General features: G+C 56.5%; 102 protein-coding genes and 3 tRNA genes (1 of these 105 cut by a window edge). 77 read left to right on the top strand and 28 right to left on the bottom strand.

From position 1 onward, the window contains the following. From CLR77_RS16370 to CLR77_RS16355, 5 genes are all read left to right on the top strand, one after another. Positions 1-826 carry the end of an AMP-binding protein gene (locus CLR77_RS16370; RefSeq protein WP_097461766.1) on the top strand. Its footprint begins 842 nt before the window's first position, so 826 of the gene's 1,668 nt are visible here — the last part of the coding sequence; the start codon falls outside the window, past its left edge; its stop codon occupies positions 824-826. A gap of 144 nt (positions 827-970) precedes the next feature. Next, on the top strand, positions 971-1,423 hold the full coding sequence (locus CLR77_RS16365; protein WP_097461765.1) for a YiiD C-terminal domain-containing protein: 453 nt from the start codon (positions 971-973) through the stop codon (positions 1,421-1,423). Between the two features lie 134 nt (positions 1,424-1,557). Then, complete coding sequence (locus CLR77_RS16360; protein ID WP_097461764.1) at positions 1,558-1,839, top strand: PilZ domain-containing protein; 282 nt, start codon at positions 1,558-1,560, stop codon at positions 1,837-1,839. Between the two features lie 212 nt (positions 1,840-2,051). Next, positions 2,052-2,633, top strand: a complete 582-nt coding sequence (locus CLR77_RS20040) for a hypothetical protein (RefSeq protein ID WP_143269431.1) — start codon at positions 2,052-2,054, stop codon at positions 2,631-2,633. Positions 2,634-2,833: 200 nt separating this feature from the next. Then, on the top strand, positions 2,834-4,135 hold the full coding sequence (locus tag CLR77_RS16355) for an HD-GYP domain-containing protein (RefSeq protein ID WP_097461763.1): 1,302 nt from the start codon (positions 2,834-2,836) through the stop codon (positions 4,133-4,135). Positions 4,136-4,168: 33 nt separating this feature from the next. On the opposite strand, the gene CLR77_RS16350 is transcribed toward CLR77_RS16355, so the two are convergent. Further along, positions 4,169-5,167 carry an organic solvent ABC transporter permease gene (locus tag CLR77_RS16350; RefSeq protein WP_097461762.1) on the bottom strand — a complete coding sequence of 333 codons (999 nt, stop codon included), beginning with the start codon at positions 5,165-5,167 and terminating at the stop codon, positions 4,169-4,171. A gap of 394 nt (positions 5,168-5,561) precedes the next feature. On the opposite strand from CLR77_RS16350, the gene CLR77_RS16345 reads away from it, so the two are divergent. From CLR77_RS16345 to queF, 3 genes are read left to right on the top strand one after another with little or no spacing between them, the layout of a single operon-like run. Beyond that, positions 5,562-6,527 carry an ABC transporter ATP-binding protein gene (locus CLR77_RS16345; protein WP_097461761.1) on the top strand — a complete coding sequence of 322 codons (966 nt, stop codon included), beginning with the start codon at positions 5,562-5,564 and terminating at the stop codon, positions 6,525-6,527. Next, positions 6,524-7,297: an ABC transporter permease gene (locus CLR77_RS16340; protein WP_097461760.1), complete on the top strand. Its 774-nt coding sequence runs from the start codon at positions 6,524-6,526 to the stop codon at positions 7,295-7,297. Before CLR77_RS16345 ends, CLR77_RS16340 begins: the two co-directional genes overlap by 4 nt. Positions 7,298-7,329: 32 nt before the next feature. Further along, positions 7,330-8,151: an NADPH-dependent 7-cyano-7-deazaguanine reductase QueF gene (gene queF / locus CLR77_RS16335; protein WP_097461759.1), complete on the top strand. Its 822-nt coding sequence runs from the start codon at positions 7,330-7,332 to the stop codon at positions 8,149-8,151. Between the two features lie 25 nt (positions 8,152-8,176). Here queF and CLR77_RS16330 read toward each other — a convergent pair whose 3' ends face one another. Both CLR77_RS16330 and CLR77_RS16325 read right to left on the bottom strand, forming a co-directional pair. Further along, the gene (locus tag CLR77_RS16330) at positions 8,177-9,589 is read right to left on the bottom strand and encodes an adenylate/guanylate cyclase domain-containing protein (RefSeq protein WP_406564964.1); all 1,413 of its coding nucleotides are present in this window, start codon (positions 9,587-9,589) and stop codon (positions 8,177-8,179) included. A gap of 1 nt (position 9,590) precedes the next feature. After that, positions 9,591-9,902, bottom strand: a complete 312-nt coding sequence (locus CLR77_RS16325; RefSeq protein ID WP_097461758.1) for an Mpo1-like protein — start codon at positions 9,900-9,902, stop codon at positions 9,591-9,593. Positions 9,903-10,175: 273 nt separating this feature from the next. Here CLR77_RS16325 and CLR77_RS16320 point away from each other — a divergent pair, with 273 nt between their 5' ends. The 18 genes from CLR77_RS16320 (at position 10,176) to secF (ending at position 28,998) form a co-directional block, all read left to right on the top strand. Further along, on the top strand, positions 10,176-10,751 hold the full coding sequence (locus CLR77_RS16320) for a nitroreductase family protein (RefSeq protein ID WP_097461757.1): 576 nt from the start codon (positions 10,176-10,178) through the stop codon (positions 10,749-10,751). Between the two features lie 189 nt (positions 10,752-10,940). Further along, positions 10,941-11,333, top strand: coding sequence for a flagellar basal body rod protein FlgB (gene flgB, locus CLR77_RS16315; RefSeq protein ID WP_097461756.1), 393 nt, complete (start codon positions 10,941-10,943; stop codon positions 11,331-11,333). Positions 11,334-11,335: 2 nt separating this feature from the next. Continuing rightward, positions 11,336-11,773 carry a flagellar basal body rod protein FlgC gene (flgC, locus tag CLR77_RS16310; protein ID WP_097461755.1) on the top strand — a complete coding sequence of 146 codons (438 nt, stop codon included), beginning with the start codon at positions 11,336-11,338 and terminating at the stop codon, positions 11,771-11,773. 19 nt (positions 11,774-11,792) lie between these two features. After that, positions 11,793-12,500, top strand: coding sequence for a flagellar hook assembly protein FlgD (locus tag CLR77_RS16305; RefSeq protein ID WP_097461754.1), 708 nt, complete (start codon positions 11,793-11,795; stop codon positions 12,498-12,500). 21 nt (positions 12,501-12,521) lie between these two features. Further along, the gene (locus tag CLR77_RS16300; protein ID WP_097461753.1) at positions 12,522-14,483 is read left to right on the top strand and encodes a flagellar hook protein FlgE; all 1,962 of its coding nucleotides are present in this window, start codon (positions 12,522-12,524) and stop codon (positions 14,481-14,483) included. A 186-nt stretch (positions 14,484-14,669) separates the two neighbouring features. Then, positions 14,670-15,422 (top strand): flagellar basal-body rod protein FlgF, encoded by a 753-nt coding sequence (gene flgF, locus CLR77_RS16295; RefSeq protein ID WP_097461752.1) that lies wholly within the window; start codon positions 14,670-14,672, stop codon positions 15,420-15,422. 80 nt (positions 15,423-15,502) lie between these two features. Next, positions 15,503-16,288: a flagellar basal-body rod protein FlgG gene (flgG, locus tag CLR77_RS16290; RefSeq protein ID WP_097461751.1), complete on the top strand. Its 786-nt coding sequence runs from the start codon at positions 15,503-15,505 to the stop codon at positions 16,286-16,288. Between the two features lie 31 nt (positions 16,289-16,319). After that, entirely contained in the window at positions 16,320-17,000 is a 681-nt protein-coding gene (gene flgH / locus CLR77_RS16285) for a flagellar basal body L-ring protein FlgH (protein ID WP_097461750.1), read from the top strand. Between the two features lie 62 nt (positions 17,001-17,062). Further along, positions 17,063-18,124 (top strand): flagellar basal body P-ring protein FlgI, encoded by a 1,062-nt coding sequence (locus CLR77_RS16280; RefSeq protein ID WP_198962808.1) that lies wholly within the window; start codon positions 17,063-17,065, stop codon positions 18,122-18,124. 10 nt (positions 18,125-18,134) lie between these two features. Further along, positions 18,135-19,169: a flagellar assembly peptidoglycan hydrolase FlgJ gene (flgJ, locus tag CLR77_RS16275; RefSeq protein WP_097461748.1), complete on the top strand. Its 1,035-nt coding sequence runs from the start codon at positions 18,135-18,137 to the stop codon at positions 19,167-19,169. A gap of 6 nt (positions 19,170-19,175) precedes the next feature. Continuing rightward, on the top strand, positions 19,176-21,833 hold the full coding sequence (flgK, locus tag CLR77_RS20345) for a flagellar hook-associated protein FlgK (RefSeq protein ID WP_097461747.1): 2,658 nt from the start codon (positions 19,176-19,178) through the stop codon (positions 21,831-21,833). Positions 21,834-21,848: 15 nt separating this feature from the next. Then, a complete protein-coding gene (gene flgL, locus CLR77_RS16265; protein ID WP_097461746.1) occupies positions 21,849-23,078 on the top strand; it encodes a flagellar hook-associated protein FlgL in 1,230 nt (409 codons plus the stop codon). 105 nt (positions 23,079-23,183) lie between these two features. Beyond that, positions 23,184-23,270: transfer RNA gene (locus tag CLR77_RS16260), tRNA-Leu, on the top strand. 109 nt (positions 23,271-23,379) lie between these two features. Next, a complete protein-coding gene (queA, locus tag CLR77_RS16255) occupies positions 23,380-24,444 on the top strand; it encodes a tRNA preQ1(34) S-adenosylmethionine ribosyltransferase-isomerase QueA (RefSeq protein WP_097461745.1) in 1,065 nt (354 codons plus the stop codon). 30 nt (positions 24,445-24,474) lie between these two features. After that, a complete protein-coding gene (gene tgt / locus CLR77_RS16250) occupies positions 24,475-25,599 on the top strand; it encodes a tRNA guanosine(34) transglycosylase Tgt (protein ID WP_097461744.1) in 1,125 nt (374 codons plus the stop codon). A gap of 202 nt (positions 25,600-25,801) precedes the next feature. Continuing rightward, complete coding sequence (gene yajC, locus CLR77_RS16245; RefSeq protein ID WP_406564966.1) at positions 25,802-26,074, top strand: preprotein translocase subunit YajC; 273 nt, start codon at positions 25,802-25,804, stop codon at positions 26,072-26,074. Between the two features lie 75 nt (positions 26,075-26,149). Next, on the top strand, positions 26,150-28,003 hold the full coding sequence (gene secD / locus CLR77_RS16240) for a protein translocase subunit SecD (protein ID WP_097461742.1): 1,854 nt from the start codon (positions 26,150-26,152) through the stop codon (positions 28,001-28,003). 47 nt (positions 28,004-28,050) lie between these two features. Next, the gene (gene secF, locus CLR77_RS16235) at positions 28,051-28,998 is read left to right on the top strand and encodes a protein translocase subunit SecF (RefSeq protein ID WP_097461741.1); all 948 of its coding nucleotides are present in this window, start codon (positions 28,051-28,053) and stop codon (positions 28,996-28,998) included. Positions 28,999-29,054: 56 nt separating this feature from the next. Here the strand turns inward: secF and CLR77_RS16230 are convergent, their stop codons facing one another. After that, positions 29,055-29,861, bottom strand: coding sequence for an inositol monophosphatase family protein (locus tag CLR77_RS16230; RefSeq protein ID WP_097461740.1), 807 nt, complete (start codon positions 29,859-29,861; stop codon positions 29,055-29,057). A 214-nt stretch (positions 29,862-30,075) separates the two neighbouring features. Here CLR77_RS16230 and CLR77_RS16225 point away from each other — a divergent pair, with 214 nt between their 5' ends. The 13 genes from CLR77_RS16225 (at position 30,076) to der (ending at position 43,048) form a co-directional block, all read left to right on the top strand. Next, positions 30,076-30,903, top strand: coding sequence for an RNA methyltransferase (locus tag CLR77_RS16225; protein ID WP_097461739.1), 828 nt, complete (start codon positions 30,076-30,078; stop codon positions 30,901-30,903). Between the two features lie 113 nt (positions 30,904-31,016). Beyond that, on the top strand, positions 31,017-31,802 hold the full coding sequence (gene cysE, locus CLR77_RS16220; RefSeq protein ID WP_097461738.1) for a serine O-acetyltransferase: 786 nt from the start codon (positions 31,017-31,019) through the stop codon (positions 31,800-31,802). 58 nt (positions 31,803-31,860) lie between these two features. Beyond that, positions 31,861-32,337 carry a Fe-S cluster assembly transcriptional regulator IscR gene (iscR, locus tag CLR77_RS16215; protein ID WP_097461737.1) on the top strand — a complete coding sequence of 159 codons (477 nt, stop codon included), beginning with the start codon at positions 31,861-31,863 and terminating at the stop codon, positions 32,335-32,337. A gap of 91 nt (positions 32,338-32,428) precedes the next feature. Beyond that, positions 32,429-33,607 carry an IscS subfamily cysteine desulfurase gene (locus CLR77_RS16210; protein WP_097461736.1) on the top strand — a complete coding sequence of 393 codons (1,179 nt, stop codon included), beginning with the start codon at positions 32,429-32,431 and terminating at the stop codon, positions 33,605-33,607. Positions 33,608-33,693: 86 nt separating this feature from the next. Next, positions 33,694-34,125, top strand: coding sequence for a nucleoside-diphosphate kinase (gene ndk, locus CLR77_RS16205; protein WP_097461735.1), 432 nt, complete (start codon positions 33,694-33,696; stop codon positions 34,123-34,125). Positions 34,126-34,188: 63 nt separating this feature from the next. Beyond that, positions 34,189-35,298: a 23S rRNA (adenine(2503)-C(2))-methyltransferase RlmN gene (gene rlmN, locus CLR77_RS16200; RefSeq protein WP_097461734.1), complete on the top strand. Its 1,110-nt coding sequence runs from the start codon at positions 34,189-34,191 to the stop codon at positions 35,296-35,298. Between the two features lie 66 nt (positions 35,299-35,364). After that, positions 35,365-36,144 carry a type IV pilus biogenesis/stability protein PilW gene (pilW, locus tag CLR77_RS16195; protein ID WP_227519958.1) on the top strand — a complete coding sequence of 260 codons (780 nt, stop codon included), beginning with the start codon at positions 35,365-35,367 and terminating at the stop codon, positions 36,142-36,144. After that, complete coding sequence (locus tag CLR77_RS16190) at positions 36,137-37,165, top strand: RodZ domain-containing protein (RefSeq protein WP_097461733.1); 1,029 nt, start codon at positions 36,137-36,139, stop codon at positions 37,163-37,165. Before pilW ends, CLR77_RS16190 begins: the two co-directional genes overlap by 8 nt. A 106-nt stretch (positions 37,166-37,271) precedes the next feature. Further along, positions 37,272-38,387 (top strand): flavodoxin-dependent (E)-4-hydroxy-3-methylbut-2-enyl-diphosphate synthase, encoded by a 1,116-nt coding sequence (gene ispG, locus CLR77_RS16185; RefSeq protein WP_097461732.1) that lies wholly within the window; start codon positions 37,272-37,274, stop codon positions 38,385-38,387. Positions 38,388-38,454: 67 nt separating this feature from the next. After that, a complete protein-coding gene (gene hisS, locus CLR77_RS16180) occupies positions 38,455-39,768 on the top strand; it encodes a histidine--tRNA ligase (RefSeq protein WP_097461916.1) in 1,314 nt (437 codons plus the stop codon). A 41-nt stretch (positions 39,769-39,809) separates the two neighbouring features. Beyond that, complete coding sequence (locus CLR77_RS16175) at positions 39,810-40,460, top strand: YfgM family protein (RefSeq protein WP_097461731.1); 651 nt, start codon at positions 39,810-39,812, stop codon at positions 40,458-40,460. Beyond that, positions 40,460-41,626 (top strand): outer membrane protein assembly factor BamB, encoded by a 1,167-nt coding sequence (gene bamB, locus CLR77_RS16170; protein ID WP_097461730.1) that lies wholly within the window; start codon positions 40,460-40,462, stop codon positions 41,624-41,626. The genes CLR77_RS16175 and bamB overlap by 1 nt, the downstream gene beginning before the upstream one ends. A gap of 9 nt (positions 41,627-41,635) precedes the next feature. Further along, the gene (gene der, locus CLR77_RS16165; protein ID WP_097461729.1) at positions 41,636-43,048 is read left to right on the top strand and encodes a ribosome biogenesis GTPase Der; all 1,413 of its coding nucleotides are present in this window, start codon (positions 41,636-41,638) and stop codon (positions 43,046-43,048) included. Positions 43,049-43,062: 14 nt separating this feature from the next. Here the strand turns inward: der and pta are convergent, their stop codons facing one another. The 3 genes from pta to CLR77_RS16150 form a co-directional block, all read right to left on the bottom strand. Continuing rightward, positions 43,063-45,243, bottom strand: a complete 2,181-nt coding sequence (gene pta / locus CLR77_RS16160; protein WP_097461728.1) for a phosphate acetyltransferase — start codon at positions 45,241-45,243, stop codon at positions 43,063-43,065. 11 nt (positions 45,244-45,254) lie between these two features. Beyond that, complete coding sequence (locus CLR77_RS16155) at positions 45,255-46,457, bottom strand: acetate/propionate family kinase (protein WP_097461727.1); 1,203 nt, start codon at positions 46,455-46,457, stop codon at positions 45,255-45,257. A gap of 93 nt (positions 46,458-46,550) precedes the next feature. Continuing rightward, the gene (locus CLR77_RS16150) at positions 46,551-48,968 is read right to left on the bottom strand and encodes an EAL domain-containing protein (protein WP_097461915.1); all 2,418 of its coding nucleotides are present in this window, start codon (positions 48,966-48,968) and stop codon (positions 46,551-46,553) included. A 230-nt stretch (positions 48,969-49,198) separates the two neighbouring features. Between CLR77_RS16150 and ccoM the strand changes: the two genes are divergently transcribed. Both ccoM and ald read left to right on the top strand, forming a co-directional pair. Then, complete coding sequence (gene ccoM / locus CLR77_RS20520) at positions 49,199-49,330, top strand: cytochrome c oxidase subunit CcoM (RefSeq protein ID WP_406564965.1); 132 nt, start codon at positions 49,199-49,201, stop codon at positions 49,328-49,330. A 215-nt stretch (positions 49,331-49,545) separates the two neighbouring features. After that, the gene (gene ald, locus CLR77_RS16140) at positions 49,546-50,670 is read left to right on the top strand and encodes an alanine dehydrogenase (protein ID WP_097461725.1); all 1,125 of its coding nucleotides are present in this window, start codon (positions 49,546-49,548) and stop codon (positions 50,668-50,670) included. A 39-nt stretch (positions 50,671-50,709) separates the two neighbouring features. Here ald and CLR77_RS16135 read toward each other — a convergent pair. The 5 genes from CLR77_RS16135 to CLR77_RS16115 form a co-directional block, all read right to left on the bottom strand. After that, positions 50,710-50,785: transfer RNA gene (locus CLR77_RS16135), tRNA-Glu, on the bottom strand. A gap of 77 nt (positions 50,786-50,862) precedes the next feature. After that, positions 50,863-51,471 carry a hypothetical protein gene (locus tag CLR77_RS16130; protein WP_143269430.1) on the bottom strand — a complete coding sequence of 203 codons (609 nt, stop codon included), beginning with the start codon at positions 51,469-51,471 and terminating at the stop codon, positions 50,863-50,865. A 97-nt stretch (positions 51,472-51,568) separates the two neighbouring features. Continuing rightward, entirely contained in the window at positions 51,569-52,474 is a 906-nt protein-coding gene (locus CLR77_RS16125) for a TIGR01777 family oxidoreductase (protein ID WP_097461723.1), read from the bottom strand. Then, positions 52,471-53,271: a DUF523 domain-containing protein gene (locus CLR77_RS16120; protein WP_097461722.1), complete on the bottom strand. Its 801-nt coding sequence runs from the start codon at positions 53,269-53,271 to the stop codon at positions 52,471-52,473. Before CLR77_RS16120 ends, CLR77_RS16125 begins: the two co-directional genes overlap by 4 nt. Then, positions 53,252-53,626, bottom strand: coding sequence for a sirohydrochlorin chelatase (locus tag CLR77_RS16115; RefSeq protein WP_097461721.1), 375 nt, complete (start codon positions 53,624-53,626; stop codon positions 53,252-53,254). Before CLR77_RS16115 ends, CLR77_RS16120 begins: the two co-directional genes overlap by 20 nt. A 118-nt stretch (positions 53,627-53,744) precedes the next feature. Between CLR77_RS16115 and CLR77_RS16110 the strand changes: the two genes are divergently transcribed. The 7 genes from CLR77_RS16110 to CLR77_RS16080 all read left to right on the top strand — a co-directional run bounded on the left by CLR77_RS16110 (position 53,745) and on the right by CLR77_RS16080 (position 60,340). After that, positions 53,745-54,350, top strand: coding sequence for a DUF924 family protein (locus CLR77_RS16110; RefSeq protein WP_097461720.1), 606 nt, complete (start codon positions 53,745-53,747; stop codon positions 54,348-54,350). A gap of 198 nt (positions 54,351-54,548) precedes the next feature. After that, positions 54,549-55,274: a TetR/AcrR family transcriptional regulator gene (locus tag CLR77_RS16105; RefSeq protein WP_158227226.1), complete on the top strand. Its 726-nt coding sequence runs from the start codon at positions 54,549-54,551 to the stop codon at positions 55,272-55,274. A gap of 115 nt (positions 55,275-55,389) precedes the next feature. Continuing rightward, positions 55,390-55,465: transfer RNA gene (locus CLR77_RS16100), tRNA-Gly, on the top strand. A gap of 150 nt (positions 55,466-55,615) precedes the next feature. Then, complete coding sequence (locus CLR77_RS16095) at positions 55,616-56,548, top strand: chemotaxis protein CheV (RefSeq protein ID WP_097461718.1); 933 nt, start codon at positions 55,616-55,618, stop codon at positions 56,546-56,548. Between the two features lie 129 nt (positions 56,549-56,677). Then, positions 56,678-57,484 carry an MOSC domain-containing protein gene (locus tag CLR77_RS16090; protein ID WP_097461914.1) on the top strand — a complete coding sequence of 269 codons (807 nt, stop codon included), beginning with the start codon at positions 56,678-56,680 and terminating at the stop codon, positions 57,482-57,484. Further along, positions 57,481-59,397, top strand: coding sequence for an ATP-binding cassette domain-containing protein (locus CLR77_RS16085; protein WP_097461717.1), 1,917 nt, complete (start codon positions 57,481-57,483; stop codon positions 59,395-59,397). The genes CLR77_RS16090 and CLR77_RS16085 overlap by 4 nt, the downstream gene beginning before the upstream one ends. A gap of 262 nt (positions 59,398-59,659) precedes the next feature. Next, entirely contained in the window at positions 59,660-60,340 is a 681-nt protein-coding gene (locus CLR77_RS16080) for a DUF6901 family protein (RefSeq protein ID WP_097461716.1), read from the top strand. Between the two features lie 44 nt (positions 60,341-60,384). Here CLR77_RS16080 and CLR77_RS16075 read toward each other — a convergent pair whose 3' ends face one another. After that, the gene (locus tag CLR77_RS16075; protein WP_097461715.1) at positions 60,385-60,816 is read right to left on the bottom strand and encodes a universal stress protein; all 432 of its coding nucleotides are present in this window, start codon (positions 60,814-60,816) and stop codon (positions 60,385-60,387) included. A 304-nt stretch (positions 60,817-61,120) separates the two neighbouring features. On the opposite strand from CLR77_RS16075, the gene CLR77_RS16070 reads away from it, so the two are divergent. Next, complete coding sequence (locus CLR77_RS16070) at positions 61,121-61,558, top strand: hypothetical protein (protein WP_097461714.1); 438 nt, start codon at positions 61,121-61,123, stop codon at positions 61,556-61,558. A 98-nt stretch (positions 61,559-61,656) separates the two neighbouring features. Here CLR77_RS16070 and CLR77_RS16065 read toward each other — a convergent pair whose 3' ends face one another. Together CLR77_RS16065 and CLR77_RS16060 are read right to left on the bottom strand one after the other, a co-directional pair. After that, positions 61,657-61,923, bottom strand: a complete 267-nt coding sequence (locus tag CLR77_RS16065; RefSeq protein WP_097461713.1) for a metal-sensitive transcriptional regulator — start codon at positions 61,921-61,923, stop codon at positions 61,657-61,659. Positions 61,924-62,104: 181 nt separating this feature from the next. Then, positions 62,105-63,022, bottom strand: coding sequence for a hypothetical protein (locus CLR77_RS16060; RefSeq protein ID WP_097461712.1), 918 nt, complete (start codon positions 63,020-63,022; stop codon positions 62,105-62,107). Between the two features lie 551 nt (positions 63,023-63,573). On the opposite strand from CLR77_RS16060, the gene fadB reads away from it, so the two are divergent. The 3 genes from fadB to topA all read left to right on the top strand — a co-directional run bounded on the left by fadB (position 63,574) and on the right by topA (position 69,830). Continuing rightward, entirely contained in the window at positions 63,574-65,721 is a 2,148-nt protein-coding gene (gene fadB, locus CLR77_RS16055) for a fatty acid oxidation complex subunit alpha FadB (RefSeq protein WP_097461711.1), read from the top strand. A gap of 33 nt (positions 65,722-65,754) precedes the next feature. Then, positions 65,755-66,930, top strand: a complete 1,176-nt coding sequence (gene fadA, locus CLR77_RS16050) for an acetyl-CoA C-acyltransferase FadA (protein WP_097461710.1) — start codon at positions 65,755-65,757, stop codon at positions 66,928-66,930. Between the two features lie 254 nt (positions 66,931-67,184). Further along, positions 67,185-69,830 (top strand): type I DNA topoisomerase, encoded by a 2,646-nt coding sequence (topA, locus tag CLR77_RS16045; protein WP_097461709.1) that lies wholly within the window; start codon positions 67,185-67,187, stop codon positions 69,828-69,830. 45 nt (positions 69,831-69,875) lie between these two features. On the opposite strand, the gene CLR77_RS16040 is transcribed toward topA, so the two are convergent. Next, a complete protein-coding gene (locus tag CLR77_RS16040; RefSeq protein WP_097461708.1) occupies positions 69,876-70,763 on the bottom strand; it encodes an NAD(P)-dependent oxidoreductase in 888 nt (295 codons plus the stop codon). A gap of 198 nt (positions 70,764-70,961) precedes the next feature. After that, the gene (gltA, locus tag CLR77_RS16035; protein ID WP_097461707.1) at positions 70,962-72,236 is read right to left on the bottom strand and encodes a citrate synthase; all 1,275 of its coding nucleotides are present in this window, start codon (positions 72,234-72,236) and stop codon (positions 70,962-70,964) included. A gap of 608 nt (positions 72,237-72,844) precedes the next feature. Here gltA and sdhC point away from each other — a divergent pair. The 9 genes from sdhC to sucD all read left to right on the top strand — a co-directional run bounded on the left by sdhC (position 72,845) and on the right by sucD (position 84,128). Beyond that, entirely contained in the window at positions 72,845-73,219 is a 375-nt protein-coding gene (gene sdhC, locus CLR77_RS16030) for a succinate dehydrogenase, cytochrome b556 subunit (protein WP_097461706.1), read from the top strand. Next, on the top strand, positions 73,213-73,560 hold the full coding sequence (gene sdhD / locus CLR77_RS16025) for a succinate dehydrogenase, hydrophobic membrane anchor protein (protein ID WP_097461913.1): 348 nt from the start codon (positions 73,213-73,215) through the stop codon (positions 73,558-73,560). Before sdhC ends, sdhD begins: the two co-directional genes overlap by 7 nt. Before the next feature lie 3 nt (positions 73,561-73,563). After that, the gene (gene sdhA / locus CLR77_RS16020) at positions 73,564-75,336 is read left to right on the top strand and encodes a succinate dehydrogenase flavoprotein subunit (RefSeq protein ID WP_097461705.1); all 1,773 of its coding nucleotides are present in this window, start codon (positions 73,564-73,566) and stop codon (positions 75,334-75,336) included. A gap of 15 nt (positions 75,337-75,351) precedes the next feature. Next, positions 75,352-76,056: a succinate dehydrogenase iron-sulfur subunit gene (locus CLR77_RS16015; protein WP_097461704.1), complete on the top strand. Its 705-nt coding sequence runs from the start codon at positions 75,352-75,354 to the stop codon at positions 76,054-76,056. Between the two features lie 294 nt (positions 76,057-76,350). Further along, positions 76,351-79,188 (top strand): 2-oxoglutarate dehydrogenase E1 component, encoded by a 2,838-nt coding sequence (locus CLR77_RS16010; RefSeq protein WP_097461703.1) that lies wholly within the window; start codon positions 76,351-76,353, stop codon positions 79,186-79,188. Positions 79,189-79,212: 24 nt separating this feature from the next. Next, positions 79,213-80,448, top strand: coding sequence for a 2-oxoglutarate dehydrogenase complex dihydrolipoyllysine-residue succinyltransferase (gene odhB / locus CLR77_RS16005; RefSeq protein WP_097461702.1), 1,236 nt, complete (start codon positions 79,213-79,215; stop codon positions 80,446-80,448). Between the two features lie 37 nt (positions 80,449-80,485). After that, complete coding sequence (gene lpdA, locus CLR77_RS16000) at positions 80,486-81,925, top strand: dihydrolipoyl dehydrogenase (protein WP_097461701.1); 1,440 nt, start codon at positions 80,486-80,488, stop codon at positions 81,923-81,925. A gap of 164 nt (positions 81,926-82,089) precedes the next feature. Next, a complete protein-coding gene (sucC, locus tag CLR77_RS15995) occupies positions 82,090-83,259 on the top strand; it encodes an ADP-forming succinate--CoA ligase subunit beta (RefSeq protein ID WP_097461700.1) in 1,170 nt (389 codons plus the stop codon). After that, positions 83,256-84,128, top strand: coding sequence for a succinate--CoA ligase subunit alpha (gene sucD / locus CLR77_RS15990; RefSeq protein ID WP_097461699.1), 873 nt, complete (start codon positions 83,256-83,258; stop codon positions 84,126-84,128). Before sucC ends, sucD begins: the two co-directional genes overlap by 4 nt. A gap of 108 nt (positions 84,129-84,236) precedes the next feature. Here sucD and CLR77_RS15985 read toward each other — a convergent pair whose 3' ends face one another. Beyond that, on the bottom strand, positions 84,237-85,010 hold the full coding sequence (locus CLR77_RS15985) for a ferredoxin--NADP reductase (protein WP_097461698.1): 774 nt from the start codon (positions 85,008-85,010) through the stop codon (positions 84,237-84,239). 122 nt (positions 85,011-85,132) lie between these two features. Between CLR77_RS15985 and CLR77_RS15980 the strand changes: the two genes are divergently transcribed. Beyond that, positions 85,133-86,035: a LysR family transcriptional regulator gene (locus CLR77_RS15980; protein ID WP_097461697.1), complete on the top strand. Its 903-nt coding sequence runs from the start codon at positions 85,133-85,135 to the stop codon at positions 86,033-86,035. A gap of 162 nt (positions 86,036-86,197) precedes the next feature. Continuing rightward, on the top strand, positions 86,198-87,121 hold the full coding sequence (gene pbpG, locus CLR77_RS15975) for a D-alanyl-D-alanine endopeptidase (protein ID WP_097461696.1): 924 nt from the start codon (positions 86,198-86,200) through the stop codon (positions 87,119-87,121). 165 nt (positions 87,122-87,286) lie between these two features. On the opposite strand, the gene CLR77_RS15970 is transcribed toward pbpG, so the two are convergent. After that, a complete protein-coding gene (locus CLR77_RS15970; RefSeq protein WP_097461694.1) occupies positions 87,287-87,736 on the bottom strand; it encodes a peptidoglycan-binding domain-containing protein in 450 nt (149 codons plus the stop codon). Positions 87,737-87,973: 237 nt separating this feature from the next. On the opposite strand from CLR77_RS15970, the gene CLR77_RS15965 reads away from it, so the two are divergent. Beyond that, positions 87,974-88,330 (top strand): hypothetical protein, encoded by a 357-nt coding sequence (locus CLR77_RS15965; RefSeq protein WP_097461693.1) that lies wholly within the window; start codon positions 87,974-87,976, stop codon positions 88,328-88,330. Position 88,331: 1 nt separating this feature from the next. Here CLR77_RS15965 and CLR77_RS15960 read toward each other — a convergent pair whose 3' ends face one another. Next, complete coding sequence (locus CLR77_RS15960; RefSeq protein ID WP_097461691.1) at positions 88,332-89,381, bottom strand: hypothetical protein; 1,050 nt, start codon at positions 89,379-89,381, stop codon at positions 88,332-88,334. A gap of 147 nt (positions 89,382-89,528) precedes the next feature. Then, positions 89,529-90,176, bottom strand: coding sequence for a DsbA family oxidoreductase (locus CLR77_RS15955; protein ID WP_097461689.1), 648 nt, complete (start codon positions 90,174-90,176; stop codon positions 89,529-89,531). Positions 90,177-90,405: 229 nt separating this feature from the next. Between CLR77_RS15955 and CLR77_RS15950 the strand changes: the two genes are divergently transcribed. The 5 genes from CLR77_RS15950 (at position 90,406) to rluB (ending at position 95,559) form a co-directional block, all read left to right on the top strand. Further along, on the top strand, positions 90,406-91,695 hold the full coding sequence (locus CLR77_RS15950) for a D-amino acid dehydrogenase (protein WP_097461688.1): 1,290 nt from the start codon (positions 90,406-90,408) through the stop codon (positions 91,693-91,695). 117 nt (positions 91,696-91,812) lie between these two features. Continuing rightward, positions 91,813-93,027 (top strand): tryptophan--tRNA ligase, encoded by a 1,215-nt coding sequence (locus CLR77_RS15945; protein ID WP_198962798.1) that lies wholly within the window; start codon positions 91,813-91,815, stop codon positions 93,025-93,027. Beyond that, positions 93,024-93,875, top strand: coding sequence for a segregation and condensation protein A (locus tag CLR77_RS15940; protein WP_097461686.1), 852 nt, complete (start codon positions 93,024-93,026; stop codon positions 93,873-93,875). The genes CLR77_RS15945 and CLR77_RS15940 overlap by 4 nt, the downstream gene beginning before the upstream one ends. A 13-nt stretch (positions 93,876-93,888) precedes the next feature. Further along, the gene (gene scpB, locus CLR77_RS15935) at positions 93,889-94,530 is read left to right on the top strand and encodes an SMC-Scp complex subunit ScpB (protein WP_097461684.1); all 642 of its coding nucleotides are present in this window, start codon (positions 93,889-93,891) and stop codon (positions 94,528-94,530) included. A 57-nt stretch (positions 94,531-94,587) separates the two neighbouring features. Next, positions 94,588-95,559, top strand: coding sequence for a 23S rRNA pseudouridine(2605) synthase RluB (gene rluB, locus CLR77_RS15930; RefSeq protein WP_097461682.1), 972 nt, complete (start codon positions 94,588-94,590; stop codon positions 95,557-95,559). Between the two features lie 3 nt (positions 95,560-95,562). On the opposite strand, the gene CLR77_RS15925 is transcribed toward rluB, so the two are convergent. Then, positions 95,563-96,492, bottom strand: a complete 930-nt coding sequence (locus CLR77_RS15925; protein ID WP_158227225.1) for a GGDEF domain-containing protein — start codon at positions 96,490-96,492, stop codon at positions 95,563-95,565. A gap of 283 nt (positions 96,493-96,775) precedes the next feature. Here CLR77_RS15925 and CLR77_RS15920 point away from each other — a divergent pair, with 283 nt between their 5' ends. The 5 genes from CLR77_RS15920 to CLR77_RS15900 all read left to right on the top strand — a co-directional run bounded on the left by CLR77_RS15920 (position 96,776) and on the right by CLR77_RS15900 (position 107,272). Further along, positions 96,776-97,468 carry a GntR family transcriptional regulator gene (locus CLR77_RS15920; protein WP_097461680.1) on the top strand — a complete coding sequence of 231 codons (693 nt, stop codon included), beginning with the start codon at positions 96,776-96,778 and terminating at the stop codon, positions 97,466-97,468. A 26-nt stretch (positions 97,469-97,494) separates the two neighbouring features. After that, positions 97,495-100,992, top strand: coding sequence for a chromosome segregation protein SMC (smc, locus tag CLR77_RS15915; protein WP_097461678.1), 3,498 nt, complete (start codon positions 97,495-97,497; stop codon positions 100,990-100,992). A 207-nt stretch (positions 100,993-101,199) separates the two neighbouring features. Continuing rightward, entirely contained in the window at positions 101,200-102,270 is a 1,071-nt protein-coding gene (gene zipA / locus CLR77_RS15910; RefSeq protein ID WP_097461911.1) for a cell division protein ZipA, read from the top strand. Between the two features lie 95 nt (positions 102,271-102,365). After that, positions 102,366-104,393, top strand: a complete 2,028-nt coding sequence (gene ligA / locus CLR77_RS15905; protein ID WP_097461677.1) for an NAD-dependent DNA ligase LigA — start codon at positions 102,366-102,368, stop codon at positions 104,391-104,393. A gap of 164 nt (positions 104,394-104,557) precedes the next feature. After that, a complete protein-coding gene (locus CLR77_RS15900; RefSeq protein ID WP_143269429.1) occupies positions 104,558-107,272 on the top strand; it encodes a hypothetical protein in 2,715 nt (904 codons plus the stop codon). Positions 107,273-107,307: 35 nt separating this feature from the next. Here CLR77_RS15900 and CLR77_RS15895 read toward each other — a convergent pair whose 3' ends face one another. From CLR77_RS15895 to CLR77_RS15885, 3 genes are all read right to left on the bottom strand, one after another. Next, entirely contained in the window at positions 107,308-107,937 is a 630-nt protein-coding gene (locus CLR77_RS15895) for a CBS domain-containing protein (RefSeq protein WP_097461673.1), read from the bottom strand. A gap of 165 nt (positions 107,938-108,102) precedes the next feature. After that, positions 108,103-110,001, bottom strand: a complete 1,899-nt coding sequence (gene mnmC / locus CLR77_RS15890; RefSeq protein WP_097461671.1) for a bifunctional tRNA (5-methylaminomethyl-2-thiouridine)(34)-methyltransferase MnmD/FAD-dependent 5-carboxymethylaminomethyl-2-thiouridine(34) oxidoreductase MnmC — start codon at positions 109,999-110,001, stop codon at positions 108,103-108,105. A gap of 9 nt (positions 110,002-110,010) precedes the next feature. Further along, complete coding sequence (locus tag CLR77_RS15885) at positions 110,011-110,643, bottom strand: peptidylprolyl isomerase (RefSeq protein WP_097461669.1); 633 nt, start codon at positions 110,641-110,643, stop codon at positions 110,011-110,013. Between the two features lie 176 nt (positions 110,644-110,819). Between CLR77_RS15885 and CLR77_RS15880 the strand changes: the two genes are divergently transcribed. Continuing rightward, positions 110,820-111,542, top strand: a complete 723-nt coding sequence (locus CLR77_RS15880; protein ID WP_097461668.1) for a pilus assembly protein PilB — start codon at positions 110,820-110,822, stop codon at positions 111,540-111,542. Between the two features lie 45 nt (positions 111,543-111,587). Here the strand turns inward: CLR77_RS15880 and CLR77_RS15875 are convergent, their stop codons facing one another. From CLR77_RS15875 to flgA, 3 genes are all read right to left on the bottom strand, one after another. Continuing rightward, a complete protein-coding gene (locus CLR77_RS15875; protein WP_097461666.1) occupies positions 111,588-112,061 on the bottom strand; it encodes a flagella synthesis protein FlgN in 474 nt (157 codons plus the stop codon). A gap of 6 nt (positions 112,062-112,067) precedes the next feature. Beyond that, the gene (gene flgM / locus CLR77_RS15870) at positions 112,068-112,403 is read right to left on the bottom strand and encodes a flagellar biosynthesis anti-sigma factor FlgM (protein WP_097461664.1); all 336 of its coding nucleotides are present in this window, start codon (positions 112,401-112,403) and stop codon (positions 112,068-112,070) included. 203 nt (positions 112,404-112,606) lie between these two features. Continuing rightward, positions 112,607-113,320 carry a flagellar basal body P-ring formation chaperone FlgA gene (gene flgA / locus CLR77_RS15865; protein WP_097461663.1) on the bottom strand — a complete coding sequence of 238 codons (714 nt, stop codon included), beginning with the start codon at positions 113,318-113,320 and terminating at the stop codon, positions 112,607-112,609. Positions 113,321-113,512: 192 nt separating this feature from the next. Between flgA and CLR77_RS15860 the strand changes: the two genes are divergently transcribed. Together CLR77_RS15860 and CLR77_RS15855 are read left to right on the top strand one after the other, a co-directional pair. Beyond that, a complete protein-coding gene (locus CLR77_RS15860; protein ID WP_097461661.1) occupies positions 113,513-114,451 on the top strand; it encodes a chemotaxis protein CheV in 939 nt (312 codons plus the stop codon). A 36-nt stretch (positions 114,452-114,487) separates the two neighbouring features. Continuing rightward, positions 114,488-115,315, top strand: a complete 828-nt coding sequence (locus CLR77_RS15855) for a CheR family methyltransferase (protein ID WP_097461659.1) — start codon at positions 114,488-114,490, stop codon at positions 115,313-115,315. Positions 115,316-115,343: the final 28 nt, after the last annotated feature.

Below are 115,343 nucleotides of genomic sequence, written 5' to 3'. Positions count from 1 at the left end.
CCGGTTGCTGCGGCTCCCGCTGGTGAGCCTGTTTATTAAACGCAAGGTTCTGAAAAATCTCGGGCTGGAACATGTAAAGTTCGCAGGCAGTGGTTCGGCACCGTTGTCCGTTGACATCCTGGAGTGGTATCGCGGGCTGGGTTTAGAGCTGCTGGAAGGTTATGGGATGTCTGAGAACTTTGCATACTCCCACATGAACAAGCCAGGCCGCGCACGCACGGGCTACGTGGGAGAACCGTTACCCGGTGTCGAAACGCGAATCGCGGAGGATGGCGAGGTTCAGGTGCGGAGCCCGGCAACCATGCCGGGATATTACAAGGATGAGGAAAAGACCCGTGAGGCATTCACGCCCGACGGCTTTCTGCGTACTGGCGACAAGGGTGAGATCGATGAGGCCGGCCGCCTCAAGCTGACCGGGCGTATCAAGGAGATCTTCAAGACGAGCAAGGGTAAGTACGTCGCCCCTGCGCCGATCGAAAATATGCTGATGTCGAATCCTAATATCGAGATGGTATGTGTTTCCGGCCCCGATTATCCCCAGCCACACGCTTTGGTTATGCTATCGGAGGACGGGCAGCAGCGCCGCGATGACCCAGCCTTTCGGGCAGAGGTGGAGCGCAGTCTTCTGGCGTCGCTTGAACAGGTGAACCAGGCAGTCGACCCGCACGAACAACTGAAATTCCTGGTGGTGATCAAGGAGCCTTGGACGATGGAGAACGAATTCCTGACACCAACCTTGAAACTGAAGCGGAATCAGGTTGAAACAGCTTTCAAGCCGTTATGGCCGGCCTGGTATGAGCAGAAAGATAAGGTGATATGGCAATAGCTTGACTCATCGGTTGCGGAGCCGTTGACCATAGGTCGAACTGTCTGGAAATGTGCCGAATCAGGTAAAGTGCCGTTGGATGAGATCCTCGGGAGCCGTGATTCAATCGGCCCGGCTTGCCGTAATCCAGAGGGGGGATTGCTGATGGCGTATGACGCTCTAAAGATTCAGGAGATGCTCTACCGTTTGATACCTGTGACGCGAGGACTGGGGATTGAAGTGTCTCGGTATGGTGGCGGTCTGCTGGAATTGAGTGCGCCTTTAGAGGCCAATCACAATCACCAGAATACGGCCTTTGGCGGCAGCCTTTACTGTGTGGCCATTGCGGCAGCGTGGGGAATACTGCATTTATGGTTCGATGCTCGACCGATGCAGGGATCGATCATCGTTCAGGATGGCGCCATGGATTATCTGAAACCGGTGACCGGCGACTTCGTGGCGAGATGCCTTTTGCCGGACAGCAGCACCATGGCTCGTCTCGAGAAGACGCTTTCAAGGCATGATAGGGCGCGTGTGGCCGTTTCCTCCACAGTATACTTGGGGGAGGAGCCTGTTGCTGAATTCCGTGGCCGATTTGTGCTGCTGAAGGAAGCTTGATGTTTGGACAGCAAGCTAGCAGTTCCGTATGTTGCTGATTCGCAAATTCCGTACTGGCAGATTCATTGATTCAAGGCTTTAATTCGATGCTATGCTTGTAGGTAGTTATACGAACAGGAGCTTAGCTGAAAGCAATGACAAGTATAGCCAGTGCCCAGGGGGCCGATCGCCGGATACATCCCAGGACGACGATGAATGCCAGGGTGCGCGTTGCTCATGAAGTGACGGGGGACAGTCTGTACTACACGCGTGATATCTCCGACGGAGGCATTTATGTCGTGGTTGATGGCGATGCTTTTCCTCCCATGGGCAGCGTTGTGGAAGTACAGGTTCAGGGTCTCCCCATTCCCGCGCCGATTTTAAAAATGCAGGTCGTTCGTCGCGACGTCGATGGATTTGGCTTGCAATTCGTTTGACCCGGTTCGTGTCATCGTAAGTCGCGCCTGGATAAAGTGACATCCTTGCCGCGGGCTTCGGTGCGCTCGAACATGGTCTTAATGTTAAGTGTTGCGCTGTATCCCGTCTTTGCCCGCAGTAAAATCCCCGCTGAGCGTGTCATGCTTTGATGCCGTGCGCGGTATGCCCGGTCCACGTAATTTGTCTCATGATTTTGGAGAGTAGCGTAACGATGGTGGGACTTCGTTGCTTTCGCTTGGGTCTGTTGGCTGTTGCGACCACCTGGCTTTCCGGGTGTGCATCCTATTACCTTCACTACGCCAGTTTTTCGGCAACGAACTCCAGTGGTGATCCAAGAGAGTTTCATCTGACCTGGAAAACAGCGGAATACCCCAGTTGGTGGATTGCCAGTAACGAGGCGACTCCCGTGGAGCTTAAGACGCAGTGCAGTAAACGGGTGTGGAAAATGATGCCGGCAGCCGACTCTGGATGTGGCAAGGGGATAACCGCCTGTGGTCAGCCAGGCTTGGACCTGAACAGTCAGGGGCAGCCGATTACATCCGGTAAAACGGTCTGTGTATCGATATCTGATAGCCTTCATCATGATCAGATCGCAGATTTAGGGAGTAACGTAGAAGTGACGGTTAGCTGCTTTCCGGCCACCACGAAGCTTCAGCAAGGTGATGAGACCGTGGGCACCGACTACCTGAGAGCTTCCGTCGTACCTTATTCGATACAAACCCGTAAAGTGCCGCTCTACGGGCTCAACAGTGGGCCGCCTCCGCTGGATGAAAAGAGTTGTCCGCAGCAGTGAGTCGATGCTGGATAGGTTATGTGAGCGGAATCACGTAAGTATTGAGTGTTATGTCTCATTGCTACATGTCGTAGCGGTTCGCAATCTGGCGTAACCAATGTTTCCAGGTTGTAACCTGTGGATACTAAAATGTAATTGCCTCCTGGCCTCAGTGCGGGAAAATGGTTACAAGGCTTAATGTGACTATTTGAGGTGGGGCAATGGGCGTCCAACAGAAAAAGATCGCCGTTCATGACCTGCAAATTGGTATGTTCGTCTCGGACCTCGACCGTCCCTGGCACGAGACGCCTTTTCCGATTCAGGGCTTTCTCATTCGGAGCGAAGAGGAGATCCGCGCTCTCGTTTCCTATTGTCGAGCCGTTTTTGTCGATGTGGCGGAAGTCCGTGGCAAAGCCGAGTCGGAGTCGGCGACCCCATCGGTTTTTGGCCGCCGAAGCAAACGATCGGACAAGCATCTTCTCAAGTTGCCCCCAATTACCATCAAAGGCCCGCGGCTCTATCCCGTTAGTCAGCCCCTTAAAAAGGAAGTTAAGGAAGGTGAGCGGATTCTGCGGGAAGCTCGAAGCGCATTGAATGCTGTGATGGCGTTATTGCACCGAGGAGAGGTGCCAGACCTGAAAAGTGTCGACAAGGCTGTCAGGGCGATGGCGGACAGTGTTATCCGCAACCCGGACGCTCTCTTATGGTTAACCCGTATACAACAGCACGATGAGTACACCTATCGCCACTCTCTCAATGTAGCTGTTTGGGCGCTGGTGTTCGGTCGGCACCTGGGGCTTCAGCCGAATGTACTGCATCACCTGGGACTGGGTGCCCTTCTTTGTCATGTCGGCAAGCTGCAACTGCCAGAAGCGCTCTTGCAGAACGAAATGCTGTTGGGGGCGGAGGACTTCGCCCTGTTTAAAACCTATGTCGACAAAGGTGTATCGGTGCTGGCTTCCGAGCAACTGCCAGAAGGTGTGCTCAATGTGGTTCGCTATCACCGCGAGCGTCACAACGGCTCAGGATTTCCCCAGGGTGTTACCGGTGACAGGATTCCGCTCCTGGGCAAGGTCGTGGGCATCGTGGATTTCTACGAATCACTGATTGAACCGCGGGAGGGCAGTACGCCAATGACGCCGGCCCAGGCTGTGGCGCAACTGTATGACTCCCGCAATATCGAGTTTCAGGAGGATCTCGTCGAACGCTTTATTCAGGCGGTTGGGGTATATCCGACGGGAACCTTGGTTGAACTGAGTAATGCGCAGCTTGGTGTTGTTGTTTGCCATCAGCCAAATCGTCGGCTGTGGCCGAAAGTGCTGGTGATGACGGATAGTGCCCAGCAGCCGCTGAAAACCGGAAAAGTTGTGGATCTGGCGGAATATAATGAGGGCCGCAGTATGCAGGATGCCTTGCAGATTGCCGGCTGTATCCCGTTTGGAGAGTGCCAGCTAGACCCCTCCCAGTTTGAAGTGACCGGCGCCACCTCACGCTGGAGCTGGAAGCACCTGACGGGAAGTTGAGCGTAAGGCTCTGACGCTCGTCAGTTCAAGTGGTCATTTGATGTTGACCCTCAACTGTTTTCGATACCAGCGATAGTCTCCGGATACCTTGATGTTGACCAGAATCGTGCCCTGCTGGCCCGTGGAGCCGGAGATGAAATAGTCGACGGATTCTGTGGTTGCGTTGAAGGACTGGAGTGTGATGATAGCCGGATTCAGGCTCACGGCTTCCATTTGTTCGATACTCAGGTCTCCGCCAACTTTACGCACGAAAAGTTCCTTTAGGGAAGTGTCCGACGCAGGGATATCCATAGCACTGGCGCTTAAGTAGTACTTTGTGGATGCTGCGCTGAAATAGATATTGGTATCGTCCTCCAGAAGCTTTTCCGCATCGCTAATTTGGATATCGCCGATGTGGCGGTGAGTCGCCAGGACCTTTTTCCTCAGTGCCTCGAGATCGCTCTGATAGATAGTATTGGGGTCAGGGTTTGTTGAAGGCTTCACCGGTGCTGCCGCTATTTCCGCAAGGCTTGGCGGAGGGTTGCATTGGGTGTCGCCAACTGGGTAGAAGCAAATCTGATTCAACAATTGATTGGCTGGGCTGGGAGGATCGGAGCTATTGTCTGCAAACGTCGCTGGCGATACCGCTAAATCAATAGGCTGAGTCAGGTTGGGCAGGGCTGCGTTCACCTGATCGGTGGTTCTTTGTGTTATGTCAATATTGGTCGTACTGGTGTTTTTGTCGTCGTCCAGCAGCATTAGCAGTCGCATGAGGTTATTCGCTTTACCTGTTGCTGCCAAAGACTTGACCACCGGTCGCTGGCTGGACAACCCGTAGGTGTCCGTCGCGCCGGCATTTAGTTGTGCGAGGTTGTCGTTAAAGAAGTCAACGGGGGAAAGGTAGGGTTTGGCCGGAATATCATCGCTGATTTTCAGGTTGCCGACCCAAAAGGAAATAGTCTCACCCGGTAGGTAATGGTATGTCCCCGAGGCATCGGTTGTTCCGCTCTGGCTCTGGGTTTCATAGTGCAGTCCTTGAATACCCAGTTCCATAAGGTGTCCGGTCAGCGTGCCGTCACCGCCGCTACTGCCTCCGCCACCGCAGGCGGTTAACAGACATGAGACTGCCAGTAGGAATAGAAATCGCTTCATGGCGGACACTAGGTTCCCTGTTTCGCGGATTTGTCGAGTGTTCTTATTATTCCCGCCCGTTTGCACCTAAAAGTGCCATATGAGCGAGCGGTAACTGGCTGGATTATAGGGAAATCGGTTGGTGCGGTTCTGGAAGCCTGTCGCAGTTTTCCATGCCGGTCTTGAAAATCCGGCTTAAGCCCTGATTTGTGGTAGAGTTGCGGCCTTGCTTTATGGGCCAATTGTCAGGAAGTCGTGTCTTACTCTTATAACTTCCCTTATCGGTCCTTCACTTCTGAAATTGAATCGGTTTGTCATGAAAGACGCGTTGGTCATTAAAAATCTCCGCAAAACCTATGGAAGTGGTTTTGAAGCTCTCAAGGGAATCGACCTTCGGGTCGAAGAGGGTGATTTCTTTGCACTGCTGGGACCCAATGGTGCGGGTAAGTCCACGACCTTGGGTATCGTCTCGTCGTTAGTGAATAAAACATCGGGCGAGGTCTCCATCTTCGGTCACGATATCGACAGGGATCTGGCGCGGGCGAAACTTGAACTCGGGGTGGTACCTCAGGAGTTCAATTTCAATCACTTTGAAAAAGTCTTCGACATCCTGGTGACGCAAGCGGGCTACTACGGTATTCCAGCCTCTCGTGCCGGTAAGGCTGCTGAACACTACCTGAAAAAACTGGGTATCTGGGACAAGCAGGATGTGCCCGCGCGGATGCTGTCCGGAGGCATGAAACGTCGTCTTATGATTGCCCGGGCCCTGGTCCATGAGCCGCGCCTGCTGATTCTCGACGAACCCACGGCGGGTGTCGATATCGAGCTGCGTCGGTCGATGTGGCAGTTCCTCCAGGAAATCAACCGGCAGGGCACGACGATCATTCTCACCACGCATTATCTGGAAGAAGCCGAGGCCCTGTGTCGCAACATTGCCATTATCGATCAGGGCCGCATTCTCGAAAACACCAGTAAGCGGGACCTGTTGCAAAAACTGCACCTGGAAACCTTCATTCTGGATACGCGTAGCCCGCTCAGTGAGCCGCCGTCCATCGATGGCTATCCCATGCGACTGAACGGAGAGGGCTCCCTGGAGCTGGATGTCGCCAAGGGAAAGAGCCTGAATGACGTTTTCCTGAAACTTGCCGAAATGAATATTGACGTGATGAGTATGCGGACCCGGTCCAACCGCCTGGAAGAGCTGTTTGTTGCCATGGTGGAAGATAACAACGCCGCCCACCATGATGTGGCAGGTAAGGCAAAGGAGGGCGTGACGTCATGAGCGCCCGCGCCATCTTTGTTGCATTTGTCACGATCCTGGTGAAAGAGATTCGGCGGTACATGAGGATCTGGCCGCAAACGTTGGTGCCGCCTGCTGTCACCATGACCCTGTATTTCGTCATTTTCGGGAACCTGATCGGCTCGCGGATTGGCTCGATGAACGGTTTCAGCTATATGCAGTTCATCGTTCCCGGTCTGATCATGATGTCGGTTATTACCAATTCCTACTCAAACGTTGTCTCCTCGTTTTTCGGCATGAAATTTCAGCGCAGCGTCGAAGAGTTGCTGGTATCGCCGGTTCCGAATTGGATCATCCTCTTGGGATTCGTGGCAGGCGGTGTGAGCCGAGGGTTGATCACCGGTTTTATCGTGACCTGTCTTTCGCTCGCCTTTACCTCGTTGCACGTGCACCATGTTCTGATTGTGCTGACGACGGTCGTACTGACGGCTGTGCTGTTCTCATTGGGCGGTTTTATCAACGCCATGCTGGCCACCAAATTCGATGATATTTCTATTGTGCCGACTTTCGTGTTGACGCCATTGACCTATTTGGGTGGGGTCTTCTACTCGATACAGCAGTTGCCTGAATTCTGGCAGAAGTTGTCCCTGGCCAACCCGATCCTCTATATGATCAATGCCTTTCGGTTCGGCATCCTGGGGGTTTCGGATGTCAATATCGGCGTCGCCCTCTCCATGATTGCCTTGTTTATCATTGTATTGTTCTCGGTAAGCTTGGCCATGCTGAAACGGGGCAAGGGGATTCGGGCCTGATGTTGGTCGTATTCTGGTGAAGGGGGAGCCCCATGGCATTGGATAAGGCCCTTCTGGGCAAAACGACTGAATACCCCGAGCGTTATGCGCCTGATGTCCTGTTTCCGGTCGCTCGCCTGGAAAATCGTCAACGTCTTGGCCTGACGGATGGTCGGTGGTCCGGGTTCGGAGAGGACTTATGGCGAGCTTACGAGGTGTCCTGGCTGTCACCTGCGGGGTTGCCGCGGGTGGCGGTGCTCGAGCTTCGGGTGCCGGCGGACTCACCTAATCTGATTGAGTCCAAGTCGCTCAAACTTTATCTGAACTCCTTCAACCAGGAAGTCATTGAAAGCGAAGCTGCGTTCCTGGAAGTGCTTGGCCGGGACCTGAGTGCGGCTGCAGGCGGCGAGGTTGGCCTGGAATTGCTGCCGGTGGATCGGGCTGTCACCTTGCCGGGATCGCCGGCCGGATATCAGGTGCTGGATAACCAGTCAATCGATATTCAGGCGTACCGCCCCGATCCGGAGCATCTCAAGGTCACCCGCGACGACGTTGTTGAAGAGCGCCTGTGCTCTCACCTTTTAAGAAGCCTTTGCCCGGTCACCCGTCAGCCTGACTGGGGAACCGTGCTGATCGACTACCGGGGGCGGCCACTGGATAGGGCGGAATTGCTGCGGTACATCGTCGGATACCGTCGGGAGCAGGATTTTCACGAGCATTGTGTGGAGCGGATTTTTACCGACATCATGGCACAGTGCCAGCCAGAGCAACTGACCGTGATGGCCTGCTATACCCGGCGGGGCGGTCTGGACATCAACCCCTGGCGCAGCACGGTATCTGGTGTTGCACCTTCACTGAGGCTGGTCAGGCAGTAATAGCCGGTGAGGGCGCGGCGAAAGGTTACTCGTCGCCACCGCGGAGGCGGCCCATGGCCCTGTCAAGGGCCTGTAAGATCGTATCGCGCTCCACGCCGCTGATCTTCTCGGAATCCAGGTACATCGCAAAACCTTCGCACTCGTGTTCCATAAAGCTTCTATGCGGCCCGATGTCGCGGCGGAAGTCGATGACTTCGTAGATAGGGACGGGACGGGTGAATCCTTTTACTGTGATTTCGCCTTTATCCCGGCACATGATCTTGTCTTTGATCAGCGAAAAGGTTTCATAGGACACCAGTATTTCGCTGGGTTCCGCCAGGGATTCGAGGCGGCTGGCCAGGTTCACTTCCTTCCCGATGATGGTGTAATCCATCCGGTTCTCCGCGCCAAAGTTGCCAACGGTACAGTAGCCGGTACTGATTCCCATGCGGATTTCCAGTGGGGTGCGAATGCCCTGGCTTTTCCACTTCTGGCGCAAAATCTTCATATGTTTGCGCATATCGATCGCCATGCTGACACAGGCAACCGTATCTTCCTTGGCGCCGCGACTGGTCGGATCGCCAAAGAAAATCATGATGCTGTCACCCACGAATTTGTCGATAGTGCCGCCGTACTTCAGTGCAATCTGCGACATCTCCGTAAAGTAATTGTTCAGCAGTTCGGTCAGGCTTTCCGGCTCCATTTCTTCAGACAGTTCGGTAAATCCCCGAATGTCAGAGAAGAAAACGGCAAGCTTCTTACGCTGGGTTTCCAGGCGTACATCCCGTTCACCCGTAAAGATCGATTGCCACACCTGGGGTGACAGGTATTTCGACAGTTTATGGGACAGCGCAATGGATTGCTCCCGCTGAAACTGAATCTGTGATTTCGCCAGAACCAGTGCCCGGGCCTGCTGGTGCGTATAGTAGGCTGTGACGCAGATGTAGATGCCGGTGCCAATGCCAGCGACAGCGTTAACCAGGAGTGGGGTGTCGATAACGACATGGAATCCCAGCACAAGGCCGCCTAATACGCACCCGACAAGATTGGCGGCGACACCGGTTAGCCAGATACGAACGCCTCCCACGATCAGGCAACTGAAATACAGCATCAGCATCAGGAAGAGGCTGGGGATCAGGCTGAATTGGATAATCGCGAGCAGCAGTCCGGTCACGATGGCGTCGATCAGCAGAATACGTTGGCGTACCCGTTGATTGCGTTGCCAGCCAAGGTGACGCGTTACGAAAAATATGAAGTGTGGCCAGAGCAGTGCAACCGGTACGACCCAGATAAGATTACGGTCGAAATAGCCGCTGACAATACCGGAGGCAATAACCGCCGCGCCGGCAATATAGGCCAGTACCCGGGCATTGTAATCCGGCATCGGCGGAATGGCGGCGGGCTTGCTTTTATGCTCCATGCCAACCACGTTTGCCGGAATCAGGGGGGCATTCATCATCTTAGAACCTAATACGGCCAATGAGCATATCCTTCAGCATTACCCAGTCACCCATAAAACTGTACAGGGGGTACCTGAAGGTCGCAGGACGGTTCTTTTCGAAGAAGAAGTGACCCGTCCAGGCAAAGCCATAACCGATGACCGGCAGGCTCAACAGCCACATATAGTGTGCGGTTGCCACGCTGCTTGCGAGTACCGCCAAAACGAGAATGCTACCAAGGTAGTGTAGGCGGCGACAGGTGACATCACTATGCTCGGACAGGTAATAGGGATAGAAGTCCGAAAAGGTTTGATATATCGGCAGATCTCTCATTGTCTTTGTCTTCCCGGCTGTTTATTGTTTTCTTCAGCGCTGCGTCGCGAGCCAAGGTAACCTTATAAGGTTATCAGCATTTGACTATTGTCACAATTTTGCTCTTTTCGCGACAGTAGCGGTTTACTTCCCCGACATTTTCTGAAAACCCGCTAGTGGGCGATAACCTGTGACGCCTAATGCGCAAAGGTTTCGATCCAGTGCGACAATTCGTCGTAGGCACGGGAAGGCCCCCTTTTCATTGAAGTAGCGACAAGCGGATGAGATAGCAGCATGAAGGACATTATCGAATTCATTCTTAGCAGGCAATCGCAGCCCCGGCTGTCTGCGCCGGCGCCTGGCGATGAGGTGTTGCGTGAAGTGTTTTCCTGTGCATTGCGGGCGCCGGATCATGCGTTACTCAAGCCATGGCGCTATCTGGTTGTCACCGGAAAGGGTTTGCAGCAGTTGGGGGAGGCCTTTGCCGCTGCAGCGGCGCATGATAATCCAGCGCTGCAGGAATCGGATCTTGATAAGATCAGCAGCAAGGCCCTGCGTGCACCGATGATTATTGTGGGCATCACGTGTCAGCAGGAGCACCCCAAGGTGCCAGTCATCGAGCAAACCCTGTCTACGGGTGCCGGTATGGCCTATTTGCTGCTCGCACTGGAAGCCCGAGGGTTTTCGGGTATCTGGCGGACGGGGGATATGGCATATCACCCGGTTGTGCATGAGCGTCTGGGGTTGGGGCCCCTCGAGTCGATTACCGGCTTTCTGTATGTCGGTACGGCGGCGGCGCGCAAGCCGGTCCAGCCATTGCCCTCGCTCGATGACATCGTCTCGGTGTGGCCGCCGCGGAACAGCCATTAATTTCACTGGCTGGCCGGTTCTGACAGCCCTGTGACCGTATTCCGCCGGTCTCAGGGAAAAATGTTGCCGCTTTTCGTTGCTCATCAGAAGAACACTCCCTCTCAATCCCCTTAAAAAAAGGCGAATCCCAAGTTGGCATCCTGATTGCTTATTTCTCCCGCAAAGGCAACTGGCTGACTGGGAGGCATCGTGGCAATCAGCTTTGATAAAGCGCTGGGAATTCATGAGAAGGCTCTGGAGCTGAGAGTTCAGCGCGCCCAGGTGCTCGCTAACAACCTCGCCAATGCCGATACGCCGGACTTCAAGGCCCGCGACTTCGATTTCAGGGCGGCTCTGGATCAGGCGCAGTCGAATACCCTGCCGCTGGAGATGACCAACTCACGGGATATTCCCGGAACAGGCAGCGGCGGCAACCCGCCGCTTCTCTACCGGATACCGTCCCAGCCATCGATTGATGGCAATACGGTGGATACCCAGACAGAGCTGTCTGAGTACACCAAGAACGCCATGGATTTTCAGGCCAGTTTCCAGTTCCTCAACAGCCGCGTAAAAGGGCTGATGAGCGCGATTAGAGGAGAATAAAGATGTCCCTTGCGAGCATTTTCAATATTGCCGGTTCGGGGATGTCGGCAGAGTCCATCCGGCTCAATACGACGGCGAGCAACATTGCCAACGCCGATACGGCCAGTTCGACAGCTGCGGGCGCCTACCGCGCGCGTAAGCCAATTTTCGCCGCTATTCAGCAGGGCCTGATGAACGGTGTCGCGAACGGTTTTGATGGCCAGGCGCCCAGCATGGGCGTTCAGGTAAAAGGCATTGTGCAGAGTGACGAAAGCCTGCAGATGCGCTATGAGCCCGGTAGTCCCATGGCCAACAAGGATGGTTACGTCTATTACCCGAATGTGAATATCGCCGAGGAGATGGCCGATATGATGTCCGCGTCGCGTACCTACCAGACCAACGTGGATGTAATGAATACCGCCAAGACCATGATGCAGCGTGTGCTGACGCTGGGCCAGTGATTAAGGCGAGGAGGCAGCCATGACGACCGTCAACAATAACCAGACTGCAACGAATGTACTGGATAAGTATGCGGTGCAGCAGTCGAATTCCAGCTCCAGCAGCGGTACCAAAGGCACTGGTAGCTCTTCCGCCTTGGGGAAAGATCAGTTCATGAACCTGATGCTTGCCCAGCTGAATAATCAGGACCCGCTCAATCCGACCGATAACACGCAGTTCCTTGCGCAGTTGGCGCAATTCAGCTCGCTGGAACAGATGCAGAACCTGAATACGTCGGTTCAGAGTTTTTCCTCTCAGTTCCGCTCGCAACAGGCACTGCAGGCCTCTGCCATGGTTGGGCGCTCGGTCGTGGCCCAATCCAATACGGCAAGCCTGGGGGCCAGTGGCAAGATTTCCGGTTTTGCCGATTTGGCGAATGCGACGAATGATCTGAAAGTTCAGGTGTTGGATAGCTCAGGCTCCCTGGTAAAAACCATGGACCTGGGGCAACAACCTGCCGGTCAGGTGGCATTTAACTGGGATGGCAAGGATGCAGGCGGCAATTCTATGCCGACTGGCAGCTACACGCTGAATGCTGTTGCCAGTGACGGGGCGGGCGGCTCTGCTCAGGTGCCGACATTGATCAGCGCCAACGTCAACAGTGTATCGATCGGCAGCGACGGCTCCATCACCCTGAATCTGGCGGATATGGGATCTGTGCCCCTGTCCAGCGTAACCCAAATCAACTGATCGTGATCGGCGAGGTGTGGCATGGCGTTTAATATTGCTTTGAGCGGTCTGAAAGCGGCGTCGACCGATCTGGAAGTCACTGGTAACAATATCTCCAATGCCAGCACGGTGGGCTTCAAGCAGTCACGAACGGAATTTGGCGATATCTATTCCAACGGCTTGTTGAGTCTCGGTTCGAACAATGTGGGCGGCGGCGTTAATGTTCAGACTGTTCGCCAGTTGTTCGACCAGGGCAATATCGCCTCTGGCAGTGGCTTGGATATGGCCATCAACGGCGATGGTTTTTTTGTCATGAATAACAATGGCGAAAAACTGTATTCACGGGATGGTGAGTTTGGTGTCGACAAGAATGGTTACGTCGTAAACAGCAAAGGGATGCGTCTCCAGGGCTATCAGGCGGATACCAACGGCAATTTGTCCGGCTTGACCGGTGATATCCAGGTGCAGACTTCTGACCTGGCTCCGCAACGGACGAGCAACGTCACCAGCATGCTTAATATGGATGCGACGGCCTCCGTGCTTGCGCAGCGGGGGACGACCCTGACGTCGGATGGCAGCTCCATTGGTACGGCCGTGGTGGGTTCCACCAACGGTATACCTGCTGAGGTCTGGACCATCAATTATCCAAATGGCACCAGCGCAACGGTTAATACCAATGCAGGGGACTCTGCCGGGGCTATCGCGTCGACATTGACCCAGCAGGACGGTATCACTGCGTCAGCGACAACGACAGCAACGATTCCTGCCAGTGCGTTCAGTCCTACGACCGGCGATACGCTGACTATCAACGGAGTTCAGTTCTCGCTCAGCTCTACGGGGGGTGAAGCTCAGTTGGCGAACGATATCAATTCATCGTCGCTGGTGGGCATCACGGCGGTATTCAATTCCTCGGGTGATATGCAGTTGGTATCCAGCCAGGGGAGTGACCTGTTGTTCCAGTATGCCGGTAGCGGCAGCCTGAATGTCAGCGGCCAGAACGCGGGCACCATTACCCTGGACGGGAATAGCGCCAACGACAGCGCGACCAACAGCGACACGGCAACCGTTTCAGGTACGATCAAATTTACCCTGGATCAAGGTGTCTCCCTGTCGCCGGCCTCCACGAACATTGTCAACAACACAGTGGGCACGCCATTCGTCCACAATGCGTTCAATCCCAGCGATCAGAACACCTATAACTACGCGACCACGACGCCTATTTATGACAGCTTGGGTAATTCCCACGTCATGACGCAGTACTTCGTCAAGGAGCCGTCGACCGGTCCAAGTCCGGCGAACCTTTGGACGATGTACGTTCAGGTTGATGGAAAGAATGTGGGCGATCCGAATACGGCACTTCCTCCGCCGCAAAATACAAAAGCGACGATGGCGTCCTATAACCTGGTCTTCAACAACGATGGCTCACTGAATACCAACCTGTCGGACAAGGTGTTGATTTCCAACTGGACACCGTTGGACGCCAATGGGAATCCGAATGGCGCGGATGGCCCGATGAATGTGGTGAACGGGGGCGTTCTGCCCATACCCAATCCGCCGACCAGCTCAAATTTTGCCATCGATATGAGTGGAACGACCCAGTACGGTAGTGCCTTTGCCAAGAACAATGTCAAGCAGGACGGCTATGCGACAGGTCACTTGACGGGCCTGGATACCTCCACCGACGGCACCATCTTTGCCCGTTACAGTAACGGGCAATCCAAGACGCTGGCTCAAGTCTCGTTGGCGAAGTTCGCCAACAACACAGGGCTGGCGCCGGTCGGCGGTAATAACTGGGCGGAGACCTTTAGCTCGGGCAACGCGATCGTGGGATCGCCGGGAACCAGTTCCCTGGGAACGATTACCGCAAGTTCGCTGGAAGAGTCGAACGTGGATCTTTCCAATCAGTTGGTCAACCTGATCGTCGCCCAAAGAAACTATCAGGCGAATGCGAAGACCATTCAGACGGACAACGCCATAACGCAGACGATCATTAACCTGCGCTGATGCCGCTGCCGAAATTGTTGCCATCTTGAAAGGCCCCGCTACGGCGGGGCCTTTTTTGTGGGGCGATGAAAGCCTTGGAACAACCTATCTTGCCGAATATAAAGGCTTTGTCGAGGCAGCAGGGAACATTGGCATGGTAAGTGCTTTGCTCTGTCCTAGTGACAGCTTTCCGTCGGAGGTGGAGAGATGGATAAGGCGCTTTATATCGCCATGTCAGGTGCCAAGCAGAATATGCTGGCTCAGCAGGCACACGCCAACAATTTGGCCAACGTCGATACCGTGGGCTTCAAGCAGGATTTCGTTGCCGCGCGCAGTATGCCGGTGTATGGCGAAACCTATCCTTCACGCGTCTTTGCCATGACTGAAAATCCTGGCACTGACATGAGCAGTGGTAGTTTGATCCAGACCGGGCGTGATCTGGATATCGCCATCAAGGGCAAGGGCTGGATTGCAGTCCAGGCGCCGGATGGCAGCGAGGCCTACACCCGTGCCGGCAATCTTCAGGTCGACGTCAACGGTATCCTGCGCACAGGCAGTGGTTTGCCGGTGCTCGGCAATGGTGGGCCGGTGGCGATTCCTCCTTCGGACAAAGTTCAGATTGGTGCCGACGGTACCGTCTCGGCCATCCCTACCGGTAGTACCCCGAGCCAGTTGGTTGAAGTGGACCGCATCAAGCTGGTCAACCCCGATCCCAAGACCCTGGAAAAGGGGACCGACGGTCTCATGCATATCAAGTCGCAGAACGGCGGTAACGCTGTGGCGCCGGCAGACGCGAATGTGCGGGTTGAGCCTGGATTCCTCGAAGACTCGAACGTCAATCCTATCGAAGCGTTGATTTCGACCATGCAGTTGTCGCGACAATACGAGCTGCAGGTGCGTGTCATGCACGCTGCTGATCAGGATTCGCAGTCCACGGCACGCCTTTTGCAAAACCTTTAAATAATGATAACGAATGACGAAAAAGCGGCGTTGCCAGTCATCGTCAGTTCGACAACGGTTAATCGCAGGAGTATCCGCTCATGATGCCAGCACTTTGGGTCAGCAAAACCGGGCTTGCCGCTCAGGACATGGCGCTGACGACCATTGCCAACAACCTTGCCAACGTCAGTACCGTCGGCTTCAAGCGCGATCGACCGGACTTTCAGGATCTGTTGTACCAGATCAAGCGGCAGCCCGGTGGCCAGAATACGACGAACTCGCAGTTGCCGTCGGGGCTGCAGTTGGGAACGGGTGTGCGTATCGTCGGTACGACCAAGCAGTTCACTCAGGGAACGTTGCAGAATACCAATCAGCCCCTGGATATGGCGGTCAACGGCAAGGGCTTCTTCCAGGTGCTGATGCCCGATGGTTCCATTTCCTACACCCGGGACGGTCAGTTCCAGTTGGACTCCAATGGCAACGTGGTGACCTCCGAGGGCTATCCGCTCCAGCCGGCCATCACCCTGCCGCAGAACACGACGTCGGTAACGATCGGTAAGGACGGCACGGTTTCCGCCGTGACAACGGACGCCGCTAATCCGCAGCAATTGGGTCAGATCACCTTGACGAATTTCGTCAACCCACAGGGGCTGGAGGCGATCGGCAATAACCTGTTCAAGGAAACGGCCGCCAGCGGTGCTCCCCAGGAAGGCCAGGCCGGCCTGAATGGCCTGGGCACCATTGAACAGGGCATGGTCGAAACCTCGAACGTGTCGGTGGTCGACGAGTTGGTCAACATGATTACGACACAGCGTGCCTATGAGATGAACTCAAAGGTCGTGTCGGCCAGTGATCAGATGTTGCAGTACATCACGCAGAACGCATAAGTCGCGTGATGGATGAGGTGGAGGAGAGGTCATGAAACGGGTATTGGCTCTGGCGATTGTTCTGACGTTGTTGAGCGGATGCAGTGCCATGACCCGGCCGCGCGCGGAGCCGGGCGACCCCGCCTGGGCGCCGGTTGAGCCACAAGCGATGCTGCGGCGCGACCCCAGTAGCGGGTCGATCTTTCAGGTTTCGCGCAACTATAACCCCTACGGCGACCGGGTGGCCCTGAATGTCGGTGACATTCTGACCGTCAACCTCGATGAGGTGACCCAGTCGAGCAAGACGGCGAAAACCCAGCTGCAAAAGAACAACAAGACGGACTTCAACGAGGCAAACGTCCTGGGGAACGCCGTAACGGCGGGATCGTTGAGCCTGCTGACGGATCCGAACTTCAAGCGGAATTTCCAGGGCCAGGCAGATTCCGGTCAGAGCAACAGCCTGAAGGGCAGCATCACGGTAAGTGTTGTGGATGTTTTGCCCAATGGTGTCCTGAAGATCAGAGGCGAAAAATGGCTGACCCTGGGAGACGGCAAGGAATATATCCGTCTCACAGGCTTGGTTCGGCCGACAGATATCAGCCCTGACAACACGGTGTCTTCTACACGTATTGCCAATGCCCGGATCGCTTACGGCGGCACGGGAAATTTCCAGGACACCACCCGGATGGGATGGCTGAGCCGTTTCTTCAACTCTGAATGGTGGCCGTTGTAGGAGGCTGCAACATGATCTTAAATCGCGGTCTAGGTCCAACTTTGCGCTGGTTGCTGTTTGGCATGCTGGCTGTTTCCGGTTTGGCCCAGGCTGATCGTATCAAGGATCTGGCCCAGGTTCAGGGTGTCCGTGAAAACCAGTTGGTCGGTTACGGGCTTGTGGTCGGCCTTAACGGTACGGGTGACAAGGCGCCGTTTACCGATCAAACCTTTCGCAACATGATGAACAAATTCGGCGTTACCTTGCCGGCCAACGTCGACCCGAAGCTGAAAAACGTGGCGGCGGTCGCGGTCCATGCTGAATTGCCGCCGTTTGCCAAACCAGGTCAAACCATCGATATCACGGTCGACTCTATCGGCAATGCCAAGAGCTTGCGTGGCGGTAGCCTGTTGATGACGCCATTGAAGGGCGCTGATGGCAAGATCTACGCCATGGCGCAAGGGAATCTTCTTGTCGGCGGCTTCAGTGCGTCAGGGCAGGGGGGCTCCAGCGTAACGGTCAATGTCCCCAGTGTCGGCCGGATTCCCAGCGGTGCCACGGTCGAACGCAGCGTGCCGAACCCCTTTGATCGTGGCGACACCATCACCCTGAACCTCAACGAGCCGGATTTCACCACGGCCAAACGGGTGGTTGAGGCCATCAATGGTCTTCTTGGGCCGGGCATGGCCTATGCCGAAGACGCGGCCTCGATCTCCGTCAAGGCGCCACGGGATGCCTCCCAGCGCGTCAGCTTCCTTTCCATCCTGGAAAACCTGGAGGTGAAGCCGGGGACAGAGGCCGCCAAAGTCGTTATCAACTCCCGCACCGGTACCATTGTCGTCGGCCAGAATGTCAAGGTTCTGCCGGCAGCGGTTACTCACGGCAACTTGACAGTGACGATCAGTGCCAACCCGCAGGTGAGCCAGCCCAATGCATTGAGCCAGGGGCAGACGGTCGTCGTGCCGCAAAGTACGGTGAGTGCGAATCAGCAACCTGCTCACATGTTCCAGTTCGGCCCTGCGGTCACGCTCAATCAGATCGTGCAGGCCGTGAATCAGGTCGGCGCCGCCCCCAGCGACGTCATGGCCATCCTGGAGGCGCTTAAACAAGCGGGTGCCCTCCGTGCCGAACTGATAGTGATCTGAGGGCGGCGCCATGCAGAACACCAGTCTCCAATCGACAGACATCTATACCAACATCAGCAGTCTTAATGCGTTGCGCAACGAAGCGAAAACGAACAAAGGCGCTGCGCTGAAGGAAGTGGCCAAGCAATTCGAGAGTATGTTCATTTCGCAAATGCTCAAGTCGATGCGTAAGGCCAACGAGGTTTTTGCTCAGGGTGACATGCTGAATAGCACTCAGACGCAATTCTATCAGCAGATGTTCGACAGCCAGTTGGCCCTGACGATGAGCCATCACGGCGGCATCGGCTTGGCGAAAGTGCTCGAGCGCCAGCTCAGCAAAACCCTCTCCGGAAACCGGGAACAACCTGCGACCTTGTCGGGAATGGGGGATGTAACTGGGAAAGCCTCGAAGATGGCCAGTATCCAGGACTATCCGCGGACACTGCCGGCGCTGTCTCCACAACTGACCGCGCAGTTGAAAACCGTGGACAAGCTGGTGCAATCCTCTTCCGCGTCTGCGCCGGATTCGGAAACGGGAGCCCATAGCGGGACCTTTTCCTCGCCGCAGGATTTCGTCAATCAACTGCTTCCGCTGGCGCAGAAGGCCGGTAAGGCGACCGGTGTGGACCCTCGAGTGCTCATTGCCCAGGCAGCGCTGGAGACCGGCTGGGGTCAGCACATGATTACCGGCAAGGACGGAACCGTCAGCCACAACCTGTTCGGTATCAAGGCCAACGACAGCTGGAGTGGACCTTCGGTCAAGGTCACGACGACCGAGTACCGGGATGGCAAGGCGCTCAAGGAGGTCGCGCCGTTCCGTGCCTACGACAGCTATGCGGCGAGTTTCCAGGACTACGTCAAGTTCTTGCAGGGTAACCCGCGTTATCAGGCGGTGTTGCAGCAGGCTGATGATCCTGAGGCCTTCACGGGTGCGTTGCAGGAGGCCGGCTATGCGACAGATCCGTCATACAGCCGGAAAATCCAGAGCATTATGGGTAGCAATTCGATGCGCTCGGCGCTGGATGGCAGTGTCCTGTCAGATCTCTCCCTGGGTTCGGAGGAGTAATCCGTCATGGCCAACCTGATCAATATCGGCTTGAGTGGTCTCCAGGCGCAACAGGTCGCCATTACCACGACCGGGCAGAATGTCTCGAACGCCAACACAGACGGTTACAGTCGTCAGCGGGCGATTTTTGGCGCTAATGTTCCGCAGGTCACCGGTTCCGGGTACGTGGGGAGCGGGGTAAATATCCTCGACATACAGCGGCAGAACAGCCAGTTTGCGAACACGCAACTTCGCTCGGATACCTCGTTGTTCAACGAGCAGGATACGCTGCTGACCCAGCTCAACCAGTTGGACAACTTGCTGGGTAGCAACAGTACCGGCCTGAGTTCGGCGATGCAGAGTTTTTTCAATGCGCTGCAGAGTGCCTCGACCGATCCAGCTTCGGTGGCTCAGCGTCAGGCGGTGCTCAGCCAGGCACAGGGGCTGGCTTCACGATTTCACTCCTTGTATTCGCAGTTTTCAACGCAGGAACAGTCGGTTAACCAACAGCTCAGTTCCAATGTGTCCCGGGTCAACACGCTGGCTAAGGATATTGCGCAGTTGAATGCGGCTATCGCCTCTGCACCGGGTCGTGCCCAGGGGCATGAGCCCAACGATCTGCTGGACCAGCGGGACGAGAAGATCCGTCAGTTGTCCGAGTTGGTTAAGGTTCAGGTATCGGATCAAGGCGATGGGCAGGTTAACGTGACCGTGGGTAACGGCCAGGCGCTGGTCATCAACGATCGCGCCAATCCGTTGTCTCTGGTGAACGATCCTTCGGATGCTTCCAAGCAGCAGGTGGCCATTTCCACTAACAGTGGCATCCAGATCATCTCCAATGATCTGTCTGGCGGCAAGCTTGGTGGGGTATTGCAATACCGTGACCAGGTCCTGGAGCCGGCGATCAATTCCCTGGGTGGAATCGCGATTTCCCTGTCGTCCAACTTCAACAAGCAGCATGAATTGGGGATGGACCTGAACGGGAAGCTCGGTGGCCTCTTCTTCAACGACGTGAACGATCCGACGGCTGCAGGACAACGGGTTATTTCCAATGCCAATAACGCCCAGCCCGACGACCGGGTTCTCAGTGTCAAGATAACGGACGCGAATAAGCTGTCGACGAACAACTATTCGTTGGAATTCAATGGACCGACCAACAACGACTATGTGATACGCAATGCCGCTGACGGTAGCATCCTGTCTCAGGGGACCTTGACCGGCTCATTCCCGGCGTCGATCGAGATGCCGGGTTTTGAAATCAACCTGACATCCGGCAGCTTCCAGCAAGGTGATAAGTTTCTCGTTCGACCGACCTACACGGGCGCGCGGGATTTCGGGGTGCAGATCAACAATATCGACCAGATTGCGTTGGCGGCTCCCATACAAGGTCAGGCTGAACTGAGCAACCAGGGGACGGGAAGCATCAGTCAGGGCACGATGCTTGACCTGAACAACCCGCTCACCAACAAGCCGCTGAATACGCTGACCGACGGCAAAATGACACCGCCGTTGATGGTGCGTTTTGTAACGCCGACCACCTATGAAGTGCTGGACGCGACGGACCCGGCGAATCCCAAGCCGTTGCAGCCGCCGATGAACAATCTTACCTATCAGCCGGGTGTGACCAATACGCTGTTTACTGCTGACCCGGGGCAGACATCGGTCAGCATGGCTGGCACTGCGCTCAATCAGACCGGAAATGCGACCGACAACGGCTACGGTGCGCAAAACATTACGGTCCGCACACGGGATGCCACTACCGGTCAGGTCACTCAGCAGTCGATCTCTATCGCGGCGGGCAGCTCTGCCCAGCAAATTGCCACACAGCTGCAGACCGTCTCCGGGGTGCAGGCCAGCGCTTACACCGAGGTGAAACTGTCCAACTTTACGGACAACGGAGACGCCTCGACGCCGTCGCTGACGATCAATGGCGAGACATTCAACTTCACCGCCCCGAATACCTTCGGCCCGGATGCTTTCGTCAACCAGATCAATTCCGATGCCAATCTGCAGGCGGCGGGTATCGTCGCCGTCAGCGATGGCCAGAACCTGACCCTGCGCTCCACCACCGGCGCGGATATCAATGTTGCCGTCGGCGGAGGCGGAGACTCGGTCGATGTGCAGAAGCTGAATCCCTATGGCAATGCTTCGCCGGCAGCCACCACGGTGACCAGTGGTAATAACATTGTTACGGGTGGCTATGTGGACCTGTCCATGGCAAACGGCGTGTCACTGGTTGCCAATAATAACAATCTGTTCAATCAGGCACCGGTGGCGCAGAACAGTTACAGGGGATACCAGTTCCAGATCAGTGGCTCACCATCCGCGGGCGATGTCTTCGATATCGGTTACAACACCGATGGAGTCTCCGATAACCGCAATGCGTTGGCGTTGGCCGGCCTGCAAACCCAGAAAACGATGGGTAACAGCACCAGCAGCTATAGCGATTCCTACAGTCAGTTGGTTGAGACTGTTGGTACCCGAACCAGTCAGGCAACGCTGGACCAGAGTTCCAGCAAGGCGCTGCTGTCTCAGTCGCAAAGCCAGTGGCAGTCCATTTCGGGGGTTAACCTGGATGAGGAGGCGGGTAAGCTGATTCAGTACCAGGCTGCCTACAACGCGTCGGCGAAGGTTGTTTCCATCGCCCGGCAACTGTTCGATACCTTGATCAATACGTTCCAGTGAGGATAGGAGGCCGCCATGAGGATCTCCACGCAACAAATCTATGACACTGGCCTGCGCAACATGCAGGACGTAACGCAGCAGCAGCAGAAGACCCAGAGCCAGCTGTCTTCGGGCAAGCGTCTTACTCAGCCGTCCGACGATCCTGTGGCAGCGGCCCGCGTGCTGCAGCTGAATCAGACGCTGTCGCTGTCCGGTCAATACCAGAACAATATTACCCTGGCGACCAACAACCTGAATCTTGAAGACAGCACGCTGAGCAGTGTGTCGAGTACGTTGACCAAGATTCGTGGCCTGGCCCTGCAGGCGAACGATGGCTCCCTGAATGCCAGCGATCGTCAGGCCATTGCCACTCAGGTGACGCAGTTGCTGACCCAGCTAACCGGCCTGGCGAACACCAAGGATTCCAGTGGGCAGTACCTGTTTTCCGGGAACAAGGGGGATACGATTCCTTTCGCCAAGGATGCCTCAGGCAACTATCAGTATCAGGGGGATGAAGGGCAACGTTCAGTCGCTATCGATGACGGCGTCCAGTTGCCGGTCAACGACAATGGGAAGTCGGTATTTGTGGATATACCGAGCGCCCAAAAGACGTTCTATACACAGGCAAGTCCCAATAACACAGCTAAACCGCCGGCGGCTATCAGTTCCGGGATGGTCATCGATCAGTCGACGTTCGATAACTTCTATCCCAGTAATATGTCAGTGACCTTCAGTACCGGTGGCAGCGGACAGTTGCAGTACAGCATTCAGGATCGTGCCACCGGCAGGCAGTTGGTCGCGCCGACGGATTATTCGTCGGGTGCGCCGATTCAGGCCGAGGGAATTCAGTTCAATATCACCGGTAAACCCCAGCCTGGCGATACCTTTTTTGTGCAGTCGTCCGGCAAGCAGAGCGTGATGGGGAGCGTTGAAAAACTGGTATACGGGCTGCAGCACTACAACAACACCGATGTCGGTAACAAGGCATTCAATAACCTTATTCAGGATACCCTGGCCAATCTGGATAATGCTCAGGCAAGTGTCTCCAAGGCTCAGACTGACGTCGGGGCACGGCAGAATACGGTGTCGACCACCAACGATCTCCATACGCAGTCGGATAGTCAGACGCAGGCGGTGCTGTCAAAGTTGCAGGATCTTGATTATGCGGCGGCGGCCAGCCAGCTTTCCATGCAGAATATGGTCTTGCAGGCGGCTCAATTGTCCTTTTCGCAGGTGTCAAAGCTATCGCTCTTCAATAACCTGTAATGGGATGACGCCGGGTATCAATCGATGTGAGCGAGACATATTGTGACGGAATGACGGGACTGTGTTGACCTCTGCCTCCGGCGCAGTATAATCAGCACCCTCGTTGGCGGTGTGGTGAAATTGGTAGACACGACGGATTCAAAATCCGTTGGGGTAAAACCCGTGGCGGTTCGAGTCCGCCCACCGCTACCACTTAGTATTTGTCATTCAATCAGTTGTTGCCCCAATCATCGATCCCCGTTTCCATGGCCTGTGATAGATTTTATGGGTGGTTTGGGCCACTCTGCGCCGAGGGGCATCCGTGAAAGTCTCCGATTTCAGCTTCCAGTTGCCGGATGAGCTGATTGCACGCTATCCACTGCCAGAGCGTGCGGCAAGTCGCCTGCTCCGTCTGGATCGTGACAACGGTGCGCTGGACCACGGCAGCTTTTCCGATCTTCCCGATTTACTGCTCCCCGGCGATCTCCTGGTCTTCAATGATACCCGGGTCATTCCTGCTCGCCTGTTTGGGCGGAAGGCAACTGGCGGGCGCCTCGAAATCCTGATCGAGCGGGTGCTCGATGAAACCGAGGTCCTGGCCCATATCCGGTCTTCCAAATCGCCCGGTACCGGGCAGTTGCTACACCTCGACGACGGGCCCGATATCGAGGTCTTGGGGCGACGCGACGCGCTTTTCCATCTGCGTTTTCCCGAGCCGGTGTTGCCGGTTTTGCAGCGTATCGGCCATATACCGCTGCCTCCTTATATGGAGCGAGGTGACGAGCTGGCGGATCGGGAGCGTTATCAGACGGTTTATGCCCGCCGTGAAGGCGCGGTTGCGGCGCCAACGGCAGGCCTGCATTTCGATGATGCGCTGTTTGCGAGGCTGGATAGTCGCGGTATAGAGCGGACGTTTGTGACGTTGCATGTTGGTGCTGGGACCTTTCAGCCCGTACGGGTGGAAAATGTTACTGACCACCAGATGCACAGCGAATACCTGGAAGTGTCCGATGAGGCTGTTGCGGCCGTTGAGCGGACCAAGGCGCGGGGAGGGCGGGTCATTGCCGTCGGTACGACGTCTGTGCGCTCCCTTGAGACGGCGTCGGCCAGCGGACGTTTACAGCCCTATCAGGGTGAGACCGATATCTTTATCTATCCCGGTTATCGGTTCCGCTGCATCGATGCCATGATTACCAATTTCCATTTGCCGGAGTCCACGCTGATTATGCTGGTCTCTGCCTTTGCCGGACGAGACCCGGTTATACGGGCTTACGAGGAAGCGATCCGGCAGCGCTATCGTTTTTACAGTTACGGTGATGCCATGCTGATTGCGCCCCAACTGATTCCTTCCGGGGCGGCGACAGATGGCGAGCCTTCCGATGATTGAGGGGAGAGCCCGGTGAGCCGAACCTGCTTCATGCAGTTTGAATGTCTGACTCAGGAAGGGGCCGCGCGGCGTGGTCGCCTGACGTTCCCTCGCGGTGTCGTGGAAACGCCGGCCTTTATGCCTGTCGGTACCTACGGTACGGTTAAGGGCATGTTGCCCAGGGACATCCACGAGATCGGCGCCCAGATCATTCTCGGCAATACCTTTCATTTGATGCTGCGCCCCGGTACCGATGTGATCGAGGCGCATGGCGACCTGCACGATTTTATGCAGTGGCAGGGGCCTATCCTGACGGATTCTGGCGGCTTCCAGGTTTTCAGTTTGGGCGACTTGCGAAAAATCACCGAGTCTGGTGTCCGCTTCAAGTCGCCGGTAGACGGTTCGCCCGTGGAGCTGTCACCGGAAATCTCCATGATGGTCCAGCGTAAGCTGGGTTCCGACATTGTCATGATTTTCGATGAATGCACCCCGTATCCTGCCACAGTGAAGGAGGCAGCGGCTTCGATGGAGCTATCACTGCGTTGGGCGGCCCGAAGCAAAGCGGCCCATGGTGACAGCCCTTCGGCCCTGTTCGGTATTGTTCAGGGGGGGATGTATCCGGACTTGCGCATGCGTTCGTTGGAAGGTTTGCAGGAGATCGGCTTCGACGGCTATGCCATTGGCGGTCTTTCTGTCGGCGAGCCCAAGCCGGAAATGATGCATGTCCTGGAACATTTGACGCCGGCGATGCCTGCCGACCGTCCCCGCTACCTTATGGGGGTCGGTAAGCCGGAGGATATTGTCGAAGCGGTGCGGCGCGGTGTGGATATGTTCGATTGCGTGATGCCGACACGTAACGCCCGTAATGGTCACCTGTTTACGCGTCATGGGGTGGTGAAGATTCGAAATGCCAAGCACCGCTTTGATACCGCGCCGCTTGATGACGAGTGTGATTGTTATACCTGCCGTCATATGTCGAGGGGCTACTTGCACCATCTGGACCGTTGTGGCGAGATGCTGGCGTCACAACTGGGGACCATCCATAACCTTCGGTATTATCAGAATCTTATGGCTGGATTGCGTGGGGCAATTGAAGAAGGTACATTGTCCCACTTTGTTGAACGGTTCTATGGACAGCGAGGGGAAACGGTTCCGCCGCTGCCTGCCGCCCAATAACGATGATAATTTCCGCAAAACCGGACCTATAGGCTCTGGTGGGATGGATCATGGGCGCACCCGCATTCTTTTAACCTGTTTTTTGTGATCTGAATGGAGACCCTTCATGACAGTACTGCGCAAGCTGATGACAGGCCTGCTCGCAACCCTGCTGCCGCTGCAGGCATTTGCGGCGGGTGCTCCGGCGCCCCAAGGGCCAGGGATGATCACCAATGTGATCTTCTTCGCCGGTTTTATCGTCATCTTTTACCTGCTGATCTGGCGCCCCCAGGCCAAGCGTGCCAAAGAGCATAAAAACCTGATGGGTGGCCTGTCGAAGGGCGATGAAGTTGTAACGTCCGGCGGCATGATCGGCCGGATCGTCAAGGTGACGGACGACTTTATTGTTCTGGAAGTTGCCGAAAAGGTTGAAGTAAAGGTGCAGAAAGTGGCGGTAACAGCCGCTCTGCCCAAAGGCACAATAAAAGATATCTAAATACCGCGCGGGCACCCAACTGGAAAGTTCGGTGCCCGCTTCGCTTTGTTGGACTGGCTCGACACAGGGCACCGCATGTTAAACAAGTATCCGCTCTGGAAAAACCTGCTCGTAATCGTGGCGGTTCTCGTCGCCATCATTTACGCGCTCCCCAATTTTTACCCCGATGATTACGCCGTTCAGATTTCCGGCCAGCGCAGTACCACGGCCGTCGATAACAGTGTCATGAAGACGGCGACCGATGCGCTCAATCAGGCCCATATCGCTTTCCATAACCCGCACCTTGGCAAAGACAGCCTGACCATCCGTTTCAAGGATGCTGACGCTCAGTTGAAGGCCAAATCCGTGGTGCAGGCCGCATTGGGCGATAACTATCTGGTCGCTCTCAATCTGGCGGAAACGACGCCGGCCTGGCTGAAATCGCTGGGTGCGACACCGATGAAACTGGGTCTTGACCTGAGGGGGGGCGTTCACTTCCTGATGCAGGTCGATATGGATAAGGCGATTCAGCAGAAGCTGGACGTCTACGCCAGCGAGATGAAGCGTCGTCTGCGCGAGGAGCGTATCCGGTATCGTGGCGGAAACGTCCAGGCGGATAACCGTATCGTATTGGATTTTCGTAATGCCGCTGAACGCGATCAGGCTGAAAGCTATCTCAAGCAACATTACAACGAGTTTCTGTTCAGTCAGGGCCAGGACGGCAAATTGCTGACATTGACGCTGGCCCTGACGGAAAAGGCTGTTCGTGATATTCAGGACTATGCCGTCGAGCAGAACCTCACCACGCTGCGTAACCGGGTCAATGAACTGGGCGTTGCTGAGCCGTTGGTGCAGCGTCAGGGGCGCGATCGAATTGTTGTCGAGCTGCCGGGTATTCAGGATACAGCCCAGGCCAAGCGGATTCTGGGCGCTACTGCAAACCTGGAGTTCCGTTTGGAGGCCAAGGCGGACGAGCCTTCCTCGCAAACGCAGGTCTTCACGTTCCGTGATAATCCCAGCCGGTCCGCGACGTTGGAGAGCGATGTCATCGCTACGGGCGACAATGTCTCCAATGCCAAGCAGTCGTTCGATGAGAATGGTCGCCCCGAGGTAAATATCACGCTGGATGCCCAGGGCGGTGAGATGATGACGCGCGTGACCAGTCACGCAGTGGGTCGCCGGATGGCCGTGCTATACATCGAAACGAAGATGGAAACGCACGAGAAGCAGGTGAACGGCAAGACTGAAATCGTTCATACGCGGAAGACGGAAAAACACATCATCAACCTGGCAACCATTCAATCCGTACTGGGTAGCCAGTTCCGGATTACCGGTCTCGATTCCATCCAGGAAGCCTCCGAGCTTGCGCTTCTCTTGCGCGCCGGTTCTCTGGCGGCGCCGATGTATTTTGTTGAAGAGCGGACGGTTGGTCCCAGCCTTGGCAAGCAAAATATCGATGCCGGTGTGAAGTCTGCACTGATGGGCTTCGCTTTTGTCTTCCTCTATATGATCTTTTTCTACCGTTTCTTCGGTCTGGTCGCCAATATTGCGTTGCTCTGTAACGCTGCGCTGATCGTCGCCTGTATGTCGATCCTGACGGCGACGCTCACGCTACCGGGTATTGCGGGTATTGTTCTGACCTTGGGTATGGCGGTAGATGCGAACGTTCTGATTTTTGAGCGTATAAAGGAAGAGTTGCGGGCCGGACTGCCACCGCAGTCTGCGATCAATGCTGGTTACAGTCGGGCTTTCGTGTCGATTTTCGACTCCAACGTGACCACGTTGCTTGCAGCCATCATTCTGTTCGCGGTGGGCACAGGTCCGGTGAAAGGCTTCGCTGTGACGTTGTCTATTGGTATCGTAACCTCGATGTTTACAGCGATTACTGTCTGTCGAGCCATTGTGAATGCCATTTATGGCGGTCGTCGGGTTGAGAAGTTGTCGATCTGACAGAGTTGTAGACCGTATGACAGGCGTAATGCTGAAAGGATTAACTCATGGTTGAAAAGACAAAGTTCAACATAGATTTCATGAACTTGCGCCACATATTCACTGTGGTGTCTATTGCTCTCGTGCTGATCTCGGCGGTGAGTCTGGCGACTCGGGGCCTGGCGCTTGGGTTGGATTTCACGGGCGGCACGCTGATCGAGGTCGCCTACGATAAGGCGCCGGATCTGGCCAATGTCCGTCAGGAATTGGCGAAAGCCGGTTTCGAGGATGCGGTGGTTCAGAATTTCGGGACCGATAAGTCCGTGTTGGTTCGCCTCTCGGCAAAGTACGATGAGAAGCTGGTCACCCGGGTCTTGGGCATACTGAATGCCTATCAGGACAAGGTGACACTGACCCGCGCTGAATATGTGGGAGCCCAGGTTGGGAGTCAGCTGAAAGAGGATGGCGGTCTGGCGATCCTTCTCGCGCTGGCTGTTGTGGCGGTGTATGTCGCCATGCGCTTCCAGTTCAAGTTCGGTATTGCCGGCGTGGTTCCTCTGGTTCACGACGTTATCGTTATCCTGGGCTTCTTTTCGGTGTTCCAGTGGACTTTCGACCTGACGGTGTTGGCGGCTATTCTGGCGATTATCGGTTATTCCCTGAACGACACCATCATCGTTGCAGACCGGATCCGGGAGAATTTCCGGCGGTTGCGTAAAGGGGATGCGGCCGAGATCGTCAACATCTCGATCAACCAGACGCTGACGCGTACTTTGAATACGTCTGGCACGGTCATGGTGGTGCTTATTGCACTCTTCTTCTTTGGCGGAAAGATGATCCACGGGTTTGCTACGGCAATGATCATCGGCACCATCGTCGGTACCTATTCTTCCATCTACGTTGCTGCGAATATGCTGGTGGGTATGAAGGTGACCAGGGAAGATTTGTTGGTGCCGGTGAAGGAAGGTGCGAACGGAGAAGAGGAGCAGCCGCCCGACTGGTTAAACCGGATGTAACGGCAAGTCAAAAAAAAAGCGCCCGAATCAGGGCGCTTTTTTGCTTTGGCTTTTGTTCAGTTCGGATTCAGGCGGCCGCGGAATCGGTGCAGGAGTCGACTGGTTTCCTTGAACAGTTTGCTGTTGGCAATGACGAGCTGATGTCCGCTTTCGTTGGCTGGACCGCCAACAAAGTCGCCGGACAGGGCGCCGGATTCATTAGCCAGCAGGTTGCCTACCGAGACGTCAAAGGCTGAGAGCCCGGCATGCACCAATACATCCATTTGGCCGGATGCGACGCGGGCGATATCCAGCGAAGGACAGTTTGATTGGCGTACGGTCAGGCATTGCTGGCTCAAATCCACGCACAGTTCACCCCAGGATGTCGGATCCTTGAGTCGCTTCAACATGCCGCTGCTGATGTGTGTGGCACAAAACGCCTCTTCCAATGTGCGGGCGGCGGAGACGCGCATGCGGCGGCTGTTCACGGCGGCGCCATAGCCTCGACTCGCCGTGAACTCTTCCTGTGTGATTGGGTTGATCAGCACCAGGTGTTCCGCGCGATTTCGCTGCTTCTGCATGAGTGCAAGAGCAAAATCCGGAAGTCCGCGAATGAAGTTGTTCGCTCCCAGTAGTGGGAAAATATGCCAGCTTTGCAGATGCTCTAAGGCATCAGCGTCGCCTGCAGGAGCGATATAGTGATCTTTGTAGGCGCGCTGCAACTGTTCTGTGCAGTTCACATAGATCGACTTCTCCAGGGAGGCGAGCTGTTTTGCGGCAGCGTCACCGGTCGGTGCAAGCAGTTCATGCCGTTCGAACTGGTTTTTCAGAAAATCGCTGCTTTGTCTTGCAATGCGCAAGGCCATTTTGATCGCTGGTTGCATCAGTGTCGCCATTCGATTGGTAACGGAGGGGCGCGCTATGATAACAGAAATTAGCGACAGTCTCGAAAGATCCTGCGTCGGGTTTTCCCGTATAACCCGGCTATTTGTGATCTGGGTGGAGCGATCTCTGGCCCGAAGGCACAGATCTGTTAACATGCGAGCCTTTCTGATTTGGCGATAGCGCTATGATTTACCCGTTGGGAATGGAAGAGACATGACGGCACCGCAACTCTGGGACAACCTTCGTATTGTCCTGATGGAAACCTCGCATCCCGGGAATATCGGCGCGGTGGCTCGGGGCATGAAAAACATGGGGCTGCGGAATCTTTACCTGGTCAACCCCGGGAAATACCCCGATCCGGCCGCAGAGCGCCGCGCATCTGGTGCGTTGGACCTGTTGAGTGAAGCTCGAATTTGCACGTCGCTGGATGAAGCACTTCAAGACTGTGTCATGGTTATGGGGGCAAGCGCCCGTAACCGGCGACTGACTTGGCCGGTTGTCGACCCCGAGGCAGGTGTCGGCATCGCCCGCGAGTGGATCGATAAAGGGCCGGTGGCATTGTTGTTCGGCCGGGAGGACCGGGGGTTGAGCAATGAGGAGTTGCAGCGCTGTCATTACCATGTGCATATCCCGGCCAATCCGGATTATAGTTCGCTGAATCTGGCCATGGCGGTACAGATTCTGGCTTACGAACTGCGTAAGGTGCACCTGCGGGAAAGCGAACAACCGCAGGATGCGGAATTGACACGACCTATATTGTCTCCGCAGGACGCCGGTTGGGATATGGAGGCGGCGACGGTGCAGGAAGTGGACGGCTTTCTGGATCACCTCGAAAAGACCTTGATTCGTATCGAGTTCCACGATCCGGATAACCCCAGGCAACTGATGACGCGGCTGCGTCGGCTTTATCAACGAGCGCAGTTGGACCGTATGGAAATCAATATATTGCGTGGCATGCTGACGAATATCCAGCAGCGGACTCCGGAGCCGAGCCCGGCGTCACCGGGACGGTCTTCGGGCGAGTCTCCGTCCGACTCTTGAGTCGTTCATTGCAGGATGACGTCATTTGCCGGCTCCCGTCATGAAGCATCATGCGCTGAGCCGCCAGCTTTCAAAATTTACGGCTATCGAGAACCACAGGGGACACTATCGTTATGTTCGAGCGTCTTCGGGAAGATGTATCAAGCGTATTTCATCGTGACCCGGCTGCCCGCAACACCTTTGAGGTTTTGACAAACTATCCCGGCCTGCACGCGCTGTTGATTCACCGTGCCGCGCATCGCTTATGGCGGGCAGATCTCAAATGGCTGGGCAGGACCCTGTCTACCTTCAGTCGTTGGTTGACCGGGATCGAAATCCATCCGGGTGCGGTAATCGGTCGCCGGTTCTTTATCGATCACGGCATGGGTGTGGTCATTGGGGAAACCACCGTGATTGGCGACGATGTTACCTTGTATCAGGGGGTTACCCTTGGGGGAACCAGTTGGAACAAGGGGAAACGGCATCCCACGCTTGGCGACGGTGTTGTTGTGGGCGCCGGCGCCAAGGTTTTGGGGCCATTGGATATCGGTGCCAATGCAAAGATCGGTTCCAATGCGGTGGTGACCAAGAACGTTCCCGATGGCGCTACCGTTGTGGGCATCCCCGGACGAATTATCGTCAAGACGCCGCCTCCTGACGAAGAGCGTCGTAAGGATATGGAGCGCAAGATCGGATTCGACGCCTATGGGCTCAGTGAAGAGATGCCGGATCCTGTTGCCCGCGCCATCCGCAGCATGTTGGATCACATGCATGCCGTGGACTCGCGCATTGAAAGTATGTGCAAGGCCCTGCAGCGTGTGGATTCTGAATACCGTAACGGCGCGTTACCGCCGATTCGCGACGAGGATTTCGACTGCGTGAAGGTCGAGGAGGACGAGACTTCGCCGCCTAATACTTGACTGTTTTTGTCGGAAAAATGATAATTTCCCGACAAACAGAAGGGGATTAGCATCAGCGATGCGATTGACTACTAAGGGGCGCTACGCGGTCACGGCCATGTTGGACTTGGCTTTGCACGCGCAGGAAGGGCCAATCAGTCTGGCGGACATTTCCCAGCGACAGGGTATTTCCCTGTCTTACCTGGAGCAGTTGTTTGCCAAATTGCGTCGAGAACGTCTGGTGCGGAGTGTGCGTGGTCCGGGGGGCGGCTACCAGTTGAACCGCCCCGACACCCAGATCTATGTGGCACAGGTCGTGGATGCGGTTAATGAGTCCCTGGATACGACGCGTTGCCGGAACAAGGGCGATTGCCAGAGCGGCGAAAAATGTCTGACACATCACCTTTGGTCTGACCTTAGTAACCAAATCCATGAATTCCTGAGCACGATCAGTCTTGCGGATCTGATGAAAAAGCGTGAGATACAGATCGTGGCTGCCCGACAGAATCAGCGGCAGCAGACGCGAACCATCGAGGCTTCGCCTGCCAGTAACTGAGTCCTCCTTCGATGCGGCGGTTGCGCTGCGGTGCCGCGTCCTCCAGCAAACCGCAATTTTCGGCACTTCTTGACGGAATGACGCTGAACTGATGAAAAAGCCCATTTATTTCGATTATGCCGCAACGGCGCCCGTTGATCCTCGGGTGGCGGAATGTCTGACCGGTTTCCTGACGCTCGGTGGCGTCTTCGGGAACCCGGCTTCGCGCTCTCACGGCTATGGCTGGCAAGCCGAAGCGGCAGTTGAGGCTGCGCGCAAACAGGTGGCCGATCTGGTGAATTGCGATCCCCGCGAGATTGTCTGGACTTCCGGTGCGACCGAATCCGACAACCTGGCGATCAAGGGGTTGGCAATGGCGCGCCAGGCCGAAGGGCGCCACATCATCACGTCGCAGATCGAGCATAAGGCTGTTCTCGACACTTGCGGCTGGCTTGAGCTCCAGGGGTTTGAAGTGACATACCTGGTCCCGGGGGGCGATGGCGTCATCCAGCTGGAGCAAGTGCTTGCGGCTGTGCGGCCGGATACCATCCTGGTCAGCCTGATGCACGTGAACAATGAGACTGGCGTGATTACCGATATTGCTGCCATTGGCGCGGCTCTGCGGGAAAGGGGAATCGCTTTTCATGTCGACGCTGCCCAGAGTGCCGGTAAGATTCCCGTAGACCTGGATGCGATCGCTGTCGACCTGATGTCCTTTTCTGGGCATAAGGTATACGGCCCTAAAGGCATTGGTGCCCTGTACGTTCGTCGCTCGCCGTCGTTACGTATCGAGGCGCAAATGCACGGCGGTGGACATGAGCGTGGTATGCGCTCGGGTACGCTGCCGACGCATCAGATCGCGGGCATGGGTAAGGCATTCGAGATCGCGAGTGAAGCGTTGTCGGATGAAATGGCGCGTCTGACGGCGCTTCGGCAAAGGCTGGTTGAAGGTTTTCTGGCAATTGGTGGTGTGACCCTTAACGGTCACGCCGAGCAGCGGGTGCCGGGTATCGCCAACTTTGCGTTTGCAGATGTGGACGGAGAATCTCTGATGCTGGGGTTGCGTGACCTGGCGGTATCGTCCGGATCGGCGTGCTCGTCAGCGTCGCTGGAGCCGTCTTACGTATTGCGGGCGATGGGCTTGTCGGATGAATTGGCGCATGCCTCCCTTCGCTTTTCGGTCGGCCGTTTTACGACGGACGAAGAGATTGAGTTTGCCATTGCTCAAGTATCGGAGATGGTGCCACGCCTCAGGGAGGCTTCGCACCGGCGAAGGGCGCGAGCGCAATAGATCGTGTTGGTATGACTTTGTCACGGACCCGCGTATAATCGCGGGTTTAGTTTATTTGATGCAAACCCAACCATTGGAGAATCGTAATGGCTGTTGAGCGCACCCTTTCTATTATCAAGCCCGATGCTGTCGCCAAGAATGTCATCGGCGAGATTTACAGCCGCTTCGAGAAGGCGGGTCTGAGCATCGTTGCAGCGAAAATGCAGCACCTGACGCAAGAGCAGGCCGAAGGCTTTTATGCGGAACACAAGGAGCGTCCTTTCTTCCGTGATCTGGTTGCGTTCATGACCTCCGGTCCGGTGATGGTTCAGGTGCTGGAAGGTGAAGGTGCCGTCCTCAAGAACCGTGACCTGATGGGTGCCACCAATCCGAAAGAAGCGGCTCCGGGAACCATTCGCGCCGATTTCGCTCAATCCATCGATGCGAACGCCGTGCACGGCTCTGATTCCACCGCTTCCGCTGAGCGTGAAGTGGCCTATTTCTTCAGCGACAAAGAAATCTGCCCACGTAACGTTTAATTGAGGGTAGAGGGCGGGGTTTCTGGCTCCGCCCACACAGGATTATGAAATGAGGGTTGTGTCATGAATTCCGGGGTAGAGAAAGTCAATCTGTTGGGCTTGTCCAGAGCCCGTATGGAGGCGTTTTTCGAGTCCCTGGGCGAGAAGCGTTTCCGGGCATCGCAGGTCATCCAGTGGATTCACCAGCGAGGCGTGGACAACTTCGATGAAATGACCAACGTCAGTAAGGTGCTGCGGGAAAAGCTGGCGGAAGTTGCCGAAATCCGTGCTCCGGAGGTCGTCTATCATAATATTTCCCAGGACGGCACGCGGAAGTGGGTTATGCAGATGTCGGCGGGCAACAGCGTTGAAACGGTTCTGATTCCGGATGGGCAGCGCGCGACGCTTTGCGTATCCTCACAGATCGGCTGCAGCCTCGACTGCACTTTTTGTTCTACCGGAAAGAGAGGCTTTAACCGTAACCTGTCAGCCGCAGAAATTATCGGTCAGGTATGGGTTGCTATGAAATCCTTCATGCCTTACGACCGCAACAAGGAGCGGCCGATTACCAACGTGGTGATGATGGGGATGGGGGAGCCTTTGCTCAACTTCGACAACGTCGTCGATGCCATGAGCCTGATGATGGATGACTGGGCATACAGTATTTCCAAGCGTCGGGTCACCCTGAGCACGGCCGGTGTCGTGCCGGCGCTGGACCGTCTGGGCGATATTACGGATGTGTCACTTGCCATATCGCTGCATGCCCCTAATGATGAGCTGCGCGATACGCTGGTCCCCCTGAATCGCAAGTATCCTATTGCCGAATTGCTGGCTGCCACAAGGCGTTATCTGGACAAGTTGGCGGATAAGCGCAAGGTGACAATAGAGTATACGCTGATTGATGGGGTGAACGATAAGCCGGAACATGCGCGCCAATTGGTAAAGCTGCTGCGCAACGTGCCGTGCAAGATTAACCTGATTCCGTTCAATCCCTTTGCGGAAAGTACCTTCCAGCGACCCTCGATGGAACGGGTGCGTGCGTTTCAGGCAATCCTCAGTCATGCAGGGTACGTCGGTACCATTAGAACCCCTCGTGGGGACGATATTGACGCGGCGTGCGGACAGCTTGTCGGTCAATTCGAGGACCGTACACGACGTAGTCAAAAATACATTGCCGTCCAACAGGTGGGATGAGCCATTCGCCGACTCAACCTGACGGCGGGGTCCGGGGAACCGGCAGACATTAAGGAGTGCTATTCAGTGAGACGTTGGTGGGTGGGCCTATTGCTCCTTGCAATGCTCGGAGGCTGCGTAACGACGACGAATAGCATTTTTACCCGTAAGGAAAACAAGGCGCAGGCGGTAAAGGATTATGTCCAGCTGGGACTCGCCTATACCCAACAGGGTAATTACGATCTGGCCCGGCAGCATTTCCAGAAAGCGCTGACCATCAATGGCAACAGCGCCGGTGCGTTGGCTGGAATGGGGTTGTTGTATCAGATTCAGGATGAACCTGATCTGGCGGAGCAGTCCTTCGAAAAAGCCATTGATTCCGATCCTTCCTACACGCGCGGGCGCACGTTCTACGGCGCCTTCCTTTATGCCCGTGGGCGTTATCAGGACTGTTACGACCAGTTCAGTCGCGCGGCGCAGGATGTTACTTTTCCCGATCGTAGCCTGGTTTATACCAACTTGGGCCGCTGTGCGGAAAAGATTGGGCGTCAGGAAGAGGCTATTCAGGATTTTCGTAAGGCGTTGGGGATCAACCGCCAGAATATTCCGGCCCTATTGGGGTTGACCAAGGCGTTGCTGGCAAGCAATCGCTATACCGAAGCTCGGCGCTATAATCTGCAGATGAACGACCTTATCAGTGCTTCGCCCAAGATCCAGCCCTCCGCGGATGCACTCTGGGTCAGCATCAGGATTGCACGACATTTCAACGACGCCGACCGCGAAGCCAGCCTCGCTTTACTTCTCCGAAACCTCTACCCAAAATCAGAAGAATACAAGCAATACAAGGCCTTGATTTCCCATGAGTGATGCAGCGTCCAAGCCAGACAACTCACCGGTCGCGGGAGAGACCGGGCGTATCCTGAGAAATGCCAGGGAGGCGAAGGGATTGTCGGTCAGGGAAGTCGCGGATAGCCTGCATCTGCGTCCTTCCATTGTAATGGCGATCGAAGAGGGTGATTACCGGCAGGTGCCTGGCGAGTTGTTCCTGCGCGGCTATGTCAAATCCTATGCGCGTCATATGTCATTGAGCGAAGCCCCTTTACTGGCCTCTCTGGATGAGGAGCTCGGGGTGTTTCGTGAGGCTGATGACCAGAGGAGCGTGGAGCATCCACTGGAGCAGATCGAAAGGGCAAAAGGGCGTCGCCAAAAATGGGCGCGCAGTCTGGTCGTTATTCTTTTCCTGCTGGCGGCTGGCTTGGTATTCACGGAGTTTTCCGGTCGAACGCACCTGTTTTTGCCAAGATCCCAGCCAGTACCGAACAGCCAACCGGCGCCGGCCAGTGAACCGCCGCCTGCGCCGACGAAGCCCTCTCCGGAAGCCACGAATTCCACGGCAGAGGCAAGTCCGGTGGCAACACCTGCGGAAAGTGGCGTTGTAACAGCGCCGGATCAACCGGCTGACACGGCTGCATCAAGTCAGAATGCCGATGCAGGGGAAGGGGCTGCACAAGCCGGAACCGCTGCTACGCACACGCCCCCGTCATCGGCGGCGACGCCTCAGGCGGCGACGGTTGCTTCGGCAGCGGCAGACCAGCCTGCAACGGAGGTCTCTTCGGGAAAGCCTGAGCCGGCGCCCGGGCCGGTCGATACGCTGACCATGACTTTTTCAGGCGATTGTTGGGTCGAGGTAACCAATGGTGCGGGCAACCGGGTTGTTGCCGCGTTGAAACGTAACGGTGATATGCTGCATTACGCGGGACATGGGCCGTTCAAGATCGTCCTGGGGGCGGTCGGTGGAGTGTCCAGTTTGAGTTTTAACGGTAAGACCATGGATTTGTCGAAGTACCCCGCGCCAGGCCATCGTGCCGAGTTCGTCCTGGGCAAGTAATGTGTCTGGCCGGGTAAGGTGGGCGGCGCCAGTCGACGCCTGCGGCGTTACCTGCTAGACAGTCACATCTTATTCACGCGAGTCATCCCACTGGGTTCATAAGGTTATGCACTACGAATCTCCGATTCAACGACGTCGCTCACGTCAGATCATGGTCGGCAACGTGCCGGTCGGTGGTGATGCACCGATTGCGGTACAAAGCATGACCAATACCGAAACCTGCGATGTGGCCGCTACGGTCGATCAGATTCGCCGTCTCGAAGAGGCGGGTGCGGACATCGTGCGCGTTTCGGTACCGTCCATGGAGGCGGCAGAGGCCTTCGCCAAGATTCGTGCCCAGGCAAATGTGCCATTGGTGGCGGATATACATTTTGACTACCGGATCGCACTCAAGGTCGCCGAGTATGGCGTGGATTGCCTGCGCATCAATCCTGGCAATATCGGTCGGGAAGACCGGGTCAAGGCGGTTATCGATGCCGCAAGGGATAATGGCATCCCGATCCGGATCGGTGTGAATGCGGGATCGCTGGAAAAGGACCTGCAGAAGAAATACGGCGAGCCGACACCGGCGGCGCTGGTCGAGTCGGCGATGCGGCATATCGATATCCTTGATCGCCACGACTTTCAGAACTTCAAGGTAAGCCTGAAGGCGTCGGACATCTTTATGACGGTGGCGGCCTATCGCCAGATCGCGGGCCAGATAGAGCAGCCTCTGCACCTGGGGATCACGGAGGCGGGAGGGTTCCGCTCCGGCACGGTCAAGTCTGCCATCGGTCTCGGCGCTCTCCTGATGGATGGCATCGGCGATACCATACGGATATCCCTGGCCGCAGATCCGGTGCAGGAGGTTAAAGTCGGTTGGGATATGCTGCGCTCGCTGCGTTTGAGAAGCCGTGGTATCAACTTTATCGCCTGTCCGAGCTGCTCGCGGCAGAACTTTGATGTCATACAGACCATGAATGAACTCGAAGGTCGCCTTGAAGATATCAATACGTCTTTGGATGTGGCGATTATCGGCTGCGTGGTGAACGGGCCCGGCGAAGCGCGTGAGGCGGATATCGGCCTCACCGGCGGAACGCCGAAGAATCTGCTCTATCTCAGCGGTGAACCGAATCAGAAGCTGGAAAACGAAGGGCTGGTCGATAGCCTGGAACGGCTGATCCGGGCTGAGGTCGACAAACGAAAGACGCAGGAAGAAGCGATTATCGCGCGCGGGAACTGATCTGGCGCTTGTTTGACGGCTATCGCATTTTTCCCATGATCTCAATTGATTGAAAAGGGTTTTGAAGTTGGCACGTATCCAAGCCATACGGGGCATGAATGATATTCTGCCCGACCAGACGCCTATCTGGCAGTATCTGGAGTCCACCGTTCGCCGGGTTTTCCGCTCCTACGGGTATCAGGAAATCCGGATGCCGATCGTCGAGCAGACGGAATTGTTTAAACGCTCCATCGGCGAAGTGACCGATATTGTCGAAAAGGAAATGTATACCTTCGAGGACCGTAATGGCGACAGCCTGACGCTGCGCCCGGAAGGAACCGCTGGTTGTGTGCGGGCGGCCGAGGAACACGGTCTGCTGTTCAACCAGACACAGAAACTGTGGTATGCGGGGCCGATGTTCCGGCACGAGCGGCCGCAGAAGGGGCGTTATCGTCAGTTTCACCAACTGGGTGTGGAATGTTTCGGCATGACCGGCCCGGACATCGACGCTGAGCTCCTATTGATGACGGCGCGACTCTGGCGTGTGTTGGGACTGGATTCCCATGTCACCCTGCAGCTGAACTCGTTGGGAACACCGGAAGCTCGCGGCGCATACAGGGATGCCTTGGTAGGGTATCTGAAACAGCACGAAGACCGGCTCGACGAAGACAGTCGCCGCCGCCTGACGACGAATCCGTTGCGAGTCCTGGACAGCAAGGATTCGCAGACCCAGGCCATTCTGGCCGATGCCCCTGTGCTGACGGACTTCCTGGATGACCTGTCCCGCGAGCACTTTGCGGGATTGCGGACGCTGCTGGATGCTGCCGGGATTCCCTACACGGTTAATCCGCGCCTCGTGCGCGGTCTTGACTATTACGGCAAGACCGTCTTCGAGTGGGTTACTGACAGCCTGGGAGCCCAGGGCACCGTCTGTGCAGGTGGTCGCTACGATGGCCTGGTGGAGCAGCTGGGGGGGAAACCCACTCCCGGAGTGGGCTTCGCGATGGGCGTTGAGCGGTTGATTCTGTTACTGGAAACGGTGGGCTCTGTGCCGGCGGGCGTCAATAACGATGCGGACGTCTACCTTATCGCGATGGGGGATGAGGCAGGACGCAAGGCGTTTTTGCTGGCCGAGTCGCTGCGAAGCAGCTTTCCGGAGGCTTCGGTTGTCTGCCATACGGGCGGCGGTAGTTTCAAGAGCCAGATGAAAAAGGCGGATCGTAGCAGTGCCAAAGTGGCCCTGGTATTGGGCGAGGACGAATTGGCGAACGCCAGTGTTACGGTGAAACCGCTGCGTGACGACAGGCAACAGGCGACGGTTCAGTTGGACGCACTGGCGGATGTGCTAAAAGAGTTTCTTGGCCAAGGGCAAGCAGATGCGGATAATGAGCTCCGCCTGTAAACGCAGTTACCCGGATCGAATGTTGGGATTGGAGTTAAAACGTGGATTATCGCACTGAAGAAGAACAACTAGAGGCTCTCAAGAACTGGTGGAAGAAAAACGGCGGTTCACTGCTGGTCGGTGTTGCTTTGGCTCTGGCTATCGTCTTTGGCTGGAAAGGGTGGCAGAACCACCAGGCCAATCAGCGGGCAGCAGCGGCTTCGCATTTCAACGATATGCTGGATGCGCTGAATAATGACGATAGCAAGAAGCGCATGTCGAGTATGGATTTTATCGCCTCACAGATGCGCAAGGACTACGGCAGTAGCGTTTACACGGTATTTGCCAACTTGCTGATGGCCAAGGAGCAGGTCCAGCAGAAGCAGTTTGACAAGGCACTGGACAGCCTGTCGTGGGCGCAAAAGCATGTTGGCGAGAAAGATCCGTTACGTCTCGTTGTGGACGAGCGACTGGCCCGTGCACAGTTTGCTGCCAACAAGCCCGACGCCGCTTTGAATACGCTGCAGGAAATCAAAGACCCGGGCAGTTTTGCTGCGAGTTATAAGGAGCTGGAAGGCGACATCCTGAAGAGTCAGGGTAAGACGAGTGAGGCGATAGCGGCCTATAAGGCGGCGCGCAAGGCAGCAGGCGATACACCGTCTCCGATCCTGGACCTGAAACTGTCGGATCTCGCCGGCGCGGAGGGGAGCTGATGCGCCGTCTCGCCCCACTATCCCTGATTGGGCTGCTTCTGGGTGGACTGTGGCTTACCGCGCTGAGTGGTTGCAGCTCTGACGAGACGTTCGAGCAACCTACGCCGCTGACGGACATCAAAGCCAAGGTTGAACTCAAGTCCGTCTGGGACGAGTCGATCGGCAACGGCGATAGTGGACAACTGCTGTTTCTCAAGCCCTACATCACCGACAAAGAGGTCTTCGCAGTCTCTGCTGACGGCGAGCTGGAGGCGCTGACGGCGGATAAAGGCGACGAAATCTGGGACCGCGATCTGGATACGAAAATTATCGCGGGTGTGGGTGCGGACGATAACCAGCTTTATGTGGTTACGGAGTCGGGGCAGTTGTTGGCCCTGAGTCGTAAAGACGGCAAGGAAGTCTGGCGCCGGGATCTTCCCGACGAAGTGCTGGCGGCACCCCAAAGTAATGGCGACAGCGTGGTTGTGCAGACGATCGATGGCAAGGTTCTGTCGTATGCCGCGAAGGAAGGCAAGAAGCGCTGGGAGTATGACAGCGTCGTTCCTGTTTTGAGTTTTCGCGGGACAGCCCAGCCTTATGTCACTGGTGATACCGTCCTGGCGGCATTGGCTAACGGCGATCTTGTCGCGCTCGATGCGAACAATGGTACCGTTCTGTGGCAGTACACCGTTGGTGTTCCCAATGGGCGGACTGAACTTGAACGTCTGGTCGATATTGATGGCGCGCCGCTGGTCAAGGACGGCAAGATCTATGTCGTTGGCTATCAGGGGAAGGTGGCGGAGCTGGCGTTGCAAACTGGTCAGGAGCTGTGGAGCCAGAAAGCCTCAAGTCTTGAGTCGCCTGAGCTCGGCCTGGGCAACCTTTACCTATCGACGGCCGATGGCCGGGTGGAAGCCTACAACCTGTATTCCAAGGCGAAGGTGTGGACCCAATCCAAGCTCAAGTACCGTCAGTTGACGGCGCCGGTTACGTCTGGCAGCTATATTCTGGTCGGTGACTTCGAGGGATATCTCCATATCCTCTCCCAGTTGGACGGTTCCATCGTGGGGCGTAAGGAAGTGGACGATGATGGCCTTCGCGTCTCCGTAATACCGAAAAACGGTTTGATCTACGTGTATGGCAATGGTGGCGAATTGGTCGCCTACCGCCTGCGCGAACTGAAGTAGTGGATATAGATGACCATACCCGTAATTGCTCTGGTGGGCCGGCCCAACGTCGGCAAATCCACCCTTTTTAACCAGTTGACCCGCTCCCGGGATGCACTGGTCGCCGATCTTTCGGGATTGACCCGGGATCGGAAATACGGGGAAGGCGCTTATGAAAACCAGCGCTTCATCGTCATCGACACGGGTGGTATTACCGGCGACGAAGTCGGCATAGACGCCGCTATGGCGCGGCAGTCCCTGCAAGCGGTCGACGAGGCCTCGGTCGTTTTGTTCCTGGTCGATGCGCGTGCCGGGCTTACGCCGGGTGACCTGCACATCGCAGACCAACTGCGTCGCTCCGGTAAAGAGGCGCACCTCGTCATCAATAAGACGGATGGCCTTGATCCTGACGTTGCCGGCGCAGATTTCCACCAGTTGGGATTCCAGTCGGTCTTCACTATTGCGGCCTCTCAGAACCGTGGTGTGCGCTCCATGCTCGAGGAGCTGTTGGCTCAGTCGGAGAACGAAGAGGCTGAACCGGAGGCGACGCCGTCCGGTATACGGGTGACGGTGGTAGGGCGACCGAATGTGGGCAAATCCACCCTGGTCAATCGGATGCTGGGTGAGGAGCGAGTGGTGGTGTTCGATATGCCGGGCACCACACGCGATAGCATCTATATTCCCTTTGAGCGCCAGGGAAAAGAATATACGTTGATCGACACGGCAGGCGTACGTCGTCGTAAGAATATCAAGGAAACGGTCGAAAAGTTTTCTATTATCAAGACACTGCAGGCGATCGACGATGCGCATGTCGTGGTTCTCGTGATCGACGCCCGCGAAGGGTTGGTGGATCAGGACCTGCATTTGATGGGCTTTGTGCTCGATGCAGGTCGAGCGCTGGTGCTGGCAGTCAACAAATGGGATGGCATGGATCCGGATGACCGTGCGGCCGTGAAAACCCAGCTTCAGCGGCGCCTGGACTTTATCGACTATGCCCGCACCCACTTTATCTCCGCGCTCCACGGTTCGGGTGTTGGCGACCTTTATGCTTCCGTCGAAGAAGCCTATCAGTCAGCCATGGCCAAATGGCCTACAAACCGGCTGACAACGCTGCTGCAGGATGTGGTGAGTCAGCATCAGCCGCCCATGGTGAACGGACGCCGTATCAAATTGCGTTATGCGCACCAGGGGGGCTCGAATCCGCCGCTGGTTATTGTGCATGGAAATCAGACGGAATCCTTGTCTGCCTCCTACAAGCGGTACCTGGAAAACCGTTTCCGAGATGTGCTTAAGGTGGTGGGTACGCCGATCCGGTTTGAGTTCAAGTCCAGCGAAAACCCGTACGCCGGTCGCGTGAACAAATTGACCCCGCGTCAGCAGCAGAAGAAAGCGCGCCTTATGAAGCACGTCAAGAAGACTCGACGTAAGGAAAAGCGTCGCTAAACGGGCGCTTTTTCCTAATCCTTCTGGCTCAAGGTTACTTGTCGTGGTTCTGCGGCTTGTCCTGCAGACTGGTGGGGCTGCTCTGCCTGAACCGCGGTGAGGGCGATAGTGAAGACAATATCGTCGACCGAAGCCCCTCTCGATAGATCGTTGACGGGCTTTTTCAACCCCTGCAGCATAGGGCCGATACTGATGACGTTGGCACTGCGCTGCACGGCCTTGTAAGTGGTGTTTCCCGTATTCAGGTCAGGGAAGACAAAGACTGTGGCATGGCCCGCTACAGGGCTGCCAGGCGCTTTGGTTCGGGCAACACTTTCAATTGCAGCTGCGTCATACTGAAGCGGCCCATCGATCAGCAAATCCGGTCGGCGCTCCTGGGCCAGGCGTGTTGCCTTACGGACTTTTTCGACTTCCTCACCACTTCCAGACTCACCTGTGCTGTAGCTGATCATGGCAACACGTGGAGTTATCCCAAAATTCTCAGCCGATTCGGCGCTCTGAATGGCAATGTCCGCCAGTTCTTCCGCGTTGGGGTCGGGGTTGACGGCGCAGTCGCCGTAGACCAGCACCTGTTCCGGCAGACACATAAAGAATACCGACGAAACCACTCGGGCATTGGCGTGGGTCTTGATCAATTGCAGCGCGGGGCGGATCGTGTTGGCTGTGGTGTGCACGGCGCCGGAAACCAGCCCGTCGACCTCGTCCAGTGCAACCATCATGGTGGCCAATACAACGTTGTCTTCCAGTTGAGCGGCGGCCATATCCGGCGTGAGACCCTTGTGGCGGCGCAGTGCGACCATGGGATCGATATAGCGCCGACGGACTTCGTCCGGGTCCACGATTTCCAGCTCACCCGGTAAGGTAAGCCCTTGCTTTGCGGCTACCGTCTCGATGGCATGACGCTTGCCAACGAGGACGCAGCGAGCGAGTCCTCGCTCATGGCAGGTGACCGCCGCCTGAACGGTTCTCGGTTCATCCCCCTCGGGTAGAATGATTCGCTTGTTGGCGGCTCGCGCCCGCTGGGAAAGCAAGTAGCGGAATGCCGGCGGTGAAAGTCGGGGTTCGCGATTGATGCTGAGGCGCGACTTCAACCACTGTACGTCGATGCGCGATGCGACGTACTCCATAACCTGTTCGATGCGGTGGTGATCGTCTGCTGGCACTTCATCCGGCATGCTGGCGAGATTCTGGGCCGTCATGTAGGTATTCATGCCGGTTTGCAGTACCGGGAGGCCGGTTTCCAGCGCGCTGCGACAGAAGGCGATGGTGCGGGCATCCGGTATCAGGTCGCCGGTGAGTAGCAGTCCCGCCAGGGGAATGCCGCCCAACGCCGCCAACGCGGTTGCCAGTATGATGTCCTCGCGGTCGCCGGGGACAACCAGCAGGGTTCCGGGTTTCAGCGTTTCAACCATGTTGGGAATGGTGCGGGCACACACGGATACCCGTTGCACCCGGCGCGTCTTCAATTGCCCGCTATGAAGTATTTTCGCATTGAGATAATCGGCAATATCCTGCATCCGGGGTGCCAGCAGCTCCGGCTGCCAGGGGATTTCCCCGATCAGCCGCAGGCGTTCTTCGGTAAAGACCTTACATTGCTGGCGATAATTCGCAGCGCGGGGATCTTCCTCGATGCTGGTAGGGATCAGCGGGTTGTGGTCGGGCTCACTCACACGGTTCAGGATACAGCCGATAACATTCGGGTCGCGAGGTGCCGCATAGAGGCGGGCAGAGAATTCCAGCCATTCGTCCAGTTCCGCGGGCGTGCGCTGCTGGGGAGCGCTGACCAGAATGACGTCAGCGTTCAGGTTGCGGGCGACATCGACGTTGAGGCGGGCGGTATAGGTCTCGCTTTGGTTGGGAACCAGCCCCTCAACGACCACGACATCGACGTCTTCAGCGACCTTCTGGTACAGGGCGATGATTTCTTCCATCAATAGGTCTGACTGCCCCCGATTGATCAGCGACTGGGCGTGCTTGAGCGACAGGGGGGCTGGCGGAATCAGGTTGGTTCTTGCCCGGATGAAGTCAATCGAGCGGTCCTCGGCATCGCGCTGGTCCACTTTCTGCGCAATCGGTTTGAAGAAGCCGACGCGCACGCCGATATGGTCCAGCGCACGTACCAGGCCCAGACACACCGAGGTGAGCCCGGAATGCAGTCCGGTTGGGGCGATATACAGGTTCTTGACCACGGCCATCTACCTTGTCGTTAACTGTGTCGGTTATCGCTGTCGAGAAAATACTGCGTGTCCCGGGCGATAATGCTTTCTTCGTTGGTGGGAATTACCAGTATCCGGCGGCTGCCGCCAGTATGGATGGCGCCCGCGCGTTGGTGGCCATGGTCGGCATTGGATGTTTCGTCGACGTCGAACCCCAGGAGCTTTAGGTGGGAGAGGGTGCGCTTCCGCACCTCTGGACTGTTCTCGCCAATTCCCCCGGTGAAGACCAGCGCATCCAGCTGTTCGAGCGAGCTCATCATTGCGCCGATATAACGCGCCAGCCGAAAGCAGAAAACGCCGATCGCGACTTTGGCACCGGTATGCCCGTCACGTTCGGCCTCAACCAGCGTGCGCATATCGTTGCTCAAGCCAGAAAGACCCAGGAGGCCGCTTTGATGGTTCAGCAGGGCGGTGATCTGATCCGATTGGAGTCCCTCGCGCCTGAACAGGTCGAAGAGACCAGGATCAATATCGCCACTTCGCGTGCCCATAACCAGGCCTTCAAGGGGTGTGAATCCCATGCTGGTATCCCGACTGCGCCCGTTTGCTATTGCCGCGACGCTACAGCCATTGCCGAGGTGGGCAGAGATCAGTGAGGTTTCTTCAGGGGGTTTGCCCAGTCTTTTTGCGGTCTGTTGCAGAATGTAGAGGTGACTGGTTCCATGAAACCCATAACGGCGCACGCCGCACCGCTCGTACCACTCTCGTGGCAGCGCGTAAAGATAGGCATGTTCGGGAAGCGTTTGGTGGAAGGCCGTATCGAATACCGCCACCTGGGGGGTATTTGGGAACAGGGTCTGAAGGAGGTGAATCCCTTCCAGATTGGCCGGGTTATGCAGTGGGGCCAAGGCTGCGCAGGCTTCGATGTCGGCGGCGACCGAGGCGTCGATCCGTGCTGATGCCTTGAAGCGCTCTCCGCCATGCACCACCCGGTGCCCGATCCCCCTTGGAGCGTTGGGCAACCATTCCAGGCGATGCAGGGTGCTGACCAGTGCCTCGACAGCTGCATGGTGACCGGCCTGCTCTGGAAGGGGGATCGTGGTGCGGGCTGCGTCCTTCAGCACGGCCCTGGCCTCCCGGGTGCCCAGGCGTTCGGCCAGGGCGGATACTACAGGTGTTTCCAGATCGTCCTTAAACAGCGCCAGCTTCAATGAAGAACTGCCGGAATTTACGACCAATAGAGGCCCAGCCATCCAGGAAACTCCCAAGCGAAATCAGTTTCGATTGTAGCGATGCGGGCGCCGAACTGACCAGCGCCCTGCGAGGAAATCACCGTGCCCTTGATCTCAGGCAAAGGTGCTGTTGTGGGAATCGATCCAATCGAGGAAATCTTTCTCAGTGACAGGGCGGTTGTAGAAGTAGCCTTGCGCGAAATCGCAACCTTGCTGGCGCAGGAAATGCAGTTGACTGGCTTCTTCCACGCCTTCGGCGATAACTTCCAGGCCCAGGCTGTGGGCCATATTGATGATGGCTTTGACCAGGGCGGCGTCTTCCTGTTCCGTCATGACATCACGAACGAAAGACTTGTCGATCTTGAGTGTATCGAACGGATAGCTTTTCAGGTAACCGAGCGCGGAATAGCCGGTCCCAAAGTCGTCGACCGACAGGCGCACGCCCATCTTGTCGAGTTTGCGCAGGATTTCTGCCGTTTCGATGGTGTTGTCGAGGATCAGTCGTTCGGTGATTTCCAGTTCCAGGTGGTGGGGCGTCAGGCCGTTGGTGATCAGTGCGTTCTCCACCATGGCGACAAAACCCGGGTCGCGGAACTGGCGCGGCGATACATTCACGGCGATGGAGAGGGTATGGCCCTGGTCCTGTTCCCAGCGACGGGCCGCGGCGCAGGCCTGTGCGATAACCCATTCGCCGATGGGAATGATGAGGCCGGTTTCCTCGGCGAGGGGAATGAACTTGTCCGGTGCGACCAGCCCCATCGAAGGGTTGTTCCAGCGCAGCAGGGCCTCTGCTCCGATCACCCGGCCGCTGGCAGCCTCGACAATGGGTTGGTAGTAAAGCTCCAGCTCGTTGAGGTCGAGCGCCCGCCGCAGCCCGCTCTCGATTTGCAGGCGTTCGTGAGAGATCTCCTTCATTTCCGGGGCGAAGCGCTCGTAAGCGCTTTTGCCCTTGTTCTTGGCCTGATACATGGCCGCGTCGGCATGTTGCAGCAGCGTACTGCTGTTGTCCGAATCGGTGGGATAAATCGCAATCCCGATGCTGGTGCTGACGAAGACTTCCTGCCCATGGAGCTGGAAGGGAGGTGTAAAGGTTTGCAGTATCCGCTCGGCGACCTGAATTGTACCGGCCTGTTCCTTGAGGCCGGGGAGAATCACCAGGAATTCGTCACCCCCTAGCCTTGCCACGGTGCTGGTGCCGCGGAGGCACGACGATATCCGCCGGGATGCCTCGATCAGCAGGTTATCGCCGGCATCGTGGCCCATGGTGTCGTTGATATGTTTGAAGTTATCCAGGTCGAGGAACATGACGCCGACCAGATAATCTTCCCGGCGCGCCTGAGCCAGTGCAAGCTTGAGGCGGTCCAGTGCGAGCATCCGGTTAGGCAGGCCTGTGAGAATGTCATAATTGGCTTGTCGCAGAAGCTGCTGTTCGTAGCGTTTACGAATGCTGATATCTTCGCCCAGGATCAGGTAATGGCTGGGGTGGCCATTTTCATCCCGGATCGGTGTGACCACGACCTGTTCCCAGAATCGTTCACCATTCTTGCGGGTACTGTGGACTTCGCCTTGCCAGACGCCGACCCGTTGAACCTGCAGCCGGATATTCTGCCAGAGCTGCTGATTGTCCCGCTGTGAGAGGCTGTCCTTGGTCAGCATGCCCGGATGCATGCCGATGATTTCCTGGGACTGGTGGCCGGTCAGTTGGGCAAATTTCGTATTCGCATACTCCACCCGCCAGAAACGGTCGCAGATCAGCACCGAAGAAGGGCTTTGGTCTATTGCCAGCGACAGCTTGTGAATTTCCTCTGCGTCGACTTGCTGGCGTTCGAGGTCCGCCTTGAGACGATCGCGCATCTGGTTGATGGCATCGGTGACCTGCGCCAGCTCATCCTTTCGGTAGGTTTCTGTGTCCGGGCGGTCCAACTGCAGTGGGGAGTCCAGGTTTTTCAGGGAGAAGTTCTTCGCATAACCCGCCATGGCGGAGAGGTGGCGGGTTACAAAATGCTGGAAAATCCAGATGATCAGCAGAGATATCAGGAAGGTCTTGAAGGCCTGTGTCGTCAGGATGATAAACACCTTGCGCTTCAGGTTGCTGTAGATCTGCTGCATGCTGGCAGTAATGGTCAGCTCACCGAGATCGTAGACCTCATCGCCCTTATAGGTGAGTTTGAAACTGTGTGAGATCGTCGTGACATTCTGGGGAATGGTCCCCATGACGATTTCGGAGTTGGGGTAAATGCGCAGGCGAAGGTGCACGATGTCTGGCAGACTTAGAATGCCTTCCATCTGCACTTGGAGCAGCTTTTGATCAAGCGCCCATAGACTGCGGGCCAGACTGCTTTTATAACTCGTTTCAATAACATGCATGCGATCAGATACGACAGACACTTCCTGCCGATAGTCCAGGTAAACCTGGACCGCAGAGGTGACCAGCGTAAAAAGAGAACTGCTGAGCAGAATGTAAGCAAGCAGCCGGAAGGACAACGGCGAACTTGCCCGGAACTGACTAAGTCGGGACAGCAGTTTTGGCATGCTGGCAATATACAGCGCTGATTTAAAGTGGGTTTTCAAAGACTATAGCAGGCACACGGAAATACCGCTGCGTTTTTATGCATCCGTTTGTTGCGCAGGGTCGTTTGCCAACCCACGGTTAGTCGCTCTTGACTGGCATCAAGCGTTGCGCGCCGCTGATGGAGTACAAGGAAAGTGTCGTTGTCGCTCGTGATGATAATAGCCAAATAGGTCAGTTGTGGGAGTGAAAACTGCTGAAGTGGGAGGTAGCTCTGTACGTTGATACGGTCGTTCTTGCGAGCGTCGGTACGGTGGCGTTGATGTTGGCATTTTTTGGGGGTGTCATCGGGTTCGTCGTTCACGATTCCCATAAGCATAAGTAGCCTGGAAATCCCGGGAGGCCCGTCGCCTGATTAAGGTGGTCATGCCGCCTGGTGGGGTACTGTCTTCCTCAAGGTGCGGAGCGTCAGGGGACAGGCGCCGGCGCTATACTGGTGTCAGGTCCTGTCGTTTATCTCGCCATCTTTGGTGGCGTTCACGGAACGGTGCCGTCGGGTTGTCCACCACCGGACGGTGTCGGTCAAGGGGAGGGAAGGCTATGACGGCTGTTGGCATTCTGCGGGAAATCAAAAACCACGAATATCGGGTAGGCATGACGCCGGCCGGAGTTAAGGAACTGGTCCGCCATGGCCACGATGTCTGGATCGAAACGCAGGCTGGGGCCGGCGCCGGATTCCCGGACGAGCATTATGTTCAGGCGGGTGCGCACCTCTGTGACCATGCGGCCGAGGTTATGCAGCGGGCGACGTTGCTGATCAAGGTCAAAGAACCCCTGGCTCATGAGCGTCGCCACCTCGAGCCCCGACACACGCTGTTTACCTATCTGCACTTGGCGCCAGATGAGGCTCAGACCGTTGACCTGATTGAGTCCGGCGCTGTGTGCATAGCCTACGAAACCGTCACCGATGATCGCGGCCACTTGCCGCTTCTTGCGCCCATGTCGGAAGTGGCCGGTCGGCTGTCCGTGCAGGCCGGTGCCCATGCCTTGGAGAAATACAAGGGGGGGCGCGGTGTCCTGTTGTCGGGCGTGGCAGGCGTCAAACCCGGTCGGGTTTCAGTCTTGGGCGGGGGTGTTGTAGGGCGTAACGCTGCACGCTTGGCGATGGGGTTGGGCGCCGAAGTGACCGTCCTGGATAAATCCCTGGAGGTGTTGCGCGAACTCGACGCCTTATTCGCGGGCCGGGTTCATACGCTGTACTCGACTGGCGAGGCGTTGGAAGAAACCCTGCTGTCGTCGGACCTGTTGATCGGGGCCGTGCTGGTGCCCGGCGCGGCGGCGCCAAAACTGATTACTCGGGATCTGTTGCGGAAGATGCCGGATGGTGCTGCGTTCGTGGATGTATCGATCGACCAGGGTGGCTGCGCCGAGACGTCAAGACCCACAACCCACGATGACCCGGTTTATATCGAGGAAGGTGTTGTCCATTACTGTGTGGCCAATATGCCAGGTGCTGTCGCCAGAACGTCTACCCTGGCACTGACCAATGCGACGCTCCCTTACATCCTGGCTTTGGCGGACGAAGGAACAAGGGCTGCGTTGAAGCGGCAAAAAGGGTTAAGGGATGGTTTGAATGTCGCGAGAGGTATGCTGACATGCAAAGGCGTGGCTCAGGCTCAGGATCGCCCTTACGTCGCGTCAGAAAGCACTCTGGACAAGATCTGAATTAACGTCGGTATTTGTTCAAAAACGCCAGGAAGAGAATGGCGTCCCCTAGGGGAGTCGAACCCCTGTTACCGCCGTGAAAGGGCGGTGTCCTAGGCCTCTAGACGAAGGGGACGCTGCAGTGCTGCGTCGAAGTGGCGCGTATCATAGGGAAGCAGGTGAGGGCTGTCAAACTTTTTGTTGGCGGATCTCTTACCTGCCCACGATGCATCGTTTCAGTTGGCTGGCCAGCAGATCGAATGTCTCCTGATAGCCGTCCTTGTGCGCCATGCTGATCAGTGACTTTGCCAGGTCACGCCGATCCTCGGGCAGTTGGGGCAGAATATCCTTCTCTTTGCCGCCGAGATAGGCGGCGAGGACAACCTGATACCGCAACTTGTTTTCTCCGGCACAGAAATAGAAGTGTTCTTCGCGCGATCCCCGTGGCGGTTTTCCATGACGGTCGAAAACCTGTTTGGCGCAGTGGATATAGCGGCCATTGATATTGGCATAGGTCGGGACAATGCCATCCCGATCGATAACCCTGTATAGGGCATCGACGTCCTTTTTGCCCTGGGCCGAAATTCCGGGCAGTGACGCCTTGAGTTGTGCCGCCGTGAACCCCTTTTGATGCAGCTGCAATATCGTCAGGTATTCGCTGGTAATCATGGCGCAGGATTCGAAGCTTTCACCGGCGGCATCCGTTTTTGACGCAGGGACTTTTGCGCTGCTCAGCGCCGGATACACCGCCATGGAGGCAGCCAGCATCATGCCGACTACCCGGCGGCTCAGTGTGATTGCCTGTTGTCGAAAATCGCGCATGGAATCCATTACTTGCTGTGATCCGAGGGGCAATGGCCGAAGCCAATGGATGGAGAATACAGTTTAGCGGTTTTAAGGCACAGGAGAGGGAAGTCTGTCACGTCGCCAGTAGGTCTTCCAACGCTTCGCGCAGGTGTGAGAAGTGGAATTCGAAGCCTGCTTCCTGCAAGCGGTTTGGAAGTGTCCGCTGCCCTGTCAGCAAAAGGCGTGACATTTCGCCAAGGATGAGTTTTAAGACAATCGCCGGCGCCGGCAGTATGGCCGGACGATGAAGGCAGGCCGCCAGTGTGCGGGTGAATTCAGCGTTGGTGACGGGCTGAGGGCTGACGACGTTCCAAGGCCCCGTGGCCGTTTCGGTTTCCAGTAACCAAATGATTGCCCGGACCACGTCCTCTCGGTGCACCCAGGGCATGTACTGGTGGCCATCTCCCAATCGTCCGCCCAGGCCCAATCGGAAAAGGGGAAGCATTTGCCCGACGAATCCACCGCCGCGCCCCACGACGAGTCCGGTACGCGACAGGCAGACGCGGGTTCCGAAGGACTCCGCTGCGCGAGCGGCGCTTTCCCAGGCGTTGCAGAGCTGATGGGTGAACTCATCGGTTGGGATGGTGTTTTCGGTGACGATGGTGTCGCCCTGATCGCCGTAATAACCAACGGCGGATCCCGACACCAGAACCGAAGGTGCGTTCTTTAGGCGACCCAGCACGGTGACGAGTCGCCGGGTCACATCGACGCGACTGTCGAACAGCTGGCGCTTCCGCGCTGTTGACCAGCGTTTTGCAGCGATGCCTTCGCCGGCGAGGTTGATGACCGCGTCGATTGGCGACACTTCTGGGATTTTTTCCAGGTCGTCGATGGCATTGACGGGGCCGCAAAGTTTTCTGACCGCCAACGGGGACTGGCGACTGAACACCGTGATGCGGCGCCCAAGTGACAGTAGCTGGCGGCAAAGGGGCTGACCGATAAATCCGGTAGCGCCGGTAATCAGCACGTGCTTGCTCATAATCCACCTCTCTCCGACTCTGGCCGTGCCGGCACAGTCTCCAGCAATTCGCGGATAAAGGCTGGCAGCTCGCGCCCTGTAGCGGGGTCATGGATCAGCCTTGCCTGCAGAGTGCCGAGGGCGGATTTGATGGCCTGTCCATTGCTGACGTCTATTGTGCGCAGCAGTGTTCGGGTTTCGTCAATCGTCGCGCTGCGGTATTGGGGAAAAAGAGTACGGAGCAGCGCGTTCAGTGCCGGCAGGGTGCTGGGAGAAGGAGCATACCGTCGCGCGTGAGCCAGGTAGACGCGGCACAGGAACGCGGCCTGCGCCTGGATGCTATCCAAATCCCCGGCTTCGATGACAGGTAAGTCCGGGTGTGCAGCGCACCAGCGTTCGGCGTAGCGTCCCGGAGTCGACATCGACAGGAGTTCGCCGTCTTCGGCGCGGTAAAGGCGTCCGGAATGCAGCGCGCAGCTTGGTGAGCGAGACATGAATACATAAGCGCACAGTTCGGGAAAGGCGTCTCCGACCTGTTCTGCATAGGCCTCGAGTGCAGTGGTGGCATCAAGGCTTGGGTCCTGACGATTAACAGCGCGAATCGTTCCCCCATCCTGAACCAAATCAATGGGGGGCCTGGGAATACCCAAACCGACTGCGACCTCAGGGCAAAGCGGTACCCATTCGACATAGCGCCCGATCACTTCCATGCAAACCGGGGCATACTTGTCGCGACCGTCGTAGCGTACCGGTTGGCCGCTCAGGCAAGCGCTCAAACCCACTTTGGGGCGTATGGGATCAGGTTGCGCCGCCATCATCGAACTCGCCGACGATATCCCGGATAGCCTGAGCCAGTGCGGGGTGTTCGCCAATCGGGGCTGTCAGTGTAAAGGGGCGGTCCAGTTCTTTGGACAGGGCTTCGATGAGGGAGGGGATATCTTCACGTAGATGTTTTCCTGTTGCCAGGAACAGCGGAATCACCCGGAAGTGCGTGGTACCATGCGTCACGGCCTCGATGGCGATGTCGCGGAGCGATGGGGCACAAAGCTCCATATAGGCGACACCGATATTGCGACGCTCACTCATCGCGGGTTCGGTGAGGGCCTCGAACGTCTCCTTCCAGAGTGGGTCCCGGGAGCCGTGCGCCAGCAGAATGGTGTAAAGCGACGTCATGCGCCTTTCTCCAGAGGTAGTCAAGTTGACCCAGGTGTATTCGCTGTGCAGGGAGTGGATTGTAGCATCACGTTCTCTCCTGCAATGTACCCTAACATAGTGACAGGGAGGTGCGCCGATGTTCCATTGGCAAGACATCCTGGACTTCTGGTTCGGAGACTTGAGCCCCGACGGTCTGCCTGATACGTACCACCGCCAGCGCTGGTTCACCGCCGACCGTGGATTTGATCGCGAGATTCGACGGCGCTTTCTATCGTCGCTGCTGCTGATCGCCGAAGACGGTATGCCCGAGTGGCTGGGATCTCCGGGCGGAATGTTGGCGTCTATTATCGTACTGGACCAGTTCTCCCGAAATATCCACCGCGGTACGGCCATGGCATTTGAATATGACACCAAGGCCCGTCAGCTTTGCCGTCAGGGATTGGCGCGCGGTCTGGATATTGCGCTGCCAGCCGTGCAGCGAGCGTTTTTCTACATGCCCTTCCAGCATTCCGAGCGTCTGGCCGATCAGGAAGAAGGGGTGGCTCTTTTCGAGCAGTTGGCGGCCACCTACCGAGATACGGAAAAAGCGTTGCTGGACGGCTTTGCAGCATCGGCGCGCGAACACGCGGAACTGATTCGCCGCTTCGGTCGTTTCCCTCATCGGAACCGTGTCCTTAAGCGGGCAAACACGGAGGACGAGGAGCGCTATCTGGCAGAGAAGCCAAAATCCTTCGGGCAGTGAGGTTGAGGTATTTGATACCGCGTTCAATTTTTTTACTATAGAAAACAAGGACAATGCACAGTTTATGCCGATGGGCGGAAGCCCTGATCATGGCAGGGATGCTGGTTTACCCAATAGAAAGATAACAGCGATAAATGCGCGCGGATGCAGGATGCACAGACACCTTTTTGGACAAGCCTGAGATCGGAACAGCCTATTATGCGAGCTCTCACGAAGACACCCACCGGCCAGTCCGGTCGGGATTTGCAGGATTCCATTCATTACCAGGGGCGTAAGGCGGCCCGCGCAAAAAGTGAACATCGACGTCGCCAGATTCTGGAAGCGGCCTTACGGATCGCCGCTCGTGAGGGGATTCGTGGCGTCAAGCACCGGTCCGTCGCCAAAGAGGCAGGAGTGCCTCTGGCTTCCACGACCTATTATTTCAAGGATATAGAAGAACTGATCAGCGATGCCTTCATGCTGTTTGCTGAAAAGGCGCAGCAAAATCTCGATGAGTTCTATGGCATGCTGCATCGCTATCTGGAGCAGTTCGATCCCCAGGCGCTGAAAGACGTGCCCGAGGTTCGGAAGCGCATTGCCGACGGGCTTATCATGCTGGGGTCGCGTTATCTCAGTGATCAGATCCGCCATCGGAAACAGGAAATCCTCGCAGAGCAGGTCTTTTTGCTGGAGGCCATTCGGGATCCCGATCTCAAGGCTTTGGCGCAAAAATACCGTGCCGCCTGGATCGGTGGTCTCGATGAGGTGTTATTGCGCCTTGGGACGCGTCATCCGGAAGCGGACTCCGCCTTGCTGGTCAGCGCGGTGATGGGGTTGGGATATGACGGCATCCTGTATGACGAAAGTTTCAGCGAGGAGCGTTTAAAGGGCGTGCTTTCGCGCCTGCTATACGTGATTTTGGATGTGCCGACATCCTCTGACTGAAAAAACGGGGCGCCTGTAAAATTCCTGTTGCAGGCCCCGTTTCGGCTCCGTATAATTCGCTCCCGTTGCTGAAGCGCATGTCTCGGCTGATCAGCAGCGAAGTAGTCCTCCTAAAGCGGGAATAGCTCAGTTGGTAGAGCACAACCTTGCCAAGGTTGGGGTCGCGAGTTCGAGTCTCGTTTCCCGCTCCAAAATCTTGTCTCCCTGAATTCTCTCAAGCCGTCAGCCGGACTTTCCATTGTTGGGCATTATTGTTAGCGCTCGCTCGTGTTTTGCTGCCAATTTACGTGCGATTCACTACACTGGAAGCTACATCCTTAGTTGTTATCCAGGACTATGCAATGAGTGGCGTACTTGATTCCGTCGACCAGCGAACCCGACTTGTCGGACAAAACCGCTTGGAGCTGCTGTTGTTCCGCTTGAGCGGTCAGCAGTTGTTTGCTTTGAATGTGTTTAAGGTTCGAGAGGTGATCAAGCTTCCCGGTCTAACCGAGATTCCCAATCGGCACCCGGTGGTTTGCGGCGTCACTCACGTACGGGACCAGACGATACCGGTGATCAACCTGAGTCAGGCGATTAGGATGAAGCCCCAGGTGGTGGATAAGGAGTCGACCATTATCGTCACCGAATACAACCGGACGGTCCAGGCGTTTCTGGTAGGGTCGGTCGATCGCATCATTAATATGAACTGGGAGCAGATTGAGCCGCCGCCCCGCAGTGCCGGTCGCGCACATTACCTGACGGCTATCACCCGCTACGATAATCGTTTGGTTGAAATCATCGATGTCGAGAAGGTGCTGGCTGAAATCGTTGAATTTTCAACCGACGTGTCGGAGGAAATTGTCGACCGCGAAGTGCTGGAGCACCTGGGTGACCGGAAAATCCTGTTGGTCGACGATTCCCCTGTGGCGATCAATCAGGCGCGGGATACCTTATCGAAAATTGGCATCTCCGTGATGACGGCACGAAATGGGCGAGAAGGATTGGCGCTGCTCAAGGAATTGTCTAAGGACGGAAAGTCCATCTACGATCAGGTATTGATGGTGGTTACGGATGCCGAAATGCCTGAAATGGATGGTTATCGCCTGACCACTGAGATCCGGAACGATCCGCAACTGAAGGATCTTCATGTCGTCTTGCACACGTCATTGAGCGGCAGCTTCAATAAGGCCATGGTGAAGCAGGTTGGCTGTGACGACTTTCTCTCCAAGTTCCGTCCGGACGAGTTGGCTATTCTGGTCCAGGATTATCTGCGCGGCCAAGCGGCAGACTAGCATACCCTTATGCTAAGATCCGGCCTTCCGGAGGATTGGAGGCCGGATTCCTGAGCGTCAGCTCCTATCCCTCTCAATTGAACGTTGTCGACCTGTCAATCCACCGTATCGAACCGGAGAATGCTGGCCGTGAAGGTCACTCAGTTATTCCGCTATCCAGTGAAGTCTTTGCCGGGCCTGCCGGTCGCTGAAATATCGTTTGACGACTTCGGCCCTCGTGGTGATCGTCGTTGGATGATTGTCGATGCGCACACCGGACGTTTTGTCACTCAGCGCCTCTATCCCCAATTGGCGATGGTCGATGTTTCAGTTTCCGGGGATTCTGTGCAGATTGCCCTGCCGGGCGGGGGCGTCTATGCGCTGGAACCGAGCGCCGTGGAGCGGCCGGTGACGGTGTGGCGCGATGCAGTCCTTGCCCGGGTGGCGGAAGGTGAGGTTTCAGCCCGGCTGGGCGCATGGTTGGGTACGGAGGTTCTGCTCGTTTATATGCCCGAGGAGAGCTTTCGGCAGATCGATCCTGTATTCGTTGAGGAGCGTCGCCGGGTTAGCTTTGCTGATGGCTATCCCTTGCTGGTGGTTACCGAGTCGTCGCTCAAACAGGTCTGTGAGTGGGTGGGGCGGCCCTTGTCGATACGGCGATTCAGGCCGAGTATCGTTCTTGATGGCGACCTGGCTTTTGCTGAGGATCTGTGGTCATCGATCCGTATCAACGGTCTTGACATCAGTCTGGTTAAACCTTGTTCCCGTTGCGTGATGACGACGGTCGATCCTGACCTGGGTAAACGAGATGCCGATGGCGAACCCTTGAAAACCCTGAAGCAGCGCCGGTCGTCGCCCAGTGGAGCACTTTTTGGTCAAAATGGACTTCATCGCGGATTGGGTACGATCCGTGTCGGCGATGAAGTCGAGGTTCTGGAGACGCCGTTAACACCATGAATCTGGTAACCCTTGAAAATGTATTGTTGCAGTGGGGACCGCATCCGCTGCTGGATCACGTTCAGTTGCAGATCGAGGCGGGAGAGCGTGTCTGCCTGCTGGGGCGCAATGGGGAGGGGAAATCGACCCTGCTCAAACTGCTCACGGATGAGTTGAAACCCGATGATGGTGTCGTCCGTGTTCGGGAGGGCGTACGCATCGGCCGTTTGCCCCAGAATCTGCCCGCCGACGATACGCGAAACGCCTATACGGTGGTGGCTTCGGCGTTTCCCGAGACCGGTGAGCTACTAGCTCGCTTCGAAGCCCTCTCTCACAGCCTGGATGCGGGGGATTCCGAGCAGATGCGCCAGCTGGCGCGCATTCAGGAGCGTATTGAAACCCTTGAAGGCTGGTCGCTGGACCAACGCATACGGCAGACGCTGGAGCGTTATGACATCGATCCCGAGGTGCGCCTGTGCGATCTGTCCGGTGGTTGGCAGCGCCGGGTGCTGTTGGCCCAGGCGATGGTCGCTCAGCCAGATCTACTATTGCTCGACGAGCCAACCAACCACCTGGATGTGCCTGCGATTGCCTGGCTCGAGAAGGAGCTTCTCAGCTTCGGTGGTGCGGTCCTGTTCGTTAGCCACGACCGCGCCTTTATCCGGGCGATGGCCACGAGAATCGTCGAGCTGGATCGCGGCGTGCTCAAGTCCTGGCCAGGCAATTATGAGCGTTACCTCGAACTCAAAGAAAAGGCGCTGGAAGAAGAAGAGCGCCACAACGCGGAGTTCGACAGGAAGCTGGCGCAGGAGGAAGCCTGGATTCGGCAAGGTATCAAGGCGCGTCGCACCCGGAATATGGGGCGGGTCAGGGCACTGCAGGCGCTGCGGGAGGAGCGTAAGCAGCGGCGCGAAAGGACTGGGCGTGCGGCCTTTGGCGTGGAGGATGCCCGGAAATCCGGCAAGCTGGTTGTGGAAGCCGTTAATGCCGAGTTTGGATTCGATCCTGCAAAGCCGATTATTCGCGATCTCAATTTGACACTGATCCGCGGCGACAAGATTGGTCTCATCGGTGAGAATGGTACCGGCAAGACGACACTGGTAAGGCTGCTGCTGGGAGATTTGCAGCCCACCAACGGAACGATTCGGTTGGGCACGCAACGAGACGTAGCCTACTTCGACCAGCTCAGAGCTGAATTAGATCCTGAAAAGACGGCGCTTGATAACCTGTCCGAGGGGCGTGAATTCATTGAGGTGAATGGGCATCGCAAGCATGTTCTGGGGTATTTGGGAGATTTCCTGTTTACACCAGAGCGGGCGCGAACCCCCACCCGGGTGCTTTCGGGCGGAGAACGGGCCCGCCTGTTGCTCGCCAAACTTTTCAGCAATCCCGCCAACATTCTGGTTCTGGATGAGCCCACCAACGATCTCGATGTCGAGACCTTGGAGCTGTTGGAAGAGCAGCTGGTGGCCTTTAGCGGGACCGTTATCCTGATCAGTCACGATCGGGAATTCCTGGATAACGTCGTCACCAGCACCCTGTTCCTCGATGGAACGGGGGTGGTTCGCGAGTATGTGGGTGGTTATGTTGACTGGCGCCGTCAGGGAGGACGTTTTCCCCGGGAAGAGGTGCGCGAGCCCAGAGTGGAATCATCGCCTCCTGCCGCCAAACCTGCGGTACTGCCGGTCGAACGCAAAGCGGCACCGAAGGCTGGAAAGTTGAGCTACAAGCTGAAGCTTGAGCTGGAATCGCTACCTGCCGAAATCGAGGCGCTGGAAACTGAAATGGAGCGGCGTCGCGTGGAGGTGAATGATCCTGATTTCTATCAGCAGGACCATGAAACGGTCAATCAGCGACTGGCGGAGCTCACGGACCTGGAGCAAAGGCTCGAGACTCTGATGGCTCGCTGGATGGAATTGGAAGAAATGAGCTAGGCGTCAAAAAAAGGTGTGAAATCACGGCAAATCATCCGATGTCTGCTGATGTCTGCGATACACTGAAACCATGTGAGGAAATTAAACCAGCGACGCGCAGCCGGATGACCGCGATGACGGCAGGGCTCAGGGGAAGGGATGTCGTTCTTTGGCCTGGGATTGCAGAATGCTCTGGGAGCATATGGCGTACCCTGCGTTTTCTGGTGGACCATACAACGATAACGACAAATCACAACCAGAGATTGATTGACGGGCATTCTCAATGAAAGTGAAGTACGAATTTATCTTCCCCGAAGGCAAAACACGCGAGTTTGAAGTTGAGTTGGATCGGCCGGAAATTGACACTGGCAACAGCGGGACCTTGCCTGAGTGGACGGAGCTTCAGCACTGCCAATGCAGCAACTGCCCGCTTGATCGGACCAAGAACCGTTATTGCCCGGTGGCGGTTGATATCGCTCCGATCGTCAACGAGTTTCGCCATGAACATGCCTTTCAGAAGGTGACCGTGAGGGTCCAGACCGAAGGGCGAACTTATGAGAAGCTGACGGGGCTGGAAGAAGGTTTGCGCTCCTTACTGGGGCTGATTATGGCAACCAGCCGTTGCCCTATATTGAGTGAGCTGCGGCCGATGGCCGTTCATCACATGCCCTTTGCGTCCTCGGACGAGTTTATCTTGAGGACGGTGTCGCTGTATCTCCTGCAGCAATATTTCGCTTCACGTAATCAGCAGGAACCGGATTGGGAGCTCAAGGGGCTGGTGGCTCGGAATCAACAGCTTCAGTTGGTGAATCAGGCGCTGTGGCAACGGATTCATTCCATATGCGAGAGCGACAGCAACCTTAAAGCGCTATTGAGTTTTTTTTCGATGGCGTCGAGTGTCAGTTTTTCGTTGGAAAGCCAGTTGCAGAAGCTGCGGACCAAACTGGAGTCGGGAACCGGCTGAGAGCGGGTTCCCAGAATACCCGACCCAAGGGCCGGGGGCTCCGATCAGTGAATCCTGACGGCAAGTACGTCGCACTTCGAACCGTGAAGCACGCCATTGGCTGTGGAGCCCAGCAAGAGCTGGATCCCCGAGCGACCGTGGCTGCCGACGACGACCAAATCAGCGTTATGCTCCTCCGCGGCACGGTGGATCTCGCTCGAAGGACGGCCCACAGCAATGATATGTTGAGACGGCTCAACATCGAAACGCTTGCCATATTCGGCCAACTGTTTACGAGCCGAAGCATCGAGCTGGTTCTGGAGCTCCGAAAGGTCCATCGGAATGTCTCCACCGTAGGCATAGCCGACTGGCTCGATAACATGCATCAGCAGCAGTTCGGCGTCATTATTCTGGGCGATCGTTTGCGCCCGCCCCAGAACTTCCGGAGCCTCGTCCGTCAGATCGATGGCGACAAGAATGCGTTTGTAAATGCCCATACCGGTATCGTCTCCCTGTTATTAAGCAATGAAGCGCCTTGTGGTTTCAGTCTAAACTATCGCGGGTGCGACAAGTAATTCATACGGGGTGTTATCAGGGTCAACTGTCTTGAACAGGGTGTTTCCTGGCGACCCCGCTGGCGTTGCCTCGACATCGTCTCGATATACGAATTTGCCTCGATATGCCGAGCCATGCGTTACTTAAAGCCGCTCCATAATGGCCCTTTGATACCAGATATCATAGTGGTATCAAGTTGTTGCCGTCGTGATATGGATCAGAAAAAACCGTGGAGTCCCCTTCAAGATGCCTGCTTGGCTGGTCGTTACCGTTGCAATTCTGTTCCTTGCCGGCTCGGTTTCAATGGCGATGCCGACAAGCTATGAAAAACGTCGTAAGTCATTGATGCAAGAGGCCTACCGCAAAGGATTCCGAGTGGAGCGTTTTCGCGGTATTGCCGATGATCACCGCTTTACGCAAACGGGTGACTGGTATCTTTACTGGCGCCCTTGGACAGCGGAGCAGGTCATGCGGCAATGCCAGCAGCGCCAACCGCGTCTGGTGTGGTCGGCTGAAGCTTCCGGTGAAGAGAACTTCCCCGGCGTGCCTTCGCCATTTGAGGCGCTGTATATGGATTCTCGGGGCGTTGGGCTGGTGTGGCAGGAGAAAGGTTCACCTGAGGCGGTGCGAGAGGCTCTTCAGCAGTTCAATGACAGTCTGGACGCCTGGCGGGGTAAAATATAAGGAGGGCGTTGGGTAATATCTTCAGGCGCTTTTAGTTGGCGGGAATACAGGCGGAAAGACGCAGGTATAGGTGTTAGCCCCCGGCTGGTGCATCGCGATCAGTTGTATTTCGTCAAAAGGTTGCGCAACTTATCTGCTTGTCTGGGCATGTCGGCATTGTCGGTATCGCGTATACAGGCCTCTATCATACTGGCCAGCAATTCGTAAAAGGCCTTGTCCAATGCCTTGCGAGCGGCCAGCAATTGCTGGACGATTTTCTCGCAATCATCCTCCTCACCAATGAGGCGCTGAATGCCTCTCAGTTGCCCTTCAACGCGTGCGAGGCGAGATTGCATGCGCTTGCTCTGTGGAAGTGAAGGACGCATGGCTCAGCTCCGTCTGATGCATGTCAATATGCCGATTTTGCAATCGTATAGGCGGTACTTTTTTATGTCAAATACCCGGTTGGGTATGGTCAAAGTGTCAGAAGACTGGGGCCTGGGCAGACTGCCGGAGAGAGGGATGTGCCAGCAAACTCCGGCGGAATTTGCTGGCGTGGACTGTGGTTTACTGTTTGGCTGTTTGCCCTGAGGTTTGCAGATCTGCGGGCTTCTGCGGGATCACCAATTTCGGTTTTTCCGAAATGTCCTTGGGGATCGGCTTGTTACCTGCGAGCTCTTCGACAATGTTTTCCAGTCCGCGGATGATGCTGTTGGAGTAGCGGTTGATCACGAAAGCGACATTATTTTCGTTGTAATTGATGTAAGAGCTGCGAATGAATGCCCATTTCGTTGCAATTTCGTCGTACTGGGCCTGCATGGCTTTCGATTTTTTAACTGGCGTGTCCAGCTCGGTAAGCAGTTTGTCAAATGCTTGCGCCTGCTTGTCCAGCGGGGTGTCGGTGTCGGCACCCTGAAAGGTAAGGGCGGTCGATGATGACGAGCGGGCGGAATACTTGGTCATCATCTGTGCCAGTAGCAGGGATGCCTCACGACCAACTTCCACGTATTTGTCGGTGACCACGTTGTCCTTGGTTTTTACGTCGTCGTAAATTTCCTTGGACAGTTTATTCAGGTCCTGGGCGTCGTTGGCCATTTCCGAGACCACCTGAAGATCGGGGTAGCCTTTCTTGCGGACGTCGTTCAGGTTGGTGTTCATCAATTTCTTGAATTTGTCATGAGCGCTGGTGAGCTTGTTGATCTGGGCCTTGCTGACCAGACTACTTGCGCGCGTGGGGATTTCGTTCATCAGGGCGTTGCTTTTATTGATCGCATCATTAACCTGATCGAGGGTCTGCTTGTCACCATTGGCGCTGTAGTTGTAATAGGCATTCAGTGCAATGAAGTTTTCGATGCGGAATTTATAAAGGCTTTCCAGTAGCGGCGTCAGTGGAGCGGCGTTTGCGAGGCGCGCCATCGGGAACAGCAGAACGGTCAGTGACAACAGGTATGCGGCGGCCCTGAAAACTGGCGCGGATATTCTCATCGACTTGTTTCTCCGTCTTATTCTTTTACACGATACCCGTCCGGGTATCAGGTCCTGTAAAAAAACGGTTGTCTGAAAAAGGAGTGTGCGGTCGCTTCGCGAGCGATATTCGGATGCGTTATGGACCGCGTCCCGGATAGACCGAAGCACTGTTGGACCATCCGACTTTAAAGAGGCTAGAGTATGAGGCCCGTCCATTCAAGATTTTTGGCGCTTGTTCGGGTGATTGAATGGTAACAAAGTTTTACCACTAACGACCAAAGCCAATATTCTACTGGAAAAGATCTGGGTAGTGCCTTGATTCCTAAGATATAGTCTGTCGTTTGGCATCGTCCCGCCAGGGATCGGTGCGGTCTGACCTTTCTCTCGTCTTCCAGAAAGAAATTGACAAATGCGCGGTTTTTTTTCATGGTTGGCACTCCGATTCAAACGACTGTATGAATTTGAATCGATATCTCGGGTAGTGACCGAAATTTCACTGCATGGGTGTGACCGGCTTTCAGGGCGGGTTGCAGGCCGTGCGGTACCCAACACAGACTGGAGATCAGTTGATGATTTACGAAGGTAAAGCCATCACGGTTAAAGAGATCGAAGGTGGGATCGCCCAGCTGAACTTCGATTTACAGGGCGAGTCCGTCAACAAGTTTAACCGGCTCACCATCGAAGAACTGCGAGCGGCCACGGATAAGCTGAAAACGGCCAAGAATATTAAAGGCCTGGTGGTAACCAGCGGTAAGGACAGCTTTATCGTCGGCGCCGATATTACGGAGTTTACCGAGCTGTTTGCCGGTCCTGAGGAAGAGCTGATTGCCAACAACCTGGCGGCCAATGCGATCTTCAGCGACATCGAAGACCTGCCTTTCCCGAGTGTCACGGCAATCAACGGTATCGCCCTCGGTGGCGGTTTCGAAATGTGTCTGTCGACCGATTTCCGCGTCATGTCCAGCAAGGCAAAAGTCGGCCTGCCGGAAGTGAAATTGGGTATCTTCCCCGGCTTCGGCGGCACCGTGCGCCTGTCCCGACTGATTGGCGCTGATAACGCCATCGAGTGGATCTGCATGGGTAGCGAGCAGCGTGCGGACAAGGCCCTCAAAGCGGGCGCCGTCGATGCAGTGGTTGAACCAGCCAAGCTGATGGATGCTGCATTGGCGATCCTGAGCGAGTGCGAGGCCGGTAAGCTCAACTTCGAAGCGCGTCGTGAAGAGAAAAAGGGCAAACTGCTGTTGAACGCCATGGAAAGCATGATGACGTTCGAAACGGCGAAAGGGTTTGTTGCGGGTCAGGCCGGCAAGAACTACCCAGCGCCTGTCGAAGCGATCAAGGTCATGCAAAAGCATGCCGGATTGCCGCGAGACAAGGCCGTTGAAGTGGAAGCCAAAGGCTTTGCCAAAATGGCCAAGACCAGTGTGGCTGCCTGTCTGGTGCAGCTGTTCCTGAATGACCAGGAGCTGAAGAAAAAGGCCAAGCAGTATGAAGCCAATGCACAGGACGTCAAGCTCTCCGCTGTTCTTGGTGCTGGCATCATGGGCGGCGGTGTTGCTTATCAGTCGGCGCTGAAAGGCACGCCGATCCTGATGAAAGACATCAACCACGCCGGCCTGGAGTTGGGGCTGAGCGAAGCCAAGAAACTGTTGGTCAAGCGGGTCGACAAGGGCCGCATGACGCCTGCAGACATGGCAGACGTGCTCAACCGCATCACGCCAACGCTGACCTACGGCAGTTTCGATGAAGTCGACCTGGTTGTTGAGGCCGTTGTCGAGAACCCGAAAGTCAAGGGTGCCGTTCTGGCCGAAACCGAAAGCAATGTTCGTGAAGACACTATCATCACGTCCAATACCTCCACGATCTCAATCACTTCGCTGGCGAAAAACCTCAAGCGTCCTGAAAACTTCTGCGGTATGCACTTCTTCAACCCGGTGCATATGATGCCGCTGGTAGAGGTCATTCGCGGCGAGAAAACCAGCGAGAAGGCGATCGCCACTACTGTTGCCTATGCCAAGGCCATGGGTAAGAACCCCATCGTGGTCAACGACTGCCCTGGATTCCTGGTTAACCGTATCCTGTTCCCGTACTTCGGCGGCTTCATCGGCCTGGTGCGTGACGGTGCGGACTTCCAGCAGGTCGACAAGGTGATGGAACGCTTCGGCTGGCCGATGGGCCCGGCTTATCTGCTGGACGTTGTGGGCATGGACACCGCCAAGCACGCCGGCGAAGTGATGGCTGAAGGCTTCCCTGAGCGGATGAAGCACGAAGGCACCACCGCTATTGACGTGATGTTCGATAACAAGCGCTTCGGTCAGAAGAACAATCTGGGCTTCTACCGTTACGAATTGGATCGCAAAGGCAAGCAGAAGAAACTGGTCGACGAAGAGACCTATAGCTTGATCAAGCCAGTGGTCCAGGCGCAGAAGGAGTTCAGCGACGAGGAAATCATCGAGCGTATGATGGTTCCGCTTTGTCTGGAAACCGTACGCTGTCTCGAAGACGGTATCGTCGAGACGCCTGCAGAGGCGGATATGGGTCTGGTCTACGGCATCGGGTTCCCTCCGTTCCGTGGCGGTGCCCTGCGTTACATCGATTCCATCGGTGTCGCCGAGTTCTGCAAAATTGCGGACAAGTATGCCGACCTGGGCGCTCTGTATCAGCCCACCGAAGGTCTGCGTGAAATGGCCAAAGCTGGCAAGAAATTTTTTGGCTGATCGCTGAACGAGATTTCCGAACGGAGAAGATCTATGAGCCTCAACCCGAGAGACGTTGTCGTTATCGATTGCGTACGGACTCCGATGGGTCGTGCCAAAAACGGTTGTTTCCGCAATGTTCGCGCGGAAAACCTGTCGGCGGCATTGATCGAAGCGCTGTTTGAGCGCAACCCGAACGCCAACCCGAAAGAAGTGGAAGATGTGATCTGGGGCTGTGTGAACCAGACCCTGGAGCAGGGCTTCAATGTAGCCCGCCAGATTTCCCTGTTGACCCGTGTGCCGCACGAGGCAGGTGCTCAGACGGTTAACCGTCTGTGTGGTTCCTCGATGTCAGCTATCCATACGGCGGCACAGGCGATCATGACCGGTAACGGTGACGTTTTCGTCATCGGTGGCGTAGAGCATATGGGTCACGTTCCCATGACTCAGGGCTTCGACCACAACCCGGCTTCGTCCAAATACTCTGCCAAGGCCTCCAACATGATGGGCCTGACGGCGGAGATGCTGGGCAAAATGCACGGTATCACCCGCCAGCAGCAGGACGAGTTTGGTGCGCGTTCCCATCGTCTGGCCCACGAAGCCACTCTGGAAGGTCGCTTCAAGAATGAAATCGTGCCGATCGAAGGTCATGACGAGAATGGGTTCAAGGTCCTGATCGAGCAGGACGAAACCATCCGTCCGGAGACCACGGTCGAGTCCCTGGGCCAACTGCGTCCGGCATTTGATCCGAAGAACGGCACGGTGACGGCGGGTACCTCCTCCCAGTTGACCGACGGCGCTTCCGCGATGCTGATGATGTCTGCTGAACGTGCCAAGGCGCTGGGTCTGACGCCGATCGCCAAGGTTCGTGCCATGGCTGTGGCGGGCTGTGATCCAGCGATCATGGGTTACGGTCCGGTACCTGCGACCAAGAAGGCGCTGAAGCGTGCCGGTCTGACGGTCGAGGATATTGACTTCTGGGAGCTGAACGAAGCCTTTGCGGCCCAGTCTCTTCCGGTCCTGAAGGATCTCAAGCTCCTGAATGTGGCTGACGAGAAAGTCAATCTCAATGGTGGCGCTATTGCTCTGGGGCACCCCCTGGGCTGTTCCGGTGCGCGTATCTCCACGACCCTGCTGAACGTCATGCAGGCGAAGGGCGGTACCCTGGGCGTTTCGACCATGTGTATCGGTCTGGGACAAGGCGTTGCCACTGTGTGGGAACGTATCTAATCCCGATCGGTTGATCGCAAAAAGCCCGGCTCTAAGCCGGGCTTTTTGTTGATGTCGCAGAGTCTCTTTGATCAATTGGGACTGGACGCCAGTGATGAATCCGGGCAATGTGTCTCCCCCTGGATTTGCCTTGGGATCAAGGTCGCCTGACTTGACCCGATCAAAATGAGCACTTATATATTGTCGCGACAGCCGTGAATCTATACCGCTGATTTTCTTGCAAGTTTGAAATGCCAAAGGATTAATGGGCCGATATGGGCAAAAGTCTCGTCATTGTCGAGTCGCCAGCAAAAGCGAAAACGATTAATAAATACTTGGGCTCGGACTTTATCGTAAAGTCCAGCGTCGGCCATATCCGTGACCTGCCCGTCAGTGGCTCCGGGTCGCAGGTCGATCCCAAGGAGCGTGCCCGGCAGGCGGCCCAGACGCGCAAGATGAGCCCGGACGAAAAGGCGCTATACAAGCAGCGTAAAGCCCGGGAGCAACTGATTGCCAGAATGGGGGTCGACCCCGAAAAGGATTGGGAAGCCCATTACGAAATCCTGCCCGGCAAGGAAAAGGTTGTCAGCGAGCTTAAGCGATTGGCGAAAAGCGCCGATCAGGTTTACCTCGCAACTGACCTTGACCGCGAAGGGGAGGCGATTGCCTGGCATTTGCGCGAGACGATCGGTGGCGATGACAGCAAATTCCGCCGCGTGGTGTTCAACGAGATCACCAAGCGGGCCATCCAGGACGCGTTTTCCAAGCCAGGTGACCTGGATACCCATCGTGTAAATGCCCAGCAGGCAAGGCGCTTTCTTGACCGAGTCGTCGGTTATATGGTCTCGCCGCTGCTGTGGAACAAGATTGCAAGAGGCTTGTCTGCCGGTCGCGTCCAATCTGTCGCTGTGCGCCTGATTGTTGAGCGGGAGCGTGAAATTCGCGCTTTTGTGCCGGAAGAGTACTGGCAGCTGCATGCCAACCTGCGCCAGCAGGCCGAGGCAAGTGCGCCGACAGTGCGTTTCGAAGTGGCGAAAGTCGCCCAGGATAACTTCCGCCCGGGCAACGAGCAGGAAACGAGTGAACACGTCAGGCGGCTTGAAAGTGCCGCATTCAGTGTGTCCCGTCGCGAGGACAAGCCTACCCGCTCAAAGCCCAATGCGCCCTTTATCACCTCTACATTGCAGCAGGCAGCCAGCAATCGCCTCGGCTTCAGCGTCAAGAAGACCATGATGCTGGCGCAGCGCCTTTATGAAGCGGGCTACATCACCTATATGCGTACCGACTCGACCAATCTGAGTCAGGATGCGCTTAACAGCTGCCGGGAATACATCGAATCGCAGTTCGGTGATCGTTACTTGCCCGAGTCGCCTCGTTTTTACTCGAGCAAAGAGGGCGCTCAGGAGGCGCACGAGGCGATTCGCCCAACGGAGGTCAGTCGTGGGGCTTCTGACATCAGCGGCCTCGAGAAGGATGCTGAGCGTCTGTATGACTTGATCTGGCGTCAGTTTATCGCCTGCCAGATGAATGATGCTGAATATCTGAGTACGTCCATTGCTGTGCAGGCGGGTGATTATGAGCTTCGGACCCGGGGCCGGATTCTGCGTTTTGACGGTTTCCTCAAGGTCCTGCCGCAACCGGCCAAAAAAGATGAGGATGTGGTGCTGCCCGACTTGAAAGTGGGGCAGGCGCTGGACCTCATTCAGCTCGATCCGACGCAGCACTTTACAAAACCTTCCGCCCGCTACACGGAAGCGACCCTGGTAAAGGAGCTGGAAAAGCGGGGTATTGGACGACCTTCGACTTATGCTTCGATTATTTCCACCATCCAGGATCGCGGCTACGTGCGTCTGGAAAATCGCCGGTTTTATGCGGAAAAAATGGGCGATGTGGTGACGGATCGTTTGGGCGAATCCTTCGCCAATTTGATGGATTACGGTTTCACCGCGCGAATGGAGGAGGAACTGGACGAGATCGCGTCTGGCGATATCGATTGGAAGGTGGTGCTTAACGCCTTTTACAAGAACTTCTCCAATCAGCTCGAGCGTGCAGAGTCCGACGATAACGGTATGCGCGGAAACATGCCGACGGAAACCGATATCGCCTGTCCCACCTGTGGGCGCCCCATGCAGATTCGGGTGGCCAGCACGGGCGTATTCCTGGGCTGCTCAGGCTATGCGCTGCCGCCGAAGGAGCGTTGTAAGACGACGATCAATCTGGTGCCGGGCGATGATGTCGTGGGCGTCGATGATGATGTGGAAGGTGAGGGCGAATCTCGTCTGCTCCGCAAGAAGCGGCGCTGTAAGTTGTGTGGCACCGCGATGGACAGCTACCTGATCGACGAGCATCGCAAGTTGCATGTTTGTGGTAACAACCCCGATTGTCCGGGGTATGAAGTCGAAGCGGGCACCTTCCGGATCAAAGGGTATGACGGCCCGACACTGGAATGCGATAAGTGCGGATCGGAGATGCAGTTGAAGACGGGCCGTTTCGGCAAGTATTTCGGCTGCACCAACACCGAATGCAAAAATACACGTAAATTGCTCAGAAACGGCGAGCCTGCGCCGCCCAAAATGGATCCGGTGCCGATGCCGGAGCTGAAGTGCGAGAAGGTGGATGACACCTATATCCTGCGTGACGGCGCTTCGGGGCTTTTCCTGGCGGCGAGCAAGTTTCCTCGCAACCGGGAAACGCGTGCGCCTTTGGTGCGGGAGTTGAAACCGCACGCCAAGGAGCTGGACAGTAAGTACGCGTTTCTGTTGTCAGCGCCGGAAACGGACTCAAAGGGTAACCCAGCCGTTATCCGGTACAGTCGCAAGACGCGCAGCCAGTATGTCATGACCGAAGTGGAAGGGAAGGCGACCGGTTGGAGTGCGTTTTACGAAAACGGCAAATGGACGGTGCAGGATAAGTCCAAATAAAGCGGGGTGCCGGACAGCTCCCTGAAGGTGTCCGGCACGCTCTCTTTAGCTCTTATCGGTGCGAAAACGCCGCAGGCGTTCCAATAGGCTTGAGGTGTCCCACCGCTCTCCGCCCATGGCCTGAACATCCGCATAGAACTGGTCGATCAATGCGGTTGTGGGAAGAGATGCTTGGCACTGGCGGGCTTCCTGCAGACAGATAGCCAGGTCCTTTCTCATCCAGTTCACCGCAAATCCATGATTATACTCGCCGGCGATCATCGTCGCCGAGCGGTTCTCCATTTGCCAGCTTTGAGCTGCCCCCTTCGAAATGACGTCGATGACGCGGGTGACGTCGAGTCCTGCCTGTTCTGCAAAATGAATACTTTCCGATAGCCCCTGAACAATGCCGGCCACGGAAATCTGGTTCGCCATCTTGGTGAGCTGTCCTGCGCCGGATTCCCCCATCCATGTCAACGCCCTGGCATAGCTGTTCATGACATCCTTCGCGGCGGTAAAGGCATTCTCGTCACCTCCGCACATAATGGTCAGCTGGCCGTTTTCAGCGCCTTGCTGGCCACCGGAGACCGGGGCGTCGATAAAGTGCTGGTGGCGGGTTGCGGCGATTTGGGAAAGCTCTCTGGCCACGTTGGCGGAAGCCGTTGTGTGATCGATCAGGATGGCGTCGGCCGGTGCGTTGGCGATGATACCGTTATTGCCCAGGTAGAGCTCGCGCAAGTCCGGGTCGGCGCCGACACAGGTGATGACGCAATCGGCGTTCCGGGCGGCTTCAGCCACGCTTTGTACGCTGCTGCCACCGTATTGCTCCACCCAGGCGAGTGCGCGTGCGGGGGTGCGATTGAAGACGGTTACGTCGAAGCCCTGTTTGACGAGGTGACCAGCCATGGGGTAGCCCATGACGCCTAGGCCGACAAAGGAAACGCGTTTAATCATCCTGTCCTCCTGAGTGTTCCGCGATCGATGATCATAACCCCGGGTGATGGGATCGCCTAGCGGGTTTTGGTGTGTCGGTCGAGAGCGTTTGGGAGGAAGCGAGGGGAAAGTGATGGTTCGGTAAGCCACCCACCGGCGGCGGCCGGTGGGTGGTGAGGCATCCGGAACAGACTATGCGGGGCCTGTTTCCGCTATTGCTTACTGATCGGGTACGTCGCGCTTGGTGGGGCCGGTGTACAGCTGACGGGGACGACCGATGCGATAGTTTCCGCTGACCATTTCGTTCCAGTGTGAGAACCAGCCGATCGTACGGGACATGGCAAAGATCACGGTAAACATCGAAACCGGGATACCGATTGCCTTGAGGATGATGCCCGAGTAGAAATCGACGTTCGGGTAAAGCTGGCGCTGGATGAAGTATTCGTCCTCGAGGGCGATTTTTTCCAGCTTTTGTGCCATGCGGAACAGTGGATCGTCCTGCAGGCCCAGTTCGCGCAGTACTTCATGGCAGGTTTCACGCATGACCTTGGCGCGCGGATCGAAGTTCTTGTAGACGCGGTGACCGAAGCCCATCAGACGGAAGGGATCGTTTTTGTCCTTGGCGCGGTCAACGAATTCTTCGATACGGGATTCGTCGCCGATTTCCGCCAGCATGGTCAGTACCGCCTCGTTGGCGCCGCCGTGAGCGGGTCCCCAGAGGGCAGCAATACCCGAGGCAATACAGGCGAAGGGGTTGGCGCCGGTAGAGCCGGCCAGGCGCACGGTCGATGTCGAGGCGTTCTGCTCGTGGTCCGCATGAAGGATGAAGATGCGGTCCATGGCCTTCGCCAGCACCGGGCTGACCTTGTATTCCTCGCAGGGGGTCGCAAACATCATGTGCAGGAAGTTTGCCGCGTAGCTCAGGTCGTTCCGCGGATAGATAAAGGGCTGCCCCATGGAGTACTTATGGCACATGGCGGCCAGGGTCGGCATTTTTGCGATCAGCCGGAATGCGGCGATTTCGCGCTGATGCTCATCGGAAAAATCCATGGTGTCGTGGTAGAAGGCGGACAGGGCACCAACCACACCGCACATGACGGCCATGGGGTGTGCGTCACGGCGGAAGCCATTGAAGAAGTGGCTCATCTGGTCGTGAATCATGGTGTGATTCTTGACCGTGTCGCGGAATTTCTGGCTCTGTTCGGCGCTGGGAAGTTCTCCATGCAGCAGGAGATAGCACACGTCGAGGTAGTCTGTTTTTTCAGCCAATTGCTCTATCGGATAGCCACGATGCAACAGCACACCATTAGCACCGTCGATGAAGGTGATCTTTGACTCGCAGGCTGCGGTGGAAACAAATCCGGGATCGTAGGTGAACAGTCCTTGCTGGACCAGACCCCGTACATCAACCACATCAGGACCGGCTGTGCCGGAATAGACGGGCAGCTCAATCGATTGGTCACCTACCGAAAGCAGTGCTTTCTTGTCGGTCATGGTGCTCTCCTATATCAGCAATTCAGGCGCTAGTAAGGGGCGCATTATCGCAGAATATGGCTAGCAGCGTCACGAATCGGATGCCTTGCGAGCATGCTCTGGGGCAATGCGAGTGCCTGAGTGTTTCGTGTTTACCGGAAAAGCTCTAACGGGCCTTCTCGATGAGTAATTCGGCTGTTTCCCAGCCTGATAGACCGCCTGGTTACCCGCGGTGCAGGGCGACCGTTTTAGGGGGTCTATGTTTCCTGACACCGTCGTAATGTTACGAAGCGTGGCGGCAAAATATAGGGAGATGGCTTTTGTTGTCAATTGGGAAACGCTGTGAACGTTCGCCGAAATGCCACAGAATTTGGCCCGAAAGGGGGTTGATGAAGCTCGCCGAAGGTATAGTTCACTGGATGGAAATTCTGTGTTGACGCTACTTTGGGTAACGTTCTCGTTTGTAATTCATTAGGTCACTCTCTATAATCCCAGTCCCGGAATCGGGGACGCCGAGCATGGCATGTCCCTGCACTTCCTGAGCAAGTAACCATCATAAGTATCCCAACCATAACGCTCCGCGGCAGCATTCCTGCGAAGCCGGAGCTCAAAGAGAGTGTGAGAGAGCTGTGAATAGCAAACGCCCAGTAAATCTCGATCTCAGCAAGTTCCATTTTCCACTTCCGGCGATTACGTCGATTCTGCATCGGGTTACCGGTGTTCTGCTGTTCATAGGAATCGCGTTCTTGTTGTACGGCCTGAACCTTTCGCTCTCTGGCGAAGACGGTTTTGCGGCCGTGCACGGCATCATGCAGAGCTTTCTCGCCAAACTGATTGTTTGGGGAATTGTCTCAGCACTGCTTTACCACCTGGTTGCCGGGATTCGCCATCTGCTGATGGATATGGATATTGGTGAGACCTTGGAAGGTGGACGTCTTGGCGCCAAGATCGTCGTCGTGGTTTCCATTGTACTGATTGTTCTGGCGGGGGTATGGATATGGTAAGCAGCGTCACCAACTTCGGCCGTAGCGGTGTATATGACTGGATGGTCCAGCGGGTCACGGCCATCGTATTGGCTTTGTACACGATCTTCATGCTGGGCTTCATTCTGTTGTCGTCAGATCTGAACTACGCCACCTGGAGCGCTTTGTTCAGTAACACCTGGATGCGTATCTTCAGTCTGATGGCGCTGATTTCTATCGGTGCTCACGCTTGGGTTGGTCTGTGGACGATCACGACGGACTACCTCAAAGTCACTAGCGCCCGCTTTATCGTCCAGGCGCTGTGCGGTGTCGTGATGTTTATCTACTTCGTTTGGGGCGTGCAGATTCTCTGGGGACTGTAATTCATGGCTAAGTTGAGAACGATTTCCTATGACGCCTTGGTGGTTGGTGGTGGCGGTGCCGGCATGCGTGCGGCTCTGCAACTGACCGAGGCCGGTATCAATACTGCTTGTGTCACCAAGGTCTTTCCGACCCGTTCCCATACGGTTTCTGCGCAGGGCGGTATTACCTGTGCGATTGCCAGTGCCGATCCCAATGATGACTGGCGGTGGCATATGTACGATACCGTCAAGGGGTCTGACTATATCGGTGACCAGGACGCTATCGAGTACATGTGTTCGGTTGGGCCTCAGGCTGTGTTCGAGCTGGAGCATATGGGCCTGCCGTTTTCCCGGACAGAGACGGGTCGTATCTACCAGCGTCCTTTCGGTGGCCAGTCCAAGGACTTTGGTCGCGGTGGTCAGGCGGCTCGTACCTGTGCCGCGGCGGACCGTACCGGTCATGCGCTTCTCCACACCTTGTATCAGGCTAACCTGCGCGGCGGTACCACTTTCCTGAATGAATGGTATGCCGTTGATCTGGTGAAGAATCAGCGAGACCAGATCGTAGGTGTTGTGGCGATCTGCATTGAAACCGGCGAAACGGTTTACCTTAAGGCCAAGGCTACGGTGCTGGCGACAGGTGGTGCCGGGCGTATCTTTGCATCCACAACCAACGCCCTGATCAACACTGGCGATGGCCTGGGGATGGCGCTGCGTGCGGGCGTGCCGGCTCAGGATATGGAAATGTGGCAGTTCCATCCGACGGGCATTCACGGGGCCGGTGTTCTGGTGACCGAAGGGTGTCGCGGTGAGGGTGGCTATCTGATCAACTCGGAAGGCGAGCGCTTCATGGAGCGGTACGCTCCGAATGCGAAAGACCTTGCGGGTCGTGATGTTGTTGCTCGCTCCATGGTCATGGAGATTCTGGAAGGGCGCGGTGTCGGTCCCAACAAGGATCACGTTCTGCTGAAGCTTGATCACCTGGGTGAGGAGACGCTGAATCTGCGTTTGCCGGGTATCTGCGAGCTGTCCAAGACGTTTGCCCATGTCGACCCGGTCAAGGATCCGGTTCCGGTAGTTCCGACGTGCCACTACATGATGGGTGGTATCGCCACCAATGTGGGTGGTCAGGCTATTACCATGGGAGCCGACGGTAGCGATAAATTCGTCGACGGCCTGTTCGCCTGTGGCGAAGTGGCTTGCGTGTCTGTGCATGGTGCCAACCGCCTGGGCGGTAACTCGCTGCTGGATCTGGTGGTCTTCGGTCGTGCGGCCGGTCTGCAGATCGAGAAGATGCTGGCTGAGGGTATCGATACGATGGATGCCAGCGATACCGATATCGATGCCGCCATGTCGCGTCTCGAGCGCCTGAACTCGTCGACCAGCGGTGATCGCGTGGCGGACGTTCGTACGGACCTGCAAAACTGCATGCAGCTGTATTTTGGTGTGTTCCGTGACGGCGAAAACATGCAGAAAGGCCTGGACCTGCTCAACGCCATCGGTGAGCGCGTCAAGAACGTCAAGCTTGAAGACAAGAGCGGTGCTTTCAATACGGCTCGCATAGAGGCGCTGGAGCTCGAAAACCTCTATGAAGTGGCCTATGCGACAGCGCTGGCTGCGGAAGAACGTAAAGAAAGTCGCGGTGCGCACGCGCGTAACGACTTCACTGAGCGTGACGACGACAACTGGCTCAAACACTCCATGTATTTCCCGAAAGAGAAGCGAGTGGGCAAGCGTGATGTGAATTTCGCGCCGAAGACAGTAGACCCGTTCCCGCCGAAGATTCGGACGTATTAAGGGAGGAGTTGTAAAATGTTGGTCAGTGTTTATCGCTATAATCCTGAAACAGACAATGCTCCTTACATGCAGGACGTAGAGATCGATTTGCCGGAAGGCAAGGATCTGATGGTTCTGGATGTCCTGCAACTGGTTAAGGATAAAGATCCGGGGCTGGCTTACCGCCGTTCCTGTCGCGAAGGGGTTTGTGGCTCCGACGGCATGAATATCAACGGTAAAAACGGTCTGGCCTGTATCACGCATGTGTCCGAGGTTTTGAAGGATAATCGCCTTGTGCTGCGTCCTTTGCCCGGCTTGCCGGTGATCCGCGACCTTGTCGTAGACATGAGTCTGTTCTATAAGCAATACGAGAAGATCAAGCCCTATCTGCTCAATAACGATCCGCCACCGGCAATCGAGCGTTTGCAGTCGCCCGAGGATCGCGAGAAGCTTGATGGCCTCTACGAATGTATCCTTTGTGCCTGTTGTTCGACGTCTTGCCCGTCGTTCTGGTGGAATCCGGACAAGTTCGTCGGGCCGGCAGGGTTGCTTCAGGCCTACCGGTTCCTGGCAGATAGTCGCGATCAGGCGACGTCTGAGCGTCTGGCGGACCTTGATGACCCGTTCAGTGTCTTCCGTTGCCGGGGGATCATGAATTGTGTCAGCGTCTGTCCGAAGGGATTGAACCCGACGCGAGCCATTGGTCATATTCGTACGATGTTGTTGAAAAGGGCGACCTGATTCGGGGTCGCCCAGCCGGCGCTTTACTGTTCTGATGAGTCCGGCCTCACAATGTTGCCACCAAAGGCTAATACCTGAAGGTGGCGATGTGAGGCAGAATGTGGAAGCCGCGTGCAGGGGCTCAAAAAAGCACTGCTCGCGGTTTTGCTGAAGTTGATCCACCGGGGACGGAAAACCTCCGTACTATCTGTGGTGGCAGCAGTCATCAGTTTTTTTTTAATGATTGACTGAGTTCATTCCCGCGCCAACCAGAGATAGCTCCCCCCCTCTCCAGGTAAAGGCGAGCTAGTCAAAATGCACGAAAGCATGATGGAGCAGTTGTGGCAGACTTCCCACCTGCAAGGCGGGAACCTAGCCTATGTCGAGAATCTTTTTGAAACTTACCTGACAGACCCCAACGCAATACCCGAAGAGTGGCGAAATTACTTTGATAAGTTACCCCGGGTCGGTAACGGACAGATCAAGGATATTCCTCACGCCGCCATTCGAGAGCAGTTCCGCCACATTGCGCTTAATCAGCGCCGACTCAGCTCCGCCGTCGTCCCCGCCTCCGCCACTAGCGAAAGCGATAAGAAGCAGGTCCGAGTTCTTCAGCTGATCAATGCCTTCCGCTTCCGTGGACACCAGCACGCCAAGCTGGATCCCCTGGGCATCATGGAGCGCGAGCGGGTCGAAGACCTGGATATCCATTTCCATGAACTGACGGATGCCGACCTTGATCTGGAGTTCCAGACGGGTTCGCTGAGTTTCGGTTCTGACCGGATGAAGTTGCGGGATATCGTCGAAGGCCTCGAGCGGACATATTGCGGTAGCGTCGGTGCAGAATACATGCACATCGTCGATACCAAGGTAAAACGCTGGTTCCAGCAGCGCATGGAGCCGGTACGTTCGCACCCCGAATATGAAGCCAATACCCGCAAGCATCTGCTGGAGCGCCTGACGGCTGCCGAGGGCCTTGAGAAATACCTGGGAGCGCGTTATCCCGGGGTCAAGCGTTTCGGTCTCGAAGGCGGTGAAAGCCTGATCCCGATGATTGATGAGCTGATTCAGCGGGCAGGCAGCTACGGTGCGAAAGAAATTGTCCTGGGTATGGCTCACCGCGGTCGCCTGAATGTGTTGGTCAACATCCTGGGCAAGAATCCCAAGGACCTGTTTGATGAGTTCGAGGGTAAAAAGCTGCAGGTGAGCGGTTCCGGTGACGTTAAGTATCACCAGGGTTTCTCTTCCAACGTGATGACGCCTGGCGGTGAGGTGCATTTGGCACTGGCGTTCAACCCGTCTCACCTGGAAATTGTTTCGCCGGTGGCGGAAGGGTCTGTCCGTGCTCGCCAGACGCGCCGCGAAGACAAGACCGGTAGCCAGGTCATGCCGATCATCATGCATGGTGATGCCGCTTTTGCCGGCCAGGGCGTGGTGATGGAAACGTTCCAGATGTCGCAGACGCGGGGCTACGGTGTGGGCGGCACGATCCACATTGTCATCAACAACCAGGTGGGCTTTACCACCAGTCGTCCCGATGACGCGCGTTCCACCGAGTATTGTACTGACGTCGCGAAGATGGTTCAGGCGCCCATCCTGCATGTGAACGCCGATGATCCCGAAGCGGTATTGTTCGTGACGCAGTTGGCCATGGACTACCGCTCTGAGTTCAAGCGCGACGTGGTCATCGATCTTGTATGTTACCGTCGCCGCGGTCACAACGAGGCCGACGAGCCTTCGTCGACCCAGCCGTTGATGTACGAAAAGATCCGTAAGCATCCGACGACCCGTGAACTGTACGCCAACCGCCTGATTGAGCTGGGGCTGTTGAGTGATGGGGAAGGGAAAAAGTTCGAAGACGATTATCGTGAAGCGCTCGATAAGGGCGAGCACGTTGTCAAAGCGCTGGTGAAAGAGCCCAATCGGGAGCTGTATGTTGACTGGTCGCCCTATCTCGGTCACGAGTGGACCGCCCGTTGTAAGTCCGGCATCGGGCTGAAAACGCTTCAGCGTCTGGGCAAGAAAATGGGCCAGTTGCCGGAAGGCTTCTCGGTTCAGCGCCAGGTTGCGAAAATTCTGGAAGACCGCAGCAAAATGAACCAGGGGGCGATGCCGATCAACTGGGGCTTCGGTGAGATCATGGCCTACGCGACGCTTCTCCATGAGGGGCATCCGATTCGTCTGACCGGTCAGGATGTTGGCCGTGGCACCTTCTCTCACCGCCATGCTGTGCTGCACAACCAGAAGGACGGTTCCACTTATACGCCGCTGGAGAATCTGTCCGAAAATCAGCCGCTGATCGAGATCCACGATTCGCTGCTGTCGGAAGAAGCCGCGATGGCGTTTGAATACGGTTTCGCGACAACGATGCCGAATGCGCTGATCGTCTGGGAAGCGCAGTTCGGTGATTTTGCCAACGGTGCCCAGGTGGTGATCGACCAGTTCATCACCAGTGGTGAGCATAAGTGGGGGCGTCTCTGCGGCCTTACGCTGCTTTTGCCTCATGGCTACGAAGGCCAGGGGCCGGAGCACTCGTCCGCGCGTATCGAGCGCTTCCTGCAGATGTGTGCCGAGCACAATATCCAGGTTTGCGTACCGACGACGCCAGCGCAGGTCTTCCACATGTTGCGTCGCCAGGTGAAGCGTCCGTTGCGTAAGCCGCTGGTGGCGATTACACCGAAGAGCCTGCTACGTCACAAGGAGGCAATCTCTACGCTGGAAGATCTCTGTGAAGGTACCTTCCAGACCGTATTGCCGGAAATCGACAAGATTGATCCTCGCAAGGTGCGCCGACTGATCCTGTGTAGCGGCAAGGTCTATTACGACCTGCTGGATAAGCGTCGCAGCGATGAGCGTGACGACACGGTTATCGTGCGTCTCGAGCAGCTGTATCCGTTCCCCGCCGATGATCTGGACGAGGTTCTGGCACCTTATACCAAGCTCACCAATGTCGTCTGGTGTCAGGAAGAGCCGATGAACCAGGGGGCCTGGTATAGCAGTCAGCACCATATGCGGCAGGCTTTGCACCGCCTCAATCCCAAACTGTACCTGCAGTACTCCGGTCGCCCAGCCTCGGCGGCTCCGGCGTCGGGCTATGGTTCGGTGCATGTTGAGGAACAAAATAAACTGGTCAACGACGCCTTCGAAGTCTGAGAGCTATTGAGTTAAGGATCAGCAATGACAACTGAAATCAAAGCACCTGTTTTCCCCGAATCCGTAGCGGAGGGGTCTGTTGCCACATGGCACAAGAAGCCGGGCGAAGCCGTATCCCGTGACGAGCTGCTTGTCGACATTGAAACCGATAAAGTGGTACTCGAAGTTGTGGCACCGGCGGACGGTGTAATCGAGAAAATCCTGAAGGAAGAAGGCGACACCGTCCTCAGCGGTGAGATCATCGGGCAGTTCAAGGAAGGCGCAAAAGGTGCTGCTGCGCCGGCTGAGAAAGCAAAAAGCGAGGCGCCTGCTGCCAAGGCTATGGTAGAAGAGGCCCCTGCTGCCGCGAAGTCCGGTGATGTCGTACTGAGTCCCGCTGCACGTCGCCTGGCTGAAGAAAACAGCCTGGATGTCTCCCGCATTGAGGCGTCCGGGAAAGATGGCCGCGTGACAAAGGAAGACGTTCTGGCGTTCATGAAGGATCAAAGTCCGGCGGTTGAAGGCAAACCGGCTCCTGCAGCGGAAAGCAATATGCCGCGCCTGGATCTGCCGGGGCAGGGACGTGAAGAGAAGCGGGTGCCAATGACCCGTCTGCGTGCGAGCATTGCGCGTCGACTGGTGGAAGCCCAGCAGAATGCGGCTATGTTGACCACGTTTAACGAAGTCAACATGAAGCCGGTTATGGATCTTCGCAAGCAGTATAAAGATGCCTTCGAGAAGAAGCATGGCGTGAAGATGGGCTTCATGGGCTTCTTCGTGAAAGCGGCTGTTGAGGCGCTGAAGCGTTTCCCGGCGGTGAATGCTTCTATCGACGGCAACGATATGGTTTATCACGGCTATCAGGACGTGGGTGTCGCCGTGTCCACTGGCCGTGGTTTGGTTGTACCGGTGTTGCGTGACGTTGATGCCATGAGCCTGGCCGATATCGAGAAGACCATTGGTGACTTCGGCGCCAAGGCCCGCGACGGCAAGTTGAGCATTGAGGACATGACCGGCGGCACCTTCACCATTTCCAACGGTGGGGTGTTCGGCTCCCTGATGTCCACGCCAATCCTGAATCCGCCGCAGACAGCCATTCTCGGCATGCATAAGATTCAGGAGCGCCCGATGGCCGTCAACGGCCAGGTTGTGGTGCTGCCGATGATGTACCTTGCTGTCTCATACGATCACCGCATGATCGATGGCAAAGAAGCGGTCCAGTTCCTGGTGACGATCAAGGAACTCCTTGAGGATCCCGCACGCATCCTGCTGGATGTTTGAGATCGACACACACCGAACAGAATGAATGGGATAAAACATGGCTGATAAATTTGATGTGATCGTCATCGGTGCGGGCCCTGGTGGCTATGTCGCAGCGATCAAGGCGGCACAACTGGGCCTGAAAACGGCCTGCGTGGAGATGTGGACCGATGAAGGCGGCAAGCCGGTGCTTGGCGGTACCTGCCTGAACGTGGGCTGTATTCCGTCCAAGGCGTTGCTGGAAATCTCCCACAAGTATGAAGAAGCCAAGCATGGCTTCGCCGAGCAGGGTATTCAGGTTTCCGATGTCTCTGTAGACATCGCCAAAATGATGGAGCGCAAAGGCACCATCGTTAAGAACCTGACGGGCGGCATCGCTTCGCTGTTCAAGGCTAACGGTGTTACGCCGATTCACGGTCGCGGTCGCCTCTTAAGCGGTAAGCAGGTCGAAGTTACCGACAACGACGGCAAGGTCGAGGTCTATCAGGCTGAGAATGTCATTATCGCGACCGGTTCGCGGCCGATTGAAATTCCGCCGACGCCGTTGAAGGATGACGTTATTGTCGACTCTGAAGGCGCCTTGTCCTTCTCCGAGGTGCCCAAGCGTCTGGGTGTTATCGGTGCTGGCGTTATCGGCCTGGAACTGGGTAGCGTCTGGGCGCGTCTGGGTTCCGAGGTCGTGGTACTGGAAGCTCTGGAATCCTTCCTGCCGGGCGTTGACCAGCAGATCGCCAAAGAAGCACTCAAGCACTTCAAGAAGCAGGGCCTGGATATCCGCCTCAAATCCCGCGTAACGGCCAGTGAGGTCAAGCGTGGGGTGGTCAAGGTGACCTACGACGATGGCAAAGGTGAGCAGGAGCTCAAGTGCGACAAGCTGATTGTTGCTGTGGGCCGCGCACCTTACACCGCTAACCTGTTGGCAGCCGATGCTGGCGTCAATATGGATGAGCGTGGCTTTATCTTCGTTGACGATAACTGTCAGACCGACGCGCCGGGCGTTTATGCTATCGGTGACGTGGTGCGTGGCCCGATGCTCGCGCACAAGGCGTCTGAAGAGGGCGTCATGGTGGCAGAACGGATTGCCGGCCATAAGGCGCAGGTTAACTACGATTGCATTCCCAACGTGATCTATACCCATCCGGAAGTAGCCTGGGTCGGTAAGACCGAGGAAGCGCTCAAGGCTGAGGGTGAAGAGTACAAAGTCGGTACCTTCCCATTCTCCGCCAACGGCCGTGCCATGGCGGCGAACGCGCCTATCGGTATGGTGAAAATCATTGCCGATGCTGAAACCGACCGTATTCTGGGGGTTCATATCATTGGTCCCCAGGCTTCCGAGCTGGTTGCCCAGGCGGTGATCGCGATGGAATTTGTCTCCAGCGCCGAGGATCTGGCGCTGACCGTCTTTGCCCACCCGACACTGTCGGAGTCGGTGCATGAGGCGGCCCTGGCGGTCGATGGCAATGCCATCCACATCGCCAACCGCAAGCGCAAGAAATAACGCGCTGGCAAACTGCCGGCGCCCTAAGCGGGACTGGGTGCCGGTCGGTGGTGGTGGGGCGGATTCCCAATCCGCGCCCACTACGCACACTTTGAGAACCTGCGGTTGGCAGGTTCTCTCGTTTGCATCAATGGCTTTAACCCATCTATGAACGGGACAGTCCTATGAATTTGCATGAGTATCAGGCGAAGCAGCTCTTCGCAGAGTATGGCTTGCCGGTGTCCAAGGGCTACGCTTGTGAAACACCGGAAGAAGCAGCCGCTGCTGCAGACAAGATTGGTGGTGACCGTTGGGTCGTCAAGGCTCAGGTACATGCCGGTGGCCGTGGTAAGGCCGGTGGTGTCAAGCTGGTCAGCTCCAAGGAAGAGATTCGTGCATTCGCCGAAAAATGGCTGGGACAGCGTCTGGTTACGTTCCAGACCGACGAGAAGGGACAGCCCGTCAGCCGTATCCTCGTAGAATCCTGCACGGATATCGCCAAAGAACTTTACCTGAGTGCGGTTCTGGACCGCGGCTCCCGTCGCGTCGTGTTTATGGCGTCGACTGAAGGCGGTATGGAAATCGAGACCGTTGCGGAAGAAACGCCAGAGAAAATCCTCAAGGCAACCGTGGATCCGCTGGTCGGCGCTCAACCCTATCAGGCTCGTGAAATCGCGTTCAAGCTGGGGCTGCAGGGCGATCAGATCAAACAGTTCACCCAGATTTTCCTGGGCTTGGCCAAGCTGTTCGAAGACTGCGATCTGGCTCTGATCGAAGTCAACCCTCTGGTCATCACTGACGAAGGCAACCTGCACTGTCTGGATGCCAAGATCAACGTCGATGGCAACGCGATCTACCGCCAGAAGAAAATCGCTGCCATGCGCGATCCTTCCCAGGAAGACGCCCGTGAAGCTCATGCGGCGGAGTGGGAACTGAACTATGTGGCCCTCGAAGGCAACATCGGCTGCATGGTCAACGGTGCCGGTCTGGCGATGGGTACCATGGACATTATCAAGCTGCACGGCGGTGCACCGGCCAACTTCCTGGACGTTGGCGGCGGCGCGACCAAAGAGCGTGTGGCTGAGGCCTTCAAGATCATCCTGTCCGACGACAGCGTTAAGGCTGTTCTGGTCAACATCTTCGGCGGCATCGTACGCTGCGACATGATTGCCGAGGGCATCATCGGCGCTGTTGAGCAGGTGGGTGTGAAAGTGCCCGTCGTGGTTCGCCTGGAAGGCAACAATGCCGAACTCGGCACCCAGAAGCTCGCCGAGAGTGGTCTGAACATCATTGCGGCCACCAGTCTGACCGAAGCCGCTCAGAAAGTCGTTGCTGCCGCAGGGGGTGAAGCATGAGTATCCTGATTAACAAAGACACCAAGGTGATCTGCCAGGGCTTCACTGGCTCCCAGGGCACCTTCCATAGCGAACAGGCTATCGCTTATGGCACCCAGATGGTTGGCGGTATCAGCCCGGGCAAGGGCGGCACTACGCACCTGGGCCTGCCGGTGTTCAATACTGTACGTGACGCGGTTGAAGCAACTGGCGCAACGGCGTCCGTGATCTACGTACCGGCACCGTTCTGTAAGGATGCGATCCTGGAAGCGGCTGACGGCGGTATCGAGCTGATCGTCTGTATCACTGAAGGCATTCCGACGCTGGACATGCTGTACGTGAAGGAATACGTCGATCGCAAGGGCGTGCGCATGATCGGTCCGAACTGTCCGGGCGTGATCACGCCGGGCGAGTGCAAGATCGGTATCATGCCGGGTCATATCCACAAGCCGGGCAAGGTGGGCATCGTTTCCCGCTCCGGTACGCTGACCTATGAAGCGGTCAAGCAGACTACGGACTTCGGTTTCGGCCAGTCCACCTGTGTCGGTATCGGTGGTGACCCCATCGCGGGATCCAACTTCATCGATATCCTGAAGCTGCTTCAGGAAGATCCGCAGACTGAGGCGATCGTCATGATCGGTGAGATCGGCGGAAACGCTGAAGAAGACGCCGCTCAGTTCATCAAAGAGAACGTCACCAAGCCTGTTGTCTCCTACATTGCCGGTGTTACTGCACCTCCCGGCAAGCGTATGGGGCATGCTGGCGCCATCATCGCCGGTGGTAAGGGTACGGCTGCCGAGAAGTTCGCGGCGCTGGAATCTGCTGGTGTTAAAACCGTACGCAGCCTGGCTGACATCGGTAAGGCACTGAAGGAAGTGACCGGCTGGTAAGAGCGCCCGGACACGAAAAAGGCCCGCCGGATTTCCGGCGGGCCTTTTTTATGGTCTCCGGTAGATACTGCGGATTAACCGGAGCAAGAGCAGGGAGCTTACTGAGCATTAGCGCTCGACGAAAGCTCGCTCGATTACGTAGTGACCGAGATCGCCATGGCGTGCTTCCTGGAAACCCTGCGCATCAAGGATCTTGCACAGATCTTTCAACATGCTCGGGCTTCCACAGATCATGAAACGGTCGTCTTCGGTGTTGATCGGCGGCAGGCCGATGTCTTCGAACAGCTTTCCGCTTTCCATAAGGTCGGTCAAACGGCCCTGGTTCTCGTAAGGCTCGCGGGTAACGGTCGGGTAGTAGATCAGCTTATCGCGGACGATGTCGCCGAAATATTCGTGTTCCGGCAACTCACGCTTGATCAGATCCTGATAGGCGAGTTCAGACACGTAGCGAACCCCATGGGTCAGGATCACTTTATCGAAGCGCTCGTAAATTTCCGGGTCTTTGATAATGCTCATGAACGGAGCCAAGCCCGTACCGGTGCTAAGGAGGTACAGGTTACGTCCCGGCAGCAGGTGATCGGCCACCAGTGTACCTGTCGGCTTTCGGCTGACGATGATCTCATCACCGACCTTCAGGTTCTGCAGGTGCTTCGTCAGCGGGCCGTCCTGCACTTTGATGCTGAAGAACTCGAGCTCGTCTTCATAGTTTGCGCTGGCGATGCTGTAAGCGCGCATCAGTGGTTTGCCTTCAAGTTCAAGGCCGATCATGATGAAGTGGCCATTCTTGAAGCGGAACGCCGGGTCACGGCTGGTCCGGAAACTGAACAGTGTATCGTTCCAGTGATGAACGCTGAGGACGCGTTCTTTATTCATGTTCGCCATGAGCGAGTTCACTCCAATCGATCATTTGGCCAGTTGGTAATTTAAATTGCGCGCATTATAACCAGAAGCTAACCTATCGGTTAAATGGGTAATGGTGATTTCGCTAATCGGAAAAACCGATAATGCATTATACCTTGCGTCAACTTGAAGTCTTCCTGGCGGCCGCGCACTACGAAAACATCACTCGGGCGGCTGAAAGCCTGTCCATGTCCCAGTCGGCGGCGAGCAGCGCCTTGCGCGACCTGGAGCATCAATTCGATATTCGTTTGTTCGACCGTGTGGGCAAGCGTCTGCAGATTAACGAGTTGGGGCGGCTGCTCCGACCGCGGGTCGAGGCGTTGCTTGAACGTGCGCGTGAACTCGAGCTGGCACTGGGACAGCACGCCGACCTCGGTCCCCTGAAAGTAGGGGCGACGCTAACCATCGGCAACTATCTGGCTGTCAACATCATGGCCGCTTACATGCGGGAACAGCCAGGCGCCAGCGTACAGCTGGATGTCGCCAACACAGCGTCTATTGTACGCCGAGTGAGCAACTTTGAACTTGACGTAGGTCTGATCGAAGGCGAGTTGAATGAGCCGCAGCTTGAGGTTCTTCCGTGGCGAAGGGATGAACTCGTGGTTTTTTGCGCCCCGGAACACCCACTGGCTGCGCATGGATCCCTGGAGGAAAGTGACTTGCTCGACGCGGTCTGGATCATGCGTGAGCGTGGGTCCGGTACGCGACAGACCTTCGAGCGCGCCATGCACGGCATCCTGCCGCAGATGAACATATTGCTGGAGTTGCAGCACACCGAAGCCATCAAACGGGCGGTGGAAGCCCGAATCGGTATCAGTTGTCTTTCCCGAGTTACTCTGGTCGAGGCTTTTCGGCGTGGCAGCCTGGTGCCGCTCAAGACGCCGGGGAAAGATTTCAAGCGTCAGTTTTACTTCATCCTCCATCGCGAAAAATACCGTAGTGCAGGTATCGAGCGCTGGTTGGAGCTGTGTCGGCAAATCGACGAAGCGAGCCTGTTTCTTCCTTAACGATCGACTCAATCGTCTTGCCGAGGGAGGCTCCTGGCCTGTTTCATCCGATAGCGGCCTGTTTTAAATGGCGTTATGGGCTATGCTGAAGGTGCGGAAGTCCATAAAATAGCGCGGCTCTTCCTGATCTCCTGTCCACATTGATGGGGCTATACACCCTTTATGAAACGCATAATCCTCGCGGTCGCATTGCTGGCTGGTGTTTGTGTTGGCTGGGCTAATCCTGTTTTAGCGGGGGAGTCCGAGCGGGCCTTTCCGGATCCGGCACATTTACAGCTGGCGTCTGTGAATGCTGTCGTTTTCGATCGCAGAACCGGTGAAGTCCTGTATGCGAAAAACCCTGATGTCGTGGTGCCGATTGCTTCTGTCAGCAAGCTCATGACGGCGATGGTGGTGCTTGATGCAAAGTTACCCCTAAATGAGAAGCTTGATGTTGGTAAGCCGGATATCGAAGCGACGAGGGGACATTTCTCCCGTATTCGTCCCGGTAGCATCATGAGCCGGAAAGGCTTGCTGAAGCTGGCTTTAATGTCTTCGGAAAATCGCGCGGCTGCCAGTCTGGCGCGGCATTATCCGGGGGGGATGGATGCATTTGTAGCGGCGATGAACGCGAAAGCGGAAGCGCTGGGGATGAATCATTCCCATTTTGTCGAGCCGACGGGGCTCTCGCAGGAAAACGTTTCAACCGCGAGCGACCTGCGCCGGATGTTGAGTGCTGCAGCCCACTATCCGCTGATTCATGAGTTTACGACCACCCCCAACGAGCTGGCGCACTTCAAGCATCCTCGTTATGCGCTGCCATTTTACAATACCAACCCCTTGGTGCGGGGTGAGCGATGGAATATCTCGGTCAGTAAAACCGGATTTACCGATGATGCGGGGCGCTGCCTCGTCATGTTGGCACAGGTCGATCATCGGCCCCTGGGAATCGTGTTGCTGGATTCCCTGGGCAAACGTACCCCCATAGGAGATGTTTCGCGTATCAAGCGCTGGCTGGCGACAGGGCGGGGGGGCAGGGTGCCGAACGCTGCGAGACGCTATGCGGCGGAGCGGGATATGCAGGAGCATCAGATCGCCAGCCAGTAGCTAGTTACCGGAGAGGCTGAGGAACTTTCTGTCTCTTGACCGTGCGCCCCCATAATCCGCCCATTCACCAATGGGTTAGTGGTCACAAATAGAAAGGGAGGCTTTCGCCTCCCTTTTGGGTATCCCTTGTTCGGGATATTTCTGTACTGAGCCGTATGTTGCCGGTCAGAAGTTCCACCAGTGGTGTTCTTCTTTCTTCTTTGGCTTTTCTGCGGCCTTGGGCTGCTCGGTTGCTTGTACGGGCTTTTCTGCAACGGGCTTGGGTGTCACTACTGCCGGCGCAGCCTGTTTGGTTGCGGCCGGGGCTGTCGCGGCCATACTGTCTGTACTGCCTCCGCCTTCTGACACGCCTAGTGCTGCAAGCGTGGCACCATCCAGGTCTCCCGTTGCCTGCAGGCCTGATTGGCTCTCCTGGAATTTCTTGATGGCAGCGTGGAGTGTCGATCCCATCATGCCATCGGCTTTACCAATGTCGAAACCTGCACCGTAAAGCGCATTTTGTGCGGCGAAAATTTCCTGTTTGCTGGGCTCTGCAGATGCCGGCATAGTAAGCGTGCCGAACAGAATGCCGGCGACGGCCATGGTTAAAGCGTGTTTTTGTTGTTTGAACGTCATTGATTCCTCCTGGTATGACGATCATCGAAAAGCGCGATCAGGGGAGAGCGCCGTTGCTGCGCCTATCGAAACTGGCGCCAAATGACTTTCCCCTGAAACTTCTTGTGTTTTTATCCTAGACTATCGTCTTACTGCGGTCTAACCCGCCCGGGCCAATTTTCACCGCCATATTGACGCCGGGCATGGGAAATTCCGACTTGATCGGGGTATAGTGATCGGATTCGCTTGATTTGACCTATGCCGAGCAATCTCGTGGAACAACCTGAATTTGACACGGAAACGGCGCTGGAAGCTGCTTTGTCGTTGAAGGCTGTATTGGCGCGGCGTACGCACCGTAAAAAAATACTTGGACAGGAAGTCATTGTGCCAGGGCAGTTGGGCGAGGCGTTACGTTTGCCTGGCATGATCAATAAGCTTCAGAGCAAGATGGCGCAGCGGCGTGAGCGTGGTCTTGAAGACTTTCAGAATCTTTGGCCCACGCTTTCCGACAGTACCCGGCGGCAGGTACTACGTGGAATGGGGTGGTACAACCCGCACGATCTTGACTGGGAAGACAAACGATCCAATCGTCTTCCCGCTGTCAACAAACCCTGACTCAGCCTTTCTGGCCGTCCGGCTCGCCTGCAAGCAGGCGCTTGACGGCATCCGAGCGGTAGAAGGGCTCCAGCCGGCGACGTAACAGTGCCTCCAGATGTCCGGAACGCTTCATTTGTTTGATGATCGGTGGCGCGAAAACCTCGATTTCCGCCATGACCATTTCCGCACTAACCCCCACATCGGCAATCAGTTCTGCGAGCGGTCGGTCGCCGTAGCGCTTAAAGAATGCGTCGACGACAGTGCGGCAGGCTCCGGCAAAGTAAGGGGTTTTTCGGAAGGCCAGCCAGAATTCGTAGCCCAGGACAATGAATTCGCTGAGTTCGATGTCGTCCATGCCGTCCTGGAGGTCGCCCAGCGTGCGGTCTCGCACCTTATCCCAGAGGTCGTTCGCTGACTCCCGGAGTTGGTCGTCGGTGAGCGAATGGTTCAGGAAAGCTTCACTTTGCTTGACGATAAACTGGGTATTGCGGGCGATATAGGCCTTGAGGTTCTTCTCGACAGCGGAATCCAGTCCGGGTGCGGCCTTGCTGAACATTCGCGCGCCGAACTTCATCATCGGGCTGACACCGGGAACGTTCTTACTGATCAGGTTTCCTTCATAGATATAGTTGATGATCCCGTTGTACAGAATGTTCGAGACAAGCTCTGCATAGACGGGGTGGGACAGGACACCGTTAACCACGCGCTCGCGATGGGCTCTCAACAGCAGGGTTTCGTCGATAAAGGCATCGACCTGCTGGTCGCTGATGACATCCTGGAGGGTGGTTCCCCGGTGGTTTTCAGAACCATAGAGCTGGCGCGCCAGCTCGCCAGCCAGTTCCGGGATGCCGCCCTCAATGTCGAGATCGATCACTTTGCGCTGGATGACACCCATGATGCTGTCTGCGCTGACAACGTCATTCAGGGTAACGTCGGGCAGGTGTGCATAAAGATCGTCGACTTCTTTGCGGGCATCGCTGAGAAACCGTTTGCCGCTCAAACGACTGAGTTCGTATTGAACATGCCGTTCTAGGAGGGCATCGGCAAGCGCCGCTGGATGCTGGGGCATTGGGGGGACTCCGGTGTCGATACGCGAAGACGGTGCCGGGGCCCGGCGCCGTTAAACTCTTTTCCCTTCGAGCTTATCACGCAGTGTGCCGAGGGCGTGGGTTATCGTTCAGTTTGTCCCATTCTGACAGCCTGTATAGAGGCGCCGTCAGGCGGCCTCGCTGGCGATCTGACGGAATGCCTGTATGAATACATCAGGCTCCTGGCCGCCTGAAATCAGGTAGCGTTCGTTGATGATATAGGCTGGCACGGCCTGTATGCCCATTCGCCGATAGTGGTCTTCCGCATCCCGCACGGCATCGGCATAATCATCGCTTTCCAGAATTGCACTCACACGCTGGGCATTCAGGCCAAGCCGCTCGGCGATGGAGGTCAGAACCTCCGGTGCAGAGGGATTGAGTCCGTCTGAAAAGTAGGCTTCGAATAAGGCCAGGCTGATATCCGTCTGGTTCCCTTGTTCCTGTGCCCAATACAGGATACGGTGAGCGTCAAAGGTGTTGTAGACCTTCCGGTCGGCGTCATAATGGAACCGGAAACCCAGGCGTCGACCCATATCGGTAATATGCTGGCGGTTTCGAGCGACTTCCTCTGGCCCAATGCCATACTTCCGCGCCAGATGCTCATCGGCGTTTTCGCCTTCCGGCCCCAGTTGCGGATTGAGCTCAAAGGGATGCCAGGCTATTTCGAAGCGACATTCGTCTGCCACACTCTCCATGGCTTGCGAGAGTCGCTTGAAGCCAATGATGCACCAAGGACAGACGACATCCGACACGATGTCGATGCGAAGTGTTTTCATGGGGTAACCTCCCGGCTTCAAAGAGGCCTGCCAAAACGCGCAGGTCTTCTCGGTAAGCGATTTATTCTGAAACAGGATTCGGATGCTCTGGCGCCCGCGATGACGTGCGCGGGATGGTGTCCACGTTAACACGTCCCGGTCTGCGCATGCATCCTGGCCAGGGTTGCAGGCGTGAACCGTTGTCAGCAAGTACCGGTGAGTAGCGCTGCTCACCTCAAGGAGGTCTGTAATGCATGTTGTGGTGCTGGGTGCGGGGGTCGTTGGAACAACCACGGCCTGGTTTCTGCAGAAGGCCGGACATCAGGTAACGGTTTTGGATCGTCAGACAGGCCCCGCCCAGGAAACCAGTTACGCGAACGGTGGGCAGATTTCGGTCTCCCATGCCGAGCCTTGGGCCAATCCCTCAGCCCCTCTGAAAGTCCTCAAATGGCTGTTCCATGAGGATGCGCCGCTGCTGTTCCGGTTGCGGGCCGATCCGGCCCAGTGGCGCTGGGGACTGCGTTTTCTGATGGAATGCCGGGCGGCACGAACCCGCCATAATATTATTCAGATGCTCAATCTGGGCACCTACAGCCGCGAAACGCTGCAGGCCCTGCGCCGCGATACCGGTATCGAATACGACCATTTGGAACGGGGTATCCTGCACTTCTACACCAATCCTCAAGAGTTCGAAGGTGCGTTGGAGCCTGCGCGGCTGATGCGGGAGTTCGGTTGCGATCGCCGTGTGGTGGACGCGCAGGAGGCCGTTCGGCTGGAACCGTCTCTCAAGGGAATCGAGCGGCAGATTGCCGGAGCAACCTACACCGAGGCCGACGAGTCCGGCGACGCCAGGAAATTTACGCGGGAGCTCGCATCCCTGGCCGCGGAAGCCGGGGCGGAATTCCGTTTCGGGACTCAGATTGTAGGTCTCGATCGCCTGGGTGACAGGGTGGATGGTGTCCGAGTGATCGTCGATGGCGGACATCAGGTGGTCAAGGGCGATGCCTATGTTCTGAGCTTGGGGAGCTTCAGTCCTCTGATTGCACGACCGCTGGGGGTTCATCTGAACATCTATCCGGCGAAAGGTTATTCGGTTACCGTGCCGGTCAAGCAGGAGGAGAACGCTTATCAGGTCAGTTTGACCGACGACGAGTTCAAGCTGGTCTATTCCCGCTTGGGGAATCGCTTACGCATCGCGGGGACGGCGGAACTGAATGGGTATGGAGTCGACCTGAACCGCAAGCGTTGTCAGGCTATCGTCCGCCGTGCATCGGAGATTTTCCCCCAGGGGGGTGATTGGCAACAGGCGGAGTTCTGGACAGGACTGCGCCCCACGACGCCTTCCAACGTCCCCTACATCGGCCGTAGCCGTTTATCCAACTTATTCCTGAATACGGGGCACGGTACCTTGGGCTGGACGCATTCCTGCGGGTCTGCGCGATCGATTGCAGATATTATCGACGGCAAGATTCCTGAGGTTGATTTTGCCTTTACCGGCGTTGCACGTCGGATTCAGGTGGGGGCAGCGCCGCTGTCCTGAACAGGGGCCTGAACCCGGATATTTCGTCGCGGGGGAATCGGTGCGTGAACCGGGACCGCCGCGGGTTTATAATCGCCGCTTTCATCACTCTGAAACGGTAGCATCAAGGAGTCCGCTTTGAGTTCGGTCGATTCTCAGCAGCGCGTGTTGTCAGGCATGCGTCCGACAGGCAAGCTGCACCTGGGCCATTACCATGGTGTCCTGAAAAACTGGGTCAAGCTTCAGCACGAGTATGAGTGTTTCTTTTTCGTTGCCGACTGGCACGCGTTGACCACTCAGTACGAAGACCCCCGCATTATCGAGCAGAGTGTCTGGGATATGGTGATCGACTGGCTGGCGGCGGGCGTCAATCCGGGGTCGGCGACCATTTTCATCCAGTCCAAGGTGCCCGAGCATGCGGAGCTGCACCTGTTGCTGTCCATGATTACGCCTTTAGGGTGGTTGGAACGGGTGCCGACCTACAAGGACCAGCAGGAAAAACTCAAGGAAAAGGACCTGGCGACATACGGATTCCTGGGTTATCCGTTGCTACAGAGTGCCGATATCCTCATTTACCGCGCGGGTCGCGTACCCGTGGGCGCCGATCAGGTTTCCCATGTGGAAATCACCCGTGAAGTGGCGCGTCGTTTCAATCACCTGTATGGCCGCGAGCCCGGTTTCGAAGAACAGGCGGAAGCGGCTATCGGCAAAATGGGCAAGAAAAACGGCAAGATGTATCGGGAGTTGCGCCGCCGTTATCAGGAGCAGGGCGATCAGGATGCCCTGGAAACGGCGCGAGCCTTACTCAAGGAACAGCAGAACCTGTCCCTGGGCGATAGCGAGCGACTGTACGGCTACATTGAGGGCGGCGGCAAGGTGATCCTGCCGGAACCGCAGCCTCTGCTGACGCCGGAATCGAAAATGCCCGGGCTGGATGGACAGAAAATGTCGAAGTCCTACGGCAATACTATCGCCCTGCGTGAAGACCCGGACAGTGTTTCCCAGAAAGTTCGCACGATGCAAACCGATCCTGCGCGGGTACGGCGTACCGATCCGGGTGAGCCGGAGCGTTGCCCCGTTTGGGGGCTGCATAAGGTTTACTCGCAGGATGACACCAAAGAGTGGGTGCAGCAGGGCTGCCGCAGCGCGGGCATTGGCTGCCTGGATTGTAAAAAGCCGTTGATCGACGCCATTGTGGCCGAGCAGAAGATTCTGCACGAGCGTGCGGCGGAATATGAAGGCAATCCGGAGCTGGTCCGCTCCATTATCGAGGAAGGTTGCGAGCAGGCGCGTGCCGCGGCTCGGGATACGTTGGATGAAGTGCGGCGTGCAATGGGACTCAGCTACCGATGACGGAGCCGGGGGAGCAGGTCGCGCCAGAGACGCCGGAAGCGACACCGCAACCGGAAGCGGCTGTCCAGACGGAGATGCCGTTTGCGCGGGTAGCTGGTCAGCCAATCGTTGAGCTGCCGCAGGACCTGTATATCCCCCCGAACGCCCTTGAAGTGTTTCTGGAAGCGTTCGAAGGCCCCCTCGATTTACTGTTGTATCTGATTCGTCGCCAGAATATGGATATTCTGGATATCGATGTCAGCGAGATAACCCATCAGTACATGGAATACATCGCGCTGATGGAAGCCATGCGTTTTGAGCTGGCGGCTGAATACCTCCTGATGGCGGCGACCCTGGCGGAAATCAAATCGCGCATGTTGCTGCCGCGCCAGGAGAGTGTCGACGACGAGGAGCTCGACCCCCGCGCCGAGCTTATCCGACGTCTTCAACAGTATGAGCGTTTCAAGAGGGCGGCTGAATCCATGGACGAGCTGCCCCGGATCGATCGGGATAATTTTGTAGGAACCGCCGAAGTGCCGCCGCTGCCACAGGGTCGTATACATCCTGATGTGGATCTGCGCGAAATGTTGATTGCGTTGCGGGATGTCCTGCAGCGTGCCGATATGTTTACCAGTCACCATGTGGAGCGGGAAAAGTTGTCGACCCGGGAGCGTATGTCCTACATTCTCGGGGAGTTGACCGGAGATCGTTTTGTGGCGTTCGAATCGTTATTCCGTCTTGAGGAAGGGCGTTTGGGCGTGGTGGTGACGTTTCTGGCTATGCTGGAACTGGTCAAGGAACAGTTGGTCGATCTCGTCCAGGCGGATGTGTTCGGTCCAATCCATCTGCGAGCGCGGGCTGTCGATTGAGTCCGGATAGAGCATGAACGAAGAACGATTGCTGAAAGTGCGAAATATCGTCGAGGCCGCTTTACTGGCTTCGCCAAAACCGCTCGACATAGAACGCCTCTGCGGCTTGTTCGACGAAAATGAGCGTCCGACGCGCCAGGCTGTAGAGCATGTGCTGAGTCTGATTGACCGGGACTGCGAAGGCCGGGGATATGCCTTGAAGCGTGTGGCCAGTGGATATCGCTTTCAGGTGCGTGAAGAGTACGCCTCCTGGGTTGGCCGTCTCTGGGAGGAAAGGCCGCAGCGCTACTCGCGGGCCCTGCTGGAAACCCTGGCGCTGATTGCCTACCGGCAGCCGATTACGCGAGGTGATATCGAAGACATTCGTGGTGTGGCTGTGAGTAGCAATATCATTCGCACACTGCAGGAGCGCGAGTGGATTCGGGTGGTTGGTCATCGGGATGTGCCGGGGCGACCGGCCATGTATGCAACCACCCGCCAATTTCTCGACTATTTCAATCTGGCGAGTCTGGATCAGTTGCCTCCACTGTCGGAGGTTCGCGATCTGGAAGAGATCAGTCGTGAAGTCGAAGAGCGGCTGCAGGCTGAAATTCCCTTCGAAGATACCGAACGCCTTGACGAGGTTGACGACGATACCGGTGAGACACTTCACTAGTCGTCTTTCAGCTGTTTTTACACCCAGTCCGTCTGTCCATCAGGAGTTGCTGTTTACATGAGTCATCGATCAGGTCCCCGTACTTCGCGTCCCAATGCCCCTCGAGGCGCGCAGGCGGCTAGCGACAGCAGGCCGCGTCGTCTGCCGGAAGAGTCGCGTCCGGTGGCACCGGTCGAGCCGGAACGTCTACAGAAAGTATTGGCGAGAGTGGGTGTGGGCTCGCGACGGGATATTGAAGGCTGGATTACCGAAGGGCGGGTGACCGTCAACGGCGAGCCGGCCACCCTGGGGCAGAAAGTTACTGATCAGGATCGTGTTGTTGTAGACGGAAAGGTGGTCGAAATCGGCATCGCGATCGCGCCTGAGCGTCGGGTCATTGTCTATAACAAGCCCGAAGGTGAGGTGACCACACGACGGGACCCGGAGGGACGCCCAACGGTGTTCGATCGGTTGCCCCGGCTGAAGGGGCAGCGTTGGGTTTCCATCGGTCGCCTGGATATCAACACCATGGGGCTGCTGATGTTCACTACCGATGGTGAGTTGGCGAACCGCCTGATGCACCCGTCACAGCAAATCGACCGTGAATACGCCGTGCGTATCTTTGGCGAGGTGGACGATGACATGCTTCAGCGCCTGCGTGAGGGCGTGTTGCTGGAAGATGGCATGGCCAGTTTCTCGGACATTTCGGAGGCTGGCGGGAGTGGCATGAATCGCTGGTTCCATGTGACCCTGCTGGAGGGGCGTAACCGGGAGGTGCGTCGGCTTTGGGAGTCGCAAGGCGTCAAGGTCAGCCGGCTCAAGCGCGTTCGTTATGGGCCGATCCTGCTGGCAAGCCGGATCACGCTGGGTCGCTGGGAGGAACTGGACCAGAAGTCGGTCGATATCCTCAGCCGGGCGGCCGGTCTGGAGCCTGCACCCATCCCGAAAAAACCGCCTGGCAAGGGGAAGGCGCGTTCATCGAATGCGTCATCCCGTCCTTCGAGAAAGCCGCCGTCTAGACCCGCCGGACGTCGCCGGCGGCCTGAATAACCGTTACTCCAGGGGGTCGCTGACGACCTGATTGCGGCCGCGACGCTTGGCTTCATATAGCGCGCGGTCCGCCCGCTCAATGAGGTCCTCCGCCTTTTGGTCGGCTGCGTAGGCTGTAACGCCAAGGCTGACTGTCGCTTTAATCGTACTGCCACCGATGTCAAAGGCATGCTGATCGATATTCTGTGATAGTCGCTGCGCCACTTGCACGGTTTCCCGCAAGGGGGTCTGGGGCAGGAGAACGGCGAACTCCTCACCGCCGAAACGGAAACATGCATCGCTGCTGCGTACCGACTGCCTCATCAGACCGGCGATTTGCAGCAGCACCATGTCGCCCGCCATGTGTCCGTAGCTGTCATTGATGCGCTTGAAGTGGTCCAGATCGCAGAGGATTAGCGAAAAGTGGCTGCCGTGACGCTGAGCTCGGTGAATTTCCCGCTCCATCTCCTGATAAAGAAGTCTGCGGTTGCCCAGTCCGGTGGCCGCGTCGGTCAGTGCGGCCTGTTGCATGCTGTGATAGCGCCAGGCATTGCGCAACGACATGACAAGTAGGCCGAGCAGGTCTTCGAGCAGCGAGAGTTCCTGCTCAGCAAAGCGCTGACGTCGATTCAGTGTCAGGGTGCCGAAGGGTTCACCCTCCAACGTCAGGCCATACTCGCACCGATGGCGTCCGCCGAAACCTACGGTATAGACGAAGTGGGTTCCCTGGCTTTCGTGTTGATAGTTCAGGCTGTCGAAAGAGATCACGGTGGCGACCTCCTCGGCAAAGATATCGAGTAGGGGATCCATCTCCAATGTAGTTTGCAGGCGCCGGCACAGACGAATGAAGACGTCATTGGTCTCCTGCCAGCGCTGGGAAATCTGCTCGTAGTTTGCCATCAGCCTTGCCTTTTTGAGATCCACGGTGTCGGCCTGTTGGGGTTGCTTGGACATGGAAATGGCTCCGGTACTCCGCATGGAATGATTGAGTACCAAGCGGAATTTGTGCCATTTTTAATAAAAAGCTATTTTTGTCATTGTGTTATGCGATATTTTCGGTGCATTTTGGTGAGGGTGTCGCTGAAAGCGGCAAATTTTTGGCAGTGGCTGGCAGGAGCGTCGTCGGTGTCGGAGAAGAACTGCAGGCTGCCAACCAAAAAGTGAAGGCGTTAATTTCTCCGCCTTTTACCGCTGTGCTAGAATTCGTCGGCATTCACGGAGGCACATAAAGCGCGGCATGAGATTCCAGGCACCGGAAAGTCTGTCAGAACAAATCGCCCAACATTTGGGGCGTCGTATTGTCATGGGGGAATTAAAGCCTGGCGAGCGCATTCAGGAGCTGAAAATTGCGGGTGAACTGGATGTCAGTCGGGGCTCGGTCCGTGAGGCACTACTGATTCTTGAGCGCCGCCACCTGATTCAGATATTTCCTCGCAAAGGTGCGGTTGTTTCTGGGTTGACTGCTGAATTGGTGGTCAGTCTTTATGACATCTATATCAATCTCCTGATTATGCTGGCTCGGGAGGTCGTCGTGCGATGGAGCGGGACGCAGCTGGTGCCGCTGATTCAACAGGTGCAGCGCTTGCGCAAGCTGGCTGACTCCGAAGACAGACCCATCGAAGACATTATCGACTCGGGTCTGGAAGTGATGCGGCTTTGTTACCCTATCGTCGGAAATCCCTATCTGGAAGAAACGTTGGAAAACTTTCGCCCGGCCATCAGTCGTACCTATTTCCTGGCGATGCAGCGGTATCGCGGCGAGATGGAGCAGACGAAGACGTTTTTCCGGCGATTGATGGACACGGCGCAGAGCCGTGATGCTGACGGAATCGAGGCAGCGATAAGGGATTTCGGGGAGCACCAGAAGCAGGTCGTCCTTGAGATGCTGAACGCTGAAAACGGTGCCGTCGCGCCGTCGCTGGCTTCCTGAAGTCTGTGTGGGTGATGGCCTGAACCATGCGATTGAAATCCATTAAACTGGCCGGTTTCAAATCTTTCGTCGATCCGACGACCGTTCCTTTTCCTACCAATATGTCGGCGATAGTCGGTCCCAACGGCTGCGGTAAGTCGAATATTATCGATGCGGTTCGCTGGGTTATGGGGGAGAGTTCCGCCAAGCATCTGCGCGGCGAGTCGATGACCGATGTCATCTTCAATGGCTCCAATGCCCGCAAGCCGGTGGGGCAGGCCTCTATCGAACTGGTGTTCGATAATAGCGATGGCTCGGCGCCGGGCGAATATGCCAGTTATGCAGAGATCTCTGTAAAACGGCGGGTATCCCGCGATGCCCAGTCGGACTATTTCCTCAATAATACCCGTTGTCGCCGTCGGGATATCACCGACCTTTTCCTGGGTACCGGCCTGGGGCCTCGCAGTTACGCCATCATCGAGCAAGGCATGATCTCGCGGCTGATCGAGGCTAAGCCGGAAGAACTGCGCATCTATATCGAAGAAGCTGCCGGTATCTCCAAGTATAAGGAGCGCCGCAAGGAAACCGAAAGCCGTATGCGGCGAACGCGGGAAAACCTCGAACGGCTCAATGATCTTCGTGAGGAACTCGAACGTCAGTTGAACCATCTCGAGCGTCAGGCCCAGGCCGCAGAGAAGTACAAGACCTATAAGCAGGACGAACGCCAGAAAAAGGCCGAACTCGCGGCGCTGCGCTGGCAGGCGCTGGACAATGAATTACAGCGGCAGCGGGTTCAATTGCGAGAGCTGGAACTGACGTTGGAAAAAGGCCTGACTGAACGTATTTCCGTGGAAACACGTCTCGAAGGGCTGCGTGATGAACACCAGGAGCGCAACGAACACTTCAACCGTGCGCAGGCCCGTTTCTATGAAGCCGGTGCTGATATCGCTCGTGTGGAACAGAGTCTGCAGCATCAGAAAGAACGGGTTCGGCAGATGGCTGTCGAGCTGGAGCAGGCGCTGTCCAATCAGCGGGAGCTGGACCGGGAGCTGGAGCAGGATGAGCTCCGACTGTCCGAGGTCGAAGCCGAGCTGGAAGAGCTGAGGCCGGAACTCGAAATCCAACGCGAAACCGCTGAAGATTACACGGAACGTCTGGCCCAGGCCGAGCAGCGCATGGGTGATTGGCAGCAACGTTGGGAGCAGTTCAGCCAACGCGCTGCAGATGTTCGCCAGCAGGCTGAGGTGGAGCAGTCCCGTATCCGCAGTGGTGAAGAAACGGTTCGACGGTTGCAGGATCGGCAAAATCGACTCCGCGAGGAGTCGGAGTTACTGCGTGATCAGATCGATCGCGAAGAGTTGGCGGAACTGCGTGAATCCCTGGAATTGGCGCGTGACGAACGCGAGCAGGCCCAGGCGGAAATCGACCAATTGGGCGATGATCTCCAGGCGGCGCGGCAGCACCTGATTGAGGACGAACACGCTTTGGCGGAGGCCCGCGAACGGCGGGAGGAGCTCAAGGGGCGCCTGGCCTCGCAAAAGGCGCTGTTGGAAGAGCAGTTGGGTGACACCAACGAAGCCTTGATGAACTGGTTGGAACGGGCTGGTTGGCAATCTCGCCCGAGGTTGGCGCAACGACTGGAGGTTCGCGACGGTTGGTCGAAGGCTGTTGAAACCGTGTTGGGACCCTGGCTGCAGGGGACGGCTCTGGATGATGGCTCATCCCTGGATGAAAGCCTGTTGGCGTCTGCGCCGGCAGGGCTGGCCCTGATCACGGATGTTGAGAGCCAGGAAGGCTCTCCGGACTCGCTGGCAGCCTGTGTCGGCAATGCGGGTGCTCTTTCTGCGCTGCTGTCCTCGGTCATCACAGTCGGCAGTTTGGCGGAAGCCTTAAAACGTCGTGAGACTCTGGCCGAAGATGCCAGTCTGATTACTCCGGAAGGTGTCTGGCTGGGCCGGAATTGGCTGCGTATGCCGACGACGGAAGCCGGTCATACTGGTGTGATCGAGCGCCAAAAAATGGTGGCGGAACTCGAACAGTTGCTGGCGGAGCTACAGGGTTCAGTCAGTGCAATGGAGGCTGGTGTCGAACAGGCCAGGGAGCAGGTTCGGGGCCTGGAGTTGCGACGGGACGAGCAGCGCCGCCAGCTGAGTGACAGCGAGCAGCGAGTCAGTACGGCCCAATCCAGACTGGGTGCGCTGGAGGCTCGGGCTGAGCAGATAGAAGTCCGTTTGGGGCGCATTCAGGATGACCTCGAAGAAGTGGCTGAACAGTTGTTGCTCGAGGAAGAGAGGCTGGCTGAGGCCCGCGGGATCTGGGACGAGGCAATGGCAGGTATGGCCTCGAATGCCGATGACAAGGAAGGCCTTTTGCGCGAGCGTGACGACATCCGAAGTCAACTCGATGACTTGCGTCAGCAAGCGCGCCATAGCCGCGATCATGCTCATCAGCTGCAGTTACAGGTGCAGGCACTGGCGAATCAGCGTGACGGACTGCGTCAGACGCGGGACCGTATGAGTCTGCAGCGCGAGCGCCTGGACGAACGCGTCGCCGTGTTACAAGAGGGCCGTGAAGGCGCGCAGGCGCCGATCGAGGATCTTGCGCTCGAGCTGGAAGGGTTGTTGGAACGGCGCTTGATGGAAGAGGATCGACTGGCGACGGCCCGCGATGCGCTGGAAGAGCTGGACCGTCAGGTCCGCGAGTTGGATCAGGCACGTTCACAGGCAGAGCAGGCGATTCAGGGCACCCGCGATCGCCAGCAGGCGCTCAAAATGGAAGTCCAGGCCCTGGAAATCCGCAGTACCAATATCCTGGAGCAACTGACGGAACTGGATGTCCAGCTCAAGGCGGTGCTGGAGACCATGCCGGCAGAGGCAGAAGTCGAAACGTGGGAGGCGGAACTGGAGCGGCTGGCACAGCGTGTTCAGCGCCTTGGTGCCATCAACCTGGCGGCCATCGACGAATACCGGGTTCAGGGCGAGCGTAAACGGTATCTGGACGAACAGCATGCGGATCTCACTGAAGCGCTTGAGACACTGGAATCGGCCATCCGTAAGATCGATCGCGAGACTCGTCAGCGCTTCAAGGAAACCTTTGATGAAGTGAATGGTGGTTTGCAGTCGCTCTTTCCCAAGGTCTTTGGCGGCGGCAGCGCTTATCTGGAGCTGACAGGCGAGGACCTCCTGGAGACGGGAGTGACGATCATGGCTCGCCCGCCCGGCAAGAAGAACAGTACGATCCATTTGTTGTCGGGGGGCGAAAAGGCCCTGACGGCCATTGCACTGGTGTTTTCGATCTTCCGTCTCAATCCGGCGCCTTTCTGTATGTTGGATGAGGTGGATGCGCCTCTGGATGATGCCAACGTCGGCCGCTACGCGACGATGGTCAAGGAAATGTCGCAACACTTGCAGTTCATCTATATCACCCACAACAAGATCGCGATGGAAATGGCCGATCAGTTGATGGGTGTCACCATGCACGAGCCGGGAGTTTCCCGTCTGGTGTCGGTGGATGTGGAAGAGGCTGCGGCACTGGCGGCTGTCTGAATCCGGAGCCATCCGAGTAGAGTGGTCTCGGCGTCGGTCAGGTGAGGACGCCGTCGAGTTGTTGACACATGAGCCCGAAAGCCGCCTGTTGGTAAGTAATCGCGTTGTATTACTGACGGGCATTGCTTAGAGTTATGCGCAGGATGATGGAGGACGGTCGCAGCCGTCTTGAATCAGGCCAGCATGCTGCAGTTACAGGACCGAGATATGTCGCTGCGAGAGTGGATGATTATTGTAGGTGTGCTCATCCTGGTGGGGATCGTCGTTGACGGTCTGCGCAGGGTCTGGCGCGCGCGTCGGGATTCGCTGGAAATATCGCGAGGCATGGGGGCTGACGATCTGGACGCGTCCCCGATCGATGAAGAGTATAACCCGGAGCTGCCCAACGGCGGCGCCAGGGCGCTGGCGGGTGAAACTGCGGAGCAGCTCAAGGCGCGGATGCGGCAGCAGCGGATGCGGGATAACCGTCCGTTGAAGCCCACCCGCCGTGTGGTTGACACCGGCTCGGAGCTTGGGTCGGACGATGCTACTGCCTCAGCCGATGTCGAGGTGCCGCTTATTGCATCACGTGACGAGGGTGATGCGGGTATCCTGGCGGAGTCGCCGTCGGGCGAGTGGGGACGAGGGGATGAAGCGTTTCCTGTTGAGCCGGAGGTGACATCCGTATCGGTCGAGCTGGAACAAGGCGACCAGGAACTCTCTGAGGCATCTCAGCCTGAGATTAAGGGAAGTATTCCCGAAATCCCGGGTTCAGCAGCGGATTCGACAAAACCTTCTCAAGAGGACGTCAAGGCGGCTGCGCCGGCGTCGTCCAGCCGCCCACTGGCTGGGTCCAACCGACCTGTCGCTCAGGAAGTGATTATCATCAACGTCCACAGTCGGGGGGGCGAAGAGTTTAGCGGCCCTGCGCTGATTCGCGTATTCGAGGCCTGTGGCCTGGAGTATGGGGATATGAATATCTACCATCGCCACGAGGAGCCGGATACGACCAGCCCCGTCCAGTTCAGTGTGGCCAATGCCGTTGAGCCCGGCACCTTCGAAGCGGATCGTATGGCCCAGCTGTCAACGCCGGGTATCAGCTTCTTCATGGGTTTGCCCGGTCCTCGTGACCCATTGACGGCATTTGAGTTCATGCTGGAAACCGCTCAAGTGGTCGTTCGCAACCTGGGCGGAGAGCTCAAGGACGAACGCCGTAGTGTGATGACGCCGCAAACCATTGAGCACTGTCGACAACGGATTCGCGAGTTCGAACGCAAGCGCCGTTCTGTGCGGGTCTGACCGATCCGCACCGCCGCCTTTCCCGGGCGGCTGAAAACCTTTCCTGTTGCCCGCCTTGCGGGCGCCTCCCTGATTGAAGAATTCCAGGACTTCGCATGACCGATCAAGCTGCCGTCGAAAAGCGTCTAGCCGCTCTGCGGGAACTCATCGATGAATACAACTATCACTACTATGTGCTCGACGATCCCTCGGTACCGGATGTCGAATATGATCGCCTGATGCGCGAACTGATAGCGCTGGAAGCCGCAAATCCGGCGTTGGTAACGGCAGACTCCCCGACGCAACGTGTTGGTGCGTCGACCACCATGACGAGCTTCGCCGAGGTTCGCCATGAAATACCCATGCTGTCGCTGGATAACGCGTTCAGTGACGAGGAAATGGACGATTTCGACCGACGGGTGCGGGAGCGCCTGGCGTCGGAAGAAACCGTTGAATACGATTGTGAACCCAAGCTGGATGGCCTGGCTTTAAGCCTGCGCTACGAACACGGTCGGCTGGTCTATGGCGCCACAAGGGGCGATGGGTATGCAGGCGAAGATATCACCGCCAATGTACGTACCTTGCCCTCCATTCCCCTTAAACTTCGCGGCGAACATTTCCCTGAGAAACTGGAAGTGCGGGGGGAGGTCTACATGCCGAAGGCGGGTTTCGAGCGCCTTAACAATATGCTGACCAACGCGGGCGAGAAGACCTTCGTTAATCCGCGAAATGCCGCGGCAGGTAGCCTGCGGCAAAAGGATCCCAGTGTGACGGCGCGGCGCCCCCTGGAGTTTTGTGCTTATTCTGTGGCCGTTGCCGATGCGAGCCATTTACCGGATACCCAGTCGGGGATGCTGGAGCAGGTGCAGCAATGGGGGTTTCGCATTAACCCCGAGATGCGCGTTACCCGGGGCATTAAAGGTTGCCTCGACTACTACCGGGAGATGATGGAGAAACGGGACGATCTGCCCTATGAGATCGATGGCATCGTTTTCAAAGTCAATCGATTGGACTTGCAGAACCAGTTGGGATTTATCTCGCGCGCCCCGCGTTGGGCCATCGCCTATAAGTTTCCGGCGCAGGAAGTGATGACGGTCGTTCGCGACGTCGAGTTCCAGGTTGGCAGGACGGGTGCTGTCACGCCGGTTGCCCGGCTTGAGCCCGTGTTCGTTGGTGGCGTGACAGTGAGCAACGCGACGCTTCACAACATGGATGAGATCCATCGCCTGGATCTGCATCGTGGCGACGCGGTGATCGTCCGTCGTGCGGGAGACGTGATCCCCCAGGTCGTCAAGGTGATTCCGGAGCGGCGGCCAGCCGATGCGACCGTGGTTGAACTGCCGACGTCCTGCCCTGTTTGTGGCTCTGATGTGCTGCAGGTGGAAGGGGAGGCGGTTGCCCGCTGTACTGGCGGACTCTACTGTGCCGCCCAGCGCAAGGAGGCGATCAAGCACTTTGCGTCCCGTCGGGCGATGGACATCGAGGGTTTGGGTGACCGGTTGGTGGAATTGCTGGTGGACGAAGGTTTGATTTCCTCTGTTGCCGACCTGTATGTCCTGCGGGAGGATCAGGTTGCCGGTCTTGAGCGGATGGGGCAAAAGTCGGCGACGAACCTGATTCAGGCCATCGACGGTTCCCGTCGACCGGAGTTGTGGCGTTTTATTTATGCGCTGGGTATCCGGGAAGTCGGAGAGGCGACAGCCAAGGCGCTAGCGCAGGATTTCGGCGACTTGAAAGCCTTGCAGGAGGCTGATTTGGAACGACTGCAGCTGGTCAATGATGTGGGGCCGATCGTTGCGGGCCATGTGCACAGCTTTTTCCGGCAACCCCACAACCTCGAGACCATCGAGGCGCTGATCGAGAGGGGTGTGCACTGGCAGGCACCGGAAACCCGCCCTGCTGAAAGACCGCTGGCGGGCCAAACCTATGTGTTGACGGGGACCTTGCAGACGATGACCCGCGATGAGGCCAAGGCGCGCCTGGAAGCCCTGGGCGCCAAAGTGTCCGGCAGCGTATCGGCCAAGACGAGCTGTGTCGTTGCGGGCGAAGCGGCGGGCTCCAAGCTGACCAAGGCGGAATCGTTGGGGATCCGTGTCGTCGATGAGCAGGGTTTCCTTGCATTGCTCGCCGAACTTGCCGGTTGAGGTTTGTCAGGATCTGGCCGGACAGGCCGGAATCACCGGTCAGTTGCGGGTGCGAACGTTAATCTGAGAACTCGTGCAGGTTGCCGAACCGTGAAATTGACTACCATTGTCCGGTCTGTAAAGAGATGTAACAAAATAATATTGCGGCGGAAATGGATTTTTTCATGCGGTCGACCCTGACGTTCCAACGCCTGTGCTTTCTCTTCCTGCTCAGCCTTACGCTGGCAGGTTGTAAAAAACAGCAAAGTGCGGATACCCCGACCATTTTGGGGCTGCCTTCGACGGTCGCCTATCTGGGGGTGGATTACTACTACGATTTCGGCGCCTATGGCGGCGATAACCTGTTGACCTATTCGCTATCCAATGCCCCTTCCTGGATGGCCCTTGAGAATACAACCAACAAGGTAAGACCCGGCATCATCCTGCACGGGGTTCCGGGCATTACCGGCGGCAGGCTGGGATCGGCTGACCTGGGGCAGTTCAAGAATATTGGTATCTACGCCACTGACGGCTCTTTGCTGGGTGGATCGACGTTCAATGTGCAGGTCAAATGGAATGCCCTGAGTTTGAGCCCGACGACGACAGTGACAGAAGGAAAGGCCTACGAGCCAGCTAGTACCACGTCGTCCAAAAACGCCACGACTAACTGTGACATGCCTGCGACGGATGTTACCGGTACGCTCACGGATACAGGGATTACCACCTATGACAGCAGTGGCGCGGCGATAGGTCTTACACAGAAAACGTTCAAAACCTATCCAATCGTTATCCCTGTCACTTTGACGAAACCTTCTGTCGAGCCAGTCGCCGTCGCCTTCCAACTAACAAGTAAATACAATTATAAGGCGTGTAAGCAGGGGGCTACCCCACATCCGCCCGGACAGCCTCAAGATAGGGGCTGTGAGTTCTCAGATACCAATCGCCAGTTTGCACAGCTTAAAAGGGATGTTGTCGCCTCTACAGGAACACTGCCTTCGACGCCTTCCTATCTTAGCTACAATGCGGACCAGCTATCTGGATTGTTGACGATCCCGGCAGGTAAGAGTACCTGTTACATCCGACTTGAGGTTACCGATGATGATTTTGCGGAGCTTCCGGAGACTTTTTCCCTTAACCTAACGGAAGTTCGGCAGGGGCTGGCGTCCTTCTCAACGAGTGATGGGGGACAAGATAGTGATGTTATCACTATCCAAGACAATGAGCCTACAGTGACGTTTTCCACGACGAGTGACTACGTGTCAAAGGGGACGTCTGCTGAATATACGGCGCACTTGAGTGCGGCGCAGACGGTGGATACCAGTGTTTACTTGGGGGCTGATACTACAACGACATTATCTGCGTCGGACTATAGTTTCGAAGATGCAACGGGCCAGCCGCTACCTTATAACAAGTTGGTTTTCCCTGCTGGTCTTCAGGATGTCAATTTCAAGGTTGCCATCAAGAACCCATTGTCGTCGAGTGGGTCTTTTATTGATGATCGTTTGCTAACGGTTTTTCCTGACATGTTTCTGGGGTTTGGCCGCTCCAATTTCGCAGGCGCCGGCACGAACGCGTATATTGATATCTATGTGAACGAATGGCTAAGTCGAACACAGGTCGGTTCGAGCGGCGGTTTTGAACCTGAGTCGATGGCGGTGGGAGACAGTGGACATGTCTTTTTGGGGGGCGCTGACGGCGGAAAGCTCAATCTAAAGATGTATGATCGGACTGGGGTGGATCAGACGTCAACTGAACTGCAGCCATCAGCTTTGTCGTTCCCCGGCAACCAAACCAATGTCCGGCTTGCCTATGGCTCGAAATCAATAAAAGTAAGCTCCTCAACCTCCATAAGCCGTCGTGAATTGGCGATAGGTTTTTCTACCGATACAGCGATTGGTTCGTCATTCACTCAGAGTGGTGGTACTGACGTTGCAGTGAGTCTACTGAAGCGTGACGACTCTGCGAGCACCTATACGAATGAATGGTCCTACCAGAGCGGTTCCAGTGCGAATGATACGCTCACCTCTATTGGTTTGGACGCCAACAACAACGTCTACCTTGGCGGGGAGACAACGGGTTCCTGGGGAGGCGTTACGCCAAAGGGCGGCAACGATATCTTCCTGGAACTATTGAACAATGGCAGCACGGTGGGAAGCACGACCTGGAGTACCTTGCTCGGTACCTCGACGGATGAAACCCTGGCGGCCTTGCTTCCGTTGGGCACGAATGTCTATCCGGTGGGTACGACCTCGGGGTATCTGGCTACTCAGGATAACAATGGCCCCTACGGTGGCGTTGATGGCTTCTTCGAAAACCTGTCGTCGCCCGCTGATACACCCAAAATCTATCAGTTTGGCACCAGTCAGGACGACCTTGTGAAAGCCGCCGCTTTCGGTACCGGGCAGCAGCTTTGGGTGATTGGTGATGGATACGCCAACTATGTGGCTGCCTCCAACAACCAGTTCCAGGACCCGCCGACGATCTCGAATGCCCTGAATGGTTTTGTGGCCACGTACAGTACGTCCCGTGCCCTGCTGGGAGTGACAACACTCAGTGACAGCAACGCATTGGCGAATATTCATCTGACGGCTATCGTGCCCCACGGTGAAACGGCCTTCATCGGGGGCTACATCGACACTGGTGGTTCATTCCAGGATGGCGTCACGGCTCAGCACCAGGATCTGATATTGGCCGAGCTGGATAACAGCACGCGGGGAACGATCAGCGAGACATGGCGTTTGCAGCAGGATGATGGTATCGACGAGCGGGTGGTTGCCCTGGGGCTGTACAACGGGCGCAAACTGGTGGCATTGGTCCGTCAGGGCGCTGATGGCGTGGGACCCTACACCTATCAGATTCGCACCTACAAGCTCGATGGTACAGAACTGACGAAGCCTTGAGATCTGCCCGTTGTCTGGAGGGAGTGGCCGAAATATCAGGCCGTTTCCTCGTGTTGATGGGATTCCGCATAGAGACGCAAGTAATCGGAGCTGGTGATAACCCCTTCCGGGCGTCCCTGTATACTGATGACCAAGGCGGCATTCAGCTGATTGGCCAGCATTTGGCGAGCCAGTTCATGGGCATCGGTGTCCGGCGTAGCGGACAGGAAAACCGGTAGTTGCTGGGACAGCAGGGGCATTGTTGTGTCTTCGGCGGGTTTGCCGACCAGTCGCTGCAGAAGCCAGCGCATATCGATCAGGCCGGCCACGCCATCTGTAGATTCGATGACAAGATGGTGAACTCCGTGGCTCTCCATTTCCTTCAATGCCTCGCCCAGTGTGCTTGTGGCTGGGAGTGATAGCAGTCGGTGAGACATGATGCGATCAACCGGGAGATAGGGTTTCTGTGCTTCCGGTTCGTCAGAGGTATCGTTTCGATATTCCGCTACGGCTTTCTTGGCCAGTAATGACTGGCGCTCCATTTCGTTTGCCAGCGGTGATGTTTTGTCCTCTCTCACTGGTGTAAGTGCGTTCAGTTCGTCCGGATCGGTGACTTTGCGCCGACGAAGTTCTTCCGGCAGTCTTGTATGAACCGGGCGTCCAGGCTCTGAAACATAGATGGACATCTGTTCTTCTCCCGCGCGGCCTACCCATGCGGCAAAACGTTTTCGGGTTGCCGTATCACCGTAGAAGCACGATCCCAAAAGCTGAGAGATCGCTCATCGTTGTATAAATAACACTATCGGCTACGCGAAGGAAAACTCAACGGGAATGGTTGAGTAATAGGTCTTTTAATGAAAGCGTGACGGCAAAATCCGTTTGATCAGATCGGATTCGAGGCATTCCGGCTGCCGGCTCAGGCGATCTGCCAGCCATTCCGCCAGGAGCGGGGCTAACGCCAGACCTTTGCTGCCCAAACCGCCAAAGCAGAACAGCGACTGTTCCGTTGTGTGTTGCTCTGTGCTTGAAGGGTTGCGGCTTAAAGGACCCGCCAGCGGTTGATAATCTGTAGTGGTGGCGCGGAAGGAGACGCGATCAGCGGTGTCACCGGATAGGCTTACCAGGTCTGGGTGTAGCCCGGGCAGCCACGCTGAGATGCGTTTCAGATTTTCCTGGCGGCTGCTGTCCAATACCGATGGGGTACTGTCATGGAGATCAAAGGTGGCTCCGATCAGTATCCGTTCACCGTCGCTTGGATTGACGTAGCCGTCGGCGCATACCACGCATTGCGGTCCGGTGAGTTGTTGTGCTGGGAGGGCGGTTATCTGCCCCCGTATCGGCTTCACGCGTATCGGTTTATAGGTTTCAGGGATCAATGCCGATAGTGCGATGCCGGCGCAAAGGACAACCACATCGGCGTCCCGAGTGACCTTTCCTTGCATCGTGATTTGCCAGCCTCCACCTTCCCGGAAGCTGAGCCCGTCAACATTGGCTTCGCCGATAAAGTCGATCAAAGGGTGTTCGAGGCAGTAATGGCACAAGATTGGCGGAGAGACCCACCCGTTGGCAGGAAACCACAGGCCGGGATAGCCTATGTCCAGTTTGGCTTTCTCGGAAGCCTCTGCCGCCGAGACGGCCTCAACCAGGCTGCTGGGGTAGTCGTTACGGGCGATAAAGCTTTGCTGACGCTGTTGTTCCGCCGCTGTAGATGCCAGCTGGAGCAGACCGCAGCGGTGCCAGAAAGGTCGGATCTCCGGGGCGCCGAAGTAAGGGCTATCAAAGGTGCGCTGGCTGTGCAGGAGGCCGTGCATCGCCAAGCGGGTTTGAGCATTGCAGTCGACGCCCAGTTTCACATAGAGAGCCCCTTGAGCATTTCCGGAAGCTCCAGTCGCCGGCGCTGGACTGTGATCGATAACGGTTACTCTTATTCCTCGGCTCGCAAGGTTGGCTGCCAGCAGGCTACCGGCCATGCCTGCGCCGATCAGCGTTACGTGAGTCAATGTCTCGGGTTTTTGCGGGGCCGGCGCACCATTGGTGCCGCGCAGCATTTCCCGTTTGCGGCCAAATCCCGGTACTTTTTCGACCTGGAATCCAACACCGGCCAGGGCTCGTCGCACATGGCCAGCCGCCGTAAAGGTGCTGAAGGTGGTCCCTGCACGGCTATGGCGGGCAACTTCGGATAGGAGGCCGTCTGCCCAAAGGTCCGGGTTGCAGGCTGGGGCAAAGCCATCGAGAAACCAGGCATCGGCAAAGAAGTTGAGCTTTTCGAGCCCCTCGAGGGCATCGCCCTGAAAAAGGGTCAGCCTGACACGCCCTTCATCGAACACCAGCCGATGTGCCCCGCGAACCGGTGGTGGATATTGCGCGACGAGCGCGTCGGCGAATTCTTCGAGCGTTGGCCAGGCGGACAGGGCTCGACGGAGATCTTCGCGTGTCAGGGGGTATCGTTCAAAAGAGATGTAGTGCAGGACGCTATGCGTTTGGGGAGCATGCTGTCGCCAGCAGTCCCAGGCCGCCAGGAAATTCAGCCCGGTTCCGAATCCGGTCTCCGCGATTGTAAGATGGTTCGGGCCGGACCCCAGCGTCGCAAAGCGCTCGGCGAGTCTGTTGGCTGCCAGGAAGACATAGCGCGTTTCCGCCAAGCCGTCTTCGACACTGAAATAAACGTCACCATGGCGGCGCGAAACCGGGCCGCCATGGTCATTCCAGTCTAACTCCGCAGTTTCAATGGCAGGAGGGCGCAAACTCATAGCGATCGTTTAGGGGGTGTGCTTGGCGTCTTTGATGATGCTGATGGACTGAATAATGACCGGCTTTTCCGGTACATTCTGCAGGCCGTGGATGCTATGGGTTGCGACACCGGCAATCGCATCGACAACGCCCATACCTTCGGTGACCTGTCCAAATACCGTGTATCCCGGGCGGCCAGGACTGCCATCCAGGTAACGGTTATCCCTGAGGTTGATGAAAAATTGTGATGTTGCCGAATCCGGATCCGGCAGGCGGGCCATGGCGATGGTTCCGCGATCGTTGTGCAGGCCGTTGTTGGATTCGTTGACGACCGGCTGGCCTGTGGATTTGCGAGCCAAGCCCGCGGTGAAACCGCCACCCTGAATCATGAAGCCGGGTATGACGCGGTGAAAGATGGTGCCGCTATAAAAACCGGACTTCACATAGGCCAGAAAATTGGCAACGGTTTTCGGCGACGCATCAGGGCGCAACAGGATATTGATGGCGCCATAGTTGGTCACCATTTTTACGCTGACGGGGTTAGGCGCTGGCGCGGCGAAAGCGAAGGAGGAAACGAAGGCGAGTAGGAATGCCAGATGACGAAGGCGCAAAGGAAAACTCTCCCTGGTCGATGTTATTGGATGTCGGAACGCGGAGATCATAGCAGATTGTTTCTATATTGTTGCTTCAACGGCTAATACCTTGATGGAGAAACCTTCTGGAACGATCCGCTAACAATTTTTAACGAATCAAAATGGTTATTATCTGTACAGAGTGGCTGCGGGATTCCATTATTGTTGTCGGGTGATACTACATAATTCCACAACGGAGAATAATCGTGTCCATCAGTGCTAGCCAGGTCGAAAAATCACGACTCGGTCGGTTGCTGGTCAACCGCGGGTATATTAACGAGTCGCAACTTTCGTTCGCTCTAGGCCAACAACGTGCCTCTGGCCAGCGTTTGGGTGAGATCCTAGTTTCCAGTGGTTGGGTAACCCAGCGCGAAATCAATCGTGCGTTGCGCCATCAGAAACGTTACCGCTACGCTGCCGCATTCGCTGCCGTAGTGGCGACGCCGCTTCAGCCTCTGGTTGCTTTTGCTGCAACGACCCCGGCTGCTGCTACGCCGATCCCGACGACCAGCGAACAGCAGTTCGCCGGTCTCAAGCCGATGAGCGATAGCGAATTGGGGCAGGTTTCGGGGCAGGGCGTGGATCAGTTCCTGAGTCAGATCCAAAAGGTCGAAAGTATGGCGAAGGGCGATTCACAGCCGGACAGTGTTGAAACGGCCAAGGCGGTTGCGCGTACCTTTATGCCCGTTTTCAATATGCTGGATGCTCAAGTAGCGATTCAGGGAGTGCACTACGACGACACTCGCCCGCGCTACCAGTTCCTGGCGGACGGGAGTATCAATATGGCGCTTCCAGCGACTATTGATCAGGTGAGCATCCAGAATATTCGACCAGCCGGTGCAGCGACGACGGATCCTATTATGGGCTCCATCACGGTGAGCAATATTCAGTTCAGCGCCGATTCCCATTTTGTCGTCAAGACTCACTGAGTCGAATTCTGTTGGTCCTTTCCTTGGATATGGCTGGTCAGTGCCTCAGGCACTGGCCAGCACCTGTCCGCCCCCCATACGCTGTTGCTTGCCTGATGCTCCGTACAGGGCAGGCTGAAGATCCTTTCCGCGAATAATATCCGAAAGACGGCTGACGCGTCGCTGCAGGTGAGAAACGATGCGGCCGTTGACTTCATTGTGGAATTGGCAGTCGACCAAGGCCTGATGCGCGTCTTGCCAGTGTGCCAGGAGCGCCGCATCGCCGAGAGACTGGATGAATTTTGAGGGCTCGCCCTGATCCGGTCTGAAGCCGATCTGAACCAGCAGGTGGATTTTTTGCCGGGCACTTTCGCGGATGCGGCTGAGCAACTCGCTCTTTTGGTTCGTCAGCGGTTCGAGTTCGCTGACCCGGTTTTCTGAGAGCAGGATTTTCTCCTGCTCTATGATTGCCTTCAGAGCTTTGAGGTCTTGTGCGTCACCGATCAGTCGTTTTTTCAGGTCTTCAATATTGTCGCTCATCACCAATCACCCAAAAATGCTGTTATCGTTCTCCAGCATTTTTTGGGCCAATTTTTGTGCGTCGACTTTGAAGGAACCGTTTTGTAGTGCCGTCCGAATGGCATCGACCTTGGTGTCATCGACTTCAGGGTATTCCTTCAGGCGTTGCTCCGTCTGTTTCAGGCCTTTGGCACGAGAGCTGAGGCTGACGTTTTCGCTGGCGTTGGGCGTGGATGCCGCTACCTTGGCCTGCTCTTGGGGAGTGGGCGTGCTTACGGCTTTGCCATTGCTCTGCTCGGCACGATTGCCGTTGCGCTGAGGATTGATCTGGCCGCTATTGATACCGTTGATGTCTACTGACATAGCACTATCCTGCTTGAAGAATACGATGACTCAGTTGTGTATCGGCAGTTCCCGCAAAAACTTTAGCGCATAATGAAGGCGGAAACCTGTTGCCGCCTTTTTCATTTTCGCCGGAATGCTATTGCCGCCGGATGGTTCAATCCTTGCTTGGCCCTGGCTATCGGTACTGAAGCTTTGCCAGGCCTTTCCTTACGACATCAGCGTTACATCGGGACCATGACGGCTTCCGGGCCGGTAACGACCGCTTGAACTGTTCGTCTGGAGCGCTCGTTTCGTACCAGAATCTGTTGTCCCATGCGACCAGGCATCAATGCCGTACCGCGCGTGCTGACAACAATAGAGCCGACTTTGGCGTTAATAATAACACGATCCCCCCGGGCTACGATGGTGGGGACAGTCAGCAGATCAGCTGTCATCAGGGTGCCGGCGCTGATGGGCCGGATCAGGTCCATGCCAATAAGACCCGTGGCACTTTGGAAGATGCTTTTTTGCGTCTGATTGATCACGACAAACCGCTTTTCCAGCATCCCAGCGGAAAGGCGCGTACCGCGAGCCAAAGGAATGCGGCTTACATAGGCCTGAGCCCTGATCTTGATGGATGCATTCAGGTAGAGCCGCCAGGGCCGTTTCCCTTGGCATTTTGCCTGTAACGTCACCCGGGTTGCCGCCAGCGGGTCTGTCTCGAAGTCGAAGCTTAACGGTTCATCGCAGGGCGCCAGACGCAGACGCGGATCGACCACACCGACGGTGAAGCTGACCTTGCGTCCCTGTTCTGACTGCTGTTTTTGGTAGTCAGTCAGAAAGCTTGTGGCGGCCTGTCGAATATCCGCTGCCGTTGTGACATTGGCGGCGGCGAAGGCGGACATCCCTGACGTTGCCAGAAGCAGAGAGACAGAAAGTAGCCAGAGCGTGCGCATTTCTGCAAAGATGTCCTATGCTTGAAAGGAATTGTGGACGAAGCCAGCGGCGTCGTCTTTTTGGCGCAAAGCCTCGTATGGGTAATTGCGCAGCAAATAGTATGCCGGGCTGGAGCTCGGACATCTTTCCATCGCGGGAATGCTCTCGTTCAAGGCGAAGGGTATTCCGCTAGTGCTGCAGGTGAGACGGTCATGGCAGGTGTTCTGGACAGTGTCAATCAACGAACCCAACTGGTGGGGCAGAACCGGCTTGAATTACTGTTGTTTCGTTTGAAGGGGCGGCAGGTTTATGGCATCAACGTATTCAAGGTTAAAGAAGTTCTGCAGTGCCCGCGGCTGACCGCCATTCCACAACGTAACCCCGTCGTCCGGGGTGTTGCCCATATTCGCGGTGAAACAATCCCTATCATCGACCTGGGGATGGCGATTGGGCATCCGGCGATCCCCGATAGCGAAATTTCCACCAGTTTTGTGATCATTACCGAATACAACCGCAAGACACAGGGTTTCCTGGTGAACGGCGTTGAGCGTATTGTGAATCTGAACTGGGAGAGTATACTTCCGCCGCCTAAGGGCACAGGTAAAGACGTCTATTTGACGGCTGTTACCAAGATCGATGAAAAAATCATAGAAATTATCGATGTGGAGAAAATCCTGTCGGATGTTTCTCCGCTGCGAGAGGACGTCAGCGAGTCTGTCATGCGCGATGACTTCCGCGAGAAGGCGTCAGCCATGAAGATTATGGTGGTTGACGACTCCTCGGTGGCGCGTCGCCAGGTTGAGCGCTGCATGAAGGCTGTCGGGTTGGAAGTCGTCACCAGTAATGACGGCAAGCAGGCGCTGGAATTGCTGCAGTCGATGGTGGCGGACGGTTCGAATATCACGGACCATCTCTCGTTGATGATTTCCGATGTCGAAATGCCGGAGATGGACGGCTACACCCTGGTGACACGGTGTAAAGCTGATCCGCTCCTTGCCGATCTCTACATTATGCTGCACACGTCGCTGAGCGGCGTATTCAACAAGGCGATGGTTGAGAAGGTTGGAGCAAACGATTTTATGGCGAAGTTCAATCCGGATGAACTGGCTGAGCGCGTCATGCAGGTGATTGACAATAATGGTCAGTCGTGATTTTGGTCGATAAGACCCTGGCTGTAATGGTTCTTCATGAGCGCTGATATCAGTCCGTCAGAATATGTAGCCTTTAAGGAGTTTCTGCAGGATGCCTGCGGTATTCTACTAGGCGACAATAAGCAGTATCTGGTTAAAAGCCGTTTGCGAAAGATCATGGAGGAGCACCGGCTTGGATCGCTTGGTGAACTGGTAACCCGCTTGCGGACGTCGCCGAGGGGGTTGCGTGAGGTTGTCATCGATGCGATGACAACAAACGAGACGCTATGGTTTCGTGATACGCACCCGTTTCGCATCCTGTCTGAAAAGATATTGCCGGAATTTGCCGAACGTAAAAGCCAGCAGCCGCTCCGGATCTGGTCTGCTGCCTGCTCCACCGGGCAGGAACCCTATTCGATTTCCATGGTCATCGACGAGTTCCGGCGAACACGGCCGGGGCGTTTGCGTTCAGATATCAAGATCATTGCGACCGACATTTCGCGGACGGTACTGGAGAACGCCCGGCAGGGAAAGTACGAGATGCTGGCCATCGGCCGTGGCTTGTCGGCTGAGCGTCAGAAGCTGTATTTCGATACGGTCGCCGATGGCAGCTGGCAGGTTAAACCCGCTATTCGGCAGGCGGTTGAGTTTCGTGAACTCAACTTGTTGGAACGTTACATGCTCGGTAAGTTCGACATCGTATTCTGTCGCAACGTCTTGATTTATTTCTCGGCCGAACTGAAGCGCGACATCCTGACCCGTATGCATCAGACCCTGAATCCCGGTGGCTACCTGATTCTGGGAGCCTCAGAATCCCTGAACGGCCTGCCGGACAAATACGAAATGGTCCAATGCAACCCGGGAATTATTTACAGGGCCAAATGACGGTTGCTTTTACCGCATAACTCCAGTA

It is taken from the genome of Mangrovitalea sediminis, from assembly GCF_002514725.1.
GTDB lineage: Bacteria > Pseudomonadota > Gammaproteobacteria > Pseudomonadales > Oleiphilaceae > Mangrovitalea > Mangrovitalea sediminis.
Note: the sequence above shows the minus strand (reverse complement) of the source record. Positions and strands in the feature narration are given on the sequence as shown.

Bases quoted from the DNA above. Each gene is read 5' to 3' on its own strand.
- CLR77_RS16095 (WP_097461718.1), top strand. From the start codon at position 55,616: ATGAGTGGCGTACTTGATTCCGTCGACCAGCGAACCCGACTTGTCGGA.
- CLR77_RS16350 (WP_097461762.1), bottom strand. From the start codon at position 5,167: ATGGAACTGGGTATTCAAGGACTGCACTATGAAACCCAGAGCCAGAGC.
- CLR77_RS16320 (WP_097461757.1), top strand. From the start codon at position 10,176: ATGAAGGACATTATCGAATTCATTCTTAGCAGGCAATCGCAGCCCCGG.
- CLR77_RS16300 (WP_097461753.1), top strand. From the start codon at position 12,522: ATGGCGTTTAATATTGCTTTGAGCGGTCTGAAAGCGGCGTCGACCGAT.
- CLR77_RS16060 (WP_097461712.1), bottom strand. From the start codon at position 63,022: ATGAGAATATCCGCGCCAGTTTTCAGGGCCGCCGCATACCTGTTGTCA.
- CLR77_RS16070 (WP_097461714.1), top strand. From the start codon at position 61,121: ATGCCTGCTTGGCTGGTCGTTACCGTTGCAATTCTGTTCCTTGCCGGC.
- queF (WP_097461759.1), top strand. From the start codon at position 7,330: ATGGCATTGGATAAGGCCCTTCTGGGCAAAACGACTGAATACCCCGAG.
- ligA (WP_097461677.1), top strand. From the start codon at position 102,366: ATGACCGATCAAGCTGCCGTCGAAAAGCGTCTAGCCGCTCTGCGGGAA.
- rlmN (WP_097461734.1), top strand. From the start codon at position 34,189: ATGAATTCCGGGGTAGAGAAAGTCAATCTGTTGGGCTTGTCCAGAGCC.
- lpdA (WP_097461701.1), top strand. From the start codon at position 80,486: ATGGCTGATAAATTTGATGTGATCGTCATCGGTGCGGGCCCTGGTGGC.
- flgJ (WP_097461748.1), top strand. From the start codon at position 18,135: ATGCAGAACACCAGTCTCCAATCGACAGACATCTATACCAACATCAGC.
- fadA (WP_097461710.1), top strand. From the start codon at position 65,755: ATGAGCCTCAACCCGAGAGACGTTGTCGTTATCGATTGCGTACGGACT.
- CLR77_RS16120 (WP_097461722.1), bottom strand. From the start codon at position 53,271: ATGATGGCGGCGCAACCTGATCCCATACGCCCCAAAGTGGGTTTGAGC.
- CLR77_RS15875 (WP_097461666.1), bottom strand. From the start codon at position 112,061: ATGAGCGACAATATTGAAGACCTGAAAAAACGACTGATCGGTGACGCA.
- CLR77_RS15985 (WP_097461698.1), bottom strand. From the start codon at position 85,010: ATGGCGAACATGAATAAAGAACGCGTCCTCAGCGTTCATCACTGGAAC.
- CLR77_RS15860 (WP_097461661.1), top strand. From the start codon at position 113,513: ATGGCAGGTGTTCTGGACAGTGTCAATCAACGAACCCAACTGGTGGGG.
- CLR77_RS15950 (WP_097461688.1), top strand. From the start codon at position 90,406: ATGCATGTTGTGGTGCTGGGTGCGGGGGTCGTTGGAACAACCACGGCC.
- tgt (WP_097461744.1), top strand. From the start codon at position 24,475: ATGCAGTTTGAATGTCTGACTCAGGAAGGGGCCGCGCGGCGTGGTCGC.
- CLR77_RS15895 (WP_097461673.1), bottom strand. From the start codon at position 107,937: ATGTCCATCTATGTTTCAGAGCCTGGACGCCCGGTTCATACAAGACTG.
- fadB (WP_097461711.1), top strand. From the start codon at position 63,574: ATGATTTACGAAGGTAAAGCCATCACGGTTAAAGAGATCGAAGGTGGG.
- flgF (WP_097461752.1), top strand. From the start codon at position 14,670: ATGGATAAGGCGCTTTATATCGCCATGTCAGGTGCCAAGCAGAATATG.
- CLR77_RS16125 (WP_097461723.1), bottom strand. From the start codon at position 52,474: ATGAGCAAGCACGTGCTGATTACCGGCGCTACCGGATTTATCGGTCAG.
- rluB (WP_097461682.1), top strand. From the start codon at position 94,588: ATGAGTCATCGATCAGGTCCCCGTACTTCGCGTCCCAATGCCCCTCGA.
- CLR77_RS15885 (WP_097461669.1), bottom strand. From the start codon at position 110,643: ATGATCTCCGCGTTCCGACATCCAATAACATCGACCAGGGAGAGTTTT.
- iscR (WP_097461737.1), top strand. From the start codon at position 31,861: ATGCGATTGACTACTAAGGGGCGCTACGCGGTCACGGCCATGTTGGAC.
- smc (WP_097461678.1), top strand. From the start codon at position 97,495: ATGCGATTGAAATCCATTAAACTGGCCGGTTTCAAATCTTTCGTCGAT.
- ispG (WP_097461732.1), top strand. From the start codon at position 37,272: ATGCACTACGAATCTCCGATTCAACGACGTCGCTCACGTCAGATCATG.
- CLR77_RS15960 (WP_097461691.1), bottom strand. From the start codon at position 89,381: ATGCCCCAGCATCCAGCGGCGCTTGCCGATGCCCTCCTAGAACGGCAT.
- sdhA (WP_097461705.1), top strand. From the start codon at position 73,564: ATGGCTAAGTTGAGAACGATTTCCTATGACGCCTTGGTGGTTGGTGGT.
- CLR77_RS16190 (WP_097461733.1), top strand. From the start codon at position 36,137: ATGAGTGATGCAGCGTCCAAGCCAGACAACTCACCGGTCGCGGGAGAG.
- CLR77_RS16230 (WP_097461740.1), bottom strand. From the start codon at position 29,861: ATGCAACCAGCGATCAAAATGGCCTTGCGCATTGCAAGACAAAGCAGC.
- CLR77_RS16065 (WP_097461713.1), bottom strand. From the start codon at position 61,923: ATGCGTCCTTCACTTCCACAGAGCAAGCGCATGCAATCTCGCCTCGCA.
- CLR77_RS16075 (WP_097461715.1), bottom strand. From the start codon at position 60,816: ATGGGCATTTACAAACGCATTCTTGTCGCCATCGATCTGACGGACGAG.
- CLR77_RS16225 (WP_097461739.1), top strand. From the start codon at position 30,076: ATGACGGCACCGCAACTCTGGGACAACCTTCGTATTGTCCTGATGGAA.
- der (WP_097461729.1), top strand. From the start codon at position 41,636: ATGACCATACCCGTAATTGCTCTGGTGGGCCGGCCCAACGTCGGCAAA.
- CLR77_RS16305 (WP_097461754.1), top strand. From the start codon at position 11,793: ATGACGACCGTCAACAATAACCAGACTGCAACGAATGTACTGGATAAG.
- CLR77_RS16080 (WP_097461716.1), top strand. From the start codon at position 59,660: ATGAAAGTGAAGTACGAATTTATCTTCCCCGAAGGCAAAACACGCGAG.
- CLR77_RS15925 (WP_158227225.1), bottom strand. From the start codon at position 96,492: ATGTCCAAGCAACCCCAACAGGCCGACACCGTGGATCTCAAAAAGGCA.
- CLR77_RS16015 (WP_097461704.1), top strand. From the start codon at position 75,352: ATGTTGGTCAGTGTTTATCGCTATAATCCTGAAACAGACAATGCTCCT.
- CLR77_RS15970 (WP_097461694.1), bottom strand. From the start codon at position 87,736: ATGACGTTCAAACAACAAAAACACGCTTTAACCATGGCCGTCGCCGGC.
- gltA (WP_097461707.1), bottom strand. From the start codon at position 72,236: ATGACCGACAAGAAAGCACTGCTTTCGGTAGGTGACCAATCGATTGAG.
- CLR77_RS16325 (WP_097461758.1), bottom strand. From the start codon at position 9,902: ATGAGAGATCTGCCGATATATCAAACCTTTTCGGACTTCTATCCCTAT.
- topA (WP_097461709.1), top strand. From the start codon at position 67,185: ATGGGCAAAAGTCTCGTCATTGTCGAGTCGCCAGCAAAAGCGAAAACG.
- CLR77_RS15855 (WP_097461659.1), top strand. From the start codon at position 114,488: ATGAGCGCTGATATCAGTCCGTCAGAATATGTAGCCTTTAAGGAGTTT.
- zipA (WP_097461911.1), top strand. From the start codon at position 101,200: ATGTCGCTGCGAGAGTGGATGATTATTGTAGGTGTGCTCATCCTGGTG.
- CLR77_RS16210 (WP_097461736.1), top strand. From the start codon at position 32,429: ATGAAAAAGCCCATTTATTTCGATTATGCCGCAACGGCGCCCGTTGAT.
- CLR77_RS15900 (WP_143269429.1), top strand. From the start codon at position 104,558: ATGCGGTCGACCCTGACGTTCCAACGCCTGTGCTTTCTCTTCCTGCTC.
- flgK (WP_097461747.1), top strand. From the start codon at position 19,176: ATGGCCAACCTGATCAATATCGGCTTGAGTGGTCTCCAGGCGCAACAG.
- cysE (WP_097461738.1), top strand. From the start codon at position 31,017: ATGTTCGAGCGTCTTCGGGAAGATGTATCAAGCGTATTTCATCGTGAC.
- pta (WP_097461728.1), bottom strand. From the start codon at position 45,243: ATGGCCGTGGTCAAGAACCTGTATATCGCCCCAACCGGACTGCATTCC.
- CLR77_RS15940 (WP_097461686.1), top strand. From the start codon at position 93,024: ATGACGGAGCCGGGGGAGCAGGTCGCGCCAGAGACGCCGGAAGCGACA.
- yajC (WP_406564966.1), top strand. From the start codon at position 25,802: ATGATCACCAATGTGATCTTCTTCGCCGGTTTTATCGTCATCTTTTAC.
- CLR77_RS16360 (WP_097461764.1), top strand. From the start codon at position 1,558: ATGACAAGTATAGCCAGTGCCCAGGGGGCCGATCGCCGGATACATCCC.
- CLR77_RS15955 (WP_097461689.1), bottom strand. From the start codon at position 90,176: ATGAAAACACTTCGCATCGACATCGTGTCGGATGTCGTCTGTCCTTGG.
- CLR77_RS16105 (WP_158227226.1), top strand. From the start codon at position 54,549: ATGCGAGCTCTCACGAAGACACCCACCGGCCAGTCCGGTCGGGATTTG.
- CLR77_RS16130 (WP_143269430.1), bottom strand. From the start codon at position 51,471: ATGCGCGATTTTCGACAACAGGCAATCACACTGAGCCGCCGGGTAGTC.
- sdhD (WP_097461913.1), top strand. From the start codon at position 73,213: ATGGTAAGCAGCGTCACCAACTTCGGCCGTAGCGGTGTATATGACTGG.
- CLR77_RS16085 (WP_097461717.1), top strand. From the start codon at position 57,481: ATGAATCTGGTAACCCTTGAAAATGTATTGTTGCAGTGGGGACCGCAT.
- CLR77_RS16280 (WP_198962808.1), top strand. From the start codon at position 17,063: ATGCTGGCTGTTTCCGGTTTGGCCCAGGCTGATCGTATCAAGGATCTG.
- CLR77_RS15980 (WP_097461697.1), top strand. From the start codon at position 85,133: ATGCATTATACCTTGCGTCAACTTGAAGTCTTCCTGGCGGCCGCGCAC.
- flgG (WP_097461751.1), top strand. From the start codon at position 15,503: ATGATGCCAGCACTTTGGGTCAGCAAAACCGGGCTTGCCGCTCAGGAC.
- CLR77_RS16330 (WP_406564964.1), bottom strand. From the start codon at position 9,589: ATGATGAATGCCCCCCTGATTCCGGCAAACGTGGTTGGCATGGAGCAT.
- sucC (WP_097461700.1), top strand. From the start codon at position 82,090: ATGAATTTGCATGAGTATCAGGCGAAGCAGCTCTTCGCAGAGTATGGC.
- CLR77_RS16345 (WP_097461761.1), top strand. From the start codon at position 5,562: ATGAAAGACGCGTTGGTCATTAAAAATCTCCGCAAAACCTATGGAAGT.
- CLR77_RS16110 (WP_097461720.1), top strand. From the start codon at position 53,745: ATGTTCCATTGGCAAGACATCCTGGACTTCTGGTTCGGAGACTTGAGC.
- CLR77_RS16150 (WP_097461915.1), bottom strand. From the start codon at position 48,968: ATGCCAAAACTGCTGTCCCGACTTAGTCAGTTCCGGGCAAGTTCGCCG.
- CLR77_RS15920 (WP_097461680.1), top strand. From the start codon at position 96,776: ATGAGATTCCAGGCACCGGAAAGTCTGTCAGAACAAATCGCCCAACAT.
- flgA (WP_097461663.1), bottom strand. From the start codon at position 113,320: ATGCGCACGCTCTGGCTACTTTCTGTCTCTCTGCTTCTGGCAACGTCA.
- CLR77_RS16340 (WP_097461760.1), top strand. From the start codon at position 6,524: ATGAGCGCCCGCGCCATCTTTGTTGCATTTGTCACGATCCTGGTGAAA.
- CLR77_RS16355 (WP_097461763.1), top strand. From the start codon at position 2,834: ATGGGCGTCCAACAGAAAAAGATCGCCGTTCATGACCTGCAAATTGGT.
- flgC (WP_097461755.1), top strand. From the start codon at position 11,336: ATGTCCCTTGCGAGCATTTTCAATATTGCCGGTTCGGGGATGTCGGCA.
- flgM (WP_097461664.1), bottom strand. From the start codon at position 112,403: ATGTCAGTAGACATCAACGGTATCAATAGCGGCCAGATCAATCCTCAG.
- ndk (WP_097461735.1), top strand. From the start codon at position 33,694: ATGGCTGTTGAGCGCACCCTTTCTATTATCAAGCCCGATGCTGTCGCC.
- CLR77_RS16040 (WP_097461708.1), bottom strand. From the start codon at position 70,763: ATGATTAAACGCGTTTCCTTTGTCGGCCTAGGCGTCATGGGCTACCCC.
- CLR77_RS15965 (WP_097461693.1), top strand. From the start codon at position 87,974: ATGCCGAGCAATCTCGTGGAACAACCTGAATTTGACACGGAAACGGCG.
- secF (WP_097461741.1), top strand. From the start codon at position 28,051: ATGGTTGAAAAGACAAAGTTCAACATAGATTTCATGAACTTGCGCCAC.
- CLR77_RS16115 (WP_097461721.1), bottom strand. From the start codon at position 53,626: ATGACGTCGCTTTACACCATTCTGCTGGCGCACGGCTCCCGGGACCCA.
- ald (WP_097461725.1), top strand. From the start codon at position 49,546: ATGACGGCTGTTGGCATTCTGCGGGAAATCAAAAACCACGAATATCGG.
- mnmC (WP_097461671.1), bottom strand. From the start codon at position 110,001: ATGAGTTTGCGCCCTCCTGCCATTGAAACTGCGGAGTTAGACTGGAAT.
- secD (WP_097461742.1), top strand. From the start codon at position 26,150: ATGTTAAACAAGTATCCGCTCTGGAAAAACCTGCTCGTAATCGTGGCG.
- CLR77_RS16365 (WP_097461765.1), top strand. From the start codon at position 971: ATGGCGTATGACGCTCTAAAGATTCAGGAGATGCTCTACCGTTTGATA.
- bamB (WP_097461730.1), top strand. From the start codon at position 40,460: ATGCGCCGTCTCGCCCCACTATCCCTGATTGGGCTGCTTCTGGGTGGA.
- CLR77_RS16155 (WP_097461727.1), bottom strand. From the start codon at position 46,457: ATGGCTGGGCCTCTATTGGTCGTAAATTCCGGCAGTTCTTCATTGAAG.
- CLR77_RS16010 (WP_097461703.1), top strand. From the start codon at position 76,351: ATGCACGAAAGCATGATGGAGCAGTTGTGGCAGACTTCCCACCTGCAA.
- odhB (WP_097461702.1), top strand. From the start codon at position 79,213: ATGACAACTGAAATCAAAGCACCTGTTTTCCCCGAATCCGTAGCGGAG.
- sucD (WP_097461699.1), top strand. From the start codon at position 83,256: ATGAGTATCCTGATTAACAAAGACACCAAGGTGATCTGCCAGGGCTTC.
- scpB (WP_097461684.1), top strand. From the start codon at position 93,889: ATGAACGAAGAACGATTGCTGAAAGTGCGAAATATCGTCGAGGCCGCT.
- CLR77_RS20040 (WP_143269431.1), top strand. From the start codon at position 2,052: ATGGTGGGACTTCGTTGCTTTCGCTTGGGTCTGTTGGCTGTTGCGACC.
- pbpG (WP_097461696.1), top strand. From the start codon at position 86,198: ATGAAACGCATAATCCTCGCGGTCGCATTGCTGGCTGGTGTTTGTGTT.
- flgL (WP_097461746.1), top strand. From the start codon at position 21,849: ATGAGGATCTCCACGCAACAAATCTATGACACTGGCCTGCGCAACATG.
- flgH (WP_097461750.1), top strand. From the start codon at position 16,320: ATGAAACGGGTATTGGCTCTGGCGATTGTTCTGACGTTGTTGAGCGGA.